This is a genomic window from Streptomyces sp. NPDC030799 (genome assembly GCF_055572255.1).
In genome coordinates, this window is record NZ_JBVIDS010000009.1 from 25,522 (window position 1) to 132,053 (window position 106,532).

91 protein-coding genes, 1 pseudogene and 1 riboswitch are annotated in these 106,532 nt (G+C 72.0%); of the genes and pseudogenes, 25 read left to right on the top strand and 67 right to left on the bottom strand.

Annotation, left to right across the window (positions count from 1 at the left end):
- Positions 1 to 291 precede the first annotated feature (291 nt).
- The 7 genes from ACZ41I_RS22740 to ACZ41I_RS22770 all read left to right on the top strand — a co-directional run bounded on the left by ACZ41I_RS22740 (position 292) and on the right by ACZ41I_RS22770 (position 10,312).
- Entirely contained in the window at positions 292 to 1,377 is a 1,086-nt protein-coding gene (locus ACZ41I_RS22740) for an S-(hydroxymethyl)mycothiol dehydrogenase (RefSeq protein ID WP_399771521.1), read from the top strand.
- A complete protein-coding gene (locus ACZ41I_RS22745) occupies positions 1,374 to 1,994 on the top strand; it encodes an MBL fold metallo-hydrolase (RefSeq protein ID WP_399771519.1) in 621 nt (206 codons plus the stop codon). Before ACZ41I_RS22740 ends, ACZ41I_RS22745 begins: the two co-directional genes overlap by 4 nt.
- A gap of 44 nt (positions 1,995 to 2,038) precedes the next feature.
- Positions 2,039 to 4,501: a GcvT family protein gene (locus ACZ41I_RS22750; protein WP_468514921.1), complete on the top strand. Its 2,463-nt coding sequence runs from the start codon at positions 2,039 to 2,041 to the stop codon at positions 4,499 to 4,501.
- 9 nt (positions 4,502 to 4,510) lie between these two features.
- Positions 4,511 to 5,641: an aromatic ring-hydroxylating oxygenase subunit alpha gene (locus tag ACZ41I_RS22755; protein WP_468514922.1), complete on the top strand. Its 1,131-nt coding sequence runs from the start codon at positions 4,511 to 4,513 to the stop codon at positions 5,639 to 5,641.
- Entirely contained in the window at positions 5,634 to 7,100 is a 1,467-nt protein-coding gene (locus ACZ41I_RS22760; protein ID WP_468514923.1) for an aldehyde dehydrogenase family protein, read from the top strand. Before ACZ41I_RS22755 ends, ACZ41I_RS22760 begins: the two co-directional genes overlap by 8 nt.
- A gap of 19 nt (positions 7,101 to 7,119) precedes the next feature.
- The gene (locus tag ACZ41I_RS22765; protein WP_399771510.1) at positions 7,120 to 8,688 is read left to right on the top strand and encodes an APC family permease; all 1,569 of its coding nucleotides are present in this window, start codon (positions 7,120 to 7,122) and stop codon (positions 8,686 to 8,688) included.
- Between the two features lie 73 nt (positions 8,689 to 8,761).
- Positions 8,762 to 10,312 carry a GMC family oxidoreductase gene (locus tag ACZ41I_RS22770; protein ID WP_363218633.1) on the top strand — a complete coding sequence of 517 codons (1,551 nt, stop codon included), beginning with the start codon at positions 8,762 to 8,764 and terminating at the stop codon, positions 10,310 to 10,312.
- A gap of 3 nt (positions 10,313 to 10,315) precedes the next feature.
- Here the strand turns inward: ACZ41I_RS22770 and ACZ41I_RS22775 are convergent, their stop codons facing one another.
- The 9 genes from ACZ41I_RS22775 to ACZ41I_RS22815 form a co-directional block, all read right to left on the bottom strand.
- Positions 10,316 to 15,043, bottom strand: a complete 4,728-nt coding sequence (locus ACZ41I_RS22775; RefSeq protein ID WP_468514924.1) for a hypothetical protein — start codon at positions 15,041 to 15,043, stop codon at positions 10,316 to 10,318.
- Positions 15,044 to 15,093: 50 nt separating this feature from the next.
- Positions 15,094 to 15,972 carry a hypothetical protein gene (locus ACZ41I_RS22780; RefSeq protein ID WP_363218635.1) on the bottom strand — a complete coding sequence of 293 codons (879 nt, stop codon included), beginning with the start codon at positions 15,970 to 15,972 and terminating at the stop codon, positions 15,094 to 15,096.
- A 31-nt stretch (positions 15,973 to 16,003) separates the two neighbouring features.
- The gene (locus ACZ41I_RS22785; protein ID WP_363218636.1) at positions 16,004 to 17,533 is read right to left on the bottom strand and encodes a hypothetical protein; all 1,530 of its coding nucleotides are present in this window, start codon (positions 17,531 to 17,533) and stop codon (positions 16,004 to 16,006) included.
- A gap of 151 nt (positions 17,534 to 17,684) precedes the next feature.
- A complete protein-coding gene (locus ACZ41I_RS22790) occupies positions 17,685 to 18,374 on the bottom strand; it encodes a GntR family transcriptional regulator (RefSeq protein WP_399771502.1) in 690 nt (229 codons plus the stop codon).
- Between the two features lie 67 nt (positions 18,375 to 18,441).
- On the bottom strand, positions 18,442 to 19,455 hold the full coding sequence (locus ACZ41I_RS22795) for an SGNH/GDSL hydrolase family protein (protein ID WP_468514925.1): 1,014 nt from the start codon (positions 19,453 to 19,455) through the stop codon (positions 18,442 to 18,444).
- Positions 19,452 to 20,627 carry a glycosyltransferase gene (locus ACZ41I_RS22800; RefSeq protein ID WP_468514926.1) on the bottom strand — a complete coding sequence of 392 codons (1,176 nt, stop codon included), beginning with the start codon at positions 20,625 to 20,627 and terminating at the stop codon, positions 19,452 to 19,454. The genes ACZ41I_RS22795 and ACZ41I_RS22800 overlap by 4 nt, the downstream gene beginning before the upstream one ends.
- Complete coding sequence (locus tag ACZ41I_RS22805) at positions 20,624 to 21,751, bottom strand: glycosyltransferase family 4 protein (protein ID WP_399771494.1); 1,128 nt, start codon at positions 21,749 to 21,751, stop codon at positions 20,624 to 20,626. Before ACZ41I_RS22805 ends, ACZ41I_RS22800 begins: the two co-directional genes overlap by 4 nt.
- Before the next feature lie 184 nt (positions 21,752 to 21,935).
- Positions 21,936 to 23,354, bottom strand: a complete 1,419-nt coding sequence (locus tag ACZ41I_RS22810; RefSeq protein WP_399771490.1) for a HEAT repeat domain-containing protein — start codon at positions 23,352 to 23,354, stop codon at positions 21,936 to 21,938.
- 301 nt (positions 23,355 to 23,655) lie between these two features.
- On the bottom strand, positions 23,656 to 24,048 hold the full coding sequence (locus tag ACZ41I_RS22815; protein ID WP_363218642.1) for an ankyrin repeat domain-containing protein: 393 nt from the start codon (positions 24,046 to 24,048) through the stop codon (positions 23,656 to 23,658).
- 311 nt (positions 24,049 to 24,359) lie between these two features.
- Here ACZ41I_RS22815 and ACZ41I_RS22820 point away from each other — a divergent pair, with 311 nt between their 5' ends.
- Both ACZ41I_RS22820 and ACZ41I_RS22825 read left to right on the top strand, forming a co-directional pair.
- The gene (locus tag ACZ41I_RS22820; RefSeq protein ID WP_351249433.1) at positions 24,360 to 24,554 is read left to right on the top strand and encodes a hypothetical protein; all 195 of its coding nucleotides are present in this window, start codon (positions 24,360 to 24,362) and stop codon (positions 24,552 to 24,554) included.
- Positions 24,555 to 24,594: 40 nt separating this feature from the next.
- Positions 24,595 to 26,181, top strand: coding sequence for a hypothetical protein (locus ACZ41I_RS22825; RefSeq protein WP_468514927.1), 1,587 nt, complete (start codon positions 24,595 to 24,597; stop codon positions 26,179 to 26,181).
- A gap of 108 nt (positions 26,182 to 26,289) precedes the next feature.
- On the opposite strand, the gene ACZ41I_RS22830 is transcribed toward ACZ41I_RS22825, so the two are convergent.
- Positions 26,290 to 27,798, bottom strand: a complete 1,509-nt coding sequence (locus ACZ41I_RS22830) for an SCO1417 family PLP biosynthesis transcription factor (RefSeq protein WP_399771484.1) — start codon at positions 27,796 to 27,798, stop codon at positions 26,290 to 26,292.
- A 101-nt stretch (positions 27,799 to 27,899) separates the two neighbouring features.
- On the opposite strand from ACZ41I_RS22830, the gene yczE reads away from it, so the two are divergent.
- The 4 genes from yczE (at position 27,900) to ACZ41I_RS22850 (ending at position 31,386) form a co-directional block, all read left to right on the top strand.
- The gene (gene yczE / locus ACZ41I_RS22835) at positions 27,900 to 28,553 is read left to right on the top strand and encodes a membrane protein YczE (RefSeq protein WP_363220776.1); all 654 of its coding nucleotides are present in this window, start codon (positions 27,900 to 27,902) and stop codon (positions 28,551 to 28,553) included.
- Positions 28,550 to 29,326, top strand: coding sequence for a glycerophosphodiester phosphodiesterase (locus tag ACZ41I_RS22840; RefSeq protein ID WP_468514928.1), 777 nt, complete (start codon positions 28,550 to 28,552; stop codon positions 29,324 to 29,326). The genes yczE and ACZ41I_RS22840 overlap by 4 nt, the downstream gene beginning before the upstream one ends.
- A 57-nt stretch (positions 29,327 to 29,383) precedes the next feature.
- Positions 29,384 to 30,733 carry an MFS transporter gene (locus ACZ41I_RS22845; protein WP_468321481.1) on the top strand — a complete coding sequence of 450 codons (1,350 nt, stop codon included), beginning with the start codon at positions 29,384 to 29,386 and terminating at the stop codon, positions 30,731 to 30,733.
- A gap of 278 nt (positions 30,734 to 31,011) precedes the next feature.
- Entirely contained in the window at positions 31,012 to 31,386 is a 375-nt protein-coding gene (locus tag ACZ41I_RS22850; protein WP_003977404.1) for an RNA polymerase-binding protein RbpA, read from the top strand.
- A 140-nt stretch (positions 31,387 to 31,526) separates the two neighbouring features.
- Here the strand turns inward: ACZ41I_RS22850 and fxsA are convergent, their stop codons facing one another.
- The 4 genes from fxsA to ACZ41I_RS22870 all read right to left on the bottom strand — a co-directional run bounded on the left by fxsA (position 31,527) and on the right by ACZ41I_RS22870 (position 35,691).
- A complete protein-coding gene (fxsA, locus tag ACZ41I_RS22855; protein ID WP_468514929.1) occupies positions 31,527 to 32,081 on the bottom strand; it encodes an FxsA family membrane protein in 555 nt (184 codons plus the stop codon).
- An 85-nt stretch (positions 32,082 to 32,166) separates the two neighbouring features.
- Positions 32,167 to 32,964 carry a polyprenol monophosphomannose synthase gene (locus ACZ41I_RS22860; RefSeq protein WP_468514930.1) on the bottom strand — a complete coding sequence of 266 codons (798 nt, stop codon included), beginning with the start codon at positions 32,962 to 32,964 and terminating at the stop codon, positions 32,167 to 32,169.
- 552 nt (positions 32,965 to 33,516) lie between these two features.
- The gene (locus ACZ41I_RS22865; protein ID WP_468514931.1) at positions 33,517 to 35,136 is read right to left on the bottom strand and encodes an amidohydrolase; all 1,620 of its coding nucleotides are present in this window, start codon (positions 35,134 to 35,136) and stop codon (positions 33,517 to 33,519) included.
- 114 nt (positions 35,137 to 35,250) lie between these two features.
- Positions 35,251 to 35,691: an Lrp/AsnC family transcriptional regulator gene (locus ACZ41I_RS22870; RefSeq protein ID WP_069782031.1), complete on the bottom strand. Its 441-nt coding sequence runs from the start codon at positions 35,689 to 35,691 to the stop codon at positions 35,251 to 35,253.
- 177 nt (positions 35,692 to 35,868) lie between these two features.
- Between ACZ41I_RS22870 and ACZ41I_RS22875 the strand changes: the two genes are divergently transcribed.
- Positions 35,869 to 36,303, top strand: coding sequence for a hypothetical protein (locus ACZ41I_RS22875; RefSeq protein WP_468321473.1), 435 nt, complete (start codon positions 35,869 to 35,871; stop codon positions 36,301 to 36,303).
- Between the two features lie 7 nt (positions 36,304 to 36,310).
- Here the strand turns inward: ACZ41I_RS22875 and ACZ41I_RS22880 are convergent, their stop codons facing one another.
- The 8 genes from ACZ41I_RS22880 to ACZ41I_RS22915 all read right to left on the bottom strand — a co-directional run bounded on the left by ACZ41I_RS22880 (position 36,311) and on the right by ACZ41I_RS22915 (position 45,500).
- Positions 36,311 to 37,408 carry a phosphotransferase family protein gene (locus tag ACZ41I_RS22880; protein WP_468514932.1) on the bottom strand — a complete coding sequence of 366 codons (1,098 nt, stop codon included), beginning with the start codon at positions 37,406 to 37,408 and terminating at the stop codon, positions 36,311 to 36,313.
- 14 nt (positions 37,409 to 37,422) lie between these two features.
- Positions 37,423 to 38,523, bottom strand: coding sequence for an Rv3169 family protein (locus tag ACZ41I_RS22885; RefSeq protein WP_363217199.1), 1,101 nt, complete (start codon positions 38,521 to 38,523; stop codon positions 37,423 to 37,425).
- 343 nt (positions 38,524 to 38,866) lie between these two features.
- Positions 38,867 to 40,039, bottom strand: coding sequence for an acyl-CoA dehydrogenase family protein (locus ACZ41I_RS22890; RefSeq protein ID WP_363217197.1), 1,173 nt, complete (start codon positions 40,037 to 40,039; stop codon positions 38,867 to 38,869).
- Positions 40,040 to 40,338: 299 nt separating this feature from the next.
- Positions 40,339 to 40,995: a TetR/AcrR family transcriptional regulator gene (locus ACZ41I_RS22895; RefSeq protein ID WP_399771459.1), complete on the bottom strand. Its 657-nt coding sequence runs from the start codon at positions 40,993 to 40,995 to the stop codon at positions 40,339 to 40,341.
- A gap of 78 nt (positions 40,996 to 41,073) precedes the next feature.
- Entirely contained in the window at positions 41,074 to 41,214 is a 141-nt protein-coding gene (locus ACZ41I_RS22900; RefSeq protein ID WP_107118539.1) for an SCO1431 family membrane protein, read from the bottom strand.
- Positions 41,215 to 41,320: 106 nt separating this feature from the next.
- Entirely contained in the window at positions 41,321 to 42,688 is a 1,368-nt protein-coding gene (locus tag ACZ41I_RS22905) for a peptidase C39 family protein (RefSeq protein WP_468514933.1), read from the bottom strand.
- 268 nt (positions 42,689 to 42,956) lie between these two features.
- The gene (locus tag ACZ41I_RS22910) at positions 42,957 to 44,498 is read right to left on the bottom strand and encodes an amino acid permease (protein ID WP_468514934.1); all 1,542 of its coding nucleotides are present in this window, start codon (positions 44,496 to 44,498) and stop codon (positions 42,957 to 42,959) included.
- A 45-nt stretch (positions 44,499 to 44,543) separates the two neighbouring features.
- Positions 44,544 to 45,500, bottom strand: a complete 957-nt coding sequence (locus ACZ41I_RS22915; protein WP_399771453.1) for a hypothetical protein — start codon at positions 45,498 to 45,500, stop codon at positions 44,544 to 44,546.
- 236 nt (positions 45,501 to 45,736) lie between these two features.
- On the opposite strand from ACZ41I_RS22915, the gene ACZ41I_RS22920 reads away from it, so the two are divergent.
- Positions 45,737 to 46,381 (top strand): uridine kinase family protein, encoded by a 645-nt coding sequence (locus ACZ41I_RS22920; RefSeq protein WP_468515038.1) that lies wholly within the window; start codon positions 45,737 to 45,739, stop codon positions 46,379 to 46,381.
- A 428-nt stretch (positions 46,382 to 46,809) separates the two neighbouring features.
- Entirely contained in the window at positions 46,810 to 48,672 is a 1,863-nt protein-coding gene (locus ACZ41I_RS22925) for an AAA family ATPase (protein ID WP_399771450.1), read from the top strand.
- 69 nt (positions 48,673 to 48,741) lie between these two features.
- Here the strand turns inward: ACZ41I_RS22925 and ACZ41I_RS22930 are convergent, their stop codons facing one another.
- The 9 genes from ACZ41I_RS22930 to ACZ41I_RS22970 all read right to left on the bottom strand — a co-directional run bounded on the left by ACZ41I_RS22930 (position 48,742) and on the right by ACZ41I_RS22970 (position 56,101).
- The gene (locus tag ACZ41I_RS22930) at positions 48,742 to 49,827 is read right to left on the bottom strand and encodes a hemolysin family protein (RefSeq protein ID WP_363217191.1); all 1,086 of its coding nucleotides are present in this window, start codon (positions 49,825 to 49,827) and stop codon (positions 48,742 to 48,744) included.
- Positions 49,824 to 51,158, bottom strand: a complete 1,335-nt coding sequence (locus ACZ41I_RS22935; protein WP_399771445.1) for a hemolysin family protein — start codon at positions 51,156 to 51,158, stop codon at positions 49,824 to 49,826. Before ACZ41I_RS22935 ends, ACZ41I_RS22930 begins: the two co-directional genes overlap by 4 nt.
- A gap of 203 nt (positions 51,159 to 51,361) precedes the next feature.
- Positions 51,362 to 51,826, bottom strand: a complete 465-nt coding sequence (locus ACZ41I_RS22940; protein ID WP_363217189.1) for a PH domain-containing protein — start codon at positions 51,824 to 51,826, stop codon at positions 51,362 to 51,364.
- 15 nt (positions 51,827 to 51,841) lie between these two features.
- The gene (hisG, locus tag ACZ41I_RS22945) at positions 51,842 to 52,699 is read right to left on the bottom strand and encodes an ATP phosphoribosyltransferase (RefSeq protein ID WP_363217188.1); all 858 of its coding nucleotides are present in this window, start codon (positions 52,697 to 52,699) and stop codon (positions 51,842 to 51,844) included.
- 50 nt (positions 52,700 to 52,749) lie between these two features.
- A complete protein-coding gene (locus ACZ41I_RS22950) occupies positions 52,750 to 53,022 on the bottom strand; it encodes a phosphoribosyl-ATP diphosphatase (RefSeq protein WP_007491392.1) in 273 nt (90 codons plus the stop codon).
- Positions 53,023 to 53,055: 33 nt separating this feature from the next.
- Positions 53,056 to 53,541, bottom strand: coding sequence for a 6,7-dimethyl-8-ribityllumazine synthase (gene ribH, locus ACZ41I_RS22955; RefSeq protein WP_363217187.1), 486 nt, complete (start codon positions 53,539 to 53,541; stop codon positions 53,056 to 53,058).
- Positions 53,542 to 53,568: 27 nt separating this feature from the next.
- The gene (locus ACZ41I_RS22960; protein ID WP_363217186.1) at positions 53,569 to 54,858 is read right to left on the bottom strand and encodes a bifunctional 3,4-dihydroxy-2-butanone-4-phosphate synthase/GTP cyclohydrolase II; all 1,290 of its coding nucleotides are present in this window, start codon (positions 54,856 to 54,858) and stop codon (positions 53,569 to 53,571) included.
- The gene (locus ACZ41I_RS22965) at positions 54,855 to 55,496 is read right to left on the bottom strand and encodes a nicotinamide mononucleotide transporter family protein (protein ID WP_468514935.1); all 642 of its coding nucleotides are present in this window, start codon (positions 55,494 to 55,496) and stop codon (positions 54,855 to 54,857) included. Before ACZ41I_RS22965 ends, ACZ41I_RS22960 begins: the two co-directional genes overlap by 4 nt.
- Positions 55,493 to 56,101, bottom strand: a complete 609-nt coding sequence (locus tag ACZ41I_RS22970) for a riboflavin synthase (protein ID WP_363217184.1) — start codon at positions 56,099 to 56,101, stop codon at positions 55,493 to 55,495. The genes ACZ41I_RS22965 and ACZ41I_RS22970 overlap by 4 nt, the downstream gene beginning before the upstream one ends.
- Before the next feature lie 162 nt (positions 56,102 to 56,263).
- Positions 56,264 to 56,394: riboswitch (FMN riboswitch) on the bottom strand.
- Positions 56,395 to 56,752: 358 nt separating this feature from the next.
- Between ACZ41I_RS22970 and ACZ41I_RS22975 the strand changes: the two genes are divergently transcribed.
- Positions 56,753 to 57,496 (top strand): SDR family oxidoreductase, encoded by a 744-nt coding sequence (locus ACZ41I_RS22975; protein WP_468321453.1) that lies wholly within the window; start codon positions 56,753 to 56,755, stop codon positions 57,494 to 57,496.
- A 104-nt stretch (positions 57,497 to 57,600) separates the two neighbouring features.
- Here ACZ41I_RS22975 and ACZ41I_RS22980 read toward each other — a convergent pair whose 3' ends face one another.
- Positions 57,601 to 58,836 carry an ROK family transcriptional regulator gene (locus tag ACZ41I_RS22980; protein WP_468514936.1) on the bottom strand — a complete coding sequence of 412 codons (1,236 nt, stop codon included), beginning with the start codon at positions 58,834 to 58,836 and terminating at the stop codon, positions 57,601 to 57,603.
- 148 nt (positions 58,837 to 58,984) lie between these two features.
- On the opposite strand from ACZ41I_RS22980, the gene ACZ41I_RS22985 reads away from it, so the two are divergent.
- Positions 58,985 to 60,199 (top strand): MFS transporter, encoded by a 1,215-nt coding sequence (locus tag ACZ41I_RS22985; protein WP_468514937.1) that lies wholly within the window; start codon positions 58,985 to 58,987, stop codon positions 60,197 to 60,199.
- Here ACZ41I_RS22985 and ACZ41I_RS22990 read toward each other — a convergent pair.
- Positions 60,159 to 60,311 (bottom strand): annotated as a pseudogene (locus ACZ41I_RS22990) (acyl-CoA thioesterase); the annotation flags it as partial. The gene ACZ41I_RS22985 and the pseudogene ACZ41I_RS22990 overlap by 41 nt on opposite strands.
- A 107-nt stretch (positions 60,312 to 60,418) precedes the next feature.
- On the opposite strand from ACZ41I_RS22990, the gene ACZ41I_RS22995 reads away from it, so the two are divergent.
- Positions 60,419 to 61,813, top strand: a complete 1,395-nt coding sequence (locus tag ACZ41I_RS22995; RefSeq protein WP_399771431.1) for a uracil-xanthine permease family protein — start codon at positions 60,419 to 60,421, stop codon at positions 61,811 to 61,813.
- On the opposite strand, the gene ACZ41I_RS23000 is transcribed toward ACZ41I_RS22995, so the two are convergent.
- A complete protein-coding gene (locus ACZ41I_RS23000; protein WP_468514938.1) occupies positions 61,795 to 62,970 on the bottom strand; it encodes a glycoside hydrolase family 6 protein in 1,176 nt (391 codons plus the stop codon). The two genes, ACZ41I_RS22995 and ACZ41I_RS23000, sit on opposite strands and share 19 nt — an antisense overlap.
- Before the next feature lie 107 nt (positions 62,971 to 63,077).
- Here ACZ41I_RS23000 and ACZ41I_RS23005 point away from each other — a divergent pair, with 107 nt between their 5' ends.
- Both ACZ41I_RS23005 and ACZ41I_RS23010 read left to right on the top strand, forming a co-directional pair.
- Positions 63,078 to 63,764: a DUF5995 family protein gene (locus ACZ41I_RS23005; RefSeq protein WP_468514939.1), complete on the top strand. Its 687-nt coding sequence runs from the start codon at positions 63,078 to 63,080 to the stop codon at positions 63,762 to 63,764.
- Positions 63,765 to 63,838: 74 nt separating this feature from the next.
- The gene (locus ACZ41I_RS23010) at positions 63,839 to 64,768 is read left to right on the top strand and encodes an LLM class F420-dependent oxidoreductase (protein WP_468514940.1); all 930 of its coding nucleotides are present in this window, start codon (positions 63,839 to 63,841) and stop codon (positions 64,766 to 64,768) included.
- 40 nt (positions 64,769 to 64,808) lie between these two features.
- Here the strand turns inward: ACZ41I_RS23010 and ACZ41I_RS23015 are convergent, their stop codons facing one another.
- Both ACZ41I_RS23015 and ACZ41I_RS23020 read right to left on the bottom strand, forming a co-directional pair.
- Positions 64,809 to 66,506 carry a flavin monoamine oxidase family protein gene (locus ACZ41I_RS23015; RefSeq protein ID WP_363217177.1) on the bottom strand — a complete coding sequence of 566 codons (1,698 nt, stop codon included), beginning with the start codon at positions 66,504 to 66,506 and terminating at the stop codon, positions 64,809 to 64,811.
- 55 nt (positions 66,507 to 66,561) lie between these two features.
- Entirely contained in the window at positions 66,562 to 67,350 is a 789-nt protein-coding gene (locus ACZ41I_RS23020) for a carbon-nitrogen hydrolase family protein (protein ID WP_363217176.1), read from the bottom strand.
- A 337-nt stretch (positions 67,351 to 67,687) separates the two neighbouring features.
- On the opposite strand from ACZ41I_RS23020, the gene ACZ41I_RS23025 reads away from it, so the two are divergent.
- Entirely contained in the window at positions 67,688 to 68,239 is a 552-nt protein-coding gene (locus ACZ41I_RS23025) for a Repetin (protein ID WP_363217175.1), read from the top strand.
- Here ACZ41I_RS23025 and ACZ41I_RS23030 read toward each other — a convergent pair.
- The 8 genes from ACZ41I_RS23030 to ACZ41I_RS23065 all read right to left on the bottom strand — a co-directional run bounded on the left by ACZ41I_RS23030 (position 68,236) and on the right by ACZ41I_RS23065 (position 76,956).
- Positions 68,236 to 68,616 carry a DUF742 domain-containing protein gene (locus ACZ41I_RS23030; protein ID WP_363217174.1) on the bottom strand — a complete coding sequence of 127 codons (381 nt, stop codon included), beginning with the start codon at positions 68,614 to 68,616 and terminating at the stop codon, positions 68,236 to 68,238. The genes ACZ41I_RS23025 and ACZ41I_RS23030 overlap by 4 nt on opposite strands.
- A gap of 8 nt (positions 68,617 to 68,624) precedes the next feature.
- Complete coding sequence (locus ACZ41I_RS23035; RefSeq protein WP_399771421.1) at positions 68,625 to 69,062, bottom strand: roadblock/LC7 domain-containing protein; 438 nt, start codon at positions 69,060 to 69,062, stop codon at positions 68,625 to 68,627.
- Entirely contained in the window at positions 69,052 to 71,457 is a 2,406-nt protein-coding gene (locus ACZ41I_RS23040; protein ID WP_468514941.1) for a sensor histidine kinase, read from the bottom strand. The genes ACZ41I_RS23035 and ACZ41I_RS23040 overlap by 11 nt, the downstream gene beginning before the upstream one ends.
- Before the next feature lie 94 nt (positions 71,458 to 71,551).
- A complete protein-coding gene (locus ACZ41I_RS23045) occupies positions 71,552 to 73,009 on the bottom strand; it encodes an HAD-IA family hydrolase (protein ID WP_468514942.1) in 1,458 nt (485 codons plus the stop codon).
- Positions 73,010 to 73,020: 11 nt separating this feature from the next.
- A complete protein-coding gene (locus ACZ41I_RS23050) occupies positions 73,021 to 74,091 on the bottom strand; it encodes an ABC transporter ATP-binding protein (protein ID WP_468514943.1) in 1,071 nt (356 codons plus the stop codon).
- Between the two features lie 5 nt (positions 74,092 to 74,096).
- Entirely contained in the window at positions 74,097 to 74,915 is an 819-nt protein-coding gene (locus ACZ41I_RS23055; protein ID WP_468514944.1) for an ABC transporter permease, read from the bottom strand.
- Entirely contained in the window at positions 74,900 to 75,799 is a 900-nt protein-coding gene (locus ACZ41I_RS23060; protein ID WP_468514945.1) for an ABC transporter permease, read from the bottom strand. Before ACZ41I_RS23060 ends, ACZ41I_RS23055 begins: the two co-directional genes overlap by 16 nt.
- Complete coding sequence (locus tag ACZ41I_RS23065; protein WP_468514946.1) at positions 75,796 to 76,956, bottom strand: ABC transporter substrate-binding protein; 1,161 nt, start codon at positions 76,954 to 76,956, stop codon at positions 75,796 to 75,798. The genes ACZ41I_RS23060 and ACZ41I_RS23065 overlap by 4 nt, the downstream gene beginning before the upstream one ends.
- Before the next feature lie 204 nt (positions 76,957 to 77,160).
- Between ACZ41I_RS23065 and ACZ41I_RS23070 the strand changes: the two genes are divergently transcribed.
- Positions 77,161 to 77,901, top strand: coding sequence for a GntR family transcriptional regulator (locus tag ACZ41I_RS23070; RefSeq protein ID WP_363217166.1), 741 nt, complete (start codon positions 77,161 to 77,163; stop codon positions 77,899 to 77,901).
- 176 nt (positions 77,902 to 78,077) lie between these two features.
- Here the strand turns inward: ACZ41I_RS23070 and ACZ41I_RS23075 are convergent, their stop codons facing one another.
- The 9 genes from ACZ41I_RS23075 to fmt form a co-directional block, all read right to left on the bottom strand.
- Complete coding sequence (locus ACZ41I_RS23075; protein ID WP_184973120.1) at positions 78,078 to 78,530, bottom strand: Lrp/AsnC family transcriptional regulator; 453 nt, start codon at positions 78,528 to 78,530, stop codon at positions 78,078 to 78,080.
- A gap of 27 nt (positions 78,531 to 78,557) precedes the next feature.
- Positions 78,558 to 80,045 carry an amino acid permease gene (locus ACZ41I_RS23080; RefSeq protein WP_363217165.1) on the bottom strand — a complete coding sequence of 496 codons (1,488 nt, stop codon included), beginning with the start codon at positions 80,043 to 80,045 and terminating at the stop codon, positions 78,558 to 78,560.
- Between the two features lie 334 nt (positions 80,046 to 80,379).
- Positions 80,380 to 81,822, bottom strand: coding sequence for a GuaB1 family IMP dehydrogenase-related protein (locus ACZ41I_RS23085; protein WP_399771586.1), 1,443 nt, complete (start codon positions 81,820 to 81,822; stop codon positions 80,380 to 80,382).
- 274 nt (positions 81,823 to 82,096) lie between these two features.
- On the bottom strand, positions 82,097 to 82,417 hold the full coding sequence (locus ACZ41I_RS23090; RefSeq protein WP_363219919.1) for a barstar family protein: 321 nt from the start codon (positions 82,415 to 82,417) through the stop codon (positions 82,097 to 82,099).
- A complete protein-coding gene (locus ACZ41I_RS23095) occupies positions 82,414 to 82,842 on the bottom strand; it encodes a guanyl-specific ribonuclease (protein ID WP_399771405.1) in 429 nt (142 codons plus the stop codon). The genes ACZ41I_RS23090 and ACZ41I_RS23095 overlap by 4 nt, the downstream gene beginning before the upstream one ends.
- An 877-nt stretch (positions 82,843 to 83,719) precedes the next feature.
- Positions 83,720 to 84,763: a sugar-binding transcriptional regulator gene (locus ACZ41I_RS23100; RefSeq protein WP_399771402.1), complete on the bottom strand. Its 1,044-nt coding sequence runs from the start codon at positions 84,761 to 84,763 to the stop codon at positions 83,720 to 83,722.
- A 90-nt stretch (positions 84,764 to 84,853) separates the two neighbouring features.
- A complete protein-coding gene (gene rpe / locus ACZ41I_RS23105; protein ID WP_360094982.1) occupies positions 84,854 to 85,540 on the bottom strand; it encodes a ribulose-phosphate 3-epimerase in 687 nt (228 codons plus the stop codon).
- 86 nt (positions 85,541 to 85,626) lie between these two features.
- Entirely contained in the window at positions 85,627 to 87,045 is a 1,419-nt protein-coding gene (locus ACZ41I_RS23110) for an RsmB/NOP family class I SAM-dependent RNA methyltransferase (RefSeq protein ID WP_468514947.1), read from the bottom strand.
- Positions 87,046 to 87,124: 79 nt separating this feature from the next.
- Positions 87,125 to 88,057: a methionyl-tRNA formyltransferase gene (fmt, locus tag ACZ41I_RS23115; RefSeq protein WP_363219924.1), complete on the bottom strand. Its 933-nt coding sequence runs from the start codon at positions 88,055 to 88,057 to the stop codon at positions 87,125 to 87,127.
- A gap of 296 nt (positions 88,058 to 88,353) precedes the next feature.
- Here fmt and ACZ41I_RS23120 point away from each other — a divergent pair, with 296 nt between their 5' ends.
- A complete protein-coding gene (locus ACZ41I_RS23120) occupies positions 88,354 to 88,887 on the top strand; it encodes a hypothetical protein (RefSeq protein ID WP_363219926.1) in 534 nt (177 codons plus the stop codon).
- A 175-nt stretch (positions 88,888 to 89,062) separates the two neighbouring features.
- Here the strand turns inward: ACZ41I_RS23120 and ACZ41I_RS23125 are convergent, their stop codons facing one another.
- The 14 genes from ACZ41I_RS23125 to pyrR all read right to left on the bottom strand — a co-directional run bounded on the left by ACZ41I_RS23125 (position 89,063) and on the right by pyrR (position 105,673).
- Complete coding sequence (locus ACZ41I_RS23125) at positions 89,063 to 91,222, bottom strand: primosomal protein N' (RefSeq protein ID WP_468514948.1); 2,160 nt, start codon at positions 91,220 to 91,222, stop codon at positions 89,063 to 89,065.
- 174 nt (positions 91,223 to 91,396) lie between these two features.
- The gene (gene metK / locus ACZ41I_RS23130) at positions 91,397 to 92,605 is read right to left on the bottom strand and encodes a methionine adenosyltransferase (protein WP_399771392.1); all 1,209 of its coding nucleotides are present in this window, start codon (positions 92,603 to 92,605) and stop codon (positions 91,397 to 91,399) included.
- 250 nt (positions 92,606 to 92,855) lie between these two features.
- Positions 92,856 to 94,058: a bifunctional phosphopantothenoylcysteine decarboxylase/phosphopantothenate--cysteine ligase CoaBC gene (gene coaBC / locus ACZ41I_RS23135; protein ID WP_399771390.1), complete on the bottom strand. Its 1,203-nt coding sequence runs from the start codon at positions 94,056 to 94,058 to the stop codon at positions 92,856 to 92,858.
- A 115-nt stretch (positions 94,059 to 94,173) separates the two neighbouring features.
- Positions 94,174 to 94,446 (bottom strand): DNA-directed RNA polymerase subunit omega, encoded by a 273-nt coding sequence (gene rpoZ / locus ACZ41I_RS23140; RefSeq protein WP_003982715.1) that lies wholly within the window; start codon positions 94,444 to 94,446, stop codon positions 94,174 to 94,176.
- A 38-nt stretch (positions 94,447 to 94,484) separates the two neighbouring features.
- Positions 94,485 to 95,165, bottom strand: a complete 681-nt coding sequence (gene gmk, locus ACZ41I_RS23145; protein WP_468514949.1) for a guanylate kinase — start codon at positions 95,163 to 95,165, stop codon at positions 94,485 to 94,487.
- On the bottom strand, positions 95,104 to 95,427 hold the full coding sequence (locus ACZ41I_RS23150; protein WP_003977346.1) for an integration host factor: 324 nt from the start codon (positions 95,425 to 95,427) through the stop codon (positions 95,104 to 95,106). The genes gmk and ACZ41I_RS23150 overlap by 62 nt, the downstream gene beginning before the upstream one ends.
- A gap of 300 nt (positions 95,428 to 95,727) precedes the next feature.
- Positions 95,728 to 96,573 (bottom strand): orotidine-5'-phosphate decarboxylase, encoded by an 846-nt coding sequence (gene pyrF / locus ACZ41I_RS23155; RefSeq protein ID WP_468515039.1) that lies wholly within the window; start codon positions 96,571 to 96,573, stop codon positions 95,728 to 95,730.
- Between the two features lie 5 nt (positions 96,574 to 96,578).
- Positions 96,579 to 97,685 (bottom strand): quinone-dependent dihydroorotate dehydrogenase, encoded by a 1,107-nt coding sequence (locus ACZ41I_RS23160; RefSeq protein ID WP_468514950.1) that lies wholly within the window; start codon positions 97,683 to 97,685, stop codon positions 96,579 to 96,581.
- 57 nt (positions 97,686 to 97,742) lie between these two features.
- Complete coding sequence (carB, locus tag ACZ41I_RS23165) at positions 97,743 to 101,051, bottom strand: carbamoyl-phosphate synthase large subunit (protein ID WP_363218917.1); 3,309 nt, start codon at positions 101,049 to 101,051, stop codon at positions 97,743 to 97,745.
- Entirely contained in the window at positions 101,044 to 102,186 is a 1,143-nt protein-coding gene (gene carA, locus ACZ41I_RS23170) for a glutamine-hydrolyzing carbamoyl-phosphate synthase small subunit (protein ID WP_399771382.1), read from the bottom strand. The genes carB and carA overlap by 8 nt, the downstream gene beginning before the upstream one ends.
- Positions 102,183 to 102,743 carry a PH-like domain-containing protein gene (locus ACZ41I_RS23175; RefSeq protein ID WP_363218915.1) on the bottom strand — a complete coding sequence of 187 codons (561 nt, stop codon included), beginning with the start codon at positions 102,741 to 102,743 and terminating at the stop codon, positions 102,183 to 102,185. Before ACZ41I_RS23175 ends, carA begins: the two co-directional genes overlap by 4 nt.
- Positions 102,740 to 104,026 (bottom strand): dihydroorotase, encoded by a 1,287-nt coding sequence (locus tag ACZ41I_RS23180; RefSeq protein ID WP_363218914.1) that lies wholly within the window; start codon positions 104,024 to 104,026, stop codon positions 102,740 to 102,742. The genes ACZ41I_RS23175 and ACZ41I_RS23180 overlap by 4 nt, the downstream gene beginning before the upstream one ends.
- Positions 104,027 to 104,031: 5 nt before the next feature.
- Positions 104,032 to 105,003 carry an aspartate carbamoyltransferase catalytic subunit gene (locus tag ACZ41I_RS23185; RefSeq protein WP_363218913.1) on the bottom strand — a complete coding sequence of 324 codons (972 nt, stop codon included), beginning with the start codon at positions 105,001 to 105,003 and terminating at the stop codon, positions 104,032 to 104,034.
- A 91-nt stretch (positions 105,004 to 105,094) separates the two neighbouring features.
- Positions 105,095 to 105,673 carry a bifunctional pyr operon transcriptional regulator/uracil phosphoribosyltransferase PyrR gene (gene pyrR, locus ACZ41I_RS23190; RefSeq protein WP_363218912.1) on the bottom strand — a complete coding sequence of 193 codons (579 nt, stop codon included), beginning with the start codon at positions 105,671 to 105,673 and terminating at the stop codon, positions 105,095 to 105,097.
- 253 nt (positions 105,674 to 105,926) lie between these two features.
- Between pyrR and bldD the strand changes: the two genes are divergently transcribed.
- On the top strand, positions 105,927 to 106,430 hold the full coding sequence (gene bldD, locus ACZ41I_RS23195) for a transcriptional regulator BldD (RefSeq protein WP_014671524.1): 504 nt from the start codon (positions 105,927 to 105,929) through the stop codon (positions 106,428 to 106,430).
- The last annotated feature ends 102 nt before the right edge of the window (positions 106,431 to 106,532 follow it).

Sequence of the window (106,532 nt, forward strand, 5' to 3'; positions counted from 1 at the left end):
ACCAGTGAAATGGGCAGGCGGGGGCGGCAGCTGGGCCATCCACAAGCCCTCCCCCACCCCCCCCCCCCCCCCCCCCCGCCCCCCCCCCCCCCCACCCCCCCCCCCCCCCCCCCTCCCCCCCTCCCCCCCCCCCCCCCCCCCCCCCGCCGTCGTGTGTCCGAGGGGTTTCGCCCCCCGGGCTCCTTTTGCCAAGGGTTAACGCGCACCCCTTGACGGCCGTGTGACGCCGTTCTCAATATGTTCCCCATCGCGCAACCCATCGTGCAATGCGCAACAGCAGAGGAGCTTGTCGTGCCACACGAGGTCCGTGCCGTAGTCGCTGTGAAGAAGGGCGCACCCGTGGAGGTGCGGACGATCGTGGTGCCCGATCCGGGGCCCGGTGAGGTCCTGGTGAAGGTGCAGGCCTGCGGGGTGTGCCACACGGACCTCCACTACCGCGAGGGCGCGATCAACGACGACTTCCCGTTCCTGCTGGGCCATGAGGCGGCCGGCACGATCGAGGCGGTCGGCGCGGGCGTCACCGACCTGCAGCCCGGTGACTATGTGGTGCTGGCCTGGCGGGCGCCCTGCGGCAGCTGCCGTTCGTGTCGCCGCGGACGGCCCTGGTACTGCTTCGACTCGCGCAACGCCGCCCAGCCGATGACCCTGCTGGACGGCACACCGCTCAGCAACGCCCTCGGCATCGGCGCGTTCGCCGAGAAGACGCTGGTCGCGGCCGGTCAGGCGGTGAAGATCGACCCCGCGGCGCGTCCCGAGGCGGCCGGGCTCATCGGCTGCGGAGTCATGGCCGGTTACGGCGCCGCGGTCAACACCGGCAAGGTCGGACGCGGTGACTCGGTCGCCGTCATCGGCTGCGGCGGCGTCGGCAACGCGGCCATCGCGGGCGCCTGCCTGAACGGCGCGATGAAGGTCATCGCCGTGGACATCGACGACAAGAAGCTCGACCAGGCGGAGAAGTTCGGCGCCACCCACACCGTCAACTCCCAGGGCACCGACCCGATCGAGGCGGTCCGCGCCCTCACCGACGGTCACGGCGTGGACATCGCCATCGACGCGGTCGGCCGCCCCGAGACCTTCAAACAGGCCTTCTACATGCGCGACCACGCCGGTCTGCTGGTCCAGGTCGGGGTGCCCTCTCCGGAGATGAAGGTGGAACTCCCGCTGATCGACGTCTTCTCGCGCGGCGGCGCGATCAAGTCCTCCTGGTACGGCGACTGTCTGCCCAGCCGGGACTTCCCGTTCCTAATCGACCAGTACCTGTACGGCCTGCTCGACCTGAACGCGTTCGTGTCCGAGACCATCTCCCTGGACCAGGTGGAGGAGGCGTTCGGCAAGATGCACCGGGGCGAGGTGCTGCGCTCGGTGGTGGTGCTGTGAAGGGCGCCGTACGTGTCGAACGTGTCGTCACACACGGCACCTTCAGCCTCGACGGCGACACCTTCGAGGTCGAGAACAACGTCTGGCTGGTCGGTGACGACGAGGAGGTGCTGATCGTGGACGCCGCGCACGACGCCGAGGCGATCCACCGCGCGACGGCGGGCCGCCGGGTCAGCGCCGTCGTCTGCACCCATGCCCACGACGACCACATCGACGCCGCGGCCGCGCTCTCCACCCGTACCGGAGCGCCCGTCCTGCTCCACCCGGACGACCACGAACTGTGGTCCCGCACCCATCCCGCCCGCAAGCCGGACGGCGAGCTGACCGACGGCCGCGTCCTCACGGTCGCGGGGATCGAACTCCAGGTCATCCACACCCCCGGCCACACCTGGGGCAGCTGCTGCCTGTACGCGCCCTTCCTCGACGCCGTCTTCACCGGCGACACCCTCTTCCACGGCGGTCCCGGCGCCACCGGCCGCTCCTACTCGGACCGCCCCACGATCGAGGCGTCCATCCGCGCCCGGCTGCTCACCCTGCCGGGCGGAACCGTCGTCCACACCGGCCACGGCCAGGACACGACGATCGCCGCCGAGCGGCCGAACGTCCCTGCCGCCTGAGCGACTCCCCCGCACCTGCCATCCCCGCCACCACAAGGAGGGGCATGTCCAGCACCCCCGAACACCGGTCCCAGGGTCCCCGCGTCGTCGTCATCGGCGCCGGTATCGTCGGCTGCTCCCTCGCCGACGAGCTGACGGCCCGCGGCTGGACCGACGTCACCGTCCTCGAACAGGGCCCGCTGCCTGCCCCGGGCGGTTCCACCTCCCACGCGCCCGGACTGGTCTTCCGGACCAGCCCTTCGAAGACCCTCGCGGAGTTCGCCAAGTACACCGTCGAGAAGTTCTGTTCCCTCCAGGTCGACGGCGTCTCGTGCTTCCAGCAGGTCGGCGGCCTGGAGCTCGCGACGACCCCCGAGCGCCTGGCCGAACTGCACCGCAGGGCCGGTTTCGCCGCCTCCTGGGGCATCCGCGGCGAGGTCGTGAGCACCGCCCGTTGCAAGGAACTGTGGCCGCTGCTGGACGAGTCGGTCGTCCTCGGCGGATTCCACACGCCCGACGACGGTCTGGCCCGGGCCCTGCTCGCGGCCCGCGCCCAGATGGACCGGGCCACCGCGCGCGGCGCCCGCTTCCTGGACCGTCACACGGTCACCGGCATCGAGCAGGCGGACGGCCGCGTCACGGCCGTGGTCACCGACCGGGGCACCTTCCCCGCCGACCATGTCGTCTCCGCGGCCGGATTCTGGGGGCCGGTCATCGGCCGCCTGGCCGGCATCGACGTACCGCTGCAGCCGCTCGCGCACCAGTACGCCAGGACCAAGCCGCTGCCCGGGCTGGGCGGCGCCACGGCCGAGGCCTCGAAGCCGATCCTCCGTTTCCAGGACCGGGATCTGTACTTCCGCGAGCACACGGACCGCATCGGCATCGGCTCGTACGCGCATCGGCCGCTGCCGGTGGACCCGTTCGCCGTGCCGGCGTACGACGAGGCCCGCGCGCAGGACCTGGAGATGCCGTCCTCGTACCCGTTCACGGAGGACGACTGGGCGCCGAGCTGGGAGGACTGCCGACGGCTGCTGCCCGCGCTGCGCGAGACGGAGATCGAGACCGGCTTCAACGGCGTCTTCTCCTTCACCCCGGACGGCATGCCGGTTCTCGGAGAAGCCCGGCAGCTGAGGGGCTTCTGGCTGGCCGAGGCGGTCTGGGTGACACACTCCGCCGGGGTGGCGAAGGCGGTGGCCGAGTGGATGGTCGACGGGCGGCCCTCCGTCGACGTGCACGAGTGCGACCTCACACGGTTCGAGGAGGCGCAGCGTTCACCGTCGTACGTCCGTGAGCGCGGTTCACAGCAGTTCGTCGAGGTGTACGACGTCCTGCATCCTCTCCAGCCGATGGAACAGCCCCGGCCGCTGCGCGTGAGCCCCTTCTACGCCCGTCAGCAGCAACTCGGCGCCTTCTTCCTGGAGGGCACCGGCTGGGAACGTCCGCACTGGTACGAGGCGAACGCCCCGCTCGTGGACGCGCTCGGCGACCTCCCGGAGCGCGACAGCTGGTCGGCCCGCTACTGGTCCCCGATCGCCGCCGCCGAGGCGAAGGCGACCCGCGAGGGCGTCGCCCTGTACGACATGACCCCGCTGCGCCGCCTGGAGGTGACCGGCCCCGGCGCGCTCGCCTTTCTGGACCGCATGACCAGCAACAACCTCCGCAAGAAGCCCGGCGCGGTCACCTACACCCTGCTCCTGGACGAGATGGGAGGCATCCGCTCGGACCTCACCGTCGCCCGTCTCGCCCCCGACCGCTTCCAGGTGGGGGCCAACTCCCCCGCCGACCTCGACTGGCTGGTGCGGCACGCGCCCGACGACGTCCAGATCAGGGACATCACCTCCGGCACCTGCTGCATCGGCGTCTGGGGTCCGCTCGCCCGCGACCTGGTCCAGCCGCTGACCCGCGACGACTTCTCCCATGAGGGCTTCGGCTACTTCCGGGCCAAGCAGACCTACCTCGGGCACGTGCCGGTGACGGCGATGCGCCTCAGCTACGTCGGCGAGCTGGGCTGGGAGCTGTACACCACGGCCGACCTGGGCCTCCGGCTCTGGGACACGCTGTGGGAGGCCGGCCGGGAGCACGGCGTGATCGCGGCCGGGCGGTCCGCCTTCAACTCCCTGCGCCTGGAGAAGGGATACCGCGCCTGGGGCACCGACATGACCGACGAGCACGATCCGTTCGAGGCGGGCGTCGGCTTCGCAGTCCGCATGGACAAGGAGGACTTCGTCGGCAAGGCGGCACTGGAGCGGGCCGCAGAGCCCTCCCGCCGGCTCACCCCGCTCCTCCTCGACGACCCGGCAGCCGTGGTGCTCGGCAAGGAGCCGGTCTTCGTCGACGGCGCCCCGGCCGGCTACGTGACCAGCGCGTCGTACGGCTACACGCTGGGACGCTGCGTCGCCTACGCCTGGCTCCCGGCCGGTCTCGCCGACGGCACCGGCGTGCACATCGAGTACTTCGGCGAGAAAGTCCCGGCCACCGTCGCCGACGAGCCGCTCTTCGACCCGAAGATGACCCGCATCCGCCGTTAGGAGACGTCCGTGACGACGACCCCGATCTCTCCGAGCCTCATCGCGACGCTTCCGGGCCGCTACTACACCGACCCGGAGGTCTTCCGGCAGGAACAGGAGAACCTCTTCGAGTCCCTGTGGTTCTGCGCGGTCCGCAGCGCCGACCTGGACAAGCCGGGTGCCTTCCGCACGGTCCAGGTGGGACGCGAGAACGTCATCATCACCCGCACGCGTACGGGTGAGCTGCGCGCCTTCCTGAACGTGTGCCGGCACCGGGGCGCCCGGCTGTGCATGGAGGAGTCCGGCGAGGTGCGCCGCACTCTGCAGTGCCCCTACCACGCATGGACGTACGACCTTGACGGCAAGTTGATCGCCGCACCCAACTTGATCAAGATGCCGGACATTGACCGAGTCGCGTACGGGTTGATCAAGGTGGCCCTGCGCGAATGGCTCGGCTACGCCTGGGTGTGCCTCGCCGACGAACCGCCCTCCTTCGAGGACACCGTGATGTACGCGGCCGTGGAACGGCTCGGCGACGCCGCAGCCATCGAGCACTACGGCACCGAGCAGCTGGCCCTCGGCAAGCGCATCACCTACGACGTGAAGGCCAACTGGAAGCTGATCGTCGAGAACTTCATGGAGTGCTACCACTGCGCGACGATCCACCCCGAACTCACCGAGGTGCTCCCGGAGTTCGCCGACGGGTACGCCGCCCAGTACTACGTCGGGCACGGCGCGGAGTTCGGCGAGCAGATCAAGGGGTTCACGGTCGACGGCAGCGAGGGCTTCGCCAAGCTCCCCGACGTCGGTGCCGACCAGGACCGCCGCTACTACGCCATCACCATCAAGCCGACCGTGTTCGTCAACCTCGTCCCCGACCACGTCATCCTGCACCGCATGTTCCCGCTCGCCGAGGACCGCACGGTCGTGGAGTGCGACTGGCTGTACGCGCCGGAGGTGGTGGCCTCGGGCGCGGACGTGTCGAAGTCCGTGGAGCTGTTCCACCGGGTCAACGTGCAGGACTTCGAGGCGTGCGAGCGCACCCAGCCGGCGATGTCCTCGCGCGCGTACCGCGGGGGCGGGGTGCTGGTCCCGAACGAGCACCACCTCGGGATCTTCCACGAGTGGCTGCTGAGCCGGCTGGGAGACGACCGTGCCTGATCTCTTCATCGACGGCGAGTGGCGCAGCGCCCTGGACGAGCGCACCCGGGAGATCCGCTGCCCCGCCGACGGCTCCCTGGTCGGGGTCGTGGACGAGGCCGGCGGCAAGGACACCGTGGAGGCGATCGGGGCGGCCCGGCGCGCCTTCGACACCGGTCCCTGGCCGCGTACGCCCGCCCAGGAGCGCGGCGACCTGCTGCTGCGGGTCGCGGACCTGCTCGTGCGCGACAAGGACGCCCTCGCCCGCGCCGAGTCCCTGGACACGGGCAAGCGGCTGGTGGAGAGCGCGTACGACGTGGACGATGTCGTCAGCTGTTTCCGCTACTTCGGGCGGCTGGCCGCGACCGAGACGGGGCGGGTCGTGGACACCGGGCGGGAGGACGTGGACAGCCGGGTGGTGTACGAACCGGTCGGCGTCTGCGCGCTGATCACGCCCTGGAACTATCCGCTGCTGCAGACCGCGTGGAAGGTCGCGCCGGCCCTCGCGGCGGGCAACACCTTCGTGCTGAAGCCGAGCGAGCTGACCCCGCACACCGCGATCGGCCTGGTGCGGCTGCTGGCGGAGGCGGGGCTGCCGGCGGGCGCGGCCAACCTGGTGCTGGGTGCCGGTCCCGAGGCGGGCGCCCCGCTCGCCGAGCATCCGGACGTCGACCTGGTGTCGTTCACCGGCGGTCTGCAGACCGGCCGCCGGCTGATGGCAGCCGCCGCCGGGACGGTGAAGAAGGTCGCGCTCGAACTCGGCGGCAAGAACCCCAACATCGTCTTCGCGGACGCCGACTTCGACGCGGCGGTCGACATGGCGCTGACCGCCGTGTTCCTGCACTCCGGGCAGGTGTGCTCGGCCGGGGCCCGGCTGCTGGTCGAGGACGCGCTGCACGACCGGTTCGTGGACGAGGTCGTACGCCGGGCCCGGCTGATCCGGCTGGGCGGCCCGTTCGACGAGCGGGCGCAGACCGGGCCGCTGATCTCGGCGGCCCACCGGGCGAAGGTCGAGGCCTATGTGGCCAAGGGCATCGAGGAGGGCGCGGTGCTGCGCTGCGGCGGGGCCCGGCCCTCCGGCCCCGGCCACGACGACGGCTTCTACTACCTTCCGACCGTCCTGGACGCGTGCACGAGCGCCATGTCCGTGGTCCGGGAGGAGTCCTTCGGGCCGGTGCTGACCGTAGAGCGGTTCGCCACCGAAGAGGAGGCCGTGCGGCTCGCCAACGACACGATCTACGGCCTGGCGGGCGCCGTCTGGACCGGCGACGGGGCCAGGGCGGCCCGGGTCGCGGCGGGACTGCGCCTCGGCACGGTCTGGATCAACGACTACCACCCGTATGTGCCGCAGGCCGAATGGGGTGGTTACAAGCAGTCCGGGTTCGGACGTGAACTCGGACCGGCGGGGCTCGCCGAGTACCGCGAGACGAAACACATCTGGCGCACCACCGCGCCGGCACCGCAGGGCTGGTTCGACTGACAGCCAGAGGAGTCCGCTCATGACGACCACCGAGCAATCGCCAGGCCCCCACCACCACGACGACGCCGAACTCGCGGAGTTCGGCTACAAACCCGAGCTCAAGCGCACGCTCGGCAACTTCCACACCTTCGCCGCCGGGATCAGCTACATCTCGATCCTGACGGGCACCTTCCAGCTGTTCTACTTCGGCTACGGCAGCGGCGGCCCGGCCTACTGGTGGTCGTGGCCGATGGTGTTCGTCGGCCAGTTCATGGTCGCCCTGTGCTTCGCCGAACTCGCCGCCCGCTACCCGGTGGCCGGCTCGGTCTACAACTGGTCGAAGAAGATCGGCAATTCACATCTCGGCTGGCTGGCCGGGTGGATGATGTTGATCGCGTCCATCGTGTCCATCTCCGCGGTCGCGCTGGCCTACCAGTTGACGCTGCCGCAGATCTCGTCCGCGTTCCAGTTCGTCGGGGACGGCACCGGCAAGTACGACGTGGCGACGAACGCGGTCGTCCTGGCTGCCGTGTTGATCCTTTTCACCACCCTGATCAATGCTTTCGGCGTCAAGTTGATGGCCACGATCAACACGGCGGGGGTCTTCATCGAGTTGATCGCCACCGTTGTATTGATCATCTTGTTCGCCGTCCACATCACCCGTGGCCCTCAGGTCGTCATGCAGACGAACCACATGGGATCGGGTTACTCGACGGGTTACCTCGGTGCCTTCCTGGTGGCCTCGCTTGCCTCGGCGTACGTCATGTACGGCTTCGACACCGCCGCCTCGCTCGGCGAGGAGTCCCTGGACCCGTCCCGGAACGCCCCGCGCGCCATCATCCGCGCGATCGTCGCCTCCTTCGTCCTGGGCGGGCTGGTCCTGCTGCTGGCGCTGATGAGCGTCTCCAGCCTCAAGGGCGACAAGCTGTCCACGGACGGCCTGCAGTACATCGTGCTCGACGTGCTCGGTCCGACGGCCGGCAAGGCGATGCTGTGGTGCGTGCTGATCGCGGTCACGGTGTGCGCGCTGGCCGTGCACACGGCGGCGATCCGGCTGGCGTTCGCCATGGCACGGGACAACAACCTGCCCGCGTCCTCGCTGCTGGCCCGGGTCAGCCCGCGCTTCCAGACCCCGGTCCTGCCGGCCGTGATCATCGGTGTGCTGGCGCTGGCGATCCTCGTGGTCAACATCCGCCAGCCGCAGATCTTCACGGTCGTCACCAGCATCGGCATCATCATGATCTACCTCGCGTACCTGGGCGTCACCGGGCCGATGCTGGTGGCCCGGCTGCGCGGGAAGTGGCAGCCGGCTGGCGGGGGCCGGTTCTCGCTGGGCCGCTGGGGGCTGCTGGTCAACATCGTCGCGGTCGTGTGGGGCGCGGCCATGACGGTCAACCTGATCTGGCCGCGCGCCGCGGTCTACAACGCCGGCGCGCCGTACCACTGGTATCTGCGCTGGGGCGCGGTGCTGTTCGTCGCGGTCATCGCGGGAGGCGGCTTCGCCTACTACTGGTTCGTCCAGCGTCACCGCACCGGCGTGCTCGCCGAGCACCGCCTGGAGGCGGCGTCCACCGCCTCGGCTCCCCTCACCGCCCCGGCGGCCGACTGACGCCGCCCCACACCCACCGATTACGACCGACAACGACTGATGCCGGCCGGATTCCGGCCGGCAAGGAGGTCACATGAGCATCGACGAGTTCGACTACGTGGTGGTCGGCGGCGGCACGGCGGGCAATGTGGTGGCGGCGCGGCTCTCCGAGGACCCGTCCGTGACGGTGTGCGTGCTGGAGGCGGGGCCGAGCGACGTCGGCGACGACGACGTCCTCAAGCTGGAGCGCTGGATGGGCCTGCTGGAGTCCGGCTACGACTGGGACTACCCGGTCGAACCGCAGGCCACCGGCAACAGTTTTATGCGGCACGCGCGGGCGAAGGTGCTGGGCGGCTGTTCGTCGCACAACTCCTGTATCGCCTTCTGGGCGCCGGCACAGGACCTGGACGACTGGGCGGCCCAGGGCTGTACGGGCTGGAGCGCGGCCGACCTGTTCCCGCTGTACCGGCGGCTGGAGAACAACGACGCCCCCGGCGACCACCACGGCCGTACCGGCCCGGTGAAGGTGCGCACCCTGAAGGGCGGCGACCCCTGCGGCGCGGCCCTGCTGGAGGCGTGCGCACAGGCGGGGATACCCACCGTTCCGTTCAACACCGGGAAGACGGTGGTGCGCGGGGCCAACTGGTTCCAGATCAACTCCGACGAGAACAACGTCCGCCAGTCGTCCTCGGTGGCCTATCTGCACCCGGTCATGGGCAAGCGTCCGAATCTGGACATCCGTACCGGGGTACGCGCCAAGAAGCTGGTGCTGGAGGGCCGGCGGTGCGTGGGCGCCGAGTACCTGGATCCGGACCTGGTGCACACCCGCACGGTAAGGGCCCGGCGCGAGGTGATCGTCTCGTGCGGCTCGATCGACTCGCCGAAGCTGCTGATGCTGTCCGGCATCGGCCCGGCCGGGCATCTGCGGGAAGTCGGCGTGGACGTCGTCGTGGACTCCCCCGGCGTCGGCGAGAACCTCCAGGACCACCCCGAGGGCGTGATCATGTGGGAGGCCGAGCAGCCCATGCCGGCCACGTCGAGCCAGTGGTGGGAGGCGGGCATCTTCTACGACACCGAGCCGGGCCTGGACCGGCCCGACCTGATGTTCCACTACGGCTCGGTGCCGTTCGACATGAACACCGCGCGCTGGGGCTACCCCACCTCGGAGAACGCGTTCTGCCTGACGCCCAACGTGACCAAGGCGAAGTCGCGCGGCACGGTACGGCTGCGCACCCGGGACTACCGGGACAAGCCGAAGGTGGACCCGCGGTACTTCACGCACGAGCACGATGTGCGGGTGATGACGTACGGGCTGAGGCTGGCGCGCCGTATCGCCGCGCAGCCGGCGCTGAGCGGCTGGGCGGGTGCGGAGCTGGCGCCCGGGCCGGACGTCCGGACGGACGACGAGCTGCTGGACTACATCCACAAGACGCACAACACCGTCTACCACCCGTCCTGCACGGTGAAGATGGGCGCCGACGGCGACCCCTCGGCCCCGCTTGACGCACGGCTGCGGGTCAAGGGGGTCGAGGGGCTGCGGGTCGCCGACGGGTCGGTGATGCCGGACCTGATCGCGGTCAACCCGTGCATCACGACGATGATGATCGGCGAGAAGTGCTCGGATCTGATCAAGGAGGACCGCTGACGGCTACACCGGCTTCTTGAACATCCGGGTCGCCGTGATCTCACTGTGCACCGCTTCTCCGGCCCGGGGCTGCTGCGGCAACCCGGGCCGGAGGTGTTCCTCCACGCTGATGTACTTCAGGCCCGCCCTCAGGTCGGCGTCGTTGCGCAGGCGGATGACCAGCGGGAACTCGGCCAGCGCGGTCGTGTCGAACAGGCCGGTGGTGTACAGCAGCTGCACACCGAGCGCGTCCGACACGGCCCGCTGCAGCTCCAGCAGGTAGGTGGCGTTGGCGCGGCCGATGGGGTTGTCGAGGAACAGGGTGCCGGCGTGCCGGTGCTTGTCCCTTCCCCGGTCGTTCGAGCGCAGCGCGGCCATCGTGCAGTACAGCGCGATGGCCGCCGTGAGCAGCTGGCCGCCCGAGAACACGTCGCCCATCTGCCCGACGGGCACCCGTTCGGCGCGCAGTACGGCGTCCGGCTTGAGGATCTCGACGGCCACGCCCTTGGGCTGCAGCGCCGCCGCGACGCCGCGCAGCAGCAGGGACATGCCGTCGCGGCGCAGGTCGGAGTTCTTCTTCACGGCCGCGCGGGTGGCGTCGTCGATCACCTCGCCGAGCCGTTCGGTGAGTGTGGCCTGGTCGGGCTCCTCGAAGCGGATGCGCAGGAACTCCTGTCCGGACCACTCGCCGAGGCCTTCCGGGAGGCGGGAGAGCCGCTGGGCGGAGCGCAGAGTCGCGAGGGCGGACTCCACCAGGCCCCGCAGACGGTCCACGATCGAGTCGCGGTTGCGCTCCAGCTGCGCCAACTCGTCGGTCAGCACACGCAGCCGGGGCGCGAAGGCGTCGGCCCACTTCTGCGCGTGCTCGGGCAGCGCGGAGGCGGGCAGCTCGCGGATCTGCTGCCGGGCGGGGGTGCGGACCTGCTCGTAGCGCGTGGAGTTGGCGTGCCGGACCAGCACGTCGCTCGCCTCGCGCACGGCCGCCTCGGCGGCGGACAGGTCGGCGGCGCAGCCGCGCAGCGAGCGGCGGGCCTCGGCCGCGGAGTGCCGGGCCTCCTCCAGGCTGCCCGGGTACGGCTCGGGCTCCTCCTGCTCCTCCTCGGTGACATGCTCGCGCAGCAGGTCGCGGAGCATCGCGGCGATCTCGTCGAAGCCGCCGGCCGCGTCCTCGGCGGCCCGGTGGGCCTCCAGCAGCTCGGCGTGCGCCTCGCGGGCCCCGGCCAGCGACTCGGTACGGGCGGCGAGTTCGCCCGTCGCGGTGCGCAGCAGCGCCTGGGCGTGCTCGGCGTCGCGCGGAACCAGTTCGTCGGGCAGCTCGGTGTGCGCCTCGCCGTCCTCGGGGGCGTGCCGTTCGGCCTCGCCGCGCAGCCGGCCGAGCTGCTCGCTCGCGCTGGACATGCGGGTCTCCAGGAGCTGCACCAGCTCCTCCGCGCGGGCGGCGGCGGCCTGCCGGGAGGGGCCGTCGGAGCCGTCGGGCGACTGGAGCAGCTGCTCGGCGCGGGTGCGGACCTTGTTGCTGAGCCGGTCCAGTTCGGCGCGGGCGGCGCTCTCGTCGCTCTCCGCGCGGGCCTGCTCGGCGCGCAGGTCGGCCCCGACGCCGACCTTCTCGTACACCTGGGAGGCGGCCCGGTAGGCCTCGCGGAGGGCGGGCAGGGACGCCTTGGGGGCGTCCGCGTCCTCGACCGGTACGTCGTCGGGGGCGCCGGCGATCTCGGAGCGCTCGGCGCGCAGGGCGCGCGCGGTGCGGCGGGCGTCGTCGGCGGCGCGCTGGGCGGCGCGGCGGTCCTCGTCGGCGGCGCGGGCCCGCTCCAGGAAGGCCTGGGCACGGGCCTCGGACTCGGCGGCCTCGTCGGCGAGTTCGCGCAGTTTCACCTGCCAGCCGGCGCGCTCGCGGAGCCGGTGGGCCAGTCCGGCGAGGGCGTCGGCGGCGCGGCGGGCCTTCTGCGCGGCCTCCTGCCGCTCGTCACGGACCTGCACGGCCTCGGCGGCGGCCTGGTCGGCCTCCGCGCGCAGGGTGCGCGCCTCGGCCAGCTCGGCCTCGGACTCCGCGGCGAACGCACGGGCCTCCTCGGCGGTCCGGGCCAGTTCGGTGAGGCGTCCGGCGGGGCAGCCGGTGCGCCAGGAGGCGAGCCGTGCGGCCAGTTCACGGTCCTTGCCGAGCCGGGCGGCGAGGGCGCGGATCTCCTCGTCGCGCTCGGTGGCCCGCGCGCGCAGCGCCTGGCGTTCCTCGTCGGCGGCGTGCTCGTCGTGCATGGCCGGGTTCGGCGGCACGAGGAAGACGTCACCGGGAGCGGCGCTGTCGGCCGGGGGCGGGGCGAGCAGGGCTGCGGCCGTGCCGACGGCGACGGCGGAGCGCGGCAGCAGAGCGGCGTCCGCGAGCGCCTCGCGGGCACGCGCGTGGGTGTCCGGGTCGGTGATGATCACACCGTCGACCAGTTCCGGCCTGGCGGCGAGCACGCGCGCGTGGTCGACGGGGTCGACGGCCTGGGCCAGATAGCGCCAGCCGGGCAGTGCCGGGATGCCGTGCTCGCCGAGGAACTCCACCGTGGCCAGCACGTCCGGGCCGGGCGGCAGCAGTCCGCCGTCGCCGAGTGCGCCGAGGATGCGGGAGTCGTCGGCGGCGGCGGTGCGCAGCTCGAACAGGTGCCGTTCGGCGGTCGCCACGGCGTCGTCGAGAAGCTCGCGCAACTCGTCGGCGAAACGGTCGAGTTCCTCCGGGGTGAGGGGGCCTTCGGCGGCCGGGCGAGGGGTGCCGTTCAGGCCCGGTCCCGCCGGCTCTCCGGCACCGTGTGGCCCGCCCGCAGGGCCCTCGTCGGTCGCGCCGTTGCGCGCGCCGCCCGGGGTGCCCGGTGCGTCGTCGGCCCCGGACCGGGGCCCGGGCACTGCGGCGTGCCCGGCCGCGGTCGCGCCCGGCAGGCTCAGCAGCTCCGCGAGCCGCTCCTCGGCGGCCAGGGACTCGGCGAGGCGCCGCTCGGCCTCGTAGGCGCGCTCGGCCGCCGTCGCGGCGTCCGCGGCGCGGGCCGCGGTCAGCTCCGCGCGGGACTCGGCGGAGGCCGCCTCGCGCGCGTGCTCGGTGACCTTGCGGGCGGCCTCGCGGGCCGCGTCCCAGGCGGCGACGGCGGCCTTCTCGGCGTCGCTGGCGGCGAGTGCGGCGCGGGCCGGGTCGGCGTCCGGGGCGCTGTCGTCGAGCCAGCCGGCGCGCACGGCCTCGGCGGTCTCCTGCTCGACCTCGGCGAGGCGCTGACGCAGATGCCCGGCCTCGCTGCGGGCGCGCTGTGCCTCGGTCGCGGCGGTGGTGGAGTCACGGTAGGCGGAGTCGCCGGCCTCCTGAAGGGCGGTGGAGCGCTCCTCCCCCTCGTTCGCCAGGGCCTCGGCGTTCTCGGCGGCCGCGTGCAGGGCCCGTACGAGGTCCACGGCGGCCTTGGCACGGGCGGCGAGCGCGGGCGCGGCGTCCCGCTCGGCCTCCTGGATCGCGGCGGACACGCGCGCGACGCGGTCGGCGGCGGCCCGGTGGCGCAGCACGGCCTCGGCGGCCTGCCAGGCGGAGTGCAGGGTGCGCGCGTCGGCCAGTTCGCGCTTCTGTGCGGCGGCGGACTTCTCGGCGGCGGCCAGCGCCAGGGAGGCGTGCCGGTAGGCGAGTTCGGCGGCGATCAGGGCGCTGCGCTCGCGGGCACCCTCGGAGTGCGTGACGGCGTACGCGGCGGCCGTGACCCGCTGCGCGAGGTCGGCGGCCCGCACCCGCTCCTGCACGGCCCGGGCGGACAGCCGCCGGGCGAGCGTACGGGTACGGCGCTCGGCGCCGGCGTGCACGTCACGCGCGCGTGAGCGGGCGTCGGCGGCCTCGACGATCCGCCCGAGCAGGTCGACCGACCCGGCGGTGAAGTCCCGTTCGGCGATCAGCTCGGCGCGCCGGCCCAGCTTGTTGCCGAACCCGCTGACGAGGTCGGCGAGGCCGTCGGTGTCCCGGGTGTCGGTGACGGCGCGCAGCAGCAGGTCCGTGAAGTCGGAGTCCTTCTTGACCGCGAAGAGACCGGCCGCCTCGCCCTCGTCGGCGTTCATCTCCCGCTGGTAGCGGAAGAGTTCGGGGTCGAGGCCGAGGTCGCCGAGGTGCTCGATCCAGCGGTCGTGGATCTCCTCCCAGTGCACCTCCAGGTGCGGATAGGCCTTGCCGGCCTCCATGAGGGCGTCACGGAAGCCCTTCATGGTCCGGCGGCGTCCCTGGGCGCCCGAGGTGCCCTCGACGCGGGGCCGTACGGCGGTGGACTCGGCGACGGGCAGGTTGTCCAGGCTGAGCCCCGGGCCGGGCCGGAACGAGTACCAGGCCTCGGCGAACTTGCGCGGGTCGTTGGACACCTGCCGTCCGCGCCATTCGCTGACCTTGCCGACGACGACGCATTCGCCGGTCTGCACGTGCTGCCACTCCAGCGCCACGTGGCCGCAGTCGTCGGCGAGCAGGAACTTGCGCAGCACACCGGAGCTGGCGCCGCCGAGCGTGTTGCGGTGGCCGGGCAGCATCACCGAGAAGATCAGCTTGAGCAGCACGGACTTGCCGCCGCCGTTCTCCAGGAAGAGCACGCCCGCGGGCGCGGGCCGGCGCGGCGGGCCGGCCGGCTCCTCCTCGAAGAACTCCGCCTGCGTGGGCGCCGGGTCGGGCACGGGCTCGCCGACGCCCCGCAGGTCAAGCACGGTGTCGGCGTAGCGCGCACCGGCGGGACCGATGGAGTAGAGGCGGACCCGGGACAGCTCGTACATGGCGGACTCTCGTCGTAAGTCTTCGGAAAACGTGCGGTGGTTCTGGAGGTTCAGGAGTGGAACGGCAGTCCGGCGTCGGCCACCAGTTCCAGGTCCTCGGTGTCCTCGGCGGGCAGCAGGCTGGCCGTGCCGTCGGTCACCGGTACGACGCCCAGTTCGAGCAGTTCGGCCATGGCCGCGCTGCCGGCCAGGTCGCGGACCTGGAGCTGGTAGCGGGCCGTGGTGCGGTAGGTGCCGCCGCTGTCGTCGCCGGTGCGCTGCAGGAAGCCCGAGTCGGTGAGGAAGGCGAGGGCCTTGGCCACGATGCCGGTGGTGGAGGCGGCGGGCCGGCGGGCGTCCTTGGTGGCACCGGTGGCGCTGCGTCTGGCCCAGATCCGCCAGGCGGCCTCCAGTCCGGGCGCGTCGGTCACCGGGTCGGTGTTCTCGCCCAGTTCCTCGGCCCGCTCCTCCAGACGCCGGCAGGCCTGCCGTACGAAGGCGTCGACGCCGTTGACGGTGACGCGGCCGATGTAGGAGTCGTCGGCCAGGTCCTCCGGGCGCGGGAAGGCCAGTGCGGCGGCGGCGAGATGGGCGAGGCCGTGCAGGAAGCGGTCGCCGGAGTCGGCGGTGGTGCGACGCGCGTAGTCGCCCATGCGGACGGCGAACACCGAGTCCTCGGCGGCCGTCACGGCCATCCCCGCGCGCGGGGACACCTCCAGCACGACGAGCCCCAGACCGGCGGCGACGGCGTCGGCGAGCCGCGCGAACGCCGGGTCGTCGCGGTACCGGCGCAGCAGTTCCGTGTACTCCTGGTCCCGCGCGGGCTGCAGCTTGGGCTGCAGCCCGAAGGCGACGAGCCGCGCCGCGTCGGCGGCGTCGGCGGGGGTGACGGCGGCGGGCGCCGACGGTGCCGACGACTCCGCCTCACTCCACTCGACGTGCTCGCTCACGGTTGGGGCTCCTTGTCGCGCTGTTGTTGACTCATGCTGCTTCCGTCCGGTCCGCGGCCATCCCGGCCGCGTCCAGCAGGGCGGTCCCGACGATGAGGTCGGCCCCGCCGAACTCCGGATCGTCCAGCTCGGTGCCGTCGTCCACGGCGAACAGCAGCTTCTCCTCACCCTGCCGATACGCCGTGCCCACGGCCGGACTCGCCGCGTGGACCGCCAGCAGGGCCACCAGGTAGGCAAGATCGGGGTCGCCGGTCCGGCGGGCCTCGGCCAGCAGACCCGACAGTCTCCTCGGCGCGTCGGCCGGCAGATCCAGCAGCTCCATCGCCGCGGCCAGCTGTTCCTCGCTGAACCGGCTGTCGTCCGGCGTGGCGATCAGGTCGGGTTCGGGCATCTCCGCGCCGAGGTGCTCCCGCTCGACGGGCGGCGTCAGCAGGATGTCGACGAGATCGGCCACCCGCACGGACACGGGTGTCCGCAGGCCCGTGCCGTTGGCGAAGAACGCGTCGGTGACCCGGATCGCCTGCTCCAGGGGCAACGGCAGGACGGGCGCGACGAGATGGCCGTACAGGTCTATTCCGGAGGTCGTCGCGGGGGTGGCGAAGGCCTGCCGGTCCTGCTCGGCGCGGAACAGCGGGCCCGCCTCCAGCAGCCGGGACTGGAGCTGGGTGTGCCGCCGGATGCAGTCCTTGACGATGTCGACCAGCTCGGCGGCGCGGCGCTTGTGCTCGGGCTCCTCGGTCTCGTCACGGGCCTTGCGGATGTTGGTGAGGATCGCGTTCTCGTGGCGGTAGCGGTCGGCCACGTGGTCGAGGGCCTCGGCGATCATGTCGGGCACGGCGACCAGCCAGTCGACCGCGCGGACGTTGCGCCGGGTGGCGTCCAGGGCCCGGCGCAGGGTCTCCGAATACTGCACCGTGCGGTAACGGGCCTGTTCGGCGGCGAGCTGGGCGTCGGCGAGCCGACCGCGGTTGATCAGCACCTCCAGCTTGACCTCGGCGGCGATCTGGGCGCTGGTGACGTCGGTGTCGAGGGCGCCGACGAGGACGTTGACCGCCTCGTCGGTGGTGCGCAGATAGACCGTGCCGCCGGGGCCGGGGACCTCCTCGATCAGCTTGAAGTCGTAGTCCCTGCGGACGTACGTGCCGTCCGGGGCGAAGGTCCCGTACACGGCGCGGAAGCCACGGTCGACGCTGCCGACGTTGATCAGGTTCTCCAGGACCCAGCGGGCCACGCGCTCGTGCTCGGCGGCCGGCCGCTGCGGGGCCTGCGCGGCGATGCGCGGGACGAGCCGGGCCACGATCTGCTCGTGGTCGGCGCCGGTGTCGAAGTCCATGTTGAGCGTGACCAGGTCGATGGCGGCGAGGGCCACCTCGGCCATGCCGTACACCCCGTACTCACCGGCCAGGTTGGCCTTGCGTGCGTCGAGGTCGTGCAGCGGCGCGGTGCAGGCGAGCGCGCGCAGCCGACGCGCCAGCCCCTCGTCGGCGGCCGGGCCCGGTGCCGGGCGCGGCCCCGCGCTGAGCTGGGGCGGAACGCTGTCCGTCGATGCAGGCGAAGTCACGGTGCACAGACTAGGTCCTTGGTCTGACATCGACCCAAACGAGTGGCTCCGCCGGTTTGGCCGGGGCGCCTCGGGTTGTCCATGGCCGCGTGTCGGTCGTGGCTGGTCGCGCCCCGCGGCGCAGCCGCGGACCGATACGGCCCCGCGCCCCTTACGGGGTGACCCGGCGCCGGTAGACCTCGACCACCCGCTCCAGCGAGTCCGCGAGGTACGTCTCCAGCAGCCGCTCGGCCTCGCGCTTGTCGCCGGTCTGGAGCGCCTGGAGGATCTGGCGGTTGCGGGCGAGGTAGGGCTCGTGCAGCCGGCGTGGGTCGTCGACGACGTGGAAGGCCAGCCGCAGCTCGGCGAAGACGCTGCGCATCAGTTCGTCGGTGCGTTCGCTGCCGGCGAGGGCCACCAGTTCCCGGTGGAAGTGGATGTTGGCGGTGCCCAGCGCCTTCCAGTCGTTCCCGGCGGACGCCGTCTCTCCCTCGGCGACCGCCGCGGCCACTCCGTCCAGCAGGTACGGCGGCTCGCCGAGCCCGCGGACGACGGCGCACTCGACCAGGGAGCGCGTGCGGTAGATGTCCTCGACGTCCTCGACGGTCAGGACCCGCACGAACACTCCGCGGTTGAGTTCGTGGACCAGCAGTCGCTCGTGCGTGAGCAGCCGGAACGCCTCGCGCAGGGTGTTGCGGGAGACGCCGAGCGCCCCGCCGATGCCGTCCTCCGACAGCCGCGTGCCGGGCGGGAAGTACCCGTCGGCGATACGACTGCGGAGGATGTCCGAGACCCGCTCCGCCGTGCTCGTACGCCCGAGGAGCGCCCGGTCGTCGGCCAGTGCCGTCAACTGCTCTGCCATGCCCGGAATTCAATCGCACACGCCGGAACGAAACAACGTGGGTATTGAAGGATTGTTCAACGATCCTCTACTCCGGTACTGCAGCCTTCCCGGCGGACCGCCGGCCCCCGGTTCGCCATCCGGCCACCGCGGTGGGCGCCCCGGCCGCACCCGCCGTCCCCGGCGCCATGGCGGCGGCCGCCATCCCCGGCACGGTGCCCGTACCCGGCGTCGCGGCCCCGCCGGCCGCGGCCGAACACGGTTCCGCGGGGCCGGAGAGGGCTGCCAGGGCGGCGGAGGCCGCTGCCGAGGCGTGCAGGTCGAGCCGGGCGCTGGTGCCGCGGGCCCGATGGTGGAGTTCGTCGGCGGCCAGGCGCAGGAGCTGGGGCAGCAGGTCCCTGCAGCGCCGGGCCACCCAGGCGGTGCCGGCCGTGGCCAGCCACAGCAGGCTCGCCGTGCGGGTCGGCGCGGGGAACTCCGGTTCGAGGGAGGGCGGTGGTCCCGTCGCCCGGCCCGCCTCGGTGAGCAGCGCGTGGAAGCGCACGGCGAGCTGCCGGTGCCCCCGCTCGCCCGGGTGCAGCCGGTCCGCGCTCCACAGGGCCCGGTCGGTGATCCAGGCACCGTCCGCGGCGTGCAGATGGACGGCCCCGTAGCGTTCGGACAGCGCATGGACGACCGTGTTGACGGCCCGTTGCCGACGGGCCAGCGGGCGGGCCAGGGCGCCCGGCAGGCCCAGCATCGCGCCGGGGTCGGGCAGGCAGGCGGTGAGCACGGTGGCGCCCTCGCGGGTGAAGGCCGCGTAGACCTCGTCGAGGTGGGCGGCCACCGCCTGGATGTCGAAGGTGCGGCGCAGCGTGTCGTTGACGCCGATCACCACCGACACCAGGTCGGGACGGAGTGCACGGGCGGCCGGGGTCTGCCGTTCCAGCACGTCCCGGGTCTGTGCGCCGCTGACCGCCAGGTTGGTGAACGCCACGGCGTGCGGGGTCTCGGCGAGGGAGGGCGCCAGCAGCGCGGCCCAGCCGCGCCGGCCGTCCCCGGCCGGGTCGCCCACGCCCTCGGTCAGCGAGTCCCCGAGGGCGACGAAGCGGACGGGTCTCATGCCACGCCCTCCGGTACACCACGACGGACGCCGATGGGGTGCAGCACCTCCGCGTCGTGCGCCGCCAGGAACGCCTCCACGGCCGCTCCCCAGCCGAAGCACTCCGCACGCGCGCGTGCCGCCTCGCGCCGGGCAGGACCGCCGCGGTCCAGGAGCAGCTCCACGGCGTCCGCGAACGCCTCGCCCCGGTCGGCCGCGGTAGCCCCGGCGGACCCGATGACCTCGGACAGCGCGGAGGACGCGCTCGCCACCACGGGCGTGCCGCACGCCATGGCCTCCAGGGCGGCGAGCCCGAAGGTCTCGGCCGGCCCGGGCGCGAGAGCGATGTCCGCGGTGGCCTGGAGGGCACCGAGCGCGGCCCGGTCGGAGACGTGCCCGAGGAACGTCACCGGCAGCCCGTGCTCCCGCGCGCGCTGCTCCAGCCGGGCCCTGAGCGGCCCGTCCCCGGCCACCACGAGCACCGCCCGCCGCCCGCGTCGTATCAGCGCCTCCAGCGCGTCCAGCGCGGTGCCGGGGCGCTTTTCGACCGACAGCCGGGAGCACATGACCAGCAGCGCCTCGCCCCCGCGCGCGTGCAACGTGCGCAGGCCCGGGTCGCGCAGCGCGGGGTGGCGTTCCATCAGGTCGACGCCCAGGGGAGCGCGTACGACGTTGCGCGCGCCGATGCGCACGAACTCGCGCTCGGCGAACTCGGTGGTGCACACCACTCGTGAGTAGACGTGCGCGGTACGGGTGTTGAGGACGTCGGCCGCCCGGCGGGAGAGGTTCTCGGACAGGCCCCAGGTGCGCAGCACCCCGTCGGCGGTCTCGTGGGAGACCATCACGGCCGGCACGCGCGCGCGGCGGGCCCAGCGTCCGGTCCAGCGCAGGGTCGTACGGTCGGAGACCTCCAGGCGGTCCGGGGCGAGCTCCTCCAGGAGGGCGGCCACGCGCCGCTTGTCGGTGAGGACGCGGTAGCCGCCGGTGCCGGGCAGCGGCGGGCCGGGCAGGGTGATGACCCGGCCCTGCTCGGTGTCGCGGTCGGTGTGCCGTTCACCGGGCACGATCAGCACGGGTTCGTGGCCGGCCGCCCGGAAGCCCTTGCCCAGCTCGCGCAGGGCGGTGCGCAGGCCGCCGGAGGCCGGGGCGACGAAATTGGCGAGCCGGACGATGCGCAGGGACTGGCCGGTCATGCCGCCACCACCAGCCTGCGTGCCGCGAGGACGTCGTCGTAGTGGGCGATCAGCTGGTCGCCGACGGCGGCCCAGGTGCGGCCCTCGACCATGGTGCGCGCGGCGGTGCCGTACGCGGTCCGCCGCGCCGGGTCGGCGGCCAGTGCGCGGACGGCCTGCGTCACGGCGGCGGCGTCGCACGGCGGTACGAGGAGTCCGGTGCGACCGTGGGCGACCAGGTCCAGCGGGCCGCCGGCGGCGGGTGCGACGACCGGCACCCCGCTGGCCATGGCCTCCTGGACGGTCTGGCAGAACGTCTCGAAGGGGCCGGTGTGCACGAACAGGTCCAGCGAGGCGAAGATCCGCGCGAGGTCATGGCCGGTGCGGCGGCCGAGGAAGACGGCGCCGGGCAGGGCCTCGGCGAGGTGGGCGTGGCTGGGTCCGTCGCCCACGACCACGACCTTGACGCCCTGCAGACCGCAGGCGCCGGCGAGGAGTTCGACGTGCTTCTCGGGGGCGAGCCGGCCGACGTAGCCGACGATCAGCTCGCCGTCGGGGGCCAGTTCGCGGCGCAGCGCCTCGTCACGGTGCTCTGGCCGGAAACGTACGGTGTCCACGCCGCGCGGCCACAGCCGGACCCGGGGCACGCCGTGCGCCTCCAGGTCGCCCAGGGCGGCGCTGGAGGGGGCCAGGGTGCGGTCGGCGGCGGCGTGCACGGAGCGGATCCGCCGCCAGGCGGCGGCCTCGCCGGCACCCATGTAGGTGCGGGCGTATCCGGCCAGGTCGGTCTGGTAGACGGCGACGGCGGGGATGCCGAGCCGGGCGGCGGCGGCCATGCCGCGCACGCCGAGGACGAAGGGGCTGGCGAGATGCACCAGGTCGGCGCGGTGCTCGACGAGCGCCGCGGCGAGCCGCCGGCTGGGCAGGGCGACACGGACCTGGGGGTAGCCGGGGAGCGGGAGGGAAGGGGTCCGGACGACCGGGCACGGGGCGTCCGTGTCCGGTCCGCTGCCCGGGGCGGGGGCGGGGGCGACGACGAGCGGATGGTGACCGCGATCTACGAGGTGCCGGGCGGTCTGGAGCGCGCAGTGGGCCACGCCGTTCACATCGGGGGGAAAGGATTCGGTCACGATGACGACACGCATACGGGTGTTGTCGCCGCGCCGGAAGTGGCCGCGTCAACGTCGATCTTTCCGGCCGGGGAACGTCCCATGAGCGTTGGGCTGCACACCCGAGCAGGTCAGACGGCCGTCATGACCGCCTGACCTGCGGGACACCCGGTGTTCACGCGGCGGGCGGTCGTCCGCCCGGGCCGTGTGCGTACGGGGGTCAGCCGAGGGCGGCGTCGGGTCCGAAGCGGCTGCGCACCGCCGTCTGTACTTCCGCCTCCTCGGCCGGGTCGGCGGCCAGGCGGCGCAGGCGCTCCACGACCCGGGCATCACCTGTCTCGGCGTGCCGGGCGGCGAGTTCGCGGGTGGTCTCCTCGCAGTCCCACAGGCATTCGACGGCGAAGCCGGTGGCGAAGGAGGGGTCGGTGGCGGCCAGGGCACGGGCGGCCCGGCCGCGGAGATGGGAGGACGCCGTCTCGCGGTAGACATGGCGCAGGACGGGAGCCGCGCAGGCGATGCCGAGACGTCCGGCGCCGTCGACGAGGGCCCACAGGGTCGGTGCGTCGGGGCCCTCGCCCCGCACGGCCTCACGCAGGGCGCCGAGGACGAGGTCGCGGTCCTGGACGCCGCCGCGGCAGGCGAGCATGCGTCCGGCGGCGGCCCCGAGCCCGTCGGGGCGCTGGGCCCAGCGGCGCGCCCGGTCGACGGCGGCGACGCTGCGCATCCGTTCGAAGGCGTCGACGGCGGCTTCCACGACGACGCCCGTGCCGTCGGCGACCGCGGCCTCGATCAGGTCGAGGGCGTCCGGGTCGTTGCTGTCGGCGAGATAGCGCAGGGCGGTGCAGCGGGCTCCGTCGATTCCGCTGCGGGCGGCCTGGACGATCTCCGGCCGGTCCTCGGGGCCTGCCACGGCGACCAGGCAGCGGGCGGCCGGCACATGGAGGGCGGCGCCGCGCTCCATGCCGTGCTGGGCCCATTCGAACACGGCGCGCACGCTCCAGCCGGGGCGTGGACCGGTGGGCCGCAGCTGGCGCTGCCAGCGGTCGAAACAGCCGGTCTCCTGCGCGGCACGCACGCGCGTCGCGATCGATTCGCGCGGATCCTCGGCCCACAGCCGCCAGGGCCTCGGCTCGAAGGCGTCGCGCACGGCGGCGGCCAGCTCGGCCTCGCCCTCGGGATCGGTGGCGAAGCGGGCCAGGACGGGCGGCGCGAGGGCACGCAGGCCGGCGTCGTCGTCCCTGAGGGCCAGCTCGTCCAGGGCCCAGGCCCAGTTGGACCCGTGGGCGGCGTACCGGCGCAGCAGTTCGAGCGCGTCGCGCCTGCCGTAGGAAGCGAGGTGCCCGAGGACCGCCAGGGTGAGGCCGGTGCGGGACTCGTCGGTGTCGAGGACGTCCTCGGGGTCGAAGAGGTGTGCCTCGATGGCGTCCAGCTCGCCGTTCAGGTCGAGGTAGAGCCGGGCGTAGTAGAGGGAGCGGTTCTCCACCTGCCAGTCGTGGCGTGGATCGCGCAGCACGCACTGGTTCAGGGCCGCGAGCGCTTCGGCGCGCGGGGCGGTGAGCGCATGCAGCGTGCCGTCGCCGCGGCCCCGCTGGAGCAGGCCGAGCAGCGTACCGCTGGGCGCTATGACCGGATCGAACATGGGAAACAGCCTCACATCAAGCGTCGACGCAACCGGGGAACACGCACTACCTGGCCGCGTGACACAACGTCGGAGCGCCCGCCGTCTCTTGCTTGCTGAAGACCATCTCTCTCTGCCTCTCGTCGGTGGCCCATGCGGACCGCATCACGGCCCGCGCGGTGCGGCAACACCTGCCCAGCCATCGCGTCCGTGAATCACGTCGTCATGATGACCCGGCCGTTTGCGCTGCCGCGACCGTATTTCCGGCGGCCCTTTACCGCCTCCCCCGTTTTCTGTGTCGTACCTGGTCAGGACATGCGCGTCAGTGCGCGCCGAACAGCTCCAGGAGTTCCGTCTTGCCGAACATCCGGGCGGTGTCGACGGCCGACGGCGTCCCCGCCGCGGGGTCGGCCCCGCCCTCCAGAAGAGCCTTGATCACTTCCGTCTCGCCCTTGAAGACCGCGCCCGCGAGCGGGGTCTGGCCTCGGTCGTTGACCTGGTCCGCCGCGCCACCCCGGGCGAGCAGCGCGCGGACGGCGTCTGCGTGGCCGTGATAGGCGGCGAGCATGACCAGGGAGTCACCGCGGTCGTTGGTGAGGTTGGCCGGAACGCCGGCGTCGACGTACGCCACGAGCGCCTCGGTCTGCCCCTGCCGGGCCAGATCGAAGATCTTGGTCGCCAGCTCCACGACCTCGGGGTCGGGGGCTTCACTCATCGGCGGGACCGCCTCTCCTCAAAACTTCGGGGACTGCAGGGAGCGTACGGCAGCGAGCGGAACACGGCCGTACGAGTGAATCGCCAGCGTACTGGCTCTCGCGGCACATGACCCGATGTGCCCGAGGTAAAGATCAGCAGCAGGCCCCGCGGAAGGCAACGGGCCTGGCCAACCGGGTCAGGGCCACTCCGCCGCGCGGGCGAAATGGGTCGGATTTCACCCAGTTGCACCTTTAATCGTATGGATACATAGTGTGATCCTGGAAGAACTCATGGTGACTGTCCCCCACCTTCGACACCAGGAGGCCCGAAATGATCCTCTCCCTGTCAGGCGTGTTCATCCTCGGAATCGTCGTCTTCCTCTTCTTCCGCAAGGACGGACTGAAGGGTTCGCACGCCACGGTCTCGGCTCTGTTCGGCTTCTACCTGTCGAGCACGGCCATCGCACCGAGCATCAAGGCCGGCGGCGAGAGCCTGGCCAGCCTCCTCGGCGGTCTCAAGTTCTGATCCCGCCCGCCCCACCCGCACGCACGACCAGGAGTCAGCAGTGGCCCGGCGCCCCCTCCCCCGCATCCTGAGCAAGGACAGCGCCCAGATCGCCCGGATGCAGCTCGCCCGGAGCCGGGAGCTGGCCCGGACTGCGGCCGACAGCGCCACCGACGTCCTCCACCCGCTGATCACCGTCACGCGGGGGCTGCGCCTACTGGCCTCGGCCGGGCGGCGCAGATGGACGGACACCCCGAAGGACAAACGCGGGCCACTGCTGTTCCTGGTGGCGTCCGTGCTCCTGGTCGTGGTGCTGGTGCCGTACGGTCCGCTGCTCGCCGTCATCACCCTGATGTCCGCGGCGGGCTGGCAGGGCCGCGACCGCACCCCGCCGGCCCCCGAAGGACCCGACGAGTCGCAGTCCGAACGGCTCCAGACCCTCTACGAGGCCCTGGTGCCGTACTTCTCCAGCCCCGAGGACCCGGCGCCGCTGTACACGCACGGCGGGGAGTGGGGGAAGGCCTTCCCCGCCCACGAGTTCGACGACGCCGGGCGCATCGGTCATCTCGTGATCCGCTATCCCGCCTACTTCCCGGACGGCGAGCACGACGCCCGCGCACGGATCGAGCAGCTGCTCACCGCGAAGGCCGGGCGGGGCCGCGAATACCACTTCGCGTGGGCCGCGGAGGGCAACCAGCTCACCGTCACCGTCCTTCCCCCGCTGCCGGCCGACATCCCGGCCCAGCACTTCGTCACCGCGCCGGGCGAGACCGTCCTCGGCTTCACCGACGCGAGCGAGGTCCAGCGCACGCTTCCCCTCTCCTACGGAGAGGAACAGATCGACGTCCCACCGGTCGTCTGGCGCACCGGCGTGCGCTCCACCGAGCCGCATCTGCTGGCCATGGGGCACCCCGGCAGCGGCACCTCGACCCTGCTGCGCTCGATCGCCCTGCAGGCCCTTCGGTACGGGGACGTCCTGATCGTCGACGGCGGCGGCACCGGCGAATACGCGTGTCTGACCGGCCGGGACGGTGTGCTGGCCGTCGAGTGCACCCTGCCCGGGGCGCTGGCGAGCCTGGAGTGGGCCGCGCAGGAGACCGAGCGGCGGCTCATCGCCGTCAACCTGGCCCGGCAGGCGGGCGACCCGCCGCCGGCCAACGCCCGGCGACCGCTGTGGATCATGCTGGACCGCCCGTCCGTCTTCACCCACCTCGCCGGGGCGGACGGCCACAAGGACCCGCAGACGCTGCTCCAGGTGCCGCTGCGGCACGGCCGGGCGGCGAACGTGACCGTCGTCGTGGCCGAGCAGTTCGACAGCGCGGAGGCTCTGGGCGACGCGGTACGACAGCACACGCGCGCGCGTGTCGTGCTCGGGCCTGCGACGCCCCGTCAGGTGGAGGCGGTGCTGGGGGCTCCGCCGCACACCACTCCGCTGGGGCACGTGCCGCCGGGGCGCGGATACGCCCGGCTGGGGGTCGGGCCCGTGCACCGGCTTCAGGTGCCGCGTACGCCGGATCCGTACGACGACGCGACCAGTGACGCCGACCGGCAGGCGGTGCTGGAGTTGCTGCCGGCGCGGGCCACTGCCGTGGGCGCTCAGCCGACGGAACTCACGAAGCAGGCGGTGAGTGCGGAAGCAGCCGGTTAGCGCCGTCCGGGTTCTGTCCGTCTCCCGGGTGCGGGTCCCTCGTGGTCACCCGCACCCGGCGCGCCGAGCCAGTGGGCGAACCAGGGGGTGTGATCCAAACGACACCTCCTAGGCCACAAACGTACGCGGCGCCTCCGCACCCCCCGCACCCCCGTTCTCCACCAGCCGAGCCGCCGCCGCGAGTCGGACCGCCGCCTCCTCCGCCACCGCTCCCCCGACGGTGAACGGAAGCCGCACATAGCCCTCGAAGGCGCCGTCCACGCCGAAGCGAGGGCCGGAGGGAACACGGACCCCGGTCCGCTCACCCGCTTCGGCGAGCCGGGAGCCCGACAGGCCGCCGGCGCGGACCCACAGGGTCAGACCGCCCTTGGGCACGTTGAACTCCCACGCCGGCAGTTCACGGCGGAGCGCCGCCACCAGCGCGTCCCGGTTCTCCCGGGCCTGAGCCCGGCGCAGTTCCACCGCCTGCTCCCAACCGCCCGTGCTGAACAGCCAGTTGACAGCGAGCTGTTCGAGCACAGGGGTGCCCAGGTCGGCGTAGGCCCGCGCGGCGACCAGGCTGCGGATGACGTCCGGAGCCGCCCGCACCCAGCCGATGCGCATCCCCGCCCAGAACGCCTTGCTGGCCGAGCCGACCGTGATGACGGTCGAGCCGGCCGGGTCGAAGGCGCAGATCCGGCGCGGCATCCCGCCGCCCGCGAACTCCTCGTCGAGCCACAGCTCGGTCATCGTCTCGTCGGCGACGAGCACCGTACCGGCCGAACGCGCCGCGTCCACCAGCCGGCGCCGCTGGTCCTCGTCTGCGAGCGCCCCCGTGGGGTTGTGGAAGTCGGCGACGACATAGGCGAGCCGGGGCGCGGCCTCGCGCAGGACCTGGCGCCAGCGGTCCATGTCCCAGCCGGACAGCCCCTCGGCCATCGCGACGGGGACGAGACGGGCGCCGGCCTCGCGCATCAGCTGCAGGATGTTGGCGTAGGACGGGGACTCGACCGCGATGCGTTCACCACGGCCGGCGAAGAGGTGGCAGATCGCGTCGATGGCGCCCATCGCGCCGGTCGTCACCATGATCTGCTCGGGCATGGTGGGGATCCCGCACGCGGTGTACCGCTCGGCGATCATCGCGCGCAGCGCGGGCAGTCCGGCCGGGTAGTCGCCGTGCGTGTGGGCGTACGGCGGCAGTTCCTCCAGGGCGCCCTGCACGGCGCGGGTGAGCCACGGCTCGGGCGCCGGAAGCGAGGCGCAGCCGAGGTCGATCATCGAGCCCAGCGCCTCGGGGGGCAGGGGTTCCAGGCCACGGGCGGGCAGCGGGTTGCCCGCCGGTACGGCCGTCCAGCTGCCGGCGCCCCGCCGGGACTCCAGAAATCCCTCGGTGCGCAGCGCCTCGTAGGCGGCGGCGACCGTCGTACGGCTCACGGACAGGGCGAGGGCCAGTTCGCGTTCGGCGGGGAGGCGGGCGGCGACGGGCACGCGCCCTTCGAGGACCAGCAGCCGGATGCCGTCGGCGAGGGCACGGTAGGCGGGTGGACGGCGGCTGCCGGGTCCGGCCGGGCGGTCCTGCTGTGAGTTGAGGAGCCGGGCGAGCTGCGCGGCCCCCATCGCAGAGGTCCACTGCGCCATATTGATCAGTCCACCTTCCCCGAATTGGCCATGGAAGCGGATTCTTCCCAAGCCACAGAGTGACATGCATCAGGCCACCGCCACCACCCAGGGGGTATCTCATGTCCACTCCGCGTCGGCTCGCACGACGATTGGTCCAGCTCTACGCCGGACTCGCGCTCTACGGCGCCAGCGCCGCGCTGCTGCTGCGCGCGGGCCTGGGCATGGAACCCTGGGGCGTACTGCACCAGGGCCTCGCGAAGCTGACCGGGCTGACCATCGGGGTGGTGTCGATCATCGTGGGGGCGGCGGTGCTGCTGCTGTGGATCCCGCTGCGGCAGCGCCCGGGACTCGGCACGGTCTCCAACGTCTTCGCCGTGGGCCTCGCGATGGACGGCACGCTCGCGCTCGTCCCGGACGCGCACTCCCTGGCTCTGCGCGTCGCGCTCCTGCCGGCGGGGATCGTGCTGAACGGCGTGGCGACCGGCCTGTACATCTCGGCGCGTTTCGGCCCGGGTCCGCGCGACGGGCTGATGACGGGTCTCCACCGGCGCACCGGCCGCTCGATCCGGCTGATGCGGACCGGGATCGAGGTGGCGGTCGTGGTCACCGGGTTCCTGCTGGGCGGCACCATCGGGGTCGGCACCGTGCTGTACGCCGTGTCCATCGGACCGCTGGCGCAGCTGTTCCTGCGGGTGTTCGCCGTCCCGGCGGCATCGGGCGGCAGCACGGTGGTTGCCACCGCGACACCGGAGCGAGTCATACTGCGGCCGTGACCCTCACGACGCCGCCCATACGCCACCCCTACCTCGACCATCCCGGCCCGATCGCCTTCGCCCACCGGGGCGGGGCCGCCGACGGGCTGGAGAACACCGTGGCGCAGTTCCGGCGCGCGGTCGAGCTGGGCTACCGCTACATCGAGACCGACGTGCACGCCACGGCCGACGGCCGCCTCGTCGCCTTCCACGACTCGACGCTGGACCGGGTCACCGACGGCGCGGGCCGCATCGCCGACCTGCCGTGGGAGGACGTACGGCACGCGCGCGTGGGCGGACGGGAACCGGTGCCGCTGTTCGAGGAGTTGCTGGAGACCTTCCCCGAGGTCCGCTGGAACGTCGACGTCAAGGCGGAGCCGGCCCTGCGTCCCCTGCTGGAGCTGATCGAGCGCACGGACGCCTGGGAGCGGGTCTGTGTGGGCTCGTTCTCCGAGGCCCGGGTGCTGCGCGCCCAGCGGCTGGCCGGGCCGCGGCTGGCCACCTCGTTCGGCACCCGCGGGGTGCTGAGTCTGCGGCTGCGCTCATGGGGCCTGCCGGCCGCCGTGCGCCGGTCCGCCGTCGCCGCCCAGGTGCCCGAGGCCCAGTCGGGCGTCCCGGTGGTCGACCAGCGTTTCGTCCGCGCCGCCCACGCGCGCGGACTTCAGGTGCACGTGTGGACGGTCAACGAACCGGAGCGCATGCACCGGCTCCTGGACCTGGGAGTCGATGGCATCATGACCGATCACATCGACACGTTGCGCAAGGTCATGGAGGACCGCGGCGTCTGGGTCTGACCACCCGGCCGCCGGGACCTGAGCCTTCGCAGTTCAAGCGGGGAAGCGAGGGCACGGGTGGGAACCGACACCGTGCGGGCGCAGACGGCGGACGACTCCGCCGGGCTGCGGCGCGAGCAGCGCGGCTGGTACTTCTACGACTGGGCCTGCTCGGTCTATTCGACGAGCGTGGTGACGGTCTTCCTCGGGCCGTACCTCACGGCGGTCGCCGAGCGGGCCGCGGACGCCGACGGCTATGTGCATCCGCTCGGCGTCCCGGTCCGGGCGGGCTCCTTCTTCGCCTACTCGGTGTCCCTGTCGGTGGTCCTGGCGGTCGTGGTGATGCCGCTCGTGGGCAGCGCGGCCGACCGCACCGGCCGCAAGAAGCCGCTGCTCGCGGCGGCGGCGTACACCGGGGCCGCCGCGACCACGGGCATGTTCCTCCTCGACGGCGACCGGTATCTGCTCGGCGGGGTGCTGCTGGTGGTGGCCAACGCGGCGCAGTCCGTCGGGATGATGCTCTACAACTCCTATCTGCCGCAGATCGCCCCGCCCGAGCAGCGCGACGCGGTCTCCTCGCGCGGCTGGGCCTTCGGTTACGCGGCGGGCTCGACGGTCCTCGTCGCCGATCTGGTCCTGTACTCCGCGCACGACTCCTTCGGCCTGAGCGAGACGGCCGCCGTCCGCGTGTGCCTGGCCTCGGCGGGCCTGTGGTGGGGCGCCTTCACGCTCGTACCGCTGCGCAGGCTGCGCGACCGGCAGCACGCGCGCGTGGAGCGCGCCGCGGCACCCGGGCTCAGGCAGCTCGCGGCGACGGTCCGGGACATGCGCCGGCACCCGCTGACGCTCGCCTTCCTGCTGGCGTACCTCGTCTACAACGACGGCATCCAGACGGTGATCACCCAGGCCTCCGTCTACGGCTCGCAGGAACTGGGGCTGGCCCAGTCGACGCTCATCGTGGCCGTGCTGCTGGTGCAGGTGCTGGCGGTGGCCGGGGCGCTGGCGATGGGGCGGCTGGCACGGACCTACGGCGCCCAGCGGACGATCCTCGGCTCGCTGGTGGCGTGGACGGTGACCCTGGCGGCCGGCTATTTCCTGCCGGCGAAGGCTCCGGCGTTCTTCTTCGTGCTGGCCGCCGGGATCGGGCTGGTCCTCGGCGGCAGCCAGGCACTGTCCCGGTCGCTGTTCTCTCATCTGGTACCGCCCGGCAAGGAGGCCGAGTACTTCTCGGCGTACGAGGTGAGCGACCGCGGGATGAGCTGGCTGGGGCCGCTGCTGTTCGGCCTGACCTACCAGCTGACCGGAAGCTATCGGTCCGCGATCGTCTCGCTGGTGGCCTTCTTCGTCATCGGATTCGCCCTGCTGGCACGGGTGCCGGTGCGCCGGGCCATCGGCGAGGCGGGCAACCCGGTTCCGGAGATTATTTAGCTTCGATTTAGCGCTCAACACAAAAGGGCGGTAGTGTACGCCTTTGGCCTGCCAGGCGTACCGTTACTGCGCGTCAAAGATGCCGAAACGCTGGGTGACATCTGCTTGCAGATGTGACAAACCGGGCGCCGGTGGGTACAACAAGGGGCGGCTACGACGGCGACGCATGACCCGGAACGGGACACGGAACGGGAATCTTTACCGCCGACCGGACGTTGACCGGATGACGACGACAGCGACACCTGTCCTGTGGGCGACAAGCCCGGGAGGCACGATTCATGAGTGAGCGAGCTCTTCGCGGTACGCGCCTCGTGGTGACCAGCTACGAGACGGACCGCGGTATCGACCTGGCCCCGCGCCAGGCCGTGGAGTACGCATGTGAGAAGGGGCACCGATTCGAGATGCCCTTCTCGGTCGAGGCGGAGATCCCGCCGGAGTGGGAGTGCAAGGTCTGCGGGGCCCAGGCACTCCTCGTCGACGGCGACGGCCCTGAGGAGAAGAAGGCCAAGCCCGCGCGTACCCACTGGGACATGCTGATGGAGCGGCGCACCCGTGAGGAGCTCGAAGAGGTCCTTGAGGAGCGCCTGGCGGTTCTGCGCTCGGGGGCGATGAACATCGCGGTTCACCCCCGGGACAGCCGTAAGTCGGCGTAGTCCCTGCGGGGCTGCGCCAAGATACAGCGCACGTCAAACAACCGCGGGCGCCGTACGTGAACTCGACGTACGGCGCCCGCGGTTTTGTGTTCCGGTGCGGCTTCGTGCAGCCACCGGCCCCTGGGACGGGCCGCTGGGCCTCACCGCGTCAGCGGCGGCCGCTGCTCTCCCGGCTCGGGCCGGTCCTCCCTGATGACCTCGCCCTGCACCACCTTGCCGTCGGGCCGGTGGATGCGGGCCTGCTGGAAGGCGTCGCCGAAACTGCCCGGGGCGGCCGTGCGCAGCCGCTTGTCCAGAGCGTTCTCGGCATAACGGCTCACGGCCTTCTGCACCGGCGGGAGCAGCAGGAGCAAGCCGGCCGCATCGGAGACCAGGCCGGGGATCATCAGCAGCAGGCCGCCGAGCATCATCAGGCCGTTGCCACCGCCGCGCTCGGGTGAACCACCGCGCTGCAACGCCTCGTTGAGGCTCTGGAAGGCGCGGCGGCCCGCCCGCTTGATGACCACGGAGCCTGCCATGAAGCCCGCGACGAGCAGCAGGAACACGGCAAGCCCGCCGACTGCGCCCGCGACCACGGTCAGCAGCCAGATCTCCAGCACCAGCCAGGCGGCGACCCCCAGCGGCAGATACCTGCGCAGCCGGGAGCGCCGGGGCCGGGTGGCGGTGTGCGGAGAGGTCGGAGCGCCAGTCGTCATGCTCCCAGTGTGCCTGGCGGCGCCTCAGCGCAGGATAAGAGGGTGATCGACCGGAGCCGGCGGACGGCCCGGGGCCGACAGGGGCCTACGAGCCCCGCTTGTTCTTGCCGGTGAGCTTGGCGATCCGGTCCCGCGCACCCCAGGCGGTGACCCGCCACAGCGCCTCGATCAGGATGTCCTTGCTCATCTTGGAGTCGCCGAGTTCCCGCTCGACGAAGGTGATCGGGACCTCGACCACGTGGTAGCCGGCCTTGACCGCGCGGCGGGCCAGGTCGACCTGGAAGCAGTAGCCCTGCGAGGCGACCTGCTCCAGACCCAGGCCCTGCAGGGTCTCGCGGCGGAACGCGCGGTAGCCGCCGGTGATGTCGCGCAGCGGCAGATCGAGTGCGAGCCGGGAGTAGAGGCTGCCGCCGCGGGAGATGAACTCGCGGGACTTGGGCCAGTTCACCACCCGCCCGCCGGGCACCCAGCGGGAGCCGAGCACCAGGTCGGCGCCCTTGAGCGCGGTGAGCAGCCGGGGCAGCTCCTCGGGCTGGTGGGAGCCGTCGGCGTCCATCTCGATCAGCACGCCGTAATCGCGCTCCAGGCCCCAGCGGAAGCCCGCGAGGTAGGCGGCGCCGAGGCCCTCCTTGCCCTTGCGGTGCATCACCTGGACGTTGCCGTCCTCGGCGGCCAGCTCGTCGGCGAGCTTGCCGGTGCCGTCGGGGCTGTTGTCGTCCGCGATCAGTACGTGCGCCTCGGGGACGGCCTTGCGTACCCGGCCGACGATGGTCTTGATGTTCTCCGCCTCGTTGTAGGTCGGAATGATCACCAAGGCTGTCCCGAGCGGACCGAACTGCCTCCCCTGGGCCTTGGCCGCGAGGGTCCCGTCGCCGTCGTTCACTGCTGCCCCTTCTGGTTGTACGCAGGATCCACCATAGTGGTCACCGCCTGGTAAGACGTGCCGACTTGTACGTATGGCTGTGTCGATTCCACAAGAGTGGGGTAAGAATGCTGCTTTGGGCATCTTCGAGGCACGCCGTCGGCGACTTCCCGCCACGGCGGATGGGGGCCCGGCGCCCTTCGGGCCGACCTGGGACCCGCTGGCTGCGGATCGACCGAAAGCCGTTGTCTACTGAGCGCACGGGCCCCACCCGGGTCACACCTTGCCGGGCCGGAACGTTCCCTCGGCGGCGCGGGCACTGAGCCTGGCTCCCAGCGACGATGCCCGGTACGGCACACCGTCCCTGACCCAGCGGCGCTGCGACGAGTTGCGTGAACGCCTCCGGTCGGGCGTCCGGTGGTGGACTCGGACGAACCTACCGGCCCTCGGCCGTCGACTGTCAACAGTCGTCTGACCTGCTACGACACTCCGGACGGGCCGGTCACCGCAGAGGATGCGCAGGTCGGGCGGCGGGGCGCCGGCACCCCCGCTCCGCCGCGCCACCCCCGTAGATCACTCGCCCGGCCGTACGAACACCGTCCGTCCGCCGACCACGGTGCGCAGACAGACCGGCAGGTCGCGGCCCGGGGTGAGGTCGGGCAGGCCGGGCGTGCCGGAGCGGGGGTCGGTCGACCAGCGGGCCACGCGGTCGTCGGGGGCCTGGACGATCAGCTCGTCGGTGCGCCAGACCGCGTAGTCGGCGGGCGCGCCCGGCACCAGGACGCCCGCGTCGTCCCGGCCCACGGCCCGCCAGCCGCCGCGCGTGTGCGCCGTGAACGCGGCCCGTACGGAGACCCGGTGCTCGGGCGTGCGGTGGAACGCGGCGGCACGGACGGTGCCCCAGGGGTCGAGCGGGGTGACCGGGCTGTCGGAGCCGAAGGCGAGGGGCACACCGGCCCGCAGCAGGGCCGCGAAGGGGTTGAGGGTGCGCGCCCGTTCGGCGCCGAGGCGGCGGGCGTACATGCCCTCCTCGCCGCCCCACAGCGCGTCGAAGGCGGGCTGGACCGAGGCGATCAGGCCCAGCTCGGCGAAGCCGGCGACGGTCTCCGGGGTGAGCATCTCGGCGTGTTCGACGCGATGCCGGGCGGCGCGGATCCGGGCGAGGCCGAGCTTCTCCGCGGCGGCGCGCACGCCCTCCACCACGGCGCTCACGGCGGCGTCACCGATGGCGTGGAACCCGGCCTGCAGACCCGCCTCGGTGCAGGCGACGACATGGGCCGCGACGGCCCCGGCGTCCAGGTAGGCGGTGCCGGCGTGGTCGGCGTCGGCGTACGGCTCGTGCAGACAGGCGGTGTGCGAGCCGAGGGCGCCGTCGGCGAAGAGGTCGCCCGCGGCGCCGACGGCGCCGAGCTCCCGCGCCTTGTCGGCATTCCGCTCGGCCCAGTAGCCGACGACGCGTGGACCGGGCACCTCGGCGGCCACCTGCAGCAGGCCGGTGAAGTCGTCCTCGGAGGAGATCTGCGGTCCGCCGCACTCGTGCACCGAACCGATGCCGAGGGAGGCCGCGTGGGCGAGGGCGGTGCGCTGGGCTTCCGCGCGCTGGGCAGGGGTGATCGCGGCGAACGCGGCCTCGCGTACGGCGTGGTGGGCGTCCCGGGTGAGCGGGGCGTCCGCGCGCGGGAGGTCTGTGGGGATCAGGTCCAGCAGGGCGGTGGTGACGACCGCCGAGTGCGCGTCGATGCGGGACAGGTACAGCGGGCGGCCGCCGGTGACCTCGTCGAGTTCCGCCCGCGTGGGCGGGCGGCCGCCGGGCCAGCGGGCGGCGTCCCAGCCGTGGCCCAGCAGGACGCGGTCCTCCGGGCGGGCGGCGGCGAAGTCGCGTACCAGGGCGAGGGCAGCGTCCAGGGAGGGCGCGTCGGACAGGTCTAGGCCGGTCAGGGCGAGGCCCGTGGCGGTGGTGTGCACATGGGCGTCGGTGAAGGCGGGGGTGACGAGTGCACCGTCGAGGTCGACCACCTCGTCCACACCGTCGGCGAAGGCGTCGGCGGCACCCTCGGAGCCGACCCAGGCGACTTGGCCGCGCTCCACCACCATCGCTGTGGCGAAGGGGTCGGCGGGGCTGTGCACCTCACCTCGGCGCAGGAGGACGGTCTTGTCGGGCTCGGGCTCGGGGTCGGCGGTGCGGTCGCTCATGGCGGACAGTTTCTCTCGCCGCCGGGGCAAAGCTGCATCCGGGGCGTGTCGGCACGGCACCCGGCACCGGCGGCCGTGCCCGCCCTCCCCCGTCGGCCCTGCGCCCGGCGGTGCTCAGATCCGCGGTGGCCGGGCCTCGTACGGTGTCGACAGCACGACCGTCGTGCGTGTCGAGACCCCCGCCAGGCTGCGCAGCCGTGCCAGCAGCTCCTCCAGCTCGTGCGGGGTCGCCACCCGTACCTTGAGGATGTAGTTCTCGTCGCCGGCGACGCTGTGGCAGGCCTCGATCTCCGGAACGCCGGCGAGGCGGTCCGAGATGTCGTCGGGGGCGCTGGGGTCGAACGGTTTCACCGAGATGAACGCGGTGAGCGGCAGCCCGACGGCCTCGGGGTCGACCACCGCGGCATAGCCGCGGATGACGCCACGCTGTTCCAGCCGGCGCACCCGCTGGTGCACGGCCGACGTGGACAGGCCCGTGGCCTTGCCCAGGTCTGTGTAGCTCATCCGCCCGTCCTTGACGAGCAGCTGCACGATCTGTCGGTCCAGCTCCTCCATGGCGCCAAAACCTACAGTGCGCTTGATCCCCGCACCTGCACGCGGCATGTGACGAACGCCACACGCCCCGAACAGGCTCCGTGATGTTCTCGTGATTACCGCCGAGGACGGACGGGAAGTGCTTGCTGTGGTCGAGGCCGCAGCGCCGTCACGGCCCAGCCTTAGGGGGAGAATCCCATGCAGAGTGTCCATCGCCCTGGTCGATCCGCGTCCAAGCGGCAGCAGCCGGTCGTCGAGCCCGAGCCGGAGGGCGTCGAACCCGACGTCTTCGACGACGAACTGGACGCCTACGACACCTTCGAGATGTACCGGGTGATCTGCCCGGACTGCGCCCAGCCGATCGCGCTGCTGGCGGACGAGCAGGTCCTGCCGGAGCACGCGCTGTGCGCCTCGCCGTGGAACCCGTTCGGTCTCACGGTCTGTGCGGGTACGGGTCGCAAGGCCGACGAGGCCCGCCCCGCGGACGAGTCCGCCGGGCCGCAGGAGCAGGACACCGCCCTGCTGCTGACGCTCCCCCAGGGTCTGAACTGGCGGACGCAGCCCTTCTCGCACGCCGGCGGCCCGGGCTCGCGCCCGATGCGCGTGCCGGCGCTGCGCCGCCAGGCCGCCTGAGCCCGCCTCACCGCATCCAGTAGGTGCCCTGCACCATGGCGCGCAGGCTGCCGTGGTGCAGGATCAGTGTGTCCGGGTCCGCCGGTACGGCGACCTCCCCGAAGTACGCCTGACGGTAGGCGATGCGGAGCATGACGATCGCGTGCCGCAGCGCGGCGTAGAGGGTGTGGAAGTCCATGTCCTGCGGGGTGTGCCCGGTCAGCCGTGCGTAGCGGGCCTCGACGCGGTCGCGGCGCAGGAGGTCCGGCAGTCCGCGCTGCCCGGAGGCGACCGAGAGGTCGTGGAAGAAGCGGTGCAGGTAGATGGTCCAGCCGAGGTCGACCTCGCGCGGGGCGAGCGCCGCCATCTCCCAGTCCAGGACGGCCACGGGGTCGAACCCGTCGTAGACGATGTTCCCGATGCGCGCGTCACCCCAGGTGAGGACGGTTTCGCCGGGCTCGCGCGGCCACAGTTCCTCCAGCCGGTCGAAGGCGGCCTCGATGAGGGGTGAGCGGGGCAGGCCGTCGATCACCCAGGAGTAGTAGGCGCGTTGGGCCGTCACATGCCGGCGCAGCGCGTCGCCCGTACCGGGCGGGGCGAGGAACCGGGCCTCGGCCACGGGCACTTGGTCGTGGAGTCGGGCCAGCAGGCCGACGGTCGCGGCTTCCAGCTGCTCGCGTTCGGCGTCGCTCGCGCGCTGCAGCCAACTGCCCTCGTAGGTGTACGGCATGACGTCCGGGGGCACGCGTCCGGCGACCCGCTCCATGACGAAGAACGGCGCCCCGAGCGGAGCCGGATCCTCCTCCAGCCACAGCACCCGGGGTACGGGCACGTCCGTGTACCCGGCCACCAGGCGCAGGGTGCGGTACTGGCGCGCCATGTCGTACTCGGGGAAGACGGTGTACGCCCGCGGGTCCGCCGCCAGCCTCAACGCGCAGGAGCGGCAGGGAGTTTCGGGGTGCTCGATGTCGAACAGGAGGGTCTCGCTGGACATGCCGTTGGATTCCGGGACGGTGACGCCGGTGGCCTTGGCGCCGGGCAGCCGGGTGCCGAGCCAGGCGGTGAGGCGCCGGGCGAGGTCCTCGGGGTCGCGGGTGGTGGTACGGGGACGCGGTGCCGTGGCCATACCGGGGTCCTCCCTCAGGGCGCGACCGAGTCGAAGCCGGTGAAGCCGCTCGGGTCGTGCCGGCCGAACGAGCCGTGCTCGAAGATGCCGTGACCGGTCCGCCCGTCCAGCCGGAAGCGGGCGGAGTGGTCGGTGACGCCGTAGGCGGCCAGGGGGTGGGGCAGGGTCATGTCGTACGTGCGGCGGTCGGTCCAGCCGGGGCCCCGCCAGGTCCCGTGCTGCCAGTCGTCCGCCGGCGGATAGCCCGCGCCGAGCGCGAGTGGCGAGGAGGTCAGGATCTCGGCGTCCAGCTTCCGGGGTCCGCGTGCGTCGCCGAGGTGGATGACCGCCCGCTCCGGGTGGCGGGTGCCGGAGCGGTAGGTGATCTCGGCCTGGGGCCAGCCCAGTTGGTGGTCGCGGCGGCCCGGCCGGACGAGGGTGGCGTCGTTCAGGGAGCGGTGGCCGTCGGCGTCCTCCTGGACGATGACCATCAGGAAGCGGTCCTCGAAGCGGACCGGGCACCAGATCCAGTGGAAGCCTTCGGTGGGGTGGTCCGCGGCGAGCCGCCCGCCGTCCTCGCCGGGCACCGGCCGTACCCCCCAGCTGCGGTCCCGGGTGCCGGTCCAGCCCTGGGCGGTGACCCGGAACTCCTCTGCCCCGGCCCGGATCACACCCTCCGCGGTGCCCGCCTGGACGAAGCGGCGGCCTTCCAGGGTGAGCCGGTCACCCCGGCGCTGCAGATGGTGGGGCTCCCAGAGGGCGGAGAAGGCAGCCGTCCAGGTGAGGTCGTACGACAGCTGCTCGTCCTCGCAGATCAGGCGCAGCTCCTCCAGCGGGCGCGGGACCTCGATGCGCAGCGGGCCGACGGCGAGCCGCATCCGGTCCTCGCCCAGGGCGTCGGAGGCGCGTACGGCGTGCAGGGTGTCCCCGGTGCGCAGGGTGGCGTAGGCGTCGATCACGCCCAGGTTGGGATAGACGCCCAGGCCGAGGATGAGCAGGGCGCGCCCGGCGTGGTCGAAGACATGGAAGATGCAGCGGTCGTATGCGTTGCGGTCGCCGGTCGCCACATGCTTCATGGACAGCGGCACCTGGTGCACCGGGTATTCGTCGAGCGGTACGGGACGGTCGTCGGCCACGGACACCCCCTGAACGATGGTCGGCTGACGGTACGTCAGTTGACCGCAGGTGGCCAGAGGGGGGAACCGGACAGGGCTGAACTGACGCTCGATACCGCCGGGCGGTGACCTGCCCGGCCGCTGTCGCGTTGCCCGGGTATGACCCCCATGTACACGGCCACCGGGCGTCAGCGCCGCATCTTCGTGCCCCGCCCGGCAGAATCGGTTCCGCCGCCCATGCCGCAGGACCCGCCCATCTACCGCGATCTCATGCGGGCCTGGGCCGACCGGGGCCGGACCCTGCCGGGCCGCCACGACCCGGAGTGGATCAGACTGGCGGCCCCGACGGTCCGCACGGGACAGTTCAGCGACCTTCGGGTCCCGCCACGTGACGGGCGATGACCATCCGCTGGATCTGGTTGGTGCCCTCGACGATCTGCAGCACCTTGGCCTCGCGCATATAGCGTTCGGCCGGGAAATCGGCGGTGTAGCCGTACCCCCCGAGTATCTGCACGGCGTCCGTGGTGACCTTCATGGCCGTGTCGGTGCAGTGCAGCTTGGCCATGGCGGCCTGCTTGGCGAACGGCTTGCCGGCGTCGCGCAGCCGGGCCGCCGCGAGGTACAGCGCGCGGCCGGCCTCGATCTGGGTGGCCATGTCGGCGAGCATGAAGCGCAGGCCCTGGAAGTCGGCGATGGGACGGCCGAACTGCCGGCGCTGGGTGGCGTAGCCCACCGCCTCGTCCAGTGCGGCCTGGGCGAGGCCGATCGCGCAGGCGGCGATGCCGAGCCGGCCGGAGTCGAGGGCGGACAGGGCGATGGAGAAGCCCTGCCCCTCCTCGCCGATCCGGCGGTCGTCACCGACCCGGACGCCGTCGAAGTGGACCTGGGCGGTGGGCGAGCCCTTCATGCCCATCTTCTTCTCGGGCACCGCGCCGCTCACGCCCGGGGCGTCCCCGGGGACCAGGAAGGCGGTGATCCCGCGCGGACCCTCCTCGCCGGTGCGGGCCATCACGGTGTAGAAGTCGGCGATGCCGCCGTGCGTGATCCAGGCCTTGGTGCCGTTGATCACCCATTCGCCGCCCTCCGGGAGGGCCTTCGTACGCAGCGACGCCGCGTCGGAACCGGCGGACGGCTCGGAGAGGCAGTACGCGCCCAGCAGGCCGCCGCCGAGCATCGCGGGCAGATGCTCGACCTGCTGCTGCTTGGTGCCGTAGGTGGCGAGCGCGTAGCAGGCGAGCGTGTGCACGCTGACGCCCAGGCCCACGGTGAGCCGGGCCGCGGCGAGCTCCTCCAGGACCTGGAGGTAGACCTCGTAGGGCTGGTCGCCGCCGCCGTACTCGGAGTCGTAGGGCAGGCCGAGCAGGCCCGATTCGGAGAGCAGGGTGAAGACCTCGCGCGGGAAGCGTCCCGCGTCCTCCTCCTCGGCCGCCTTCGGCGCGATCTCGCGCTGGGCGATGTCCCGGACGAGCGCGAGCAGATCCCGCGCCTCCTCCGTCGGCAGTTGACGCTCCACCGGCTGCGGGTCGCGGTCGGGCATGGCGTCGGTCTCCTCCCTGTTCGGGCACCGGCGGTCTGGCCCGTTGGGTGGGGGCGGCTCCGCCTGGTCGTTCCGTGATCGCCGAAGGCGCCCTCTCCCGGGTCTCGGAAGCGGCTGACCAGCGGCTGTGCGCAGTGAGTATGCCCGATCGGCGACCTCCCGTCACCAGTTAACGACCGCTTACTTCAGGAAAGTCGATGATACCGAGAGTGCGGGAGCAGGTACATTGCGTGACCACGGCCGGCGCCGTCGGCCCGGCCGCACCCCAGGGACCCCAGAGCTGCCGGGCTCTCGCACGGTCAGCCGTCGCGGCGGGCCGGCCGCGGTGCCGGATAGGCGGGGTCCAGCTCCTCGACGGCGCGCAGGGCTCCACCGAGCGTCTTCACCAGCAGCGCGCGCATGCTGGCACGGGACAGCTCTCCGGGGCGGTCGATCCAGTCCAGGGTCGCGCCCTCGACGCTGCACACCCAGGAGAGCAGGCCCATCCGGGCCAGCGGAGCGATGTCGCTGCGGCCGTACGCCCCTTCGGCGATGGTGGCGATGATGGCCTCGCGCACACTGTCCCGGATCGCGTGCACCTCGGCGTCGAAGCCGACGCCGCCGCTGACGATGGTGCGGTAGGCGGCCTGGTGGTGCTCGGCGTAGTGCAGATAGCCGTCGATGGTGCGGTGGACGCGGTCCACGGCGGGCATCTCCAGGCCGCCCGCGGCGGAGGTGACCAGGTCGGCGACGGAGTCCTGGATGATCGCCAGGTAGTAGCCGCGCTTGGATCGGAAGTAGTAGTAGATCAGCCCCTTGGCGACATGTGCCTGGCGGGCGATGTCATCCATGGACAGCGCGTCGTAGGACGTGTCGGCGAACAACTTCCGGCCGATGGAGATGAGTTCGGCGCGACGCGCCACCGAGCGCTCGGTACCGTGCACCCTGGGGCGGACGGCGGAACGCTGCTGAGGCATATTCAATTTCGACCCTGGTCTGGGAGGTCGGCGGGACATCCGCAGTATGTCAGAACATGCCGACCGCATGCGGCTCGGTCAGAGCAGACCCAGCTGGGTCACGAGCATCGCGATCACCGCGACGAGGACCCAGCCCATGACGTGTTCGAGGATCTTCGGGCCGTCTTCCTGGGGGCCGCCGGTGCGGACGCGGGTGGCGGTGGCCGGATGTGCGGTCATGGTTCTCACAGAGGTCGGACGTACTGAGCGGAATCCCCCACCCATTTGTCCACCTTGCCACCCGCGACGGCGTTTGTGGCGGAGACGTTGCTCACACGGGGTCGGGTCAGCGCACGCCCACGGCCGCGAGCGCCTTGCGCTGGCGGGGGCTCGGGTGGGCCGGGAAGTAGAGGTAGCAGACTCCCCCGGTGCCGGAGACCACCTTCCCGGAGGCGTTGTACCGCTTGGTCCTGAGCCAGATGTTCTCGAACTCCCGGCGCAGATAGACCCGCCGTACCGCATCGTCGCTCGCCGAGGCCGGGTCATTGGCGATCACGTCGCCGTCCGCCGTGAACCCGATCACGGTCATCAGATGGCCGGCGGTGCCGTATCCGGCGCCGGTCAGTTCCGTCTTCAGGAACGACTGTGACGTTATGGCCGGGATGCCGGCCGCGATCAGCGTCTCCAGTTCGGTGAGCGAGGCGAGCCGCGTGACCACACCCTGGAGGTCCTTGTACGTGGCCGCGTAGGCCGCGTTGAACGGCCAGTTGCCGCAGCCCTCGTACTGGTAGTCGTAGGTGAAGCGGGCGGCGTGGTCGACCTGCGGATCGGCGTAGGAGGGGTCGACCCAGGACAGCTGCCCGGGCGTGAGCCGGCCGCCCCAGTACTCGATGATCATCTGCGAGGAGGTGGGGCTGCACCAGGCCTCGCCGCCGTTGTCGTACTCCGGGTACTGGCCCTTGTGGATCTCCTGCGAGTAGCGCGGGACGGCCAGTTCCTGGGCCAGGCCGGGGGTGGAGGCGGGGACGGTGAAGCGGTCGGGGATGTCGGAGCCCATGGCGCCGAGCCGCCACACGGTCGGGGTCAGACGTGTGCCGGGCTTGCGGTACAGGGTGAGGCGCAGCCGGTACGACGCCAGGCGCAGGCCGGTGCTCGCGTCGTCGATGGCGAAGGTGTCGGTCCAGATGGTGCTCCTGCCGTCGGACTGGTCGTCCACCGAGGTGCGCTTGATGTCCTTGTCACCGGACGCCCAGCGGCCCATCACGTACCAGGGGGTCTCGGTGCCGTCGGAGTACGTGCCCTGCAGTTCGACCTGGAGCCAGGTGCCGTCGGGAGTGTCGGCGTTCCAGGAGGCGACGAGCTCGGTGGCGGGGACCGTGAGCCGGTGGACCGGGGCGGTCCAGGTGGCGTACTCCCAGGTGGCGGTGGTGCCGGTGTGCGGGTCGGTGTAGTCGCTGCGGCCGGCGGGGGCGGCGATCACGACGCCGGGGCGGGCGCCGGCGACGGTTCGCACGCCCTGGGCGGCACCGAGGCGCCACTCGCGGTACGTGGTCCAGCCGTGGTAGTCGATCGGGCGGGCCTGCGGCCGGCCGGGGTCGTCGGTGTCGGCGGCGGGATGCTGCGCGGCGGCGGCGGGGACCGTTCCGCCGGCCACCGCGGCGGCGACGGCGGCGGTGAGGACGGTTCTGCGGGACGGCTGCTGGGCTCTGCTCATGGGCGCGATTACCCCCAGGTGTCCGGGTCGGGGACGAACTGCTGCACGTGTGCGCCAACTATGGAGCAGCGGGCATGCCCCTGCCAGCACCTCGGCGCATGCCGCGCGAGGAATATTGGTCTGGGCCACTGGAGGGCGCCTTCCGCGCGGCTGCCGCGGCGGCCGAGAGCGCTCGAAGGGGCGCGGGGAACTGCGCGACCGGCCCACCGCCGGCCGGCAGTCCCCCGCAACCACCCGAGGTGTCCACCTCGTCGATCGATGCTCGGCGTCAGACGAGATCCATCGCCGCGACCTCGTCGGGGCGGCCGTAGCTGACCGGCCCCTGGAAGCGGCGGCGGGCCGTGGCGAACCACCACACCGTCGCCACGACCAGCACGACCGCGAGTGCGATCGGCGCGTAGTTGAAGTTGTCGGCGGTGATCGGTGAGGCCTGCGGCAGCATGAACAGAACGCTGCTGAGCACGATCCAGATCACCGCGAGCCAGCCGACCGGCCGACCCCAGCGGCCCAGGTGCCAGGGCCCCGGCTGGAACCCGCCGCCGAGCCGCAGCCGCAGGAAGATCGGCACGGCGTAGGCGAGGAAGAGACCGACCACGTTGACGCTGACGATGGCGGTGAAGGCGGTGTGGGACCACCAGCCGGGCACGACCAGGGCCACCGAGCAGACCACCGCGAGCCACACCGCCTTCACGGGCGTACGGGTGCGCTGCGAGACGGAGTGCCACCAGCGGGAGCCGGGCATGGCTCCGTCGCGGGAGAAGGCGAAAATCTGCCGGGTGTTGCTGGTGAGGTTGGCGAGACCGCAGAAGAGCATCGCGCCGATGACGATGAGGAGCATCACTTTGGCGGCACCCAGCCCGAGGCCGTCGATGAGAATCTGGACCGGCGGCGCGCCGGAACCGGCCTCCTTGGCGTAGTCGCCAATGCTGTAGACCAGTGCCAGCATCAGGATGAGACCGGTGATCGCCGAATAGGCGATGGCGCGGGTGATCCCCTTGGGTGCGTTGACGGTGGCGCGGACCGTTTCCTCGGACATGTGGAAGCTGCCGTCGAACCCGGTGAACGTCCAGCTGGTGACCAGCAGGCCGAGCATGCCTCCGTAAAGCCCGCTCGTGAAGCCGGTGTTGTTCTCGAAATGCGTCACGAACGACGCCGGCTGATGGTGATCGGGCATCACTATGAGTGCGCCCACGATCACCACGAGTCCGATGAGCAGCCACCACACGGAAATACGGTTCAGTACGGCGACGAGCTGGACGGTGTAGGTGTTGGCGAGGCCCTGCACGACGATGATCAGTGCCGTGATCAGCACTGTCTGGTGCGTGGTCGGCCGGTAGGAGGGCCACTGCAGCTGGACGAAGGCCTGGATGAAGGTGGCGGCCGCATAGCCGGTGGCGGCGGTACCGCCGATCTGGCCCACGAAATTCAGCCAGCCCGTGTACCAGGACCAGGCGCCCTTGTGCCGCTTTGCAAGTTTACCGGCGGAGAAATACAGCGCGCCGCTCGTCGGATAGGCCGAGGCGACTTCCGCCATCGCCGCGCCGATGAGCAGCACCATGACGCAGACGCCTGTCCAGCCGAATACGAGAATGCGGGGGCCGCCCGCATTCATACCGAATCCGAAGGACGAGAAAATACCCGACAGGATATTGATGATGGTGAAGGAGATCGCGAAATTGTCGAACGCCTGGAAGCGCCGGGTGAGTTTCCGCGGATAACCCATCGCGTGCAGGGTCGCGTCGTCGTCGAGCACGACGGGATCTTCTCCCGCGCCGGCCTTCGCCCGGGGGGTCGACATCCGTTCCGACACAGATCGGCCTTTCTCTCGATGGGGAGCAGGGACGAACGAACAGGGTCAGTCGGGTCGCGGAACGGGCAGGCCGCAGGCACGTCGGGCCCGGGAGAGCTGTTCGGCGGGGTCGCCGAAGACGCTCCAGGGCATGCGCGAGGCGTACGGGCCCATCGCCGTGAACACCGCCCGGGCCTCGAACTCGCGCTGGGCCATCACCAGTGCATGCGCGAGGTAGGCCAGGTCGAGCACCGGCGTGAAGCGGTAACCCGCGGCGGCCGGCAGCCAGTTGTGGTAGATCGCCAGCGCGGTGGAACGCCACTGCGGCTGTTCCCAGACGCGGTCGGCGAGCAGCTGCGTGGGGTTGTAGCTCTCCACCAGGGCCACCAGCGGCAGCAGCCGGAGGGCGGAGTCGGCGGGCGCCCGCTGACTGAGGAAGGCGGCCACGTCCCAGGCCGCGTTGACCGAACCGCCGTGGCGCGTGAAGAAGCACGACAGGAAGCGGTGATGGCCCTCGCGGTGCCAGGGATCCAGGGACAGGATGTGCGAGAACAGCCGCCAGGGACCGGGCGGGGCGGTGAGCAGGCCCTGCGGGGCGGGGTCGCGCAGCCGGTGCAGCCGGGCCATGGCGAGCTTGGCGACCCAGGGCGTGGGGTCCTCGGGGGCCAGGGCGGCGGCCCGGTCGCAGGCGGTCAGCGCGATCCGCTCCAGCGCCTCGGCGCGCTCGTCGCGCGCGTCGGCGGCCCGCAGGGCACGCTGCACCGCGACCCGGGCCCACATCAGCGCCGCCTCGGGCGTCGGCTCCTCGGCGAGCCAGCGCTCGACCAGATCGGTGCCGGCCGCCTCGGAGGCGAGCACCAGCGACCGGTGAGCGCGCAGGGCGAAGTCGGAACGCGTCTCGGCGAGGGCCTCGTACGCGTATCGATAACGTCCGGCGCGCACATCGACGCATACGCTCGCCAGGACACGGTCGTCGGCCGCCGGATGCCACACATAGTGCCCTTCGAATAACCCCGCGGCCATGTCCCCCTGCCAGTCCCCGTACCACGCACACCGGTTGCGCTGGAGGCACCTTACTCAGCTACGGGCGCACCCGGAACGCCGAATTCGACATATCGGTCAGGGGATTCGCGAATGTTTATCCGAGCCATTGGCTGGCTGCCAGCCGATGATTCAAACCCCGACGTTTTCCGGTGCGGCGGCCTCGGCGGTCCGGCCGCCATGGGCCGCTACTAGACTGTTTCCGGAAAACCGCCCACATCGACCCACACCGGGGAACCATCATTCTCGACCTCGCCGCCCGACTGCGCGGGCTTCCCCCCTCCGTAGGGCCGGTCCGGCTGATCGGCGTCGACGGACACGCCGGCTCGGGGAAGTCCACCTTCGCCGGGCACCTGGCCGCCGTGCTCGGCGGGGCTCCGGTACTGCATCTGGACGACATCGCCAGCCACGAGCAGCTCTTCGAGTGGACCGACCGGCTCATGACCCAGGTGATCCAGCCGCTCGCCCGCGGCGAGAGCGCGCACTACACGCCGTACGACTGGCGGGCCCGCGCGTTCACCGCGCCACGCCCGCTGCCGGCGGCGCCGGTGGTCCTGGTCGAGGGTGTCGGCGCAGGTCGCCGGGCGCTGCGGCCGCACCTGGCCCTGCTGCTGTGGATGGAGCTGCCGCGGGACGAGTCCTGGACGCGCGGCCGGCTGCGGGACGGGGCGGAGCAGCGGGAGTTCTGGGAAGGCTGGGTCGCGGCGGAGCACGCGCACTTCGCTGTGGACCCCTCACGCCCCCATGCCGATCTTCTGGTGCATCAGACACCTGAGGGGTATGAGGTGCTGCCGGGGCCGGCGTCAACCCGTGGACCGGACCAAAGCATGACCCAGAGTGACGGGCCGTCCGCATTGTGGTGAAGGTGTGAAGACCCGTCCGGACGAACTTCCCCGAAGGCCTCAACTCGGCTTGACCCGGGGGCCGTACAGGTCTTACGTTCTCAATGTGCGGCCTTTGGAGCCGCTCACAGACGCGAAGCCCCCGGTTGTTCCCCCGTGATCGGGGGCTTCGTTCTGCCCGCGGACGCTTTTCCGGCCGCCCGGCGCACCGATCCGCTCACCCTCGGTCACGAAACCCTGTGCGCCCCGTCTGCTCCCACCTCGTCGAACGGCCTGCGCGGCACCCTTCGGCACGCGGTCTTCGCGCGGGTACGATGCCCTCGGTGCGACCTTCGCGGCCGCCTCGCGCACTGGTAACTCCGGTCCGCGGCACGGCGGTTCGATGCGCGGCGGCCGCCGGGCGACTGCCCGGTGGTGAACCACGGGGGCACGGTCTGTGGGGGGACGGGATGGACTTCGGCACGCAGGGCCCCGAGGCCCCGGCCGACCTGGCCTGGCTGCGGGGGGTGGACGCCTACACGATGGGCGCTTATCCGCACGCGGAGGAGGAGTTCCGCGCCGCGGTGCGGATGGACCCCGGGATGGCGGACGGCTGGCTCGGACTGCACGCGCTCCGGGTCGACACGACGACCTCGCTGCTCAGGATGTTCCGGCACCGCGACCGCTTCGGCGAACAGCGCGCCCGGCACCGCCGGACACTCAACTCCTGGTACTGGCTGGGCTGGTGGGTGCAACCGGTGCTGGAGAGCCCGCGTGATCTGCTGCTGGCGCACGCCTCGCACTGGCTGGACGGCCGGCACGTGCCCGAGCTGGACCGCGCCCTCGCCGGACTGCCCCCGGTCGACACCGACCCCCAGGTCCGCTTCCTGCACGCCTGCCGCTCCTATCTGGTCAAGGACTGGGACCAGCTGGTACGGCACACCGACCCGCTGCTGGACGACCCCATGCTCGGCATCGAGGCCGGCCTGTTCGGCGGCATGGCCCGGGTGCGGCTGGAGATGTACGGCCAGGCCGAACCGCTGCTGTCGGCGGCTCTGATGCGCTGCCGCAGTGAGCAGCCGCAGCGCAAGGAGCTGCGCTACTGGCTGGCCCGGGCGCACGAGGGCACGGGCCGCAGTGCCGCGGCGCTCCCCCTCTACCGGGCGGTGCACCGCGTCGACCCGGCGTTCATGGACACTTCGGCGCGGCTCGCGGCGATCGCCGAGGGCGACGGGTACGACGACACCGCAGACCTCGCCGCGATCACCCTGACGGGTGCCGGGCAGGACAGCGTGGACGGCCCGGACGGGTACGACCCCGTCTTCGGCACCGAGGGCCGGGATCTGCGGCTGCCGGAGCCGGATCTGCCGACGGGGCCCCTGCCGTCGGTGGCCGACCCGGCGGTGCGGGTGAAGACGGGTGTCTCGTCCTTGCCGATCCCGGCCGGGCCGACCGATCCGGCCCTGCTTGAGGAGGCGCTCGCCGAGCTGGAGCGCATGGTGGGGCTGGAGCCGGTGAAACGCCAGGTCAAGGCGTTGTCCGCGGTGTTGAACATGGCTCGGCTGCGGGCCGGGCAGGGGCTGCCGGTGCAGCCGCCGAAACGGCATTTCGTCTTCTCGGGGCCGTCGGGGACGGGGAAGACCACGGTGGCCCGGATCCTCGGACGGGTCTTCTACGCCCTCGGGCTGCTCGGCGGTGACCACCTGGTCGAGGCCCAGCGGGCCGATCTGGTCGGCGAGTACCTGGGGCAGACGGCCGTGAAGGCCAACGAGCTGATCGACTCCGCGATCGGTGGAGTGCTGTTCGTGGACGAGGCGTACTCGCTGTCCAACTCGGGGTACGGCAAGGGCGACGCGTACGGCGACGAGGCCTTGCAGGTGCTGTTGAAGCGGGCCGAGGACAACCGGGACCATCTGGTGGTGATCCTCGCCGGCTATCCGGAGGGCATGGACCGGCTGCTGGCGGCGAACCCCGGACTGTCGTCCCGGTTCACGACCCGGGTCGACTTCCCCTCCTACCGGCCGCTGGAACTCACCGAGATCGGCAAGGTGCTCGCGGCGGAGAACGGGGACGTGTGGGACGACGAGGCGCTGGAGGAGCTGCGCTCGATCGCCGGGCACGTGGTCGATCAGGGGTGGATCGACGAGTTGGGGAACGGGCGGTTCCTGCGGACGCTGTACGAGAAGAGCTGTGCCTACCGGGATCTTCGGTTGTCGACGTATGCGGGTTCGCTGTCCCGGGAGGACCTGGTCACGCTGCGGTTGCCCGACTTGATGCAGGCGTACGGAGAGGTCCTGTCGGGCCGAGGCCCCCAGGATCCGTCGGCCATGTAGCTGCGGGGGACTGCGCGACCAGCCACGACGCACCGGCAGCCGCGCAGCTCCCCGCCACCGTCCGAGCTCCTAGGCGAGCGCTCCCTCCGGCTCCCCACTGACCCTGGGCTCCGTCAGTTTCACGTCGCGCCTCTCCCGGTGCGCCGGATCCCGTACCTCACCGACCAGCATCTCCAGCACGTCCTCCAGGGCGACGAGGCCCAGCACCTTGCCGGACGCATCGGCGACCTGGGCCAGATGCGTGGCCGCTCGGCGCATGACGGTCAGTGCGTCGTCGAGCGGCAGCTCGGCCCGCAGCGTCGTCATGGGCCGCCACACGTGCTGCGGCACCGCCCGGTCGGAGTCCTCCAGGTCCAGGACGTCCTTGACGTGGACGTACCCCATGAAGGGACCCTTGTCCGTCGCGGCGACCGGGAAGCGGGAGTACCCCGTGCGGGCCGTCAGCTCGACGATCTGACCCGGGGTGATCGCCGGGTTCACCGTGACCAGGGACTCCCGGCGCAGCAGGACGTCCGTCACCGGACGGGAGCCCAGCTCCAGCGCGTCCTCCAGGCGTTCCCGCTCCTCGGGGTCGAGCAGGCCCGCCTGGCCGGAGTCCTCCAGCAGGCGGTTGAGCTGCTCGCTGGTGACCACGGCCTCCACCTCGTCCTTGGGCTCGACCCGGAAGAGGCGCAGGACGGCCTGGGCGCAGGCGCCGAGGGACACCGTGATCGGCTTGCACAGGCGGGCGAACCAGACCAGGCCCGGGCTCAGCCACAGCGCCGCCTTCTCGGGGGCCGCCATCGCCAGGTTCTTCGGCACCATCTCACCGATGACCAGGTGGAAGAAGACCACCGCGGCCAACGCGATCACATAGCCGAGCGGATGGATCACGCCGTCGGGCAGGTGCACCGCCTCGAACACCGGTTCAAGCAGCCGCGCCACCGTCGGCTCGGCCACCGCGCCCAGCGTCAGGGAGCAGACGGTGATGCCGAACTGGGCCGCGGCCATCATCTGCGGCAGCCGCTCCAGGCCGTACAGCACCTGGCGGGCGCGGGCGGTGCCGAGCGGTTCGATCTGGCTGCGGCGGACGGAGACCAGCGCGAATTCGGCGCCGACGAAGAAGCCGTTGGCGAGGACGAGCAGCGCGGCGAAGACCAGTTGGAGGACGCTCATCGGACGGCCTCCATCACGTTCACCGACGGGACCGTCCTGACCAGGCGGACCCGTTCGGCGCGGTAGTGGCCCACCTGGCGGACGGAGAGCCGCCAGCCGGGCAGTTCGGCGCGGTCGCCGGGGGCCGGGATCCGGCCGAGCAGGTCGGCGACCAGTCCGGCGACCGTCTCGTACGGCCCCTCGGGTACGTCGAGGCCTATGCGCTGCAGGATGTCGACGCGGCAGCTGCCGTCCACGTCCCAGGCGGGCCGGCCGTCCTCGGGCGGGGCCGGCAGCAGCTCGGGCACGTCCTTGGCGTCGTGCTCGTCGCGGACCTCGCCGACGAGTTCCTCGACGATGTCCTCCAGGGTGACCACGCCGGCCGTGCCGCCGTACTCGTCGACAACGACCGCGATCGGCTGCTCGCTGCGCAGCCGCGCGAGGAGCGGCTGGACGGGCAGGGTCTCGGGGACGAGGAGGGCCTTGCGGGCGATACGGCTGACCGGGGTGCGCAGCCGGTCGTGCACGGAGACCGCCAGGGCGTCCTTGAGGTGGGCCATGCCGACGATGTCGTCGATCTTCTCCCGGTAGACGGGGAAGCGGGACAGGCCGGTGGCCCGGGTGAGGTTGACGACGTCCTCGGCGGTGGCCGTGTCCTGCAAGGCGCTGACCTTCACGCGCGGGGTCATGACGTGCTGCGCGGTCAGCTCGCCCAGCGACAGGGTGCGGACGAACAGGTCGGCCGTGTCCTGCTCCAGGGCGCCCGCCTGGGCGGAGTGCCGGGCCAGGGAGACGAGTTCGCCCGGGGTGCGGGCGGAGGCCAGCTCGTCGGCGGGCTCGACGCCGAGCGCGCGCACCAGCCGGTTGGCGACCGTGTTGAGCGCGGCGATGACCGGGCGGAACAGCCGGGAGAAGTGATGCTGCGGGCCGGCCACGAACCGCGCGACCTGCAGCGGCTTGGACACGGCCCAGTTCTTGGGCACGAGTTCGCCGATCACCATCTGGATCGCGGAGGCCAGCAGCATGCCGACGACCACGGCGACACCGGAGACGGCGCCGCCCGGGATGCCGAGCGCGGCGAATGGGCCGTGCAGCAGCTCGGCCAGCGCCGGTTCGGCGAGCATGCCGACGACCAGAGAGGTGATGGTGATGCCGAGCTGGGTGCCGGAGAGCTGGAAGGACAGCTCCTTGAGCGACTCGGCGACCCTACGGGCCCGTCGGTCGCCCTCGGCGGCGGCCTTCTCGGCGTCCGTCGACTCGACGGTCACCAGACCGAACTCCGCGGCCACGAAGAAGCCGTTGGCGAGGATCAGCAGGAAGGCCGCTCCGAGGAGCAGCAGGGGGATGGTCACGCTGCCACCGCCTTCCCGGTATGTCGGGTCGGGGCGGCGCAGGTACTACAGGACGATCCGTCCATCGCTGGAGGGAGTCACTCCTCGGGTAGCAGGAACCCCTGTGCACCGGGCGGCACGCAGGGGCGGAGGCGCAGCGAAGAGGCCTCCGCCACCAGATTAATCAAGACAGGGGCCACTCGGGCAGGGTGGGCACCCCCGAGTCAGCCCTGATCTTCGACCGGGTGGGCCCCGGAGTGGGCTTCGGCAAGGGCTCGCAGGGCCTGCGCGTCGGCGATGGCGCGCTGTTTGGCGAGGCCCGGCTGGATGCCGAGCGCGGGCAGGCTGGTGCCGTCGCTGAGGTTGAGGAACACCCACGGGTCGCCCGGACGGAGGTTCACCTGAAGGATCTCCGCCCAGGCCAGGCGCCGCTTGCTGGCGATGTTCACCACGGTGACGCCGGACTCGTCGGCGACGACCCTCACCCGGGCCAGCTGGGCCAGCACCCAGAAGATCAGCGCCCCGGTGACGATGAAGCTGGCCCGCTCCCCCGGGCCCAGCTGCTCCAGCAGCAGGGAGACCCCGGAGATGGTCAGGAAGATCGCGGCACCGGCGGTGAGCAGGATGGCCCGGGTGTGGCCCGGCCGGAAGGTGACGGGAAGCGAGGGAAGGGTGGAGGTGTCGGACATCGCGGTGCGTACCCCTTACAGGCGGCAGGCGTGGATGGCCGTGGTGAGGATGGCGCGGGCGCCGATGGCGTAGAGGTCGTCCATGATCCGCTGCGCCTCCTTGGCGGGGACCATGGCGCGGACGGCGACCCAGCCCTCGTTGTGCAGCGGGGAGACGGTCGGGGACTCCAGGCCGGGGGTGAGCGCGACGGCCTTCTCCAGCTGCTCGACGCGGCAGTCGTAGTCCATCATCACGTACGTCCGGGCGACCAGGACGCCCTGGAGGCGGCGCAGGAACTGCTGCACCTTCGGCTCGACGGCCGCGTCCGCGCCGGCTCCGGTGCGGCGGATGACGATCGCCTCGGACTTCATGATCGGCTCGCCGAAGACCTCCAGGCCCGCGTTGCGCAGGCTGGTGCCGGTCTCGACGACGTCCGCGATGACCTCGGCGACGCCCAGCTCGATGGCGGTCTCCACGGCACCGTCCAGGTGGACGACGGAGGCGTCGACGCCGCTGTCCGCGAGGTGCCCCGCGACGATCCCTTCGTACGAGGTGGCGACCGTCTTGCCCTTGAGGTCCTCGATGCCGTTCGCGGTGCCCGGCTTGGCTGCGAAGCGGAAGGTGGAGCGGGCGAAGCCGAGCGGCAGGATCTCCTCGGCGTCCGCGCCGGAGTCGATCAGCAGATCGCGGCCGGTGATGCCCAGGTCGAGGCGGCCGGAGGCGACGTAGATCGCGATGTCGCGGGGGCGGAGGTAGAAGAACTCGACCTCGTTCTCCGGGTCGACGATCCGCAGTTCCTTGGACTCCCGGCGCTGCTGGTAGCCGGCCTCATGCAGCATCTCCGCCGCAGGGCCGGACAGTGAACCCTTGTTGGGGACGGCGATGCGCAGCATGAGGTCGGCTTCCTTTGCTCGTTCTCTACGGGACTGTGTGCGGGTACGGCTCAGAGGTGGGCGTAGACGTCGTCCAGGGAGATCCCGCGGGCGACCATCATCACCTGGACGTGGTACAGCAGCTGCGAGATCTCCTCGGCGGCCGCCTCCTTGCCCTCGTACTCGGCGGCCATCCAGACCTCGGCGGCCTCTTCGACGACCTTCTTGCCGATGGCATGGACGCCCTTGCCGACCAGCTCTGCGGTGCGGGAGGTGGCGGGATCGCCGTGGGCGGCCTTGTGCTGGAGCTCGGTGAAGAGCTCCTCGAACGTCTTCTTGGACATGATGGGCCCACCCTAGCCGCTAAGGCGGTCGGCCTAGTGCCAGGGTTCGGATACTGAACGGAGCGTGGCCGCGGTCGCGACCGCCGCGGTCACCGCCTCGTGACCCTTGTCCTCGTTCGAGCCCTCGATGCCCGCCCGGTCCAGGGCCTGCTCCTCGGTGTCGCAGGTGAGCACACCGAAGCCGACGGGGACGCCGGTCTCGACGCTGACCTGGGTGAGGCCCTGGGTGACGCCCTGGCACACGTAGTCGAAGTGGGGGGTGCCGCCGCGGATGACGACGCCGAGGGCGACCACCGCGTCGTAGCCGCGGCCCGCGAGAACCTTGGCGGCGACCGGCAGTTCGAAGCTGCCGGGAACCCGGATCAGGGTCGGCTCGTCGATCCCCAGGTCGTGCAGGGCGCGCAGGGCGCCGTTCACCAGACCGTCCATCACCTTCTCGTGCCATTGCGCCGCGATGACGGCGACCCTGAGGTCGCTCGCGTTGCGTACGGACAGTTCCGGTGCACCCTTGCCGCTCACGTCTCTCCTAAGTGCTTTCTCGCTTGCTTACTGGTTGCCGCAGGTGGATACGGCAGGTGTGTCCAGCCAGGGCAGGTCGTGCCCCATCCGGTCCCGCTTGGTGCGCAGGTAGCGGAGGTTGTGCTCGCCCGCCTGGACGGGCATCGGCTCACGGCTGCTGACCTTGAGGCCGTGGCGCAGCAGTGCGTCGGTCTTCTCGGGGTTGTTGGTCATCAGGCGGACGCTGCGCACGCCGAGGTCGGCGAGGATCTGCGCGCCGGCGCCGTAGTCGCGGGCGTCGGCGGGCAGCCCGAGTTCGAGGTTGGCGTCGAGGGTGTCGCGGCCCTGCTCCTGGAGTTCGTACGCCCGCAGCTTGGACAGCAGGCCGATGCCGCGCCCTTCGTGGCCGCGCAGGTAGACCACCACTCCCCTGCCCTCGGCCTGGATCCGTTCGAGGGCGGTGTCCAGCTGGGGGCCGCAGTCGCAGCGCAGGGACGAGAAGACGTCACCGGTGAGGCATTCGGAGTGGACGCGGACCAGGACGTCCTCGCCGGCGCCGATCTCGCCGTGCACGAGGGCGACGTGCTCGACGCCGTCGACGGTGGACCGGTAGCCGTAGGCGGTGAAGGTGCCGTGCGCGGTGGGCAGGCGGGTCTCGGCCTCGCGGCGGACGGTGGGCTCGCTGCCGCGGCGGTAGGCGATCAGGTCCTCGATGGAGATGATCGTCAGCCCGTGCTTGCGGGCGAACGGGATCAGCTCGGGCAGCCGCAGCATACGGCCGTCCTCACCGGCGATTTCCACGATGGCACCGGCCGGGCGCAGACCCGCGAGCCGGGCGAGGTCGACGGCGGCCTCGGTGTGGCCGTTGCGGACCAGGACGCCGCCGGGCCTGGCGCGCAGCGGGAAGACGTGGCCGGGGCGGACGAAGTCGGTGGGTTCGGCGGTGCCGCCGGCCAGCAGCTGGAGCGTGGTGGCGCGGTCGGAGGCCGAGATGCCGGTGCTCACGCCGTGGGCGGCGGAGGCGTCCACGGAGACGGTGAACGCGGTTTTCATCGACTCGGTGTTGTCCTGGACCATCTGCGGGAGCTGGAGCCGGTCGAGCTCCTCGGGCTCCATGGGGGCGCAGATGAGCCCCCGGCACTCGCTCATCATGAACGCGACGATCTCGGGGGTCGCGTGTTCGGCCGCGATGACGAGGTCGCCCTCGTTCTCCCGGTCCTCGTCGTCCACGACGACGACCGGCCGGCCGGCCGCGATGTCGGCGATGGCCTGCTCGACCGGGTCGAGCGTGAACTCCTCGAAGTCGGCGGTGTCGTACAGCAGCGGTGCCGAGGTCATGCCGGAGCTCCTTCCAGGACGGGCTGCGAGCTCCTGCGGGAGCGCAGCCACCAGTCGCGCATGCCCCACAGGACGAGTGCGCCGTAGATGACGTAGACGAAGCCGGAAAACGCGTAGCCGTTGGCGAAGTTGAGGGGTACGCCGACGAGGTCGACGAGCAGCCAGGCGATCCAGAACTCGACCATGCCCTTGGCCTGGGCGTACATGGCGACGATGGTGCCGACGAAGATGTAGGCGTCGGGCCAGGGGTCCCAGGACAGGGACGGGTAGGCCGTGAAGAGCAGGGCGACGGCGACCGTGCCGGCGGCGGCCGCGCCGAGCATCACCGCGCGCTCGCGCCAGCCGGCGAACCGGGGTGTGATGTGTCCGTCGGCGGTCCGGCCCTGGTGGCGCCGCCACTGCCACCAGCCGTACACGGCTACGGCCATGACGACGGCCTGCTTGCCGGCGCTGCCGGTCAGGTGGCCGTAGAAGGCGGCGAAGAGGACGAGGCCGGAGAGGAACTGCACGAGCCAGGTCCACAGGGAGCGGCGCCAGCCGAGGGCGAGGGTGATCAGGCCGAGGATGTTGCCGACCATGTCCGACCAGATGATGTGCTGGCCGAAGAGGGTGAAGGCCTCGGAGTTCATCCAGTTCACCGGGTGGCTCCCTGGGCGCGGTCGCCGAGGAGCCGCTCGACGTACTTGGCGATGACGTCGACCTCGAGGTTGACCGGGTCGCCGGGCTGCTTCACGCCGAGCGTGGTCAGGGCGAGGGTGGTGGGGATGAGGCTGACGGTGAAGTAGTCGGGGCCGGCCTCGACGACGGTGAGGCTGATGCCGTCGACGGTGATGGAGCCCTTCTCGACGACGTAGCGGGAGAGGTCCGCCGGGAGCGAGATCTTGACGATCTCCCAGTTCTCGGAGGGCGTGCGCGCCAGCACCTCGCCGGTGCCGTCGACATGGCCCTGCACGATGTGCCCGCCGAGGCGCGTGCCGACAGCGGTGGGGCGCTCCAGGTTGACGCGGGAGCCGACGGTGAGTGCGCCGAGGCTGGAACGCTTCAGGGTCTCCGCCATCACATCGGCGGTGAACTCGTCGCCCTCGTGCTCCACGACGGTGAGACAGACCCCGTTCACGGCGATGGAGTCGCCGTGCTGCGCGCCCTCGGTCACGACGGGGCCACGGAGCCGGAAGCGGGAGGCGTCGTCGAGGTTCTCGACGGCGGTGACCTCACCCAGCTCTTCGACGATTCCGGTGAACACTTCCCGGGTCCTCCTGCCTCTTCGGGCACGGACTCCGGGGCCTGTCGATGACGACAGAATCTACGGGTGAGCACACACCGGGGCGTCGCCGGAACGGACCCGTCCGCATACGGACGCGCCCAGATACGGCGGCGCGCACACGGAAAGACGCATGCCCGCCCGCCGCGCACTGCCTCCCATCCGGACTTTAACCGTCGGTCCAGGAATTTCACCTGGTCAACCGGCCGCTGGAAGCGACCGGGTCGCGGACTGTAACCGCCGGTTCGGACTTTCACCGACCCCGGAGTGCGCTGCTTCTGGTACAGGGCCAGTGTGCCACGCCGAACGACCGTCCAGACAGGTGGAGGGTGTGGGTTCCCTCACAGCGCGTGTCACCGGCCTTGCGCGGCGGAGTCACGTCGCACAACTGCCAGGCGGCCGGGGCGGCTTGACCTGGTCCGGATCCATTGACCGTTCTGGTCTAGTCCTTTTAGGGTGCGGTCGGGTCCGGCGGCGGTGACGACGGCCCTTGCCCGCCGCCGGACCGCCGCCAACTGCCGTCGCCCGGCCGGGCCAGCCGGGGCATGTCACGTTTTCCGGGGTCCGCGCGGTCTCATCCGGAGGAGGGCGCCCCGATGGGGGGTGCCCCGGGTCCGGAGGGACAGACACGGCATGACCACGATCCTGGTGACCGGCGGAACGGGCACGCTCGGCCGGTGCGTGACGCAGCGGCTGCGGGCGGACGGGCACGACGTGCGGGTGCTCAGCCGGCACGCACAGCCGTACGCCGTCGATCTGCGGGTGGGCGGCGACAAGCTGGATGCGGCGCTCGCCGGTGTGGAGACCGTGGTGCACTGCGCGAGCACCCAGCGGGGCGGGGACGAAAAGGCGGCCGAGCATCTCGTCGCGGCGGCGCGGCGGGCCGGTGTGGGCCATCTGGTCTACATCTCCATCGTCGGGACCGACCGGGTGCCGCTCGGCTACTACCGGACCAAGCTGGCCGTGGAGCGGCAGATCGAGGCGTCGGGGCTCGGCTGGACCATTCTGCGCACGACCCAGTTCCATGACCTGCTGGTCTCGGTCCTGAGCGGGCTGGCCAAGGCGCCCGTCCTGCTGGTTCCGGCCGGGGTGCCGGACCAGCCGGTGGAGGTGGGCGAAGTCGCGGACCGCCTGGCCGCGTTGGCGCTCTCCGGTCCGGCCGGGCGGGTGGCGGACATGGGCGGCCCCGAGGTACGGAGCCTGGACTCCCTGGCCCGCTCCTACCTGCGCGCGACCGGCCGGCGCCGGGCGGTGGCGCAGGTGCCGCTGTTCGGCGGGACCTACCGCGCCGCCCGCGCGGGCGGTCTGCTGACGCCGGAACAGGCGGTGGGGAAGACGACGTTCGAGGAGTATCTGGGGCGGCGGTTCGGCGGCTGACGGAAGAGAGACGGGTGGCCGGACCCACGTCTTCGGGACGGCCACCGGCCGACCGGCGTGCAGAACGGTCGCACCGTCGGCGGGTGCGACCGCGGCCCATCCGGTCACCGGCCCGGGTGAGGCCGGGGCCTTGCGAACAGGTCCTCCTGGGCGCGGTCCCGAGCCGTCAGGAGGGCTCCGCGCAGCACCGCCGTGCCGCCGAGGGTGCTGGCGCGGACCTCGGTGATCAGGGGTGACATACGGCTGAGCCGCTCCTCCACGAGGCCCGCGAGGACCGCGCCGCCGGCCTGGCCGACCTCGCCGCCGAGCACGACACACCCGGGATCGAGCACGGCCACCACGGCCGCGGCCCCCAGGACGATCCGGTCCGCCAGGGCGTGGAGAAACCGGCCGGCGGGGCGTCCGGCAGCCGAACGAGACACAGTGGAGCCCCCCTCCGCCGCCTCCGCCACGGCCCGCCGGAGCACGCGGGCCGCGCCCGGTCCGTCCATGGTGGCCGGTACCGGCAGGCCGCACTCCGCAGCCAGGGCGCCGATCGCCGCCGCGCCCGCCAGTGAGTGGAAGCCTCCGTCGCAGTCGCTCGCCGAGGGCAGCGAGACGGTTCCCGGGACCGGCAGGAAGCCGATCTCGCCCGTGCCGCCCGAGGCGCCGCGACGGAGCGTGCCGTCGAGGACGACGGCCGCGCCCACGCCGTGGCCCAGCCAGAGCAGGACGAAGGTGTCCCGCTCGCGCGCGGCACCCTCGCGCTGTTCGGCCAGCGCGGCGAGGTTCGTCTCGTTCTCCACGGTGACGCGGGCCCCGGGCAGACGTTCCTGCAGCGCGGCGGCCAGGCTGCGGTGCCAGGCGGGCAGGCCGCCGGAGTCGCGGAGATCGCCGGTGGCCGGGTCGACGAGGCCGGGGGCGCCGATGCCGACGGTGTGCAGCCGGTCCGCTCCGGCCTCCTTCGCGGTCCGCTCCACCGCCGCCACCGCCTGCTCCACGGCGGGTCCGGTCCCGGTCTCGCCGCCGATCGGTACGGACGCCTCGGCGAGCACCCGCCCGACGAGGTCGGCGACCAGGACGAAGACACCCCCGGTGCGGACGTCGAGGGCGGCCAGGTGAGCCCGGTCGGCGACGATGCCGTACAGCCGGGCGTTGGGACCGCGGCGCTGTTCGCCGGACTCGCCGACGACCGTGATCAGCCCGGCGTCGGTGAGCCGTTCCACGAGGTCGGCGACCGTCGGCCGGGACAGGCCCGTCAGCTGTTTCAACTGCCCTGCCGTCAGCGGGCCTTCCTGCTGCAACAGCCGCAGGGCCAGGCGGTCGTTGATGGCCCGGGCGGTGCTGGGTGATGCGGGCATGACGGGAATCCTCCCAGATCGGCGACCCTCCCGGAGCCGTGGCGCCCCTGACGGCGGCCGTAAAATCACCTATCTATCAGGCAGGGTCCCTGATAGTTTACGGCGCAAGCCGGCGGGGGGCGGGGAACTCTCGGGGAGGGACGGGAACATGGGTGACGTGGGATGCGCACGTGGCGAGGTGCGACGCGCCCGGTATGCCGTGGCGGCCGTGTTCGCCGTGCACGGCGCGGTGACGGGTACGTTCGCCACGCGCGTGCCGTGGATCCAGGACCACGCCGCGCTGAGCTCGGGCCAGTTGGGGTTCGCGCTGGCCTTCACGGCGTTCGGCGCCTCGTGCGCGATGCCGCTGGCGGGCCGGATCAGCCACCGGTTCGGCAGCCGTACGGCGCTGCGCGGGCTGCTCACGCTGTGGACGCTGTCACTGGTCCTGCCGTCCCTCGCGCCGAACCTTTACGGCCTGTGCCTGGCGATGTTCGCCTACGGCGCGAGCGCGGGCATGGCCGATGTGGCGATGAACGCGCTCGGTGTCGAGGTCGAACGGCTGCTCGGCAAGTCGATCATGTCCGGGCTGCACGGCATGTGGAGCGCGGGTGCGCTGACCGGCTCTGCGGCCGGGACGCTCGCCGCACACCTCGGCTCGGACGCCCGGCTGCACTTCGCGCTCACCGCTGCCGTGCTCACCGTGCTCGGCCTGGTGGTCTGCGCCTGGGTGCTGGATCTGCAGCCCGCCGAGAACGAGGAGCCGCCGCCGCGGTTCGCGCTGCCGCCGCGCTCGGCGCTGCTGATCGGCACGATCGGCTTCTGCGCGGTGTTCGCGGAGGGCGCGAGCCTGGACTGGTCGGCGGTGTTCCTGCGGGACCGGCTGGACGGCTCGGCCGGTGTGGCGGCGGCCTGCACGACCGGCTTCATGCTGACGATGGCGCTGGCCCGGATCGCCGGGGACACGGTGGTGAACCGGTTCGGCGCGGTCCGCACCGTCCGGGGCGGCGGCATCCTGGCCGTACTGGGCGGTCTGCTGATCGTCGTCGCGGGGCATCCGGCCGTGGCGATGGGCGGGTTCGCGCTGATGGGGCTCGGCATCGCCGTGGTCGTCCCGCTGTGCTTCGCGGCTGCCGGGCACGCCGGGCCGAACCCGAGCCAGGCGATAGCGGGCGTGGCGACGATCACGTACACCTCGGGGCTGATCGCGCCGGGCCTGATCGGCGGGGTGGCCCAGGCGACCAGCCTGGTGGTGTCGTTCTGCGTGGTGACGGTGCTGGCGTGCGGGCTCGCGGTGTTCGCGGGCGTGCTGCGCACGGCCGAGCGCGGCACGCGGAAGGAGATCAGCCCGCAGCCCGCAGCAGTTCCCGGCCCACGGTCCTGAAGGCGTCGGTCCATGGCGTCGGCCGCAGCGTCGTGGCATCCAGCCGGACCAGCACCCGGTAGGTCAGGCCCGTGGTGCCGAGCCGTTCCAGCCAGAGGTGGACGGCGTGGGCGGCATGCCAAGCGACCGCTCAGAACCCCCTTCGGAAGCGTGGGGTGCCAGGCACCCCTGACAATGGTTCGGGAACCCCCTTAGGTACGTAAGAAAGCGAAACCCACCATGGACCTCGGCGTGCGCTGGAAACTGCACGGTGACGGGCGCACGCCCGCGCCCGGAGCGGTGGTACGCCCCGATGAACGGCTGTCCTGGCCCCGCACGGTGGGCCTGGGGGCCCAGCACGTGGTCGCGATGTTCGGCGCTTCCTTCGTGGCGCCCGTGCTGATGGGTCTCGACCCGAACCTGGCCATCATGATGTCGGGCGTGGCCACCGCGATCTTCCTGCTCGCCACCCGCGGTCGTGTTCCGAGCTATCTGGGCTGCTCCCTGTCGTTCGTGGGCGTGGCCGCCGTCATCCGCGCCCAGGGCGGTACGAGCGCCACCGTGACCGGCGCCGTCCTCGTGGTCGGCGCGGTGCTGTTCCTGGTGGGCCTCGCCGTGCAGCGCTTCGGCGCGCGGATCATCCACGCGGCCATGCCGCCGATCGTCACCGGCGCGGTCGTCATGCTGATCGGCTTCAACCTCGCCCCGGTGACCGCCGCCACCTACTGGCCCCAGGACCAGTGGACGGCCCTGCTGGTCATGCTGTTCACCGGACTGGCCGTGGTCTGCCTGCGCGGCTTCTGGTCCCGTGTCGCGATCTTCCTCGGGCTGGTCTTCGGGTACGGCGTCTCCTGGGCCTTCGACCGGATCTTCGGCAAGATCCACTCCATGAGCCCGAGCGGCAAGGTCACCGACCACTGGCGCCTCGACCTCTCCGGCGTCTCCAAGGCCGACTGGATCGGCCTGCCGCACTTCCACGGGCCGTCCTTCCAGTGGTCGGCGGTCCTGGTCGCGCTGCCGGTCGTCATCGCCCTGGTCGCGGAGAACGCGGGGCACGTCAAGGCGGTCGGCGAGATGACCGGCGACCCGCTGGACGACAAGCTCGGTACGGCGATCTCGGCGGACGGCGTCGCCTCCATGCTGTCGACCGCGGCGGGTGGCCCGCCGAACACCACGTACTCCGAGAACATCGGCGTGATGGCCGCGACCCGCGTCTATTCCACCGCCGCCTACTGGGCAGCGGCCGGCTTCGCCCTGCTCTTCGGCGTCTGCCCCAAGTTCGGCGCGGTCGTGGCCGCGATCCCCGGCGGTGTCCTCGGCGGCATCACCGTGATCCTGTACGGCATGATCGGCCTGCTCGGCGCCCAGATCTGGTTGCACGCCAAGGTGGACCTGCGCAACCCGCTGAACCTGGTGCCGGCCGCCGCGGGCATCATCATCGGCGTGGGCAATGTCAGCATGAAGTTCACCAGCACCTTCTCGCTCAGCGGCATCGCCCTCGGCACCCTGGTCGTCATCACCGGCTACCACGCACTGCGCGCCTTCGCCCCGGCCCATCTGAAGAAGCAGGAGCCCCTGCTGGACGAGGGCACCTCCAGCTACGACACTCAGCAGGCTCAGCGCGCCAAGTCGTAGGCGTACGACGGTGTGAACGTCCCGGCCGCGCCCCGGCAGCCGTCGGACTCCCCCGGCAGCTTGACCCACAGATAGGCGTCGATCCGGGCCTCGCCGGTGTCCAGGGTCGGGGCCCGGCCGAGCTTCCGGCCGGCCGGATCGCACCACTGGCCGTCCGGCGGGGCGCCGTTGCCGTTGCGGCTGGTGTCGATCACCGCGCCGAGGCTCGCCGGACCGGCGAGCGCGTCGAGGACCTGACGGTCGTAGACGATCTCGTCGGCCGTGCTGCGGAAGTTGGAGACGTTGCTGAAGACGCCGTCGGCGTCCGCCGCGCCCGCCTGTCGCAGCAGGGCGGCCTGCTCGGCCGGCGGGTGCCAGCCGGAGTGGCCGGCGTCGTAGTAGACGCGGGCCTGCGGATCGGCGGCCTTCAGCACCCGCCCGGCACGGGCCAGCGAGGCGAACCTGGCCGCGCGGTCGGCCTCCGGCAGGCAGTCGGACTGGGCGATCGCGTCCGGTTCCAGGACGATCACCACCTCTCCCGTGCCGAGCCCCTGCGCGAAGGCGTCGATCCAGGTGTCGTAGGCCGCGAGGTCCGGCGCGCCGCCGCGGGAGGCGCCGCCGCAGTCCCGGTCCGGGATCGCGTACGGCACGAGCACCGGGACCCGGCCCCGCTCCGCCGCGTCCGCGGTGACCGCCCGCACCCGGGCGGTGACGCTGTCCGGGTCCGGGTCGGTGAACCACACCGCGGCCGGCCGGCCGGCGATCCGGGCGGCGATGAGGCCGGTGCGCGGATCGCCGGGGTGGGCGCGGACCCAGTCCAGCACCTGGGAGCCGGGGTGGCGGTACAGGAGCGGTGACACGGGGACGGCCCGCTGCCTGCTCCCGGTCGGGGTGGGGGCGGGCGTGCTCGGCGCAGTCGGCGTCGGCGTCCTGGTGGCGGCCCTGCCCGGGGAAGGTGCGGCCGGCCTCGGCATGGGAGCCAGGGTCGGTGTCCGGGCCGCCTCGGCGCGGGCCCGGCCGGCGCCGGGTCCGGGTCCGGAGTCGAGCGCCGATATCACTCCGGTGACCGAACCGACCACGGTCACCACCGACGCCGCCACCACCATCAGCCCGCGCCGCACGGCACGCCTGCGCGCGGCCCGGCGCTCGGCGAGACGCCGGGTACGTAAGCCTGACACCGTGCCATTCCCCCCTCGCATCCGCGGCCCGCCGTCCGTTCCCCCGTTCCGGCGAAGCACCGGGCCGGTCGGCACGCCCGTCGGCCCAGGGCTGGGACCCTTCCCCCATGACGCAGTTGGGACACTTCACCACTCCTGTCGACGCGGTCGTCTCCCGGATGCGCGCCCTGGACGCGGCCCTGCCCGAGCGGGACGGGGTCGCCGTGTTCAACCGCGTCTACCGCTCCGTCACCGAGGAGGTCGACCGGCGCCTGGACGCCAGGGAGTTCCCGGATCCACGGGCGGCGATCGCCCTGGACGTGCGGTTCGCCGAGCGGTATCTGGCGGCGGTCGACGCGGCGGCGGCGGACCGCCGGCCACCCGCCTGCTGGCGCCCGCTGTTCCAGCTCCGCCGCCATCCCGGGGTACGGCCGCTGCAGTTCGCGCTGGCGGGCATCAACGCGCACATCGGGCACGATCTGGCGCTCGCCGTGGTGGACGCCTGTCGTACGCTCGACTGCGAACCATTAGATCTGGAGGACGAGTTCGACCGCGTGGGCGACATCCTCGTCTCGCTGGAGGAGCGTGTCCGCGAGGATCTGATGCCGGGTCCCGACCTGCTCCAGATCGCCGATCCGCTCACCCATCTGCTGGGCTCCTGGAGCCTGGAGCGGGCCCGCGACGCGGCCTGGGCGGCGGCACGGGCCCTGTGGGCGCTGCGCCACTGCGGCGACGTGGCCGAGGAGTTCACCGAACGGCTGGACAGGGCGGTGGGGTTCGCGGGGCGGATGCTGCTCACTCCGCTCACGGAATGATCCCGTCACCTCGGAACTTCCCGGTGGCCGTGGGACGTTGAGCGGCCAGGACCCGATCACAGAGGAGTGGCGGTATGGCGACCCGGCTCGGTCTCGGTCTTCCCCAGATGCGGCAGTACTCGATCGGCAAGGACGTCCCCGAGGTGGCACGCGCCGCGGAGGACATCGGCTACGACAGTCTGTGGGTCTTCGAACGGGCGCTGTTCCCCGAGCCCGCGACCCAGGGTCTGTACGGCGTCGAAGGCCTGCCATGGCCGGACCAGTACCGGAACGTGGCCGACCCACTGGTCACCCTCACCCTGGCGGCCGCCGCCACCGAGCGGGCGGAGCTGGGCTCCAGCGTCCTGGTGGCTCCGCTGCACGGTCCGTTCCAGCTCGCGAAGGCCCTGGCCACGCTGGACTCGGCGAGCGGCGGGCGGGTGCTCGCGGGCCTCGGCACCGGCTGGTCCCTGGACGAGTACGCGGCCTCGGGCGTCCGGCCCTTCGAGGAGCGCGGCGCGGTCCTGGACGAGATCATCGAGGTGCGCCGGAAGGTGTGGGGCCCGGATCCGGTCGTCCATGACGGAAGCCTCACCCGGATCGCCTCCGCCGTGGTCGGGCCCAAGCCCGCGCGGCCGATCCCGATTCTGCTGGCCGCGGGCAGCCGGCGGGCCTTCCGGCGGCTCGTCGACCACGCCGACGGCTGGCTGCCGGTGGGCATGGGCGCCGAGCAGGTCGCCGCCCAGTGGCGGCAGTTGCGGGAGCTGGCCGAGGAGCGGGGCCGTACGCGGCCGATCCGGACGGTGCTGCGGGTGAACACCAGCCGCCAGGCGAAGCCGTACGAGGGCCCGGACCGCCGGCCCTTCCAGGGCGATGTCGACCAGATCGTGGCGGACCTCGTGGACTACGCCCGCATCGGCCTGGACGAGATCCTCATCGACCTGCAGGGCACCGCCCGGGACGCACGCGAACTGACGGACGTCGCCGCGGAGGTGTTTGAAAAGGCGCGGGCGGCCGGAGTCTGAGTCCGGCGGCCCGCGCCTTGGTCCTTGCTCGCTCGTCCGGTCAGTCCTCGGGCAGCTCCACGGGGGCGATCTCGTCGTACAGGTCACCCGGGCCGGGGTTGGCCGGGTCGGTCTGGCCACCGAAGTGGTGCATGACGCCCCAGACCGCGTTCAGCGCGGTCTGGACGGCGCCCTCGGCCCAGCCGGCCGTCCAGGAGATGTCGTCGCCGGCGAGGAAGATGCCCCGCTTGTCCTCGGGCAGCCGGTCCTGCATGAAGTGGGTGAACAGGCGCCGCTGGTAGCGGTAGTGGCCTGGCAGGTTGGCCTTGAACGCGCCCATGAAGTAGGGCTCGTTCTCCCAGGAGACCGTCACCGGGTTGCCGATGATGTGCTTGCGGATGTCGACCTTCGGGTAGATCTCGCCGAGCGACTTCAGCATGACCTCCATCCGCTCGTTCGCGGACAGCGGCAGCCACTTCAGGCTGTCGTCGCACCAGGTGTAGGACAGGCAGATCACGGCGGGCTTGTCCGGACCGTCGTCCAGCAGGTAGGTGCCGCGGGTCATGCGGTCGGTGAGCGTCATCGACATGACGTCCCGGCCGGTCTCCTCGTCCTTGTCCAGCCAGAAGGGCCGGTCGACCGGGACGAAGAGCTTGGAGGACTCCATGTAGTGGGTGCGCTCGATCGCGGTCCAGTGGTCGATCGGGAACAGCGAGTCGTCGCAGGCGATCTTGGACAGCAGCATCCAGGACTGGGCGGTGAAGATGGCCGCCTTGTAGGTGCGGATGTCGCCGTTCGCGTCGGTCACGGTGATCTGGTTGCCCGCGGTGCGGTGCAGCCGGGTCACGGCCGGGCGGGGCTCGCCGTCCATGTGCAGGGACTTCAGCGAGGTGCCGTAGGGCCAGTGGACGATCTTCTCCGGCTCGCGCTCCCACAGGCGCAGCGGCAGCTGCTGGGAGCCGCCGACGATGCCGCGGTGGTGGTCGTCGGCCTCGGTGTAGACGACGCGGAGGATCTCCAGGATGGAGTTCGGGAAGTCGGTGTCCCAGCCGCCGGTGCCGAAGCCGACCTGGCCGAAGATCTCGCGGTGCCGGAAGGACTTGAAGGCCTCGGAGTCGCAGAGGAAGCCGTAGAAGGTCTGGTTGTCGAGCTTCTCGACCAGCTGGGCCCAGATCTCGCGGATGCGCGGGACGTCCCGCTCGCGCATGGCGCGGTTCATGTCGGAGAAGTCGGCACCGTCTTCGAGGCACTTGTTCCAGGCCTCGGCGACGTCCCGGTAGACCTGGGGCAGGTCGTCGATGGTCTCGGCGTAGTGCGACTCGCCCTTGAGGTCCACGACGGTCGAGGGGGTGGCCTCGGCCAGCGGGTTCGGGAAGGGACGGGTCTCCAGGCCCACCATGTCGATGTAGTGCTGCAGGGCGGTGGAGGACGGCGGGAAGCGCATCGCGCCCATCTCGGCGGTCAGCGTCTCGTCGCAGCCCTCGAAGCCGACCGTGCGCAGCCGGCCGCCGATCTGGTCGGCCTCGTAGACGACGGGCTTGAGGCCCATCTTCATCAGCTCGTACGCGGCCACGATGCCGGACAGGCCACCGCCGATGACCGCGACCTCGGTGCCGTGCTCGGTCGCGGGTATCTGCCCGAGGCCCGCCGGGTGGGCGAGGAAGTCGTCGTAGGCGTAGGGGAAGTCCGGGCCGAACATGGTGATCGGCGGCTGCTGCTCGTCGTTGTGCTCGACGGCGTTGGGCACCGTGGACGTCATGGGGTACGGGACTCCTTGCGCGGGGGCGAAACGGGGAGGGAGGACTCGGGGGGGGTCAGACCAGGGACCCGTACAGACCGGGGCGGCGGTCCTTCAGGTACGGGTTGGCCTCGCGGGACGCGGCCAGGAAGGCGGGGTCGACATCGGCGATCACCAGCTCCTCGCCGCGGCCGGCGCGGGTGCGGGCGATGCCGTCGGGCCCGGCGAGGGCGGAGAGTCCGAAGAACTCGAACTCGCCCTCGTGGCCGACCCGGTTGACGTACGCGACGTACATCTGGTTCTCCCAGGCACGCACCGGCACCATGGCCTCGGCGACGAACTGGAACGGGTGCATGTTCGCCGTCGGCACCACGAGCAGGTCGGTGCCGGCCAGGGCGTGGGCGCGCGCGTTCTCCGGGAACTCGACGTCGTAGCAGATCATGAGGCCGACGGTCAGTCCGCCCAGCCGGGCCTGGACGAGCGACTGCTCCCCCGGGGTGAAGTGCTCACGCTCGGCACAGCCGAAGAGGTGGGTCTTGCGGTAGTTCGCGAGGCGGGTGCCGTCGGCGGAGATCAGCTGGGCGGAGTTGTAGACGGTCTCGCCGTCGCGCTCCGGGTAGCCGTAGACGATCGCGATGCCGTGCCGGGCGGCCGTCTCCGCGATCGCGTCGGCGGAGTCGCCGTCGGCGGGCTCGGCGAGGCGGCCGATGTCGTCGCCGATGGCGTACCCGGTCAGGAACATCTCCGGTGCGGCGATCAGCGCGGCGCCCGCGGCGGCGGCACGGCCCGCGGCCTCGTCGAGGACCTTGAGGTTCTCGACGATCGAGCCGGGGCGGCCGGAGCTCTGGAGCAGGGCGGTGCGCATGCGGGGTCCTCACCGGAAAGCGGGTTCTTGGGGCCGGAGTGGCGGCCCGGGAAGGTTTTTCGGGGCCATGAAGAAGGTACGGTCGGCGCGCTCGGCCGGACAAGAAGGAGCCGTTGCGCGCCTGTGCGCGGATCGTTGCGTGGAAGGAGGGTCTGTCGGCGATTCGTTGCGCGCCCGGGGGGCCGTATCCCGTCCTTCCCGAGGCGCAGGTCACGGCCGGGGTTCCCCGCCGGACGGCGGAGATGGGGTCCCGCCTGCGGGGCGATGTGCGGCCGGGCCGTCGCCGGGAGAGTGGTGATCGTTCAGTTCACGCGCTTGACCTGCGGAAAGGACCGTCATGAAGCGTCGTACGAAGATCGCCGCCGTCACCCTCACCACCGCCCTGCTGATCACCGCCGGCACGGCCGGGGCGGCACTGGCCTCGGTCGGCGGGACGCACCCCCCTCAGCGGGAGGCCGCCTCCCTGACCGGTACGGCCAAGCTGTACCGGTCGGCCGGGGACGACATCACCTTCAGCTTCGACGCGCATCTGGCGCCGAAGAACAACATGAACCCGCTCAAGGCCACGGGCACCTTCGAGTTCAGCCACTACCTGCACGGTCAGGGGGCCTGGGCCAAGGCCAAGGTCGACTGCCTGGTCACCGGCGGCCCGGTCGCCGTCGTCTCCGGTGTGATCACCGCGTCCGACCTGCCGGGGGCGAAGGGCAAGCGGGTCGGCGTCACGGTCCACGACCTCGGCCGGCACGACCGGCTGGGCTACAGCTGGGCGGGGGTAGGCAGCCCCAGGGACACCAAGGATCTGCCGCCGTGTGTGTCGTCCGCCCCGTTCGAGAAGGTGAAGCAGGGCACGGGTGACTTCAAGGTCGTGCCCTGGCAGCCGAAGCTCTAGATCTCCCGCAGACGCTGCACGATCTCCCGCAGCAGCCCCGGGTCGGCGGCCGGGCCGCCGGCCGGGAGGCGGCGCGGCTCGTCGATGCGGATCAGGCTCGCCTCGGCCAGATCGCCGAGCAGGACCCGCAGCACGGTCAGGGGCAGATCGGCGTCCGCGGCCAGCTCCACGACGGGACGCGGGCCGCGCCGGATCAGTTCGAGCAGGGCGGCCCGGGCGTGGTCGACGTCCGGCCCCGGCGCGTCGGTGTCCAGCGCGGTCACCCGGGACATCAGGTCGATGGCGTGCGCGCCCGAGGGCCGGGTGCGGCCACGGGTCACCGTGTAGGGGCGCACCATCGGCCCGGTCTCGTCCTCGTACCAGTGCTCGTCGCTCACGTGCGGGATCAGCTGGGGTTGCGCGTGGCCGCGTCCAGGTGGCGGCCGAGGCGACGGACCAGCAGGGCCATCTCGTGAGCGAGCTGGCCGACGTCGGTGCGGGCCTCGCTGAGCACGGCGAGCCGGCTGCCGTGTCCGGCCGGGGTGATGAAGAGGTAGGCGTCGTCGAGCATCACCATGGTCTGCCGCACCCCGCCCGCGGCGAACCGCTCCCCCGCCGAGCGGGCGAGGCCGTGGAAGCCGGAGCAGACGGCGGCCAGATGCTCGATGTCCCGCCGGCGCATCCCCTCCGAGCTGCTGAGGGGGAGGCCGTCGGCAGTCAGCAGGACGGCCTGACGGACGTGGTCGGTGCGCGCCACGAGGTCGTCCAGCAGCCATCCGAGATCCGTGCCGGGCGCTCCGCCGGGCACGGCGGGTTGCTCGGGCCTCTGTTCGTCACCGGGCATCGTCGGTGTCCGTCCCTTCGTGGGTGTCGTTGAGGGGAAGGTTCGCATGGTCGGGTGCGGATGCGTGGTCGGGTGCGGGTGCGCGGTGGCTGGCCGCGCCGTTCCCCGCGCCCCTGGGGGGTTGCGGTGCCGTCGGCTCCGCGGCACCGGAACTCCGGGCCACCTCGCCGGTTGCCGGCAGGCCCCTGCGGCCGCGGTCCAGCCCGCGCTGGAAGGCGCCGAAGATCGCCCGCATCTCCTCGGCGTCGGCTTCCGGTGCCCTCGCCGTTCTGTCCTCCGCCGGCGGCTCCTCCCGCAGCTCCGGCACGAGGGACGCCTGCCGGATCCGGGTGGGCAGAGCGGGCTCGGCCGCCGGTTCCGGCGCGGGCACGGGCGTGAGCCGGGTGGGTGCCGGTGGCTCCGCCACGGGTGAGCTCTGCTGCTCGGCCCGTGCTGCGGATCGCCTTCTGGAGGGCAGCTCGTGCACCTCTGCCCCCACCACCGGCTCCACCTCCGCCAGCACCCCCTCCGGCAGCAGCACCACCGCCGTCGTCCCGCCGTACGGCGAATCGCGCAGGGTGACCTCGATGCCGTGCCGGGCGGCGAGGCGGCCGACGACGTAGAGGCCGAGCCGGTCGTGGCGGGTGGGGTCGAAGGCGTCCGGGTCGGTGAGGGTGCGGTGGGCGTGCGCGCGGGCGTCGGCGTCGAGGCCGAGCCCCCGGTCGTCGATCTCCAGCACGAACCCGCTGCCGACCCGTCCGGTGCGCAGCGTGACCTGGGTGTGCGGCGGCGAGAACACCGTGGCGTTCTCCAGCAGTTCGGCGATCAGGTGCACCACGTCGGCGACCGCGTCCGCCGCGACGCCGGCCTCCTGCATGGGAGGAACCACCACGCGCGCATAGTCCTCGATCTCGCCGACGGCCGAGGCGACGACGTCCGCGACGGGTACGGGCCGGCGCCAGCGCCGGCCGGGCGTGGCGCCGGAGAGGATGATCAGGCTCTCCGCGTGCCGGCGCATGCGTGTGGTCAGGTGGTCGATGCGGAACAGCTCGCGGAGCACGTCGGGGTCGTCCGTGCGCCGTTCCAGGGTGTCGACGAGCTTCAGCTGCCGGTGGACGAGGGCCTGGTTGCGGCGGGCGATGTTGAGCAGCACCGCGAACAGGCCGCGGCGCAGGGTCGCCTGCTTGACGGCGGCCTCGACGGCGGCGAGTCGCGCGGTGTTGAAGGACCGGCCGACCTGGCCGATCTCGTCGTCCCGCACCTCGCCGGTGGCCAGCGGCGGTGCCTCCGCCACCGCGTCCACCTCCTCACCCGCACTCAACCGGCGCATGACATCGGGAAGTTGTTCCCTCGTCAGGACGTCGGCCGCGTCCCGCAGGGTCTCCAGGCGCCGTGAGATGCGCCGGGCCCCGCGCACGGCGAACCACAGGGAAAGCCCGACGGCCCCGAGTCCGACCACGCCGACGACGGCCGCCTTGGTCAGCTCCCGGTAGGCGAAGGCCCGACCGCGTGCGGCGGAGTTCTCGGCGGACTGCGTGCACAGTTGCATGTACCGCTTGACGGCCCGGTCGGTGGTGGACCGCCAGGTGTCCGCGGCGACGGCCTTCCCGGCGCCGGCGGCCCCGGCCCGCAGCAGCGCGTCCTCGCCGCGCGCCAGCGAGCCGTACAGGTCCCCCCGCTGGAACTGCTCGAACAGCGCACGCGAGTCGCCGGGCAGGTCCGGTACGTACGTCCGCTGGAAGACGCGCCGGTCCTCGATGGTCTCGGTCAGGCTGTCGTACTGCCGGTCGGTCAGTGTGCCGGCCGCCCGCGCCCCGGCGACCAGTGCGTCCTCCCGCGAGACGAACTCCCGTACCCGTACCAGCTCGATGACGACCTGCGCCTCACGGGCGAGTTGTCCGGCCTGCAGGGCGGTGAGGGTGGACTGCACGTCGAAACCGGGCTCGACGAGCGCGCTGTACCGGTCCACGGCCCGGTCCCAGGTGATGTGCCGGGACAGCACCTGTGCGCGCAGGTCGTCCAGCTTCCCGGTGGCGGTGACCATGGCGTCCAGCGCCTGTCGCTGCCGTGCCGTGAGCCGGCTGCGGTCACCGCCCCGGACCGCCTGCCGCATGGCGTCGACGGCCCGGTCGGTACGGCGCTGCTGCCCGAGCAGGTCGCCGGCGGCGGCCGTGTCGAGACGGGCCCCCAGGTAGGCGGCGGACATCCGGCGCTCGATCTGGATCTGCCCGATCGCGGTGTCCACGGGGGTGCCGAAGTCCTCGTACACCCCCTGAAGCCGGATCAGCGCGCGTGTTTCGCCGGTGACGGACCACATGGCGAAGCTCCACAGCCCCATCAGCGCGACGGCCGGGGCGAGCGCGAGCGCCACGATCCGCGCACGGACGGTGGTGGGACGGCCGAGGGGCCAGCGCATGGAGTACCTGCCGCTGTTACCAGTCAGTACAAAGTTCGGCACAACCTACGGGACGATCACCCGAACCGCAATGGTGACCTGCGGTAACCCCGGGTCACAGCCGGGTCACGGCGAAGGTGGTCACCACCGCCGCGTGGTCGGAGGGCCAGTCGTTGTCCGCGACGTCCGGCCAGGGCCGCGGGCTGCCGGTGACGAGGGTCCGCGCCTCCCGGACGGTCAGACCCCGGTGCAGGACGTAGTCGATCCGGTCCTGCGGTTCGGGCCGCCCGCTGCCGTCCTCGTGCACCGGGTGGATCGGCGACCAGGTGTGGCCGGGCTCGGCGACGGGATCCGGGTGGGCCTCGCGGTAGGAGTCGGCGAAGCCCGCGTCCTCGGCGGCCTTCGTCACCGGCCAGGCGACCTCCGGCCGATCCAGGTGCGAGGGGCAGTTGAAGTCGCCGAGGAGGACGACCGGGACGCCCTGCGCGGAGGACTCGTCGATGCGGCCCAGCGCGTCCCGCATCTGGGCGAGCCGCACCTCCTCGTGGGCGATCAGCTCCGCCGCCGGCAGCCCGTCGAAGGCGGACTCGTGGGGGCCGTACGGCGTGCAGTGCAGATGCGCGGTCCACACGTCGACCTCGCGGCCGGGCGCGAGGGCGATGCGGACGCCCGCGGCGCCGTAGAAGCCGACGTCCGGGTCGCCGAGGGGGGCGGTGATCGGGTGGCGGCTGATGACACCGAGGTTCTCGCCGGCCCGGTGGTGGTGCCAGCCGAGTGCCTCGGCCAGCTCCTGGGCGGCGGTTCCGCCCGTCTCCTGCAGCCCGACGACGTCGGCGCCGCTGTCGATGATGGCCTTGAGCTGCTTGGCGCGATGGTCGTCGACCTCGCTGCCGCCCAGCCACAGGTTCCAGCTCATCACCCGCAGCTCGGGGGCGGCCATCCCCCGCAGTTCCTCGACCGTGACCGTGGCGAGGCTCTCCCGTACGGTCCGCCCGGGCGCCGCGCCGATCGGCGCGAGGGACGGCACGGCGAGTACGGCACAGCCGGCGGCCTCGGCCGAGGCCACGCCGGTCGCGGTGTCCTCGACGGCCACGCAGCCGGCGGGGTCGGCGCCGAGGGCGCGGCAGGCGGCGAGGTACGGGTCGGGGGCGGGCTTGGTGCGGGCGGTGTCGTCGACGGTGACGGAGACCGCGAACCGCTCGGCGCCGAGGGCGTCGAGGACGACGTCGGCGACCGCGCGCGGGGACGCGGTGACCAGGGCGACCGGTACGCCGGCGGCGGCCAGCGCGTCCAGCAGGCCGAGGGCGCCGGGCCGGGGGACGACCCCGGTGCGGACACGTTCGGCGAACTCGTGGTGCAGGCGGGCCGAGAGGTCGGCGGGCTGCCCGCCGGTGGCCGCGGCGAGCCAGGCGGCGGTGTGCTCGACCGGGCGGCCGAGCACATCCGGCTGGTCGGCCTCGGTCAGCGGGCGCCCGGCGACCTGCTCGACCGCCTCCCACCAGAGCCGCTCGGTGTCGACGAGCGTGCCGTCCATGTCGAACAGGACCGCCTGAAGGGCGGTGTGGGGGGTCACGGAGTCGTTCCTCACTTCTGGGTACGTTCGGCCACGAGCACCGGCCGCTGAGGCAGTGACACGGCCACGGCGGTTCCGGCCCCGAGCCCGGTGGCCTCGTGCGCGGGCAGGTCGGCCTTGACCTCCGTGCCGTCGGCGAGCCGTACGGTGACCCGGACGACCGCGCCGAGGAAGGCGGTGGCGACGACCCGGGCGCTGCCCTGCTCGTCCGGGCGCACCTGTACGGCCTCGGGCCGCACCAGCACGTCCACCGCACCGTCGGACACCTCGCCGTCGGCCGGCAGCCGCTGCCCGAGCACCGCGGCCGTGCCGTCCGTCAGCTCGCCCGGGATCCGGCTCATGGTGCCGACGAACTCGGCGACGAAGGCGGTGGCGGGGCGGCCGTAGAGCTCAGCGGGCTCGGCGCACTGTTCGAGCCGGCCGGCGCGCATCACGGCGACCCGGTCGGCGACCGAGAGGGCCTCCTCCTGGTCGTGGGTGACGAAGAGGGTGGTGATGCCGAGTTCCTGCTGAAGCCGGCGGATCTCCTCGCGCAGGGTGAGCCGTACCTTCGCGTCCAGTGCGGACAGCGGCTCGTCGAGCAGGAGCACGCGCGGGCGCAGGGCCAGGGCGCGGGCCAGCGCGATGCGCTGCTGCTGGCCTCCGGAGAGCTGGTGCGGGTAGCGCTCTCCCTTGTCACCGAGGCCGACCAGCTCCAGCAACTCGGTGGCGCGGGCACGCCGTTCGGCGGTACGGACGCCGCGCATGCGCAGCCCGAAGGCGACGTTGTCCACGGCGTTCAGATGCGGGAAGAGGCTGTACGACTGGAAGACCATGCCGGCGTCGCGGCGGTGGGCCGGGACGAGTGTGACGTCCTGGCCGTCCACCAGTACGGCGCCGGAGTCGGGGTGTTCGAATCCGGCCAGCATGCGCAGTGCGGTGGTCTTGCCGCAGCCGGACGGGCCGAGGAGAGCCAGGAACTCTCCCGGGCGGACGGTGAGGTCGAGTCCGTCGAGGGCGACGGTGGCCCCGAACTCGCGGCGCAGGCCGCGGAATTCGACGGTGGCGGCCTTGTCGAGCGTCTCGGGCAGGGTGGCGGTCATGTGTGTCATCCCCGGGAGGAAGCGGTTCGGTTGCGGCCGCCGGCACCGGCGAGCGCGAGGAGCAGGGCCCAGGTGACGAGCAGGCTGAGCACGGACACGGCGACGGACATCTGGGCCTGGGAGCCGCCGACTTCATAGATCCATACGGCGAAGGGCCGGAAGCCGAGCAGGCTGGCGACGGTGAACTCGCCGAGCACCAGGGCGAGGGTGAGGAAGGCCGCGTTCAGCAGGGCCCCGCGCAGGTTGGGCAGGACGGCCCGGACCAGGGCCTGGGGCCAGGAGGCGCCGCAGCTGCGGGCCGCCTCGACGAGGGTGCGTACGTCGATGGCGCGCAGGCCTGCGTCCAGGGCGCGGTAGACGAAGGGCAGGGCCATCACGACGTAGGCGAGGACGAGGACGACGGGGAAGCTGTCGTTCTGGATCACCACGAAGGTCTCGAACAGCGGGGTCCGGGACAAATACTCCGGGCCCCACTTCAGCACGGTGGCTATCCCGGCGACGAACGCGATGGGCGGCACCACCAGCGGCAGCGAGCACACCACCTCCACCACCGGCCGCAGCCGAGGTGCGCCGAGCCGCAGGGCGACCATGGCGGGCACCATCAGCAGCAGGACGACGACGATGGTGGCCACGGCCAGCTCCAGCGAGAGCAGCAGGCTGGAGACGAAGCCGTCGGTGGAGAGGATCTTGGTGTAGGCGTCGAAGGTGACGCCCTGGCCGGGCACGTCCACCGTGAAGATCACGGAGGCGGCGAGCGGCACCAGGAAGTACACGGCGGCGAGGCCGAGGACGACCCATCGCCACGGGGTCAGGCGTCGAGCCATCGGGCACTCCGTCGCTGAAGGGGCAGGTACACGGCCATCACCAGGCCCGCCACCAGCACCATGTCGAGGCTCAGGGCGAGGGCGACGTTCTCCTGGCCGACCAGCACGTTGCCGGACAGGGCGTCGGCGATCTGCAGGGTCACCAGCGGGACCGCGCTGCCGACCATGGCGGCGGCGGTGGCGTAGGCGGCGAAGGCGCTGCCGAAGAGCAGGACGAGACCGCCGAGCAGCGAGGGCGCGAGCACGGGCAGGGCCACGTGCCGCCAGTACTGCACGCCGGTGGCGCCGTTGTTCAGCGCGGCCTCCCGCCACTGGGCGCGCAGCCCGTCCAGCGCGGGGGTGATGGTGAGGACCATGAGCGGGATGAGGAAGTACAGGTAGACGAGGACCAGGCCCCAGAAGCTGTAGAGGTCCCAGCTGCTGTCCTTCAGACCGAGGTGCACGGTCAGCACGCCCGCGTTGCCGAGGGTGGCGACGAAGGCGAAGGCCAGCGGGACCCCGCCGAAGTTGGCGAGCACGCCGGAGGCGGTCAGCACGGCCTCGCGCAGCCAGCGGGAGCGGGAGCCGACCACGGCCTGGGCGAGCGGCAGCCCGAGCAGGGCGCCGAGCGCGGCCGAGATCGCCGACAGTTTGACGCTGCCGAGCAGGGCCGTGAGGTACGGGCCCTGCAGCGAGGCCGTCAGGTTGGCGCCGGTGTAGGAGGTGGCGCCCGTGGTGGCGTCCTTCACCGTGAAGGCGCCGTTCAGGATGGCGGCGGCCGGCAGTCCGAAGGCGACGGCCGTGAACACCAGCAGCGGGAGCACGGCGAGCCAGCCGGGGGCGCGGCGCCGTCGCTTCGCCGAAGCGACGGGCGCCACGTCCGCGCGCGGGAGGGCGGCGGTCATCCGGAGACGGCCTTCCCCCAGCCCTGGGCGATGACCGTCTTGGCCTTGCTCTGCTGGGTCTCGGTCGGGAAGGACGGCGTGCCGGTGACCTTGGGGAGCTTGGCGGCGGCGGCCCTGTCGAGCGTGCCGGCCTTCTCCATGGCGGTCATCAGGGCCGGGCGGGCATAGCCCTCGAGCCACAGGTTCTGGCCCTCGGTGCTGTACAGGTACTCCTGCCACAGGCGGGCGGCGGCCGGATGCGGGGCGTCCTTGTTGATGGCCTGGGAGTAGTACTGGGCGTACTGGCCGTCGCCGGGGATGACGACCTTCCAGTCGAGACCCTTGGACTTGAACTCGTCGGCGTATCCGGCGTTCAGGTAGTCCCAGTCGATGGAGATGGGCGTCTCGCCCTTCTCGACGGTGGCCGGGGTGGACTCGACGGGCGTGTAGTTGCCGTTCTTCTTCAGCTCGGCGAAGAAGTCCAGGCCGGGCTGGATGTTGTCGAAGGAGCCCCCGTCGGCGAGGGCCGCCGCGTAGACACCGCCGAAGGCCGAACCGGACTTGGTGGGGTTGCCGTTGAGGGCGACCTGGCCCTTGTACCGGGGCTTGAGCAGGTCCTTGAAGCTGGTCGGGCACTGCTTGACGCGCTTGGCGTCGCAGCCGATGGAGACATAGCCGCCGTAGTCGTTGTACCAGCGGGCCTGCGGGTCCTTCTGGGCCTCGGGGATGTCGGCGAAGGAGGTCACCCTGTAGGGCGCGAGGAGGCCCTGCTGGGCGGCGCTCAGCGCGAACGAGCTCCCCAGGTCGAGGACGTCGGGCGCGCGGTCCTGGCCCTTCCTGGAGGTGACGGCGTTGATCTCGTCCTGGCTGGTGCCGTCCGGGCTCTCGTCGTCGATCTTGATGCCGTACTTCTTGTGGAAGCCGTCGATGAGGGCGCCGTAGTTCGCCCAGTCACGGGGCACCGCGATGATGTGCAGCGCACCCTCCTTCTTGGCCGCCTTGACCAGGGCGTCCATGCCGCCGAAGTCGGCGGCGGAGGCGGCGGAGGCGGCGCTCTTGCCGTCCTTGGTGGTGGTCGACGCGTTGTCGGGGGCGGCGCCGCAGGCGCTCAGCGCGAGTGCGGCGACGACGGCGATGCAGCCGCCGAGCACGGCGTTTCTCGGCAGGGACACGGTCACGGTCTCTCCAGGGGACGCAGGAGGAGGGTGGAGAACTTGTCTGAACAAGTTGCGTCACAGTACGCCCGCTCACGGTGTCCTGTCCGTAAACGTGAGCGAAACTCTGGGCCCTGCTCGGCTGCACATTCCAGACCGCTGCAGATCACGCTCAGGTCTCGATTAGGCTGGTCACGCTGTGCACAGCGACCTGAGCAGAGGGGAAGCATGACGGCGCGACACGAGGAGATCGCCGATGAGCTGCGGCGGGCGATCGACCGCGAGCAGTACACGGTCGGCAGCCGCCTGCCCTCGGAGTCGGAACTCGCGACGCACTACGGCGTCTCACGCGGCACGGTCCGCCAGGCCGTCGCGGCCCTGACCGCCGAGGGCCTGATCGGCTCCCGGCAGGGCGCCCGGCGCGTCGTGCTCGCCAGCCGCCGCAGCCAGAGCTTCGGGGAACTGCGCAGCTTCGCCCAGTGGGCCCGCGCGATGGGCCGCGAGGCCACGGGCCACGTGGTGACGCAGGAATACCGCCCGGCCACGCCCGAGGACGCCGTACGTCTCCAACTGGCCACGGGCACACCGGTGTTGCACGTACTCCGGGTACGCGGCCTGGACGGCGAGCCGGTACTGCTGGAGCGCACGGTGTACGCCGACTGGATCTCCCCCGCGGTCGAGTCGATCGAGCGGGAGTGTCCCTCGGTCACGCAGCGGCTGTACGACGACACCGGTCTGGTTTTCGCCTACGGGGAGCATGTGATCGATGCCGTGGCGGCGGGCGCGCAGGACGCAGAGCTGCTGGGGGTCCGCCGGACGAGTCCGCTGCTGCGGGTGCGGCGCGTGACGACGACGAGGGAAGGGCGGCCGGTGGAGTGGTCGGACGACCGGTACCGGTCGGATGCGGTGAGTTTCAGCGTGCGCAACTCGATCGGAAACAACGCGCTGGCGCGCAAGACGGCTGAATAGGGCTCGGGGCGCCTTGCCGTCTGCCGGCTGCGGGTGCGCCGTGGTTTCTCGCGCGGTTCCCCGCGCCCCTTCCGGCACGTGCGACTGCAGCATGCCCAGGGGCGCGGGGAACTGCGCGACCAGCCACACCCAACCCGCACCCGGCAACGGCGAAGGCGCCCCGAGCCGGAAGCCGCCTACCCCGGCGCCCCGGAGGAAAAGCGCCGCAGCAACGGCGACAGCACCAGCACCGACTTGGTCCGCTCCACGAACGGCTCACCGGCGATACGCTCCAGGACCCGCTCGAAGTGACGCATGTCCGACGCGAAGACCTGGGCGATCGCGTCCGCCTCGCCGGTGACCGTCGACGCGGCCACCACCTCCTGGTAGCGCTCCAGACCCCGCTGGATGGTCTCCGGGGAGGTGTTGCGGCGGCAGTAGATCTCGATGTACCCCTCGGTCTCCCAGCCGAGCGCCGCCGGATCCACCCGCACGGTGAATCCTGTGATCGCTCCGGTGGCCCGCAGCCGGTCCACGCGCCGCTTCACGGCGGGCGCGGACAGGCCGACCATCTGCCCGATGTCCGCGTAGGAGCGGCGGGCGTCCTCGGCGAGGGCGTGCACGATGCGTTCGTCGAGATCGTTCAGCACAGGGGGTGGTTCACTTCTTCGGTTCGGTCACTTCTCTGCCGTCACCGCGAGACCCTCACCGGTCGCGAGACGGGAACGGCGATAGCCGTACACGAAGTAGAACACGAGCCCGACGGCCATCCAGACACCGAACACGATCCAGGTGACGGCCGACAGGCTGCCCATCATCCAGACGCAGAAGGCGAAGCCCAGCGCGGGCAGCACCGGCGACAGCGGGACGCGGAAGGTGCGCTTCATCGTCGGGCGGGTCCGGCGCAGCACGACGACGGCCACGTTGACGAGGCCGAAGGCGAACAGCGTGCCGATGCTGGTGGCGTCCGCCAGCTGGCCCAGCGGGATCGCGGCGGCGAGCACACCGCAGAACACCGACACGATGACCGTGTTGGCGCGCGGGGCACCGGTCTTCGGGTGCACCTTGGCGAAGATCTTGGGCACCAGGCCGTCGCGGGACATGGCGAACAGGATGCGGGTCTGGCCGTAGAGCACAGTCAGGACGACGCTCGCGATGGCGATGACGGCGCAGAAGGCCAGCAGGGTGGCCCAGAAGCTCTGACCGGTCACGTCCTTCATGATCTGGGCGAGCGCGGCCTCGGAGTCGTTGAACTGCCGCCACGGCTTGGCGCCGACGGCGACGGCCGCCACCAGCACGTACAGGGCGGTGACGATGACCAGCGACAGCATGATCGCGCGGGGCAGGTCACGCTGGGCGTTCTTGGCCTCCTCACCGGCGGTGGAGGCGGCGTCGAAACCGATGTACGAGAAGAACAGCGTGCCGGCGGCGCCGCTGACGCCCGCCATGCCGAGCGGCATGAAGTGCGAGTAGTTGCCGGACTTGAAGCCCATGAAGCCGATCGCGCAGAACAGGACCAGCGCGGCGATCTTGACGCACACCATGATGGTGTTGGCCCGCGCGGACTCCTTGGCGCCGCCGAGCAGGAAGGCCATCGCGAGAAGCACGACGATCAGGGCCGGCAGGTTGAAGATGCCGCCGTCGCCGGGCGGCGCCGACAGGGCCGTCGGGATGGTCACGCCTATGGTGCCGTCCAGCAGCTCGTTGAGGTACTCGCCCCAGCCGACGGCCACGGCGGCGACCGAGACGCCGTACTCCAGCAGCAGACACCAGCCGCAGACCCAGGCGATGAGTTCGCCCATGGTTGCGTACGCGTACGAGTACGAGGAGCCGGAGACCGGGATGGTGCCGGCCAGCTCGGCGTAGGACAGGGCCGAGAACAGCGCGGTCAGTCCGGCGATCACGAAGGAGAGGGTGACGGCCGGGCCCGCCTTCGGCACGGCGTTGCCGAGGACGACGAAGATGCCGGTGCCGAGCGTGGCACCGATGCTGATCATGGTCAGCTGCCACAGTCCGAGGGAGCGCCGAAGCGATCCTCCCTCGCCGTGGCCGCCCTCCGCGACCAGGCGTTCCACGGGCTTGCGCCGCATGAGGCGCGCGGCGACACCCGGGGACGCGGGGGCGGTCGCTGTGCGGTCGTGCGGGGGTGCGCCTTGGTCGAGCACGCGCTGGCTCCTTAAATCCTGCGGTCATTGCGGGCGGGGACCGGTGGCAGCCCTGCGAGGGCGGAAACTCACCGAGCGGGGTCCCCGCCACACCACGTACAGACGAGCACCCTATGAGGCGGGCCTTCACGGGCGTAATGCAGCAACCTTGCGCGTCCCCGGATGATCATTGCGTTCATCGGACCGGAATGACAAATCGTTGCGCGCAGGCTGTCGACCGTTGCACAGCAGCCTCACGGCCACCCTCTGCCCACCCTGCCGGCCTCCGCATACGCCGACGGCCCCCGCCCTTCCCGGTGGGGGTAGGACGGGGGCCGTGCGGGGCGCGGAAGGGTCAGCTCCAGCTGGCGTGCAGCGGCTTGCCCTCGGCGTAGCCGGCCGCGCTCTGGATGCCGACTATGGCCTTCTCAGCGAATTCCTCCAGAGAGCCGGCACCGGCGTAGGTGCAGGAGGAGCGGACACCCGCGATGATCGAGTCGATCAGGTCCTCGACACCCGGACGGTCCGGGTCGAGGAACATGCGGGACGTGGAGATGCCCTCCTCGAACAGCGCCTTGCGGGCGCGGTCGTACGCGGACTCGTCGGACGTGCGGTTGGCCACGGCGCGCGCGGAGGCCATGCCGAACGACTCCTTGTACGCACGGCCGTTGGCGTCGTGCTGGAGGTCGCCCGGCGACTCGTACGTGCCCGCGAACCAGGAGCCGACCATCACGTTCGACGCGCCGGCCGCGAGCGCCATGGCCACGTCGCGTGGGTGGCGGACACCGCCGTCGGCCCACACGTGCTTGCCGTACTTCTTCGCCTCGGCGGCGCACTCCAGGACCGCGGAGAACTGCGGCCGGCCCACGCCGGTCATCATGCGGGTGGTGCACATGGCGCCGGGGCCGACACCGACCTTGATGATGTCCGCGCCGGCGTCGATCAGGTCCTTGACGCCCTCGGCGGAGACGATGTTGCCCGCGGCGATCGGCACTTGCGGGTCGAGGGCGCGCACCAGCTTGATGGCGCTGATCATCGACTCCTGGTGGCCGTGCGCGGTGTCGATGACGAGCGTGTCCACGCCGGCGTCGAGCAGCTGCTTGGCCTTGCCCGCCACATCGCCGTTGATGCCGACGGCGGCGGCGATGCGCAGCTTGCCGTTCTTGTCGACGGCCGGGGTGTACAGCGTGGCGCGCAGGGCGCCCTTGCGGGTCAGGATGCCGGCCAGCTTGCCGTCCTTGTCGACGGCCGGGGCGTAGCGACGGTTGTGGTGGTCGAGGGTGTTGAAGGCCTCACGCGGGTCGATGTCCGCGTCGAGCAGCAGCAGGTCCTTGGACATGACCACTTCGAGCTGGGTGAAGCGGTCGACGCCGGTCAGGTCCCTGTCGGTGACGACACCGACGGGCCGCTGGTTCTCGTCCACGACCACACCGGCGTTGTGCGCCCGCTTGGGCAGCAGCGCCAGGGCGTCCGCGACGGTCTGGTGCGGGGCCAGCACGATCGGCGTGTCGAGCACCAGGTGGCGGCTCTTCACCCAGGAGACGACGTCGGTGACGACGTCGATCGGGATGTCCTGCGGGATGACCACCAGGCCGCCGCGGCGGGCCACCGTCTCGGCCATGCGGCGGCCGGCGATGGCGGTCATGTTGGCGACGACGAGCGGGATGGTGGTACCCGTCCCGTCCGGCGAGCCGAGGTCCACGCCCTGACGGGAGCCCACCGCGGAGCGGCTCGGCACCATGAACACGTCGTCGTACGTCAGGTCGTACGCGGGCTGGATGTCATTGAGGAAACGCACGTGCTGCACATCCCAGTCGATCAGAGGTGACCCCCGGACGGGTGCGCCAGGGGGAAAGAGCACGTACTTCATTCTCCCATGCCGGGGCCGCGGTCGGGCCCCGACGGAACCTCCAGGGTGCCCAGTGGATCTTCGGAGGATCCACCGAACGCCTCACCGGGGGGCGCGGAGCGCAGCCTCCACCTCGGTGCCGTAGCGGGCGTTGACGACGATCACGACGAGCCGTCCGCCGTGCGTGAGGGACCAGTTACTGGCGCATCACATGACGAGGCCGTCATTCCATCGCGACGGCGACCGTGAGCAGGTCGGTGCGGTCGGCGGCCTCGGTGAACACCTCCCGCGCCACCCGCCACTCCTCCGGGCGGGTGTCCGCGTACGCCCGCCAGCCGGTGACGACGAGGAGGAGCCCGCGGCCCGCCGCCTCCTCGGGCCAGACCGACAGATCGGAGAGACTGTCGAGGAGCGCGTCCCAGTTGCGGCCGAACCAGTGGGGCAGGGCCAGTGTCCGCGCCACGGCGTCCATCAGCCCGGCCTTGTCCGTGACGCCGTGAAGGTCCAGCGTGACCGTCAGGCGACCCGCGAGGTCGTCGCTCATCTCAGCACCGCCCGGAACGATTGATAGTGATCATCGGTGTAGTAGATCTCCCCGCCCTGTCCGGTGACAATGCGCCGGGCCCCGCGATCGTGCGAGCCGGGTGTCCTGACCGTGTACTCGTGGTAGTAGCCGCGCTGGTGCTTCGGCAGCCGTCCCTCGAAGTTCCCGAACACGACGCCGTCCCTGGCGTAAGGGAAGGGGCCGCCCTTGTCGATGAGGGCCAGGGTCCGCCGGGCCTCGGCGGGCAGCCGGGACTCCCTGACCGTGCCCATGCCGTGCGCCCACGCCGGGGCGGAGACGCTCGTACCGGCGGGACTCTGCGCCGTACCCGCGCCGGCACCCGACCCCGATCCGGAACCGGAGGAACACCCCGCGAGCAGAACAGCCAGGAGGAGGCCCAGCAGCCCCACGAGCGCGCGGGGCAACACCGGGGACCTTCCGGTCGAGCGGGGCGGCGTCAGGACGCGTCCGGGCGTCGGGGACAGCGCCGACGACGAGCCCCGGCTCGGCGAGCGGGGCGGCCTCAAGGCGCGTCCGAGCGTTCGCGACAGCCCCGACGACCAGCCCCGGCCCGGCGAGCGCGGTGGCCGCCTAAACACGCGTCCGGGCGGTCGGGGGGCTGTCAAAGACCGTCTGTGGGTATGGGGGACGAACCGCGGCGACATGCCGACGATGCTGCCACGGCCGCCCCGACCCGACGCCGCCCCGACCCGACGCGCTGGTGCGGACGCGGCCTGCCCGGCCGCCGTGCCCTGCGCGGAGTCGGATTCGCCCCCCCCCGTGACCGCTCCGACCACCACGGCCGCCATGCCGCCGGAGAGCCGGACTCCCTCCGAGGAGCTCGACCCACAGCCCTGCGCGCCCCGTCGACACCGCCCACGCCACCGCCCACGCCCGGCCGGCCCCTGCAAAACCGGGGGGCCGCTGCCCCGCCGCGGAGCCGACCTCGACCCGCCATGAGGTCAGTCACGATCACCACGAGCTGCCCACGAGCGAGCTGCGGCCACCGCGCAGCCAGTGACAACCGCCAGATGCCCGCGACCCGGCCCGCCGGAGCCCGTCGCGCCCGGCTGAGCCCGGGCCTCCTGCCTGAGCCCTCACGCCCCGCCTGAACCTCACGTCCCGCCACAACCGCCACGCAGGACCCGACCCGCCGTAGAGCCGACGGGGAGCCACCGCAGAGCCGATCCGGACCCGGAGCTGGTCTGGACCCACCGCGCAGTCGGTCGTGATCCGCCGCTGAGGCGGCATCGGACCGCCGAGCCACCCGCGGGGGGCGGACTGCGGTGAGCCCGGAGGGCCTCAGTGTCCGTCGGGGTCCGCGCGGCTGAGCGCGGGCTTCGGGGTCGGTCCTGCCGTCATCAGATAGTCCGCGGCGGAGGTGTCCGTGACCAGGCTGGTGACCAGCCCGGACCGCAGGACCGCGTCGATCGCGGCCGCCTTGCGCTGCCCGCCGGCGATGGCCACGACCTCCGGGATACGGCGCAGCTGGTCGGCCTTGACCGTGATGCACCGCTCCCCCAGGTCCCGCCCGATCCGGCGCCCCTCGGCGTCGAAGAGGTGCGCGGCCATCTCGGCGGCGACGCCGAGCGAGGCGTAGTGTGCCCGCTCCTCGTCGCTGAGCATGTCGTGCACGGTCGAGATGCCCGGCTCCCAGGAGCCGATGGAGACGCAGGCGACCGTGACCTTGTCGAAGTACTCGTAGGCCCGGGCGATCCCGGTCTGGTTGCGCAGGGCCGCCGCGGTGGCCGCGTCCGGCAGCAGCATCGGGGCATAGATGGGGTGGGCGTCGCCGCCGGACACCTGGGCGGCGCGGCGCACGGCCTCGACCGAGCCGCGCTCCGAGGTCCCGGCGTCGTACACGCCCGTCAGCTGTACCACCGTGCACGGCGGCAGCCGGTCGAGCGCCGCCGCCATGTGGATGGTGGACCGTCCCCAGGCCAGGCCCAGTACGTCCCCCTCGTTGACGAGCTCGCCGAGCAGGTCGGCGGCGACCTCGCCGAGGTTCTCGGGGTCGGGCGTCTCCTCGGCCTCGGCCGGGGACTCGACCACGACGGCGTGCCTCAGGCCGTAGCGGGCGCGGAGCGCGTCGGAGCGCTCGGCGTCCAGCTCGGCCGGGACACGGATCTCGATGCGCACGAGATCCCGTTCGAGGGCCGTCTCCAGGACCCGGGCCACCTTGAAGCGGCTGACGCCGAACTCCTCCGCGATCTGGATCTTGGACTTGCCCTCGAGGTAGAAGCGGCGGGCCATGGCCGCCGCCTGCACCAGCTCAGCGGGTCCCATCCGCATGGCTGACCGGCCCGCCGACATACCCGACACGGCGATCTCCTCACTGCTGTTCACACTCTGGATTCGCCGTTCATCCTTGCAGATTCGGCGCGGCTGATCCGCCCTGAAGGGCGGCGTTCACTTAACCGTTCATGTATCTGTGGCTCAGTGGTCGCATGCCCAGGACGCCTTGGCGGTGGCCGCCTCCGCCTGCGTGCGCAGTGCACGGACGGCTTCCGCCGGGTCCTGCGCCCCGTACACGGCCGAACCGGCCACGAACACGTCCGCTCCCGCGTCCGCGCACTGCTCGATCGTCGAGGCCGAGACACCGCCGTCCACCTGGAGCCACAGCTGCAGGCCGTGCTTGCTGATCAGCTCACGGGTGCGGCGGATCTTCGGCAGCATGATGTCGAGGAAGGCCTGGCCGCCGAAGCCGGGCTCGACCGTCATGATCAGCAGCATGTCGAGTTCCGGCAGCAGGTCCTCGAACGGCTCGATCGGCGTCGCGGGCTTGAGCGCCATGGAGGCGCGGGCGCCCTTGGCGCGGATCTCCCGGGCGAGCCGCACGGGCGCGGCGGCCGCCTCCACGTGGAAGGTCACGGAGGAGGCACCCGCCTCGACGTACTGGGGCGCCCAGCGGTCGGGATCCTCGATCATCAGGTGGCAGTCCAGCGGGGTGTCCGTCGCCCGCGCCAGGGACTCCACGACCGGCACGCCGAGGGTGAGGTTCGGGACGAAGTGGTTGTCCATGACGTCGACGTGGAGCCAGTCGGCGCCCTGGACCGCCTTGGCCTCCTCCGCGAGGCGGGCGAAGTCGGCGGACAGGATGCTGGGGTTGATCTGCGCGGCCATGCCCCTAGCCTGCCATGTCGCCGCGCCGGGCCGTAACGGCGGTCCATTTCCGTTGTGGTTTGTCCGCAGGCCGGTGGGGGCCGGTTTCAGGCGGTTCTGCGGATCAGGGCCAGGTACATCGCGTCCGTGCCGTGCAGGTGGGGCCACAGTTGGATGTCGGGGCCCTCGCCCAGCGCCGGGACGCCTGGCAGGAGCGGGCGGGCGTCGATCAGCTCGGCCTCCGGGCGCTGCTTGAGGATGTCGGAGACGACCGCGCGGGTCTCGGCGAGGTGAGGTGAGCAGGTGGCGTAGCCGACGATCCCGCCCACGCGCACGGAGTCCAGTGCGGTGCGCAGCAGGGCGCGCTGGAGCGGGGCGAAGTTGTCCAGGTCGTCCGGGCGCCGCCGCCAGCGGGCCTCGGGACGGCGACGGAGGGCGCCGAGTCCGGTGCAGGGCACGTCCATCAGCACGCGGTCGAAGGTGCTGGGCCGCCACGGCGGCCGGGTGCCGTCGGCGGCGATCACCTGGTACGGCCCCGGGTTGCCGGCCAGCGCCTTGGCGACGAGGCCCGCACGGTGCGGCTGCTTCTCCGAGGCGAGCAGCGTGGCGCCCCGCTCGGCGGCCAGCGCGCCCAGCAGCGCGGCCTTGCCGCCGGGCCCGGCGCACCCGTCCAGCCACTTGCTGTCGGAGCCGTCGAGGGGCGCGTTGGCGAGTGCGAGGGCGACCAGCTGGCTGCCCTCGTCCTGCACTCCGGCCCGTCCCTCGCGCACGGCCTGCACGGCGCCCGGTTCACCGCCCTCGGCGAGCCGCACCGCGTACGGTGACCAGCGCCCCGGGACGGCGGACTCCTCGCGCAGCAGCTCCTCGGCGGTGGCCCGCCCCGGCCGCGCGACCAGGGTCACCTCGGGCCGCTCGTTGTCGGCCTCCAGGAGGTCCTCGATGCCGGCGCGGCCGCCGCCGAGCGAGTCCCAGAGCGCGGAGACGACCCAGCGGGGGTGCGAGTGCACGACGGCCAGGTGGTCCTCGGGATCCTCGTCGTAGGGCGGCGCGACCTTCTCCAGCCAGCCGTCGAGGTCGTCCTGAGCCACCTTCCTCAGCACGGCGTTGACGAACTTGGCCCGTCCGTCGCCGAGCACCACCCGCGCCAGTTCGACGGAGGCGGACACGGCGGCGTGCGTGGGGATGCGCGTCCCGAGCAGCTGGTGCACACCCAGGCTCAGCACGTCGAGCACCGGCGGGTCGACCTCGCGCAGCGGCCGGTCGACACAGGCGGCGATCACCGCGTCGTACGTCCCCTGCCGACGCAGCGTGCCGTACACCAGCTCGGTGGCGAGAGCGGCGTCCCGCGCGTCGAAGTCGCCCTTCTCGCGCGCCTTCCTGAGCAGCGGGGGCAGCACGAGGTTGGCGTACGCGTCCCGTTCGTCGACCGCGCGCAGCGCCTCGAAAGCCAGGATGCGGACGGGGTCCTTCTGGGGACGGCGGTAGGGCTTGGCGGGCTTGCGGGGCCGCCGGGACTGCTCGCTCACGAAAAGGTGCTCCGGATGTGAAGAAGAGGGTGCGGTGTCCAGCGTACGTCGGCACACCGTCGCCCCCGCCGCCCGGGGCTCAGCCGCCGAGCGTCTCGCTCTCCGCGATGCGCACGCCGCGGGCCCAGTCGGCGGCGCGCATCGGCTTCTTGCCCTGCGCCTGCACCCAGAGCAGCTCGACGGCGTACGAACCGGTGCCGACGTGCACGCTGTTCTTGCCGACCGCCATCCGCCCCGGCGCGAGGTCCGTGCGCTCGGGCGCGGGCGTGACCTGGATGAGCTTGAGCCGCTCGCCGCGGAAGGTGGTCCAGGCGCCGGGCGACGGCGTGCAGCCGCGCACGACCCGGTCGACGCGCAGCGCGGGCGCGGCCCAGTCCACCTGGGCGTCCTCGACGGTGATCTTCGGCGCGACGGTGATGCCCTCGGCCGGCTGCGGTACGGCCTTCAGGGCACCGTCCTCGATGCCGTCCATGGTCGCGGCGAGCAGCCCCGCACCGGCGAAGGCGAGCCGGGTCAGCAGATCGCCGCTGGTGTCCGTGGACCGGATCTCCTCGGTGACCGTGCCGTACACCGGCCCCGAGTCGAGCCCTTCCTCGATGAGGAAGGTGGACGCGCCGGTGATCTCGTCGCCCGCCATGATGGCGTGCTGCACCGGTGCCGCCCCGCGCCAGGCGGGCAGCAGCGAGAAGTGCAGGTTGACCCAGCCGTGGGCCGGGATGTCGAGGGCGGCCTTGGGCAGCAGGGCGCCGTAGGCGACGACCGGGCAGCAGTCCGGGGCGATCTCCTTCAGCCGCTCCAGGAACTCCGGGTCCCGGGGCCTGAGCGGCTTCAGCACCTCGATCCCGGCCTCCTCCGCGCGCTCGGCCACGGGCGACGCGACCAGCCTGCGCCCGCGCCCGGCCGGCGCGTCGGGCCGCGTGACGACGGCGGCCACCTCGTGCCGCCCGGAAGCGATCAGGGCGTCCAGAGCGGGAACAGCGACCTCGGGGGTACCGGCGAAGACGAGCTTCATGGGCGGGATCGGGCCTCTCGGGCGGGGGTTGACGGGCAGCGCACCAGTCTATGACCACGAATCCATGACCACGAACGGCCGAACGACCACGAACGGCCGGCCGCCGACGGCGAGCAACGCCCTGGGCCGCCCAGCCTCTCGGCCGGGCGCGCACCCGACCGCCCGGCGTGCGCATATGCCCGTACGCCCCCACCCCGTGACCCGTGGAGCACACACGCGTTGGTCAAGAAAGAGTTGACCACATAGGGCCTTTTCACGGCCCGATTCCTTTCAACGCCGGTTCGAGAGGCTTGTTCATGGCCGACCACGCCACCCACGACGCCCAGGCCCGGGCCAGCCTGCACTTGCTGGTGCGGGACATCGAGCGGGTCCGCCGGCAGGTGGACGCGCTGCGCACGCTCACCGCCCAGCTGGGCAACGTCTACCGCCCGCGCCGCTCCGGCCCGTCCACGGGCTTCGTCGTCTACGGACGCGCTCCCGCCCCGACGGTGCGCCTCGCCCAGGAACTCCGGGACAGTGTCGAAACCCTGGTCACGGCCGCCGTGGACTTCGACCGCTCGCTGGGCTTCTCGTGGGACGCGGTGGGCTCCGCGCTCGGAGTCACCAAGCAGGCGGTGCACCGCCGTTACGGCGCGCGCCGCGCCGCGGCCCAGGCGGCCGCCGAGGCGGAACGGACCCCGGAGCCGTCCGGTACCCGCACGGTCAATGTGAACACCGGTCTGCCCACTGTCCCCGCGGCCCGCTCCATGCCCACGCAGCCGACCGCGGGCAGCCCGGCCCTGCGCGACGAAGCCCGCCCGACGGCTTTCCCGAGCCCGCGCAACGGCTGACCGTCCTGCCCCTGCCCTCCCTGGAGAGAGTCCGGGAGGGCAGACACATGGGGAGGGCGCGACCGGATGCCGAGGGTGCGACCGGATACCGAGGGCGCGACCGGATGCCGAGGGTGCGGCAGGGGCAATCGCTTCCCTCACCGACTCCCCCACCCGATTCCCTCGCCCGATCCCCTCACCCGATGTCCGCCGGATCGATCCGCACCCGTACCGCCTCCCCGCTCCCTCGTGCCATGCGAGCGGCCTGGGCCGCCTTGAGGGCGGAAGCCAGCGCGGCCCCGCTGCCCGGCGGCACGCGCACCAGCGCCCGGTCCCAGTGCTCACCCGGCGGCGGTGCTCCGGGCCTGCGAGGACTGCCGGGCGGCGTCGGCGGCATCGGCACCGGCCCCAACACCTCCGCATCCTGCGGCAGTTCGACCGAGGACAGGAACTCGGCGACGGCCGCGGGCGGCCCCGACACCGCCGCCATCCGGGACACCGGCGGGAAGCCCAGCTCGGCCCGCTCCGCCAGCTCCCGCACCGCGTGCCCGACGGGGTCCCAGCGCACCAGCGCCTGCACGGGCCGCAGGGTCGGCTCGGCCACCACGACCACCGTGCCCCCCTCGCTCTGCGGCCGCACCAGCGATCCCGCCGCGATCCACCGGCGCAGCGCGTCCTCACCGGCCCGCAGGTCGGGGCGTACGAGCATGGCCCAGCCGTCCAGGAGGAGGGCCGCCGCGTAGCCGCCCTCGGCGACCGGTTCGGCACCCGGTGTGCTCACGACCAGCGCGGGCGTGCCCGGCACCGTGTCCAGCACGTGTTCCCGTCCCGAGGTGCGCACCGGGACGGCGGGAAAGGCGCGCCCCAGCTCCTCGGCCGTCCGCCGCGCCCCCACGACCTGGGCCCGCAGCCGGAAGCCGCCGCACTCCGGACAGTGCCAGGCGCTCTCCTCGCGCCCGCACCAGGCGCACCGCAGCACCCCCGCGTCCTGCCCCTGCAGCGGCCCTGCGCAGTGCCGGCACCTGGCGGGCGCCCGGCACTGGGCGCAGGCCAACCGCGGTGCGTAACCGCGTCGGGGCACCTGCACCAGCACCGGACCGTGCCGCAGCCCCTCGCGGGCCGCCTGCCAGGCGAGGGTGGGCAGCCGGGCGGCACGCGCGGCCTCGTCGCGCGCGAGGTCGTCGTCCCCGACCGTGCGGACCAGGGGCACGGCCCGGCGCACCTGCTCCCGCCCGGCGACCAGCGGCCGGGCCCAGCCGTTCTCGACGAGCTGGGCGGCCTCGACGGTGCAGGCGAATCCGCCCAGCAGGAAGGCGCACTTGTCCAGCGCGGCGCGCAGCAGCAGCACGTCGCGCGCGTGCGGCTGCGGGGCGTGCTGCTCGCTGTGGCTGTCGTCGCCGTCGTCCCAGATGGCGACGAGGCCGAGGTCCTGTACCGGCGCGAACATGGCCGCCCGCGTCCCGACCACGGCCCGTACGGACCCCCGTCGCACCGCGAGCCACTGTCCGTACCGCTTCTCGGGCCCGGCGTCGGCCGTGAGCAGCGCGTGCCGGCCCGCGCCGAGCAGTGCGGTGAGGGCGGCGTCGACCCGCGCGGCGGCCCGCCCGTCCGGTACGACGACGAGGGCGCCGCGTCCGGAGGCGAGCGTGGCGGCGACGGCGCGGGCCAGTTCCTCGCTCCACAGGGGACCCGGCAGTGCGTTCCAGACCGCCCTGGGCGACCCTCCGGCGGCCAGCGCCTCCAGGAACGCCGGCCCGTGCTCATACCGCAGCCAGGAGGCCGTCTCGGGGGCCTTGGGCGGTGGCAGTGGCGCGGGCGACGGCCGCTGTTCGGCTCGCGCGCTGCGGGGTGGCACGGCCAGCTGGAGCACATCGGCGAGGCTGCCGGCGTATCGGTCGGCCACGGCCCGTGCGAGGCCGAGCAGCTCCTCGCTCAGCACCGGCTCCGGCGAGACGACCTGGGCCAGGGCGGCCAGCGGCCCCGAGTAGTCGGACTCGGCCCGCCGCTCGACGAGGAAGCCGTCGATGAGTCCGCCGCCTTCGCGGCGCCCCTCGCGCACCCGGCCGCGCCCGGCCCCGAACCGCACCCGCACCCGCACGCCGGGCTGCGCCTGCTCGTCCAGCTCCTCGGGCACCGCGTAGTCGAAGTACCGGTCGAGGTGCAGCACGCCCTTGTCGACCAGGACCCGTGCGACCGGCAGCTCCTTGGCGAGCGCGGCTCCCCGCCAGGTCCGCGGCTTGGCGCGGGGCGTCTTGGCCTGGCGCACGCTCTCCCGAATGAGCGCGAGCTGCTCCGGCGGCGCCCCTGCGGCCCCGCCGTCCCCTGCTGCCCGGGACGCCCCGTTCTCGCTGCTCACGCTTGCATTCTTACCAAACGGCACGGACAACGGGGCCTGCCGGCGGATACCTGGCGGGCCTGGGCTCTCGGCCGTGACCGGGCCTGGGCCGGAGCCGCTGGAGCCGTTGGGAGCACGCCGAGGCCCGGCCCCCGCGATGGGGAGACCGGGCCTCGGCGAGCAGAGTGGACTGGCTTACAGGCCCACGGCCTGGCGCAGGGCGTCTACGCGGTCCGTGCGCTCCCAGGTGAAGTCGGGCAGCTCGCGGCCGAAGTGGCCGTAGGCCGCCGTCTGGGCGTAGATCGGGCGGAGCAGGTCCAGGTCGCGGATGATCGCGGCCGGACGGAGGTCGAAGACCTCGTCGATCGCCTTCTCGATCTTCTCGGCCTCGACCTTGGCCGTGCCGAAGGTCTCCACGAACAGACCGACCGGCTCGGCCTTGCCGATCGCGTAGGCGACCTGTACCTCGCAGCGGGAGGCCAGGCCCGCCGCCACCACGTTCTTGGCGACCCAGCGCATCGCGTACGCGGCGGAGCGGTCGACCTTGGACGGGTCCTTGCCGGAGAAGGCGCCGCCGCCGTGCCGGGCCATGCCGCCGTAGGTGTCGATGATGATCTTGCGGCCGGTCAGGCCGGCGTCGCCCATCGGGCCGCCGATCTCGAAGCGGCCGGTCGGGTTGACCAGCAGGCGGTAGCCCTCGGTGTCCAGCTTGATGCCGTCCTCCAGGAGCGCCTTCAGCTCCGGCTCCACGACGAACTCGCGGATGTCGGGGGCGAGCAGCGACTCCAGGTCGATGTCGCTCGCGTGCTGCGAGGAGACGACGACCGTGTCGAGGCGTACGGCCTTGTCGCCGTCGTACTCGATGGTGACCTGCGTCTTGCCGTCCGGGCGCAGGTAGGGGATGGTGCCGTTCTTGCGGACCTCCGACAGGCGCTTCGACAGGCGGTGCGCCAGGAAGATCGGCAGCGGCATCAGGGTCGGCGTCTCGTCGGACGCGTAGCCGAACATCAGGCCCTGGTCGCCGGCGCCCTGCTTGTCCAGCTCGTCGTCGTCGCCCTCGACCCGGGACTCGTACGCCGTGTCGACACCCTGGGCGATGTCCGGGGACTGCGCGCCGATGGACACCGACACGCCGCAGGAAGCTCCGTCGAAGCCCTTCTTGGAGGAGTCGTAGCCGATCTCGAGGATCTTGTTGCGGACCAGGGTCGCGATGTCCGCGTAAGCCTTGGTCGTCACCTCGCCGGCCACGTGCACCAGGCCGGTGGTGATCAGCGTCTCGACGGCGACCCGGGAGGTCGGGTCCTCGCGCAGAAGCGCGTCGAGAATGGTGTCGCTGATCTGGTCAGCGATCTTGTCGGGGTGACCCTCGGTCACGGACTCCGAGGTGAACAGGCGACGGGACACAACGCTCCCTGTGGTTGCAGCGGCTGCTGGCTGATCATTTGCGGCGACGCGCGGGGCTGCGCCCGGCGTCGACCGTGAACAGTTTATCGGTCGCACTCGGCCGATGGGGCACGTGTCTCGCCTCTCGGGAGCGCTGTGACCTGCGGCACGGGCATTCTGCCCAATGCCGGGCGGCGATGGCCAGGTACCGCCGCACCCGATTTGATCGGTCCCCGGGCGCTCCGTCAACCAGGCATCCGGGGTCCGTACGTCACCCGAGCCGCCGTACCACCAGATCCCAGACGATGTCGGCCAGGGCCTCCTTGGGGCCGTGCGGCACCGGTGTCTCGCTGCCGTCGGCGCCCAGCACCACGGCCTCGTTCTCCTCGGAACCGAAGGTCTTGCGCTCCCCCACCTCGTTGACCACGAGCAGGTCACAGCCCTTTCGGGCGAGCTTGGCGCGGCCGTTGGCGAGGACGTCGTCGGTCTCGGCGGCGAAGCCCACGACCACCTGTTCGGGCCGCGCCCGGTCGGCCGAAACCTCCGCGAGAATGTCCGGATTCCGCACCAGGACGATCGGGTCGGGGTCCTGGCCGTCCTTCTTCTTGATCTTGCCGGAGGCGTAGACCGCCGGACGGAAGTCGGCGACCGCGGCGGCCATGACGACCGCGTCGGCGTCCGCCGCCGCCTTCAGCACGGCCTCACGCAGCTGGACGGCCGTGCCGACCGGTACGACGTCCACGCCCGCCGGGTCGGGCAGGCCGGTGTTGGCCGCGATCAGCGTGACCCGGGCGCCGCGCGCGGCGGCGGTGCGGGCGAGGGCGTAGCCCTGCTTGCCGGAGGAGCGGTTGCCGAGGAAGCGGACCGGGTCGAGTGGCTCGCGGGTGCCGCCCGCGGAGACGACGACGTGCCGTCCCTTGAGGTCGGGCTCGGTGACGCCCCGGGCCAGCACCCGGCGGCAGACCTCGAAGATCTCCGCCGGGTCGGGCAGCCGGCCCTTGCCGGTGTCGACGCCGGTGAGGCGGCCGACGGCGGGGTCGATGACGACGGCGCCGCGGCGGCGGAGCGTGGCCACGTTCTCCTGGGTGGCCGGGTGCTCCCACATCTCGGTGTGCATGGCGGGCGCGAAGACGACCGGACATCGGGCGGTGAGCAGCGTGTTGGTGAGCAGGTCGTCGGCGAGGCCGTGGGCGGCCTTGGCGAGCATGTCGGCCGTGGCAGGCGCGACGACCACCAGGTCGGCGTGCTGGCCGATGCGCACGTGCGGGACCTCGTGGACGTCGTCCCAGACCTCCGTCGAGACCGGGTTGCCGGACAGGGCGGACCAGGTCGCGGCCCCGACGAAGTGCAGCGCGGAGGCGGTGGGCACCACGCGGACGTCATGGCCCGACTCGGTGAGCCTTCTCAGCAGCTCACAGGCTTTGTAGGCGGCGATGCCGCCGCTGACCCCCAGAACGACCTTCGGCTTGTCCACCGTCTCTCCCCGGACTCGAAAACCTGGCACACCCATGAGACACCACAGGCCCGGCAGTCGCGCTGCCGGGCCTGTGGACAAATCAACCGCAGTCTGAAAGTACTCCTGCGTGGTGCTACTGGGCGGGGCCCTCGACGGCCTCGGAGGTCAGCAGACCGGCGTTGATCTCGCGCAGGGCGATCGAGAGCGGCTTCTCGTGGACGTGGGTGTCGACGAGCGGACCGACGTACTCGAGGAGGCCCTCGCCGAGCTGCGAGTAGTACGCGTTGATCTGACGGGCCCGCTTGGCGGCGTAGATCACGAGGCTGTACTTCGAATCGGTGGCCTCAAGCAACTCGTCGATCGGCGGGTTGATGATGCCCTCGGGCGCGGTGATGGAAGAGGACACGCTCTACCTTCCGAAAGAGGGAAAAAGATCAGTCACGATCACACAACGTCCATCAAGGCTAGCAGCTCGCGCGCCACGTCCTCGACGGAGGTGTTGACCAAGGTCGTATCGAACTCCGGCTCGGCCGCCAGCTCGGTCCTGGCCGCCTCCAGGCGGCGCTCGATGACCTCGGGCGGCTCGGTGCCCCGGCCGGTCAGCCTGCGCACCAGCTCCTCCCAGGAGGGCGGAGCCAGGAACACCAGACGAGCCTCGGACATCGACTCCCGGACCTGCCGGGCGCCCTGGAGATCGATCTCCAGCAGCACCGGCTCGCCCTTCTCCAGCCGCTCCAGCACGGCCGCTCGGGGCGTGCCGTAGCGGTTGCCGGCGAACTCGGCCCACTCCAGCAGCTCGCCGTTGGCGATCAGCTTGTCCATCTCCTCGTCGGTGACGAAGAAGTAGTGGACTCCGTGCTGCTCGCCGGGGCGGGGCGTGCGGGTGGTGGCCGACACCGAGAGCCAGACCTCGGGGTGTTCCTTGCGCATATGGGCGACGACCGTGCTCTTGCCGACCCCCGAGGGGCCGGAGAGCACGGTCAGCCGCGGACGTTCACTCATGCAGCGATTATTCCAGTAATCCCGGAGTGCCCGGGACTCCCGGTCCGGCGCGGGCCCGGACTCAGGAGCCGGTGCTGCCGAACTCACGCTCCAGAGAAGCGATCTGGTTGGAACCGAGACCACGCACGCGGCGGCTCTCGGAGATGCCCAGACGCTCCATGATCTGCTTGGCGCGGACCTTGCCCACGCCCGGCAGGGACTCGAGCAGCGCGGAGACCTTCATCTTGCCGATGACGTCGTTCTCCTGGCCCTGCTTGATGACCTCGTGCAGGGAGGCGCCGGAGTGCTTGAGTCGATTCTTGACCTCGGCCCGCTCCCGGCGAGCCGCGGCGGCCTTTTCGAGCGCGGCTGCGCGCTGTTCGGGGGTAAGGGGCGGAAGAGCCACGCCTACGTCACCTCGGATGTCGAACTGTCGGATACGGACCGGTGAGGAACCTAGTCGCCCCACACCTGGGGAGCCACGAGCAACACGCTTCGCCCGTTCTCCCCCACTACCTAATGGGTGTGGGGGTGTCCCCACAGCTCGGAGACTAGCGGTCAAGTCCGCCAGAGTCAGCGAGAACAGCGGAAAAGTCCTGGTCAGCCTCCGCCAGGCCGGACATTTCCGACATAATGCCCTCGATTTGAGGATGTATTCACACTCAAGTCGCCGGGACACCGCTCGCCGGAGCGCACATCGGAGGACTCAGGCGCCCGCGACGGCGGCCTGGATCTCCTCCGCGAAGCGCTGGGCGGCCGCACGCAGCGCCCCCGCGTCGGGACCCTCCCGCAGCACACCCCGGCTGACGTTCGGCACGACGTTGCGCAGCGCCGACCCGAACACCTTCGGAAGATCGGCCGGCGTCGCGCCCTGCGCGCCGACGCCGGGCGCGAGCAGCGGACCGTTGATGGCCAGGTCGTACGACGACAGGTCACCGACCGTGGCGCCGACGACGGCACCGAAGGAGCCCAGCGGCTCCTCCCCCGCGTTCTCGGCGGCCAGGTGGGCCAGCATGGTCGCGCCCACGGTGCGGCCGTCGGCGCGGACGGCGTGCTGGACCTCGGGGCCCTCCGGGTTCGAGGTGAGCGCCAGCACGAACAGGCCGGCGCCGCTCTCCCGGGCCAGCGCGACGGCCGGGCTGAGCGAGCCGTAGCCCAGGTACGGCGAGACGGTCAGGGCGTCGCAGAACAGCGGGGCGTCCTTGTGCAGGTAGGCCTCGGCGTACCCGGCCATGGTCGAGCCGATGTCGCCGCGCTTGGCGTCCATCAGGACGAGGGTGCCGGCCGCGCGCGCCTCCTGGACGATCGTCTCCAGGACGGCGACACCGCGGGAGCCGAAGCGCTCGAAGAAGGCGCTCTGCGGCTTCAGCACGGCGACCCGGTCGGCCACCGCCTCGACGACCGTGCGGCTGAACCGCTCCAGCCCGGCCACGTCGTCGTTCAGACCCCACTCCGCGAGGAGCGAGGCGTGCGGGTCGATGCCGACGCACAGCGGGCCGCGCTCGTCCATGGCGCGGCGCAGCCGCGCGCCGAAGGGCTCCACCGGGCTCATGCTGGTCATCGGGGCTTCCTCACGTCGGCGCCGACCGCGTCGGCGAGGGTGGCGTACGGACTGGTGCGCAGGCGGGCGGCGAGGCCCTTGTGGATCGCACGGGCCCAGAAGGGGCCCTCGTAGATGAAGGCGCTGTACCCCTGGACCAGCGTGGCGCCCGCCAGGATGCGCTGCCAGGCGTCCTCGGCGGTCTCGATGCCGCCCACCCCCACCAGCGTGATCCGGTCGCCCACGCGGGCATACAGACGGCGCAGGACCTCCAGGGAACGCGCCTTCAGCGGGGCGCCGGACAGGCCGCCGGTCTCCTTCACCAGCGAAGGGGCCGACTTCAGGCCGAGGCCGTCGCGGGCGATGGTGGTGTTGGTGGCGATGATGCCGTCCAGGCCCAGCTCCACGGCCAGGTCGGCGACGGCGTCGATGTCCTCGTCGGCGAGGTCCGGGGCGATCTTCACCAGCAGCGGGACGCGCCGGTTCGCGACCGTCCGGTCGGCGGCCTCGCGGACGGCGCTCAGCAGCGGGCGCAGGGCCTCGGTGGCCTGCAGGTTGCGCAGGCCGGGCGTGTTCGGCGAGGAGACGTTCACGACCAGGTAGTCCGCGTACGGGGCGAGGCGCTCGGCGGACTTCACGTAGTCGCCGACGGCCTCCGCCTCCGGGACGACCTTCGTCTTGCCGATGTTGACGCCGACGACGGTCTTGAAGAGGGGCTCACGGGTCGCGAGGCGGGCGGCGACGGCCAGCGAGCCGTCGTTGTTGAAGCCCATGCGGTTGATCAGCGCGCGGTCCGCGACGAGCCGGAACAGCCGCTTCTTAGGGTTGCCGGGCTGCGGATCGCCGGTGACCGTGCCGATCTCGACGTGGTCGAAGCCCAGCATCGACATCCCGTCGATCGCGACGGCGTTCTTGTCGAAGCCGGCGGCGAGCCCGAAGGGGCCGTGCATGCGCAGCCCGAAGGCCTCCGTGCGCAGCTCCTTGTAGCGGGGCGCGAGGGCGGCCGCGACGAAGGTGCGCAGCACGGGGATGCGGACGGCGAGGCGGATCCAGCGGAAGGCCAGATAGTGGGCCTTCTCGGGGTCCATCCGTTTGAAAACCAGACGGAAGAAAAGCTCGTACATGTCTCTGTGTCCTCATGAAGAGGGGGACACCGTTTCCGGTGTCCCCCTCAAGGGCTGCTAGTCGCGGGCCGCGGTCAGGTGTTCGGCGTGTTCCTGGAGGGAGCGGACGCCGACGTCGCCGTGGTTGAGGGCGTCGATGCCCTGGACCGCCGCGGCGAGCGCCTGAACGGTGGTCAGGCACGGCACGGAGCGGGCGACCGCGGCGGTGCGGATGTCGTAGCCGTCCAGACGGCCGCCGGTGCCGTACGGGGTGTTGACGATCAGGTCGACCTCCCCGTCATGGATCAGCTGGACGATGGTCTTCTCACCGTTCGGGCCGGTGCCCTCGGACTGCTTGCGCACCACGGCGGCGTGGATGCCGTTGCGCTTGAGGACCTCGGCGGTGCCGGAGGTGGCGAGCAGCTCGAAGCCGTGGGCGACCAGCTCACGCGCCGGGAAGATCATCGAGCGCTTGTCGCGGTTGGCGACCGAGATGAACGCCCGGCCCTTGGTGGGCAGCGGGCCGTAGGCACCCGCCTGCGACTTGGCGTACGCGGTGCCGAAGACGGAGTCGATGCCCATGACCTCACCGGTGGAGCGCATCTCCGGGCCGAGGACCGTGTCGACGCCGCGGCCGTGGATGTCCCGGAACCGGGACCACGGCATGACGGCCTCCTTGACGGAGATCGGCGCGTCCAGCGGAAGCTCGCCGCCGTCGCCGTTCGCCGGAAGCAGGCCCTCGGCACGGAGCTCGGCGATGGTCGCGCCCAGCGAGATCCGGGCGGCGGCCTTCGCGAGCGGCACCGCGGTCGCCTTGGAGGTGAAGGGGACCGTACGGGACGCGCGCGGGTTGGCCTCCAGGACGTAGAGGATGTCGCCGGCCATCGCGAACTGGATGTTGATCAGGCCGCGCACGCCGACACCGCGGGCGATGGCCTCGGTGGAGGCGCGCAGCCGCTTGATGTCGAAGCCGCCCAGGGTGATCGGGGGCAGGGCGCACGCCGAGTCGCCGGAGTGGATACCGGCCTCCTCGATGTGCTCCATCACGCCGCCGAGGTACAGCTCGGTGCCGTCGTAGAGGGCGTCGACGTCGATCTCGATCGCGTCGTCCAGGAAGCGGTCGACGAGGACCGGCCGGGAGGGGCTGATCTCGGTCGACTCGGCGATGTAGGCGGCCAGCCGGGTCTCGTCGTAGACGATCTCCATGCCGCGCCCGCCCAGCACGTAGGACGGCCGGACGAGGACCGGGTAGCCGATCTCGTCGGCGATGGCCTTGGCCTCGGCGAAGGTGGTGGCCGTGCCGTGCTTCGGGGCCGGCAGGCCCGCCTCCGCCAGCACCCGGCCGAAGGCGCCGCGGTCCTCGGCGGCGTGGATGGCCTCCGGGGAGGTGCCCACGATCGGCACGCCGTTGTCCTTCAGGGCCTGCGACAGACCCAGCGGGGTCTGCCCGCCCAGCTGCACGATCACACCCGCGACCGGGCCGGCCTGCTGCTCGGCGTGGACGATCTCCAGTACGTCCTCCAGCGTCAGCGGCTCGAAGTACAGCCGGTCGGAGGTGTCGTAGTCGGTGGAGACGGTCTCCGGGTTGCAGTTGACCATCACGGTCTCGTACCCGGCGTCGGACAGCGCGAAGGAGGCGTGGACGCAGGAGTAGTCGAACTCGATGCCCTGGCCGATGCGGTTCGGGCCGGAGCCCAGGATGATGACGGCCGGCTTCTGCCGGGGCGCGACCTCCGACTCCTCGTCGTAGGCCGAGTAGAAGTACGGCGTCTTCGCGGCGAACTCTGCGGCGCAGGTGTCGACCGTCTTGTAGACGGGGCGGATGCCGAGGGCGTGCCGGACCTCGCGCACGACGTCCTCGCGCAGGCCGCGGATCTCACCGATCTGCTGGTCGGAGAAGCCGTGCCGCTTGGCCTCGGCGAGCAGGTCGGCGGTCAGCTCCGGGGCCTGGGCCAGCTCGTCCGCGATCTCCTTGATCAGGAAGAGCTGGTCCACGAACCACGGGTCGATCTTCGTGTACTCGAAGATCTCCTCCGGCGTGGCGCCCGCGCGGATCGCCTGCATGACCGTGTTGATCCGGCCGTCGGTGGGCCGTACGGCCTCGCGCAGCAGGGTCTCCTTGTCGCCCGTCTCGCCGACGAAGGTGAACTGGCTGCCCTTCTTCTCCAGCGAGCGCAGCGCCTTCTGGAAGGCCTCGGGGAAGTTGCGGCCGATGGCCATGGCCTCGCCGACCGACTTCATGGTGGTGGTCAGCGTGGAGTCGGCCTGCGGGAACTTCTCGAAGGCGAAGCGCGGGGCCTTGACGACCACGTAGTCGAGCGTGGGCTCGAAGGAGGCCGGGGTCTCCTGGGTGATGTCGTTCGGGATCTCGTCCAGGGTGTAGCCGACGGCCAGCTTCGCGGCGATCTTGGCGATCGGGAAGCCGGTGGCCTTGGAGGCGAGGGCCGAGGAACGCGACACGCGCGGGTTCATCTCGATGACGATCACGCGACCGTCCTCGGGGTTCACCGCGAACTGGATGTTGCAGCCGCCGGTGTCGACGCCGACCTCGCGGATGACGGCGATGCCGATGTCGCGCAGGATCTGGTACTCGCGGTCGGTCAGCGTCATCGCGGGCGCGACGGTGATCGAGTCACCGGTGTGGACGCCCATGGGGTCGAAGTTCTCGATGGAGCAGACGACCACGACGTTGTCGTGCTTGTCGCGCATCAGCTCCAGCTCGTACTCCTTCCAGCCGAGGATGGACTCCTCCAGGAGCACCTCGGTGGTCGGGGAGAGCGTGAGGCCCTGGCCGGCGATGCGGCGCAGCTCCTCCTCGTCGTGCGCGAAGCCGGAGCCGGCGCCGCCCATGGTGAAGGACGGGCGGACGACGACCGGGTAGCCGCCGAGGGTCTCGACGCCCTTGAGGACGTCGTCCATGGAGTGACAGATGACCGACCGGGCGGACTCGCCATGGCCGATCTTCTTGCGGACCTCCTCCACGACCTCCTTGAACAGGTCGCGGTCCTCGCCCTTGTGGATCGCCTCGGGCTTGGCGCCGATCAGCTCGACGCCGTACTTCTCCAGGACACCGTTCTCGTGCAGCGAGATGGCGGTGTTCAGCGCCGTCTGGCCGCCCAGGGTGGGCAGCAGGGCGTCGGGGCGCTCCTTGGCGATGATCTTCTCGACGAACTCGGGGGTGATCGGCTCGACATAGGTGGCGTCGGCGATCTCCGGGTCGGTCATGATCGTCGCCGGGTTGGAGTTCACCAGGATGACGCGCAGGCCCTCGGCCTTGAGCACGCGGCACGCCTGGGTGCCGGAGTAGTCGAACTCGGCGGCCTGGCCGATGACGATCGGGCCGGAGCCGATGACCAGGACGGACTGGATATCGGTGCGCTTAGGCACGCTGGCCCTCCATCAGGGTGACGAAGCGGTCGAACAGGTAGGCGGCGTCGTGCGGGCCCGCAGCCGCTTCGGGGTGGTACTGGACGGAGAAGGCCGGCTGGTCGAGCAGCTGCAGCCCCTCCACGACGTCGTCGTTCAGGCAGACGTGCGAGACCTCGGCGCGGCCGAACTTGGTCTCGCTGACCTTGTCGAGCGGCGCGTCCACGGCGAACCCGTGGTTGTGCGCGGTGACCTCGACCTTGCCGGTCGTACGGTCCTGGACCGGCTGGTTGATGCCCCGGTGGCCGTACTTCAGCTTGTAGGTGCCGAAGCCGAGCGCACGGCCGAGGATCTGGTTGCCGAAGCAGATGCCGAACAGGGGCGTCTTCCGCTCCAGGACGGCGGTCATGAGCGCGACGGGGCCGTCGGCCGTGGCGGGGTCACCGGGGCCGTTGGAGAAGAACACGCCGTCCGGGTCGACCGCGTAGATCTCGTCGGCCGTGGCGGTGGCGGGCAGCACGTGCACCTCGATGCCGCGCTCGGCCATGCGGTGGGGGGTCATGCCCTTGATGCCGAGGTCGATCGCGGCGACGGTGAACTTCTTCTCGCCGACGGCCGGGACGACGTACGCCTCCTTGGTCGCGACCTCCTCGTAGAGGCTCGCGCCCTTCATGTGCGGCTGGGCCTGCACACGCGCGAGGAGCTCGGACTCGGGGGCGATCGCCTCACCGGAGAAGACGCCGGCGCGCATGGAACCGCGCTCGCGCAGGTGGCGGGTGAGGGCGCGGGTGTCGATGCCGGAGATGCCGACCACGCCCTGCCGCTCCAGCTCGTCGTCCAGGGAGCGCTTGGCCCGCCAGTTGGACGGCACGCGCGCGGGGTCGCGCACGACGTAGCCGGAGACCCAGATGCGGCTCGACTCGTCGTCCTCGTCGTTCCAGCCCGTGTTGCCGATCTGCGGGGCGGTCGCGACCACGATCTGGCGGTCGTACGACGGGTCGGTCAGGGTCTCCTGGTAGCCGGTCATGCCGGTGGAGAACACGGCCTCGCCGAAGGTCTCCCCCACGGCCCCGTAGGCACGGCCGCGGAAGATGCGGCCGTCCTCCAGGACGAGTACGGCGGGAACCCTGGCAGCTCCCCTTGTGGAGGTCGTCATCGTGCGCCTTCCGTGTCGTTGGTCATGTGGTTCAGGGTGTCGGCCCACTCGGTGTGCTCGGCCGCGTGGTCGGAGCGGAAACCGGAGTCGATCAGCTTGTCGCCGAGTGCCCAGGTCACCACCAGCAGGCCGCCCTCGGTGAGGACCTTGCCGGCGATGCCCTTGTCCAGCCGGGCGCCGCGCAGCGCGGCGGTCGGGATGAAGAAGTCGCTCGCTCCGGGACGCTCGACCTCCAGCCCTTGGTCGGTCAGGGTGAGCTCGGCCCGGCTGCGGGTGCCCAGGCCGTGGGCCACGATGCGGTCCAGCCACTGCCCGGCGGTGGTGGAGCCGTGGTAGCGGCCGCTCATGCTCAGTCTCACCGGGCCGGTCTCGTCCGGCGCGCTGGGCGGCTTGGGCAGGTCGCCCTGGAGGGTGCCGCGCCACTTCCAGCCCTCGCGCATCAGCCAGTAGACGAGCGCGATGAAGAGCAGGAGTCCGACGAGCCAGCCGATGCGGCCCGGCCAGTCGGTGACCTCGGCCGACCGCTTGGCCTCGGCCAGCAGGATTACAGGTGTCACGTGAGCTTCCCGTCGACGAGCGTGGCCTTGCCCCGCAGCCACGTGTGCGTCACACGGCCCGGCAGCTCACGCCCCTGGTACGGGGTGTTGCGGCTGCGTGAGGCGAAGCCCGCGGGGTCCACCTGGCCACGGTATTCCGTGTCGACGAGGGTGAGGTTGGCGGGCTCACCAGCCGAGACGGGACGGCCGTGCCCGGTGGCCTGTCCGATCTGCGCGGGCTTGAAGGACATGCGGTCGGCGACGCCGGCCCAGTCCAGCAGGCCCGTGTCGACCATGGTCTCCTGGACCACTGACAACGCGGTCTCCAGACCGACCATGCCCATGGCAGCGGCGGCCCACTCGCAGTCCTTGTCCTCGTGCGGGTGCGGGGCGTGGTCGGTGGCGACGATGTCGATGGTGCCGTCCGCGAGGGCGGCGCGCAGGGCGTGCACATCGCGCTCGGTGCGCAGCGGCGGGTTGACCTTGTAGACCGGGTTGTACGTGCGCACCAGCTCGTCGGTGAGGAGCAGGTGGTGCGGGGTGACCTCGGCGGTGACGTCGATGCCGCGGGACTTGGCCCAGCGGACGATCTCGACGCTGCCGGCGGTCGACAGGTGGCAGATGTGGACGCGGGAGCCGACGTGCTCGGCGAGCAGCACGTCCCGGGCGATGATCGACTCCTCGGCGACGGCCGGCCAGCCGCCCAGGCCCAGTTCGGCGGAGACGACGCCCTCGTTCATCTGGGCGCCCTCGGTCAGCCGGGGCTCCTGGGCGTGCTGGGCGACGACGCCGCCGAAGGCCTTCACGTACTCCAGCGCGCGGCGCATGATCACGGCGTCGTCCACGCACTTGCCGTCGTCGGAGAAGACGGTGACGCCGGCGGCCGACTCGTGCATGGCGCCCAGCTCGGCGAGCTTCCTGCCCTCCAGGCCGACGGTGACCGCGCCGATGGGCTGCACGTCGCAGTAGCCGTGCTCCTGGCCGAGCCGGTAGACCTGCTCGACGACACCGGCGGTGTCGGCGACCGGGAAGGTGTTGGCCATGGCGAAGACGGCGGTGTAGCCGCCGCTCGCCGCCGCGCGGGTGCCGGTCAGGACGGTCTCGGAGTCCTCGCGGCCCGGCTCGCGCAGATGGGTGTGCAGGTCGACCAGGCCCGGCAGCAGCACCTTGCCGCCGGCCTCGACGACTTCGGCGCCGTCGGCGGACAGGCCGGTGCCGACCGCCTCGATGACCTCGCCGTTGATCAGCACGTCCTGCGGCTCGCCGCCGAGCACCTTCGCACCACGGATCAGGATCTTGCTCATGGGTCTTACTTCTCCTCAGTGCGGGTCTGGGCGGGCTCGTTGCCACCGAGCAGCAGGTACAGGACGGCCATCCGGATGGAGACGCCGTTGGCGACCTGCTCGACGGCGGTGCAGCGGTCGGAGTCGGCGACCTCGGCGGTGATCTCCATGCCGCGGACCATCGGGCCGGGGTGCATCACGATGGCGTGCTCGGGCAGCCTGGCCATGCGGTCGCCGTCGAGGCCGTAGCGGCGGGAGTACTCGCGCTCGGTCGGGAAGAAGGCGGCGTTCATCCGCTCGCGCTGGACGCGGAGCATCATCACCGCGTCGCACTTGGGCAGCGCGCTGTCGAGGTCGTACGACACCTCGCACGGCCATGCCTCGACGCCGACCGGCACCAGGGTGGGCGGGGCGACGAGGGTGACCTCGGCGCCGAGGGTGTGCAGCAGGTCGACGTTGGAGCGGGCGACCCGGCTGTGCAGGACGTCGCCGACCACGGTGATGCGCTTGCCGCTGAGGTCCTGGCCGAGGCCGGCGTCCCGGCCGAGCAGGCGGCGGCGCATGGTGAAGGCGTCCAGCAGAGCCTGGGTGGGGTGCTGGTGGGTGCCGTCACCGGCGTTGATCACGGCCGCGTCGATCCAGCCGGAGTTGGCGAGGCGGTACGGGGCTCCGGAGGCGCCGTGCCGGATGACGACGGCGTCGACGCCCATGGCCTCCAGGGTCTGGGCGGTGTCCTTCAGGGACTCGCCCTTGGACACGCTGGAGCCCTTGGCGGAGAAGTTGATGACGTCCGCGGACAGGCGCTTCTCGGCGGCCTCGAAGGAGATCCGCGTGCGGGTGGAGTCCTCGAAGAAGAGGTTGACGATCGTGCGGCCGCGCAGGGTCGGCAGCTTCTTGATCGGCCGGTCGGCGACCCGGGCCATCTCCTCGGCGGTGTCGAGGATCAGGACGGCGTCGTCGCGGGTGAGGTCGGCGGCCGAGATGAGATGACGCTGCATCTGTCAGGCTCCGTAAAGGCGGTTCATTCAGGAGATGTGGGGCAAATCGGCGCATGTGCAGGCATGCGGAAGCAGCCCGGCGCCGGAGTTGCTACTGGCCGGCCTTCACACCGAGCAGCACGGTGTCGCGACCGTCCTCCTCGGCGAGCTGGACCTTGACCGTCTCCCGCAGCGACGTGGGGAGGTTCTTGCCGACGTAGTCGGCGCGGATCGGCAGTTCGCGGTGGCCGCGGTCGACCAGGACCGCGAGCTGGACCGCACGGGGGCGCCCGATGTCGTTCAGGGCGTCGAGGGCGGCGCGGATCGTGCGGCCGGAGAAGAGCACGTCGTCGACGAGGACGACCAGCTTGCCGTCGATGCCGTCACCGGGGATCTCGGTGCGGGCCAGCGCACGCGGGGGGTGCATGCGCAGGTCGTCGCGGTACATGGTGATGTCGAGCGAGCCGACCGGCACCTTGCGGTCGGTGATCTGCTCCAGCTTGACGGCGAGCCGCTGGGCGAGGAAGACGCCCCGGGTGGGAATGCCGAGGAGCACCACGTCGTCGGCGCCCTTGGCACGCTCGACGATCTCATGGGCGATACGGGTCAGTACCCGCGCGATGTCGGGGCCTTCGAGCACGGGCCGCGCATCGGACGCCTGCGGATCGGCAGGCGAGTCGTGCTTGTCCATACGAAACGGACCTCCTTCTCCGCCTCACGGGACGGACCTTAAAGGACGTCGGATTTGCGCCATCCACCGTAGCAGGTCTTGGCGAGGGCCCCGATCACCCCCTTGGCGGAACCGGTTGCCACTACCACGGAAGAGTCGGTGTGGACCATTCGGCTTGACGCACGAGAGTCACGCTGCGTAACCTCACAGTGAGTTACCAGCCGCGCGGCGGGAATACCGTCCGGCCGCGTCGACACAGTGTCCGGGGAGCTATATGTCCAGCGAATACGCCAAACAGCTCGGGGCCAAGCTCCGGGCCATCCGCACCCAGCAGGGCCTTTCCCTCCACGGTGTCGAGGAGAAGTCCCAGGGGCGCTGGAAGGCCGTGGTGGTCGGGTCCTACGAGCGTGGCGACCGAGCGGTGACCGTCCAGCGGCTCGCCGAGCTGGCCGATTTCTATGGCGTTCCCGTGCAGGAGCTCCTGCCGGGCACCACGCCGGGCGGCGCGGCCGAGCCGCCGCCGAAGCTGGTTCTCGACCTGGAGCGGCTGGCCACCGTGCCGGCCGAGAAGGCGGGCCCGCTGCAGCGCTACGCGGCGACGATCCAGTCCCAGCGCGGTGACTACAACGGCAAGGTGCTCTCCATCCGCCAGGACGACCTGCGCACACTCGCCGTCATTTACGACCAGTCCCCCTCGGTCCTCACCGAGCAGCTGATCAGCTGGGGCGTCCTGGACGCCGACGCCCGCCGCGCGGTGGCCACGCACGAAGAGGCGTGACCGCCTGCGGCAGCTGAGCAGAAACGTGGGGGGGGGGGGGGGGGGGGGGGGGGGGGGGGGGGGGGGGCGGGGGGGGTTTTTTTCTTTGTGGGGGGGGGTGGG

Excerpts from the sequence above, each read along its gene's own strand:
- ACZ41I_RS22750 (WP_468514921.1), top strand. The coding sequence starts at position 2,039 with ATGTCCAGCACCCCCGAACACCGGTCCCAGGGTCCCCGCGTCGTCGTC.
- ACZ41I_RS22765 (WP_399771510.1), top strand. The coding sequence starts at position 7,120 with ATGACGACCACCGAGCAATCGCCAGGCCCCCACCACCACGACGACGCC.
- ACZ41I_RS22770 (WP_363218633.1), top strand. The coding sequence starts at position 8,762 with ATGAGCATCGACGAGTTCGACTACGTGGTGGTCGGCGGCGGCACGGCG.
- ACZ41I_RS22775 (WP_468514924.1), bottom strand. The coding sequence starts at position 15,043 with ATGTACGAGCTGTCCCGGGTCCGCCTCTACTCCATCGGTCCCGCCGGT.
- ACZ41I_RS22790 (WP_399771502.1), bottom strand. The coding sequence starts at position 18,374 with ATGGCAGAGCAGTTGACGGCACTGGCCGACGACCGGGCGCTCCTCGGG.
- ACZ41I_RS22795 (WP_468514925.1), bottom strand. The coding sequence starts at position 19,455 with ATGAGACCCGTCCGCTTCGTCGCCCTCGGGGACTCGCTGACCGAGGGC.
- ACZ41I_RS22800 (WP_468514926.1), bottom strand. The coding sequence starts at position 20,627 with ATGACCGGCCAGTCCCTGCGCATCGTCCGGCTCGCCAATTTCGTCGCC.
- ACZ41I_RS22805 (WP_399771494.1), bottom strand. The coding sequence starts at position 21,751 with ATGCGTGTCGTCATCGTGACCGAATCCTTTCCCCCCGATGTGAACGGC.
- ACZ41I_RS22810 (WP_399771490.1), bottom strand. The coding sequence starts at position 23,354 with ATGTTCGATCCGGTCATAGCGCCCAGCGGTACGCTGCTCGGCCTGCTC.
- ACZ41I_RS22815 (WP_363218642.1), bottom strand. The coding sequence starts at position 24,048 with ATGAGTGAAGCCCCCGACCCCGAGGTCGTGGAGCTGGCGACCAAGATC.
- ACZ41I_RS22820 (WP_351249433.1), top strand. The coding sequence starts at position 24,360 with ATGATCCTCTCCCTGTCAGGCGTGTTCATCCTCGGAATCGTCGTCTTC.
- ACZ41I_RS22830 (WP_399771484.1), bottom strand. The coding sequence starts at position 27,798 with ATGGCGCAGTGGACCTCTGCGATGGGGGCCGCGCAGCTCGCCCGGCTC.
- yczE (WP_363220776.1), top strand. The coding sequence starts at position 27,900 with ATGTCCACTCCGCGTCGGCTCGCACGACGATTGGTCCAGCTCTACGCC.
- ACZ41I_RS22850 (WP_003977404.1), top strand. The coding sequence starts at position 31,012 with ATGAGTGAGCGAGCTCTTCGCGGTACGCGCCTCGTGGTGACCAGCTAC.
- fxsA (WP_468514929.1), bottom strand. The coding sequence starts at position 32,081 with ATGACGACTGGCGCTCCGACCTCTCCGCACACCGCCACCCGGCCCCGG.
- ACZ41I_RS22865 (WP_468514931.1), bottom strand. The coding sequence starts at position 35,136 with ATGAGCGACCGCACCGCCGACCCCGAGCCCGAGCCCGACAAGACCGTC.
- ACZ41I_RS22870 (WP_069782031.1), bottom strand. The coding sequence starts at position 35,691 with ATGGAGGAGCTGGACCGACAGATCGTGCAGCTGCTCGTCAAGGACGGG.
- ACZ41I_RS22875 (WP_468321473.1), top strand. The coding sequence starts at position 35,869 with ATGCAGAGTGTCCATCGCCCTGGTCGATCCGCGTCCAAGCGGCAGCAG.
- ACZ41I_RS22880 (WP_468514932.1), bottom strand. The coding sequence starts at position 37,408 with ATGGCCACGGCACCGCGTCCCCGTACCACCACCCGCGACCCCGAGGAC.
- ACZ41I_RS22890 (WP_363217197.1), bottom strand. The coding sequence starts at position 40,039 with ATGCCCGACCGCGACCCGCAGCCGGTGGAGCGTCAACTGCCGACGGAG.
- ACZ41I_RS22895 (WP_399771459.1), bottom strand. The coding sequence starts at position 40,995 with ATGCCTCAGCAGCGTTCCGCCGTCCGCCCCAGGGTGCACGGTACCGAG.
- ACZ41I_RS22900 (WP_107118539.1), bottom strand. The coding sequence starts at position 41,214 with ATGACCGCACATCCGGCCACCGCCACCCGCGTCCGCACCGGCGGCCCC.
- ACZ41I_RS22905 (WP_468514933.1), bottom strand. The coding sequence starts at position 42,688 with ATGAGCAGAGCCCAGCAGCCGTCCCGCAGAACCGTCCTCACCGCCGCC.
- ACZ41I_RS22915 (WP_399771453.1), bottom strand. The coding sequence starts at position 45,500 with ATGGCCGCGGGGTTATTCGAAGGGCACTATGTGTGGCATCCGGCGGCC.
- ACZ41I_RS22925 (WP_399771450.1), top strand. The coding sequence starts at position 46,810 with ATGGACTTCGGCACGCAGGGCCCCGAGGCCCCGGCCGACCTGGCCTGG.
- ACZ41I_RS22930 (WP_363217191.1), bottom strand. The coding sequence starts at position 49,827 with ATGAGCGTCCTCCAACTGGTCTTCGCCGCGCTGCTCGTCCTCGCCAAC.
- ACZ41I_RS22940 (WP_363217189.1), bottom strand. The coding sequence starts at position 51,826 with ATGTCCGACACCTCCACCCTTCCCTCGCTTCCCGTCACCTTCCGGCCG.
- hisG (WP_363217188.1), bottom strand. The coding sequence starts at position 52,699 with ATGCTGCGCATCGCCGTCCCCAACAAGGGTTCACTGTCCGGCCCTGCG.
- ACZ41I_RS22950 (WP_007491392.1), bottom strand. The coding sequence starts at position 53,022 with ATGTCCAAGAAGACGTTCGAGGAGCTCTTCACCGAGCTCCAGCACAAG.
- ACZ41I_RS22960 (WP_363217186.1), bottom strand. The coding sequence starts at position 54,858 with ATGACCTCGGCACCGCTGCTGTACGACACCGCCGACTTCGAGGAGTTC.
- ACZ41I_RS22975 (WP_468321453.1), top strand. The coding sequence starts at position 56,753 with ATGACCACGATCCTGGTGACCGGCGGAACGGGCACGCTCGGCCGGTGC.
- ACZ41I_RS22980 (WP_468514936.1), bottom strand. The coding sequence starts at position 58,836 with ATGCCCGCATCACCCAGCACCGCCCGGGCCATCAACGACCGCCTGGCC.
- ACZ41I_RS22985 (WP_468514937.1), top strand. The coding sequence starts at position 58,985 with ATGGGTGACGTGGGATGCGCACGTGGCGAGGTGCGACGCGCCCGGTAT.
- ACZ41I_RS22995 (WP_399771431.1), top strand. The coding sequence starts at position 60,419 with ATGGACCTCGGCGTGCGCTGGAAACTGCACGGTGACGGGCGCACGCCC.
- ACZ41I_RS23005 (WP_468514939.1), top strand. The coding sequence starts at position 63,078 with ATGACGCAGTTGGGACACTTCACCACTCCTGTCGACGCGGTCGTCTCC.
- ACZ41I_RS23010 (WP_468514940.1), top strand. The coding sequence starts at position 63,839 with ATGGCGACCCGGCTCGGTCTCGGTCTTCCCCAGATGCGGCAGTACTCG.
- ACZ41I_RS23015 (WP_363217177.1), bottom strand. The coding sequence starts at position 66,506 with ATGACGTCCACGGTGCCCAACGCCGTCGAGCACAACGACGAGCAGCAG.
- ACZ41I_RS23020 (WP_363217176.1), bottom strand. The coding sequence starts at position 67,350 with ATGCGCACCGCCCTGCTCCAGAGCTCCGGCCGCCCCGGCTCGATCGTC.
- ACZ41I_RS23025 (WP_363217175.1), top strand. The coding sequence starts at position 67,688 with ATGAAGCGTCGTACGAAGATCGCCGCCGTCACCCTCACCACCGCCCTG.
- ACZ41I_RS23035 (WP_399771421.1), bottom strand. The coding sequence starts at position 69,062 with ATGCCCGGTGACGAACAGAGGCCCGAGCAACCCGCCGTGCCCGGCGGA.
- ACZ41I_RS23040 (WP_468514941.1), bottom strand. The coding sequence starts at position 71,457 with ATGCGCTGGCCCCTCGGCCGTCCCACCACCGTCCGTGCGCGGATCGTG.
- ACZ41I_RS23050 (WP_468514943.1), bottom strand. The coding sequence starts at position 74,091 with ATGACCGCCACCCTGCCCGAGACGCTCGACAAGGCCGCCACCGTCGAA.
- ACZ41I_RS23055 (WP_468514944.1), bottom strand. The coding sequence starts at position 74,915 with ATGGCTCGACGCCTGACCCCGTGGCGATGGGTCGTCCTCGGCCTCGCC.
- ACZ41I_RS23060 (WP_468514945.1), bottom strand. The coding sequence starts at position 75,799 with ATGACCGCCGCCCTCCCGCGCGCGGACGTGGCGCCCGTCGCTTCGGCG.
- ACZ41I_RS23070 (WP_363217166.1), top strand. The coding sequence starts at position 77,161 with ATGACGGCGCGACACGAGGAGATCGCCGATGAGCTGCGGCGGGCGATC.
- ACZ41I_RS23090 (WP_363219919.1), bottom strand. The coding sequence starts at position 82,417 with ATGAGCGACGACCTCGCGGGTCGCCTGACGGTCACGCTGGACCTTCAC.
- rpe (WP_360094982.1), bottom strand. The coding sequence starts at position 85,540 with ATGGCCGCGCAGATCAACCCCAGCATCCTGTCCGCCGACTTCGCCCGC.
- fmt (WP_363219924.1), bottom strand. The coding sequence starts at position 88,057 with ATGAAGCTCGTCTTCGCCGGTACCCCCGAGGTCGCTGTTCCCGCTCTG.
- ACZ41I_RS23120 (WP_363219926.1), top strand. The coding sequence starts at position 88,354 with ATGGCCGACCACGCCACCCACGACGCCCAGGCCCGGGCCAGCCTGCAC.
- pyrF (WP_468515039.1), bottom strand. The coding sequence starts at position 96,573 with ATGAGCCCGGTGGAGCCCTTCGGCGCGCGGCTGCGCCGCGCCATGGAC.
- ACZ41I_RS23160 (WP_468514950.1), bottom strand. The coding sequence starts at position 97,685 with ATGTACGAGCTTTTCTTCCGTCTGGTTTTCAAACGGATGGACCCCGAG.
- carA (WP_399771382.1), bottom strand. The coding sequence starts at position 102,186 with ATGACGACCTCCACAAGGGGAGCTGCCAGGGTTCCCGCCGTACTCGTC.
- ACZ41I_RS23180 (WP_363218914.1), bottom strand. The coding sequence starts at position 104,026 with ATGAGCAAGATCCTGATCCGTGGTGCGAAGGTGCTCGGCGGCGAGCCG.
- ACZ41I_RS23185 (WP_363218913.1), bottom strand. The coding sequence starts at position 105,003 with ATGCAGCGTCATCTCATCTCGGCCGCCGACCTCACCCGCGACGACGCC.
- pyrR (WP_363218912.1), bottom strand. The coding sequence starts at position 105,673 with ATGGACAAGCACGACTCGCCTGCCGATCCGCAGGCGTCCGATGCGCGG.
- bldD (WP_014671524.1), top strand. The coding sequence starts at position 105,927 with ATGTCCAGCGAATACGCCAAACAGCTCGGGGCCAAGCTCCGGGCCATC.